This window comes from Serratia sp. CY84636, from assembly GCF_052166245.1.
Taxonomy (GTDB): Bacteria; Pseudomonadota; Gammaproteobacteria; order Enterobacterales; family Enterobacteriaceae; genus Serratia; species Serratia nevei.
Genome location: NZ_JBJNOX010000001.1, coordinates 110,845 through 223,056, shown reverse-complemented (window position 1 = coordinate 223,056; position 112,212 = coordinate 110,845). Strand labels below are relative to the sequence as shown.

Sequence of the window (112,212 nt, the reverse complement as noted above, 5' to 3'; positions counted from 1 at the left end):
TCAAATAGCAAGCCAACCGGGACCAACCGCTGTTTTCTTACCCACCTGCGCTGTGGCACACTCTCCGCCTGGGTTTTGACTCGCGCAGGAACAGCAACATGCAACCAGAAGACGCCTCTTTCAGCCAGCGGGTATTCCACATCGTGGCCGCCATTCCTTACGGCAAAGTCACCACCTACGGCGAAGTTGCCCGGCTGGCCGGTTCACCGCGCGCCGCACGTCAGGTCGGCGGCGTGCTGCGGCGTTTGCCGGAAGGCAGCACGCTGCCCTGGCACCGGGTGATCAACCGCCACGGGCAGATATCGCAGCAGGGGGAGGATTTTCAACGGCAGCGGCAGGCATTGCTGGCGGAGGGGATTATTTTCGGCCCGCACAGCACGGTCGATTTCGATCGCTACGGCTGGCGCTGGTAAAACAAAACAGCCTTTGGCCGAAGCGCAAAGGCTGTTGATTTCATCTTGCTGTACCGCAGTAAGATTACTGCATGGCGGTTGGCGCAGCCTGAATCGGCACACCCTGAACCGGAACCAGCAGCAGATCGGCACGGGTGCCGTTGCGGTTGACCACTTCCTGGATGGTGTCGGTAATAAACATCAGTCGCCCGTTGACCGTCACCGCCGCGCTCAGAATGATACGCGCATTCGGTTGGATGTCGGACGGGTTATACGGCAGCGTAAAGCTGAACGGCGCCTGTTGCCCTTCAGTGCGTACCGCGCGCTGTGCAATCACTTTAGACGGCGCATCCGCCAGCGAGGCGTCAGAGAGGGTGACCGTCAGTACGGCGTCCGGCGGCAGCGCAATGCGCTGACGTATATTAACCGAACCTGTCACCGCCGGGCCCTGAATCTGCGTTTGCGCAGCCGCCGGGTTACCGGCCGCCTGTGTAGGCACATCAGCACTCTTTTGCGCGCATCCTGCCAGCGTGATCGTCAGTGCCGCGGCACCGCCTACGATTTGCCAGAGTTTCATGGATCGGTCTCCTTTTTTATTATCAACATGTTGGTGGCTTTCACCACCGCACCTATTAAACTTAGCACAAAACACTGACAAATCCACTTTGCTCCACCTATTAATCACTTAGCCTGTCCAAAGCGCCCACTATTAAGAGCATTCTCATCGGCTCCATAACGCAAGATGTTGACGCCGCGCCGTGATATTCCGCACACTGCGCAAAATGATTATTAGAAAGGTAACAACTTTATGAGCCAGGCATTGCAAAACCTCCTCGATCTGCTGGATCTGGAGAAAATCGAAGAAGGGCTGTTCCGCGGCCAGAGTGAAGATTTGGGGCTGCGCCAGGTGTTCGGCGGGCAGGTGGTCGGCCAGGCGCTGTACGCCGCCAAGCAGACGGTGCCGGACGAACGCAGCGTGCATTCGTTCCACAGCTACTTCCTGCGCCCGGGCGACAGCAGCAAGCCTATCGTTTACGACGTGGAAACCCTGCGCGACGGCAACAGCTTCAGCGCGCGCCGCGTCAGCGCCATCCAGCACGGTAAACCTATCTTCTATATGACCGCCTCCTTCCAGAGCCCGGAGGCGGGTTTCGAGCACCAGAACCTGATGCCGGACGTGCCGCCGCCGGAAGGGCTTCTGTCCGAATCAGAGATCGCCCAGAAGCTGGCGCATATGCTGCCGGAAAAAGTGCGCGAAAAATTTATCGGCCAAAAGCCGATCGAAATGCGCCCGGTGAAATTCCACAACCCGCTGAAAGGCAGCGTGGAAGAACCGCATCGCTACGTCTGGTTCCGCGCCAACGGCAGCATGCCGGACGATCAACGCATCCACCAATACCTGCTGGGCTACGCGTCGGACTTTAACTTCCTGCCGACCGCGCTGCAGCCGCACGGCGTCGGCTTCCTCGAGCCGGGCATGCAGGTGGCCACCATTGACCACTCCATGTGGTTCCATCGCCCGTTCCGCATGGATGACTGGCTGCTGTACGCGGTGGAGAGCTCCTCCGCCTCCGGCGCACGCGGCTTTGTACGCGGCCAAATCTACACCCGCGACGGCGTACTGGTCGCCACCACCGTGCAGGAAGGGGTGATTCGCCAGCGCGACGCCTGATCTGCAGCATAAAGAAAGGGGCGATGTTTCCATCGCCCCTGTCGGCTTCATCATTATTTTAGTCTTTAGCGCACTGCCCTGCTTCGAGTCTTATTGGTTGTAGGCGCTCTCGCCGTGGCTGTTGACGTCCAGCCCCTCGCGTTCCTGCTCTTCCGGTACTCTCAGGCCCACCATCGCGCCCGCAATCTTGAAAGCGATAAAGGCGACGACGCTCGACCACACCAGCGTGATCAGCACGCTCACCAGCTGGATCCAGGCCTGATGGCCCATCGTCACCCCTTCGGCGTAGCCGGTGCCGCCCAGTGAAGAGGCGGTGAACACGCCGGTCAGCAGGCAGCCGACGATGCCGCACACCCCGTGCACGCCGAACACGTCGCAGGTGTCGTCCACCTTCAGCCATTTCTTCAGCGTCACTACGCCCCACAGGCCGGCGACGCCGCCCACCAGGCCGATGATCAACGCCCCGCCCACGCCCACGGTGCCCGCCGCCGGCGTCACCGCAACCAACCCGGCGATCATGCCGGAGCAGGCGCCCAGCAGCGAAGGCTTGCCGCGCAGCACCCATTCGGCGAAGGTCCAGGAGAGAATGGCGCCCGCGGTGGCGACCACGGTATTGAGGAATGCCAGGGCCGCAATGCCGTTGGCCGCGCTGGCGGAGCCGGCGTTAAAGCCGAACCAGCCGATATACAGGATGGACGCTCCGGTAAACACCATCGGCAGGTTGTGCGGTTTGAAGGCCTCTTTACCGAAGCCGGCGCGCTTGCCGATCAGGTAGGCACCAATCAGCCCGGCGCTGGCGGCGTTGATGTGCACTACGGTACCGCCGGCGAAGTCCAATGCGCCATCGGTGGCCAGGTAGCCGCCGCCCCACACCATGTGCGCGATCGGCAGATAAGACAGCGTGAACCACACAATCGCGAAGATCAGCACCGCCGAGAAGCGAATGCGTTCGGCGAAGCCGCCCACCACCAGCGCGACGGTGATACAGGCGAAGGACGCCTGGAAGGCGACGTGGATCATCTGGCTGATGCTGCCGGTGACGCTGTCGATGCCGATGCCTTTCAGCATCGCCGTTTCGAACCCGCCAAATACCGCATTGCCCTCGCTGAACGCCAGGCTGTAGCCATACAGCACCCACAGCACGCAGACCAGCGCGAAGGTGACGGTGACCTGCGTCAGCATCGACAGCACGTTTTTGCCGCGCAGCAGGCCGCCGTAAAACAGCGCGATGCCCGGCAGCGTCATGAACAGCACCAACGCGGTGCAGATCATCATAAAGGCGTTGTCGGCCTTATCGGCGACCGCCGGGGCGGCCAGGGCCAAAGAAGGAACCAGGGTTACCGAACTCAGGCCCAACATGGATAACAGTCTTTTCATTATCAATCCATCCCCATCACTTAGCTGAGTTCGCGGTTACAGTGCCGATTCGTCGGTTTCGCCGGTGCGAATGCGGATCACGCGTTGCAACTCGGCAACGAAAATTTTGCCGTCGCCGATTTTGCCGGTGTAGGCGGCTTTGCTAATCACATCAACCACCTCATCCAACTGATCGTCAGCGATGGCGATGTCGATTTTGACCTTGGGCAGGAAGTTGACGTTATATTCGGCGCCGCGATACAGCTCGGCGTGCCCCTTCTGGCGGCCAAAGCCCTTCACTTCGGTTACGGTCAACCCCTGAATGCCCACGGAGGACAGAGCCTCGCGCACGTCCTCCAGCTTGAACGGTTTGATTACCACGGTCACCAGCTTCATATTGCCCCTCCACGAATTAAACCCAAACTCACCCCTGGTACGCGTCATATGTAGCAAGGCCTGTGCCAGATTTGATTTTGCATGACGATTCAGCGGATTAGCGGGAACGCGGGCACCATCAGGCCGCGGCGCCATACCGATACCCTGAATTGATTAAATATCGCGCACTGATTTGGTGCACATCGCGTCGAAAAAGTGCAGAAAGGGGGCATGGCGCAGGCGGGTTGCCTGCTTGTGGTGCGTGGGAAAAAAAGAAGGGCCGCGATCGCGGCCCATGCTCAGGCGGGTTGGCTCTCTTCGCGCACCGCTTCCGCCAGCTGCTCGCCCGCCAGCTGCAGCTGATACATCTGGTAGTAGCGCCCCTGCTGCGCCAGCAGCTGCTGATGGTTGCCCTGCTCTACCGCCTGGCCGCGATGCAGCACCAGGATGGAATCGGCATCGACGATGGTCGACAGCCGGTGGGCGATCACCACCAGCGTGGTGTGCTCGCGGATCGCACGCAGCGCGCGCTGGATCGCCTGTTCGGTGCCCGAGTCGATATTGGCGGTCGCCTCGTCGAGGATCAGGATCTGCGGCGCCTGCACCAAGACCCGCGCCATCGCCAGCAGCTGTTTCTGCCCGACGGACAGGTTATTGCCCTGCTCTCCCAGCCGGGTGTGAATACCCTGCGGGAAGCCGCGCACCAGACTCGCCAGCTGCACCGTTTCCAGCGCCTGCCACACGGCGTCTTCCTCGATGTTGCGCCCCAACGTAACGTTGGCCAGCACCGAATCGGCGATCACCACCGGATCCTGCTGCACCATCGCCACGCCCTGGCGCAGCGTGCGGTGCGACAGGCTGGAGATCGGGCGGCCATCGAGACGCACTTCCCCCTCGCTGACCGGGTAATAGCCCATCAGCAGGTTGGCCAAGGTGCTCTTGCCGCTGCCGGTATGCCCGACCAGCGCCACGAAGCCGCGCGAAGGCACCGCCAGCGAAATGTGCTGCAGCACCTTTTTGTCCGCGCGGTAAGCGAAGCTCAGATCGGTGATGTCGATGCGGCCACCGGCCAGCGGACGATCGTCGGCGCCGTAACTCTGCTGGCTGCGATCCATCAGCTCGAAAATGCGTTCACCGGCCACCACCGCCTGCTGCAGGATCGACTGCTGCGACGTGAGCTCGATCAGCGGTTCGTTCAGGCGCCCCAGGTAGTTGATGAAAGCGTAGAGTACGCCGACGCCAATCACGCCTTCACCGCTGAAGCCGAACAACATCAGCAAGCCGCACAGCACCAGCGCCGAAAACAGGCTGAGCAGCGGCCGCAACAGGAAACCGTCGAGCCGCAGGGTCTGCATGCGCGCAAGATAATGCGACTGGCTGGCGGCGCTCATGCGCTCGCCGAAGCGCACCTGCTGGCGGAACTGCTGAATCACGCCCATGCCGTTGATCACTTCGTTGAAACCGTCGTTGATGTCCGCCAGATAACTGCGCACCCGGCGCACAATCGGCGTGCTGTAGTATTGATAGATGCCCATCACCACGAACACCGCCGGGAAGATGCAGACCGCCACCAGCGCCATGCGCCAGTCGAGGCTGAACATCGCCACCAGCATGGCGCCGATCAGCGCGGCGCTTTTCAGCACCGTGGAGACCACCATCACGTACAGATCCTTGATCACCTCGGTGTCGTTGGTGACGCGCGAGATCAATTGCCCGACCGGTTGCGTGTCGAAGGCGCTGAGCGGCTGGCGCAGCGCGGCGTCCATCACGTCGGTGCGCAGCCGCTGGACCACCCCCACCGCCGCCTGGTTGAACAGCAGCGCCTGGAAGTAGTGCAGCGCCGCCGCCAGCAGCTCCAGCAGAATGTAAGCCGCCGCCAGCCCGCCGACGATCGTCAGCGGCAGTTGCCCTTTGGCGACGTAATTATCGATAAAATAGCTCACCAGGATCGGCCCGGCGACTTCCGCCGCCGCCGCTATCCACAGCATCAGCACCGCCAGCCCCAGCGGTTTGCGGTACGGCGAGCCATAGGCCAGCAGCCGCTTCAGCGTCGGCCACAGCTTTTGCACTTTATTCATCGGCCAACGCCTCCTCGCCGTTTTCCGGCGCTTCATCCAGCGCCGCTTCCAGCTGCTGATAACGGTACATATCGCGATACCAGCCCGGCTGCGCCGCCAGCGCCGCCGGATCGCCGCGCTGCGCAACGCCGCCGTGCTGCATCACCAGGATCTCGCTGGCTTCGGTCAAGGCCGACAGCCGGTGCGCGCTGATGATCACCGTGCGATCTTGCCCCCAGCTGCGCAGGTTGTGCAGGATCTGGTGTTCGGTACGGCCGTCCACCGCCGACAGCGCGTCGTCGAGGATCAGGATCTCCGCATCCAGCAGCAGCGCACGCGCAATGGAGATACGCTGTTTCTGCCCGCCCGACAGCATCACGCCGCGTTCGCCCACTTCGGTGTCATAGCCCTGCGGCAGCCGCAGAATGTCCTCATGGACGCTGGCCAACCGCGCCGCCTGTTCGATCTGCGCCTGCGTCGCCCCCGGATGGCCCAGCGCAATGTTGTTCGCCACGGTATCGGAGAACAGGAACGGCGTCTGGCTCACCACCGACAGCCGCGAACGCCAGTCGTCGAGTTTGACCTGCGGCAACGGCAGGCCGTGATAGCGGATCTGCCCTTGGTCGACGTCGAACTGGCGCTGGATCAGCGACAACAGCGTCGACTTGCCGGCACCGGTCGGCCCGCACAGCCCCAGCATCTGCCCCGGCTTCAGCGTCAGCGCCACGTCATGCAGCGCCGGATGCGGGTTTTCCGGGTAGTGGAACGCGCGGATATCCACGTCCAGCACGCCGCGGCCGGCCGGCAACGCCTGCGGGCCGTCCTGCACCGCCGGCGCCTCGTCGAGCAGGCTGCGGATGCGGCTGTAGGCCGCGCTCCCGCGTTCGACGATGTTGAACATCCAGGCCAGCGCCAGCATCGGCCAGATCATCAAGCCGAGATACATCACAAAGCTGGTCAGCTGCCCGAGCGTCAGCGACCCGTTCACCACCATCCAGCTGCCGCCGCCGATGGCCAGCAGGTTAGAGGCGCCGATGGCGATATAAATGGTCGGATCGAAGCGCGCATCCACCCGCGCCACGTGCATGTTCTTGGCGCCGGTCTGCGCCGCCACCTCGGCGAAGCGGTTGGATTGGTGATCTTCCAGCCCAAAGGCCTTGATCATGCGGATGCTGGTCATGCTTTCCTGCGCCTGATCGTTCAGGCTGGAAAACGCCGCCTGCGCCGATTTAAAGCGCTGGTGCAGCTGGTCGCCGTAATATTTGATGGCGATCGCCATCAGCGGCATCGGGATCAACGCCAGCACCGTCAGCTGCCAGCTGATTTGGGTGCTCATCACCACCAGCACCACCAGTCCCATCACCAGCGAGTCCACCAGCGTCAGCACGCCTTCGCCGGCGGCGAACACCACGCGGTCCACGTCGTTGGTAGCGCGCGCCATCAGATCGCCGGTGCGGTGGCGCAGGTAGAACGCCGGGTTTTGCCGGCTGAGTTGGCGGTAAAAGTTTTCGCGCAGCTCAACCGCCAGTTGGTAGGAGGCGCCGAACAACAACACCCGCCACACATAGCGCAGCAGGTAAACGACGATCGCGGTGCCGATCATCAGCCCGAGCCAAGCCATCAGCACGCCGGTAGACATTTGTTTTTCGGTGACGCCGTCCACGATGATGCCGACCAGCTTAGGCGGCAGCAGTTGCAGGATGGCGATGACGATCAGCAGCACCACCGCCCCGAGGTAGCGGCGCCACTCCCGGCGGAAGTACCAGCCGATTTGAGCAAATAATCTCACGCAGTTTGATTCCAGGGTTTTATGGGATTTGTCTCTTTTTCTGCTTCAGCAGAGCAGGATACCACCGTTGAGCCGCCCGTCCGGTGAACTTTTCACTCCGGCACCGGCAGCGCGGTGGTGTATTTGATTTTTTCCATGGCAAAGCTTGAGGTGACATCGATGAGGCCCGGTACGCCGTTCACCAGACGCTTATAAAAGCCGTCATAGCTTTTCATGTCCGCCACTTCGACCTGCATCAGATAGTCGTACTCCCCCGCCATGCGGTAGAACGCCAGCACCTCGGGCATCTGGCTGGTCAGTTGCACAAACGCCTGATACCACTCGCTGCTGTGCTGCTGGGTCTTGATCAGCACGAACGCCGTCAGCCCCAGGCCGAGCTTTTCGTTATCCAGCAGCGCCACCCGGCCGCGGATATAGCCCTCGTCTTCCAGGCGCTTCAGCCGTTTCCAGCACGGCGTCGAGGTCAAATTGACCGCATCGGCCAGCGCCTGCAGCGACTGGGTGCAATCTTGCTGCAGCATGCACAGCAGCTTACGGTCTGTTTTATCTAACATAGCGGCCACCAGGAGAAAAATTTTCTCTCATTAGGCGATTAAACAGGGAAAATGGCAATCCTTTTTTCCTGCCGACAGGCTATGCTACGCCATAAACCAGCCCCCTATTTTGAGGCCAAATCATGACAAACTCTTGGGTAAAATATGCTATCGGTGAAATAGAAGCGGATTTTCAGCGCTCCGCCGATACGCACCTGATTCGCCTGAACCTGCCGGCGTTTCCAGGCATCTGCCTGTATTTGAAGGACGAGAGCACCCACCCGACCGGCAGCCTGAAACACCGCCTGGCGCGCTCGCTGTTCCTTTATGGCCTGTGCAACGGCTGGATCACCGAGAACACCACCATCATCGAGGCCTCTTCCGGCAGCACCGCGGTGTCCGAAGCCTACTTCGCTCGTCTGATCGGCCTGCCGTTCATCGCGGTGATGCCATCCTGCACCGCGCGCCGCAAGGTGGAGCAGATCGCCTTTTACGGCGGCCGCTGTCACTTCGTCGATCACGCCGCCCAGATCTACGCCGCCTCCGAACAGCTGGCGAAAGAGCTGAACGGCCACTATATGGATCAGTTCACCTATGCCGAACGCGCCACCGACTGGCGCGGCAACAACAACATCGCCGACAGCATCTTCCGCCAGATGGCACGCGAACCTTTCCCGGTGCCGAAACACATCGTGATGAGCGCCGGCACCGGCGGCACCTCCGCTACGCTGGGGCGCTACATCCGCTATCAGGGGCACGACACCCAATTGACGGTGGTCGATCCGGAAAATTCGGTGTTCTATGACTGCTTCCACCACGGCGATCGCACCCTGATCGGCAGCTGCGGCAGCCGTATCGAAGGCATCGGCCGCCCGCGCGCCGAGCCGTCGTTCATCCCGTCGGTGGTCGACAACATGCTGCAGGTGCCGGATGCCGCCAGCGTCGCCACCATTCACTGGCTGGAAGGCGTGTTAGGCCGCAAGGTTGGCGCCTCCACCGGCACCAACGTCTGGGGTGCGCTGCAGCTGGCGAAACAGATGCGGGAAAACGGCGAGCAAGGGTCGATCGTCACCCTGCTGTGCGACAGCGGCGAGCGTTATCTGGATACCTATTACAACCCGGAATGGGTCAGCAACAACATCGGCGATCTGCAGCCGTATCTGGCGCAGCTGGCGGATTTGTAACGCCAGGCTCCGGATAAAAAAAAGCCGGGTAGTCATACCCGGCCGGCTGTAAGGAGAACCTCATTCTTCGGGGGAATAGGTGAGGCAAGGTGAACGCAGCCAATGTTGTAAATAGTGGGCCACCGCCTGTTGCTGGCAATGGCCGATAACCGGTAGCTGCGGCAGCAGGGATTTCAGCTGCGGCAGGGCGTTGCCCATCACCACGCCGTGCCCCACCGCCCCCAGCATCTCTTTGTCGTTCATCGCGTCGCCGAACGCCATGCAGTCGGCCATCGTCAGCCCCAGATGGCGGCTCAGCCGGTCCAGCGCCGTGCCTTTGTTGCAACCGAGCGGCAGCACTTCCAGACAGTCGTAAGCGGAAAAGCACAGGTCTGCCTCGTCGCCCAGCTGTGCCCGCAGCTGCACCTGCAACGCCAGCAGCTCCTCGTGCGGCGCGACAAAGCACACCTTGCTGTTGCCGAACGCCGGCAGGCGGCGCACGTCAGCCAGCTGAAAACGAAAGCCGCTCAGGTGGTGCGCCCGCAGCATCTCTTCCGGCACGGGAAACTCGGTCAGCCAACCTTCATCGCGGAACACATGCATGCTGGCGCGGGTGCGCCAATGATGATGCAGCACCTCTTCGGCGACCGCCGCCGGCAAATCGGTGGCGTGCAGCTGTTGGCCGCGGTTGTCATACACTCGCGTGCCGTTGCCGGTGATCAGGTAACCCTGCAGCCCCAGCTGCGCCATGATCGGCTGCGCGTCGAGGTAGTGCCGCCCGGTGGCGAACGTCACCACCATTTCCCGCTCTACCAGCTGGTTCAGCACCGCCAGCGTTTCCGGGCCAACCCGGTGATCCGGCATCAACAGCGTGCCGTCCATATCGAAAGCAGCCAGGCGATACATAAAGACCTCTTGAATGTGAACGCGATTACAATCCGTGCAGTATGGGATGGTATTTGCGGAAGTAATAGTGAACAATTTGAGAAAACTGTTCCGGATTTCTGCCCATGCGCCTGGTTCACCGTCTCAGCCAATATCAACGCCTGTACCAACAGCTCGGCAGCGCGCCGGTCGCCGTGACCATCGGCGAGCTGGCGGCGATGTTCTACTGCAGCGAACGGCACGCCCGCACGCTGGTGCAACAGCTGCAGGATCAGGGCTGGCTGAGCTGGCATTCGCAGCCCGGCCGCGGCAAACGCGCCCGCCTGCATTGCCTGAAAACCCCGGATGAACTGCGCGCGCAGCTGCTGCAACAGCTGCTGCAACAGGGCAACCATCAGGGGGCGCTGGAGATGGCGCAGCTCGATCCGCAGCACCTGCAGGATCTGCTCAGCCCGCACCTCGGCGGGCAATGGCAGGCCGGCAGCCCGACGCTGCGCATTCCCTATTACCGCACGCTGGAAGCGCTCGACCCACTCACGCTGACCGGCCGCGCCGAGCAACATCTGGTATCGACCCTGCACGCCGGGCTGACGCGCCTGATGACCGGTAACCCGGAACCGCAGCCCGATCTGGCGCACCACTGGCAGATTGGCGAGCACGGCCTGCGCTGGCGCTTCTTTCTGCGCAGTCAGCTGCGCTGGCACAACGGTGAACCGCTGACCGGCCAACAGCTGCTGCAAACGCTGGAAAAGCTGCAGCGCCACCCGCGCAGCCAACCCAGCCTGACCAACGTCGCACACATCAGCCTGCCGCATCCGCTGTGCATCCAGTTCGATCTGCACCTGGCGGACTATTGGCTGGCTCACCGGCTGGCGGAGCTGCCTTGCCTGATGACCCACCCGGAACTGCCGACCATCGGCGCCGGCCCGTTCAAGCTGGCGCTGAATGAACCGCAGCTAGTGCGGCTGGAACAGCACGCCGGTTACCATCTGCAGCATCCGTATCTGGACACCATCGAGTACTGGATCACCCCCGACCTGCCCACCGCCGGCGCCGACACCAGTTGCCAGCATCCGGTGCGCATCACCATCGGTCAGCAAGACGATTTGGCGCAGGCCAGGCCGGTGCAGCGCAGCATGAGCCTGGGCTGGTGTTATCTGGCGCTGAACCTGCGCCACGGCGTGCTGAGCGAAGCCCAGGGGCAAAAGCTGCTGATGCTGATCCAGCAGTCCGGCCTGCTGAGCCGTCTACCTATTCCCAACAGCGTGATCACCCCCAGCCATGAAATGCTGCCCGGCTGGCGTATTCCCAGCCAACGGATTGAGGAAGATGTCACCCTGCCCGCCCGGCTGACGCTGCTGTATCGGCCGCCGGTCGAGCTGGAAACGGTGACGGTCGCGCTGCAGCGGCTGCTGGCGCAGCACGGCTGCGAGCTGGAAGTGCGTTACTACGCCGGTAAACGCTGGCAAAGCGAGGCGCAGATCGCCCAGGCCGACCTGCTGCTGGCAGACAACCTGATCGGTGAAGCGCCGGAGGCGACGCTGGAGAGCTGGCTGCGGCAGGATACGCTGTGGCGCGGTATCCTGACGGAAAGCCGCTGGCAGCAGCAGCAGGACACGCTGCGACAGATCCAGCAGCTGCAGGCGCAGCAACCGCGCTTCGCACAGCTGCAGGCTTATTATCAACGGCTGATGGCCGCCGCTATCATCACGCCGCTGTTTCACTACCAGTATCAGATCAGCGCGCCGCCGCGCATGCATGGCGTCACGCTAACCGCCCACGGCTGGTTCGATTTTTGCCAGGCGTGGCTGCCGCCGCCGGTGGACAACGCACCGGCCTGAGCCGAACCGCCCTGCGCCTGGCGGCCCTTTCTGCTACTATTGTCGCCGCAACGCAATTTTATCCTGCCGCCCGAATGTGTATCGGGAGAGGCCAAAGCCCAAAAAGGTGATTTTATGAAGCGCGCGGTTGTCGTTTTCAGCGGTGGACAAGACTCCACGACCTGCTTGATCCAGGCATTGCAACAGTATGATGAAGTTCACTGCGTCACGTTCGATTACGGCCAGCGCCATCGCGCCGAGATTGAAGTGGCTCAAGAGCTGTCGGTAGCCCTCGGCGCCAAGGCACACAAGGTGCTCGACGTAACGCTGCTCAATGAGCTGGCCGTCAGCAGCCTGACGCGCGACAATATTCCGGTTCCCGCCTACGATCCCAATCAGAAAAATGCGCTGCCGAGCACCTTCGTGCCGGGCCGCAACATCCTGTTCCTGACGCTGGCGGCGATCTACGCCTACCAGGTGGAAGCGGAAGCGGTGATCACCGGCGTGTGTGAAACCGATTTCTCCGGCTATCCGGATTGCCGCGACGAGTTTGTTAAAGCGTTGAACAAGGCGGTGACGCTGGGCATCGCCCGCGATATCCGCTTCGAAACGCCGCTGATGTGGCTGAACAAGGCCGAGACCTGGGCGCTGGCGGATTATTACCACCAGCTGGATCGCGTGCGCCAGGATACGCTGACCTGCTACAACGGCATCAAGGGTGACGGCTGCGGCGAATGTGCCGCCTGCAACCTGCGCGCCAATGGCCTGACGCAGTACCGCGCCAACCAGGCGGAAGTGATGGCGGCGTTGAAACAGAAGGCCGCTCTGGCCTGAGGCAGTGACGGCGGCAGCCTCTGCCGCCCGTGAGCTTACTGCAGATTATCCTTCGGCGTGAGCGCCTCCAGGTGCTCGCGCAATTCTCCTTCGATCGGCAGCGCACGCTGCGTTTTCAGATCGACGCACACGAAAGTCAGCAGCGCGTCAGCCACCGGCGTCCCCGCCGGATCCTGCGTCACCTTTTGGCTCAGCACCCCGCTCTTGCCATTGAGCTGCACCATCTGGCTGTCGATACGCAGCTTATCCCCCAATACCGCCGGGCTGCGGTAATTGATATTGATGTTCACCACGATGAAAGCGATGTTGTTTTCCGTCATCCAGCGGAACCCGGCCTCGTTCTCCAGCCATTCCCAGCGCGCCTCTTCCAGAAACTCCAGATAGCGGGCGTTGTTAACGTGCTGGTAAACATCAAGGTGATAACCGCGAACTTTGATAAAGGTTTGCATAGGGAACGATCGCTCCTGCCTGGTGATTACAGAAAGAGGGAGCCGCAGCGGCTCCCTCGCCCGTTTGGTCAACGCGCCAAACTGGTAAGACCTGTAAAATGTAGCAGAGGAGTGACGGCCTCAGCGGCATTTTGCCACGCAGCCGCGACCGGGATCACATTTTCAGCCGGGTGCGGTTCTTCTCAAACAGCGCCGGCCCGATGCCCGGCACCTCCTGCAACTGCTCAACCTGGGTGAACGGCCCGTTCTGCTCGCGGTAGCGCACGATGCCTTCCGCCTTCTTCAAACCGACGCCGCTCAAGGCGGCGGCCAGCTGTTCGGCGGTGGCCTGATTGATGCTGACCGCCGCCTCCTCGGCTGTCTTGGTCATCACCGATTGCCCGCCATTGCTCGCCGGTGCTGAGAGCATGGGTGCCGGCGCCTCGGCTTTATCCACCGCGGCGGCCGGCCCCGCCAGGCACAAAAGCAGCGCGGTGAGCGCAGCTTTGACGTGATGACGGTAACCTGATAACGCTTTTTTCTCTGTATGTTGCATGCTGTATCCTCCTTGTGTGTGACAGCACGGCTACCTTGCCGCGGCGGCGAATATTCAGCAATCGGCGGATATCAGATGTGGAAAAGGCCGCGAAAGCGGCCTTTGTTTGTTGCACTGCGTTGCAGAAAAATGCGGCGATTACTGAGGCTGTTGCTCAGCGGCGCCCATTTTGATCTTGGCTTCTTTACGCAGGCTCGCCAGCAGCGAATCGAAGGAAACGCCGGTCGCGCCCTCTTCCATCTTGCCGACGAAGGTTTTCATTTCGTCTTCCGGCAGCGTGCCTGGCTTCACCGCATCGAGCGCGATCAGCACCACGTTGTCCTGGCGATCCTGCGACATGCCGTACACCGGTTTGCCGTCCTGCGGGTGCGGCAGCGCGAACACGCTCTCCACCAGCTGGCTGTCTTCCGGCGCGCGCGCCATCTTCTGCACGGCGCCAAAGCTCAGGCCGGCGGCTTTCATCGCCTCGTCGCCCTTGCCCTGCTTCAGCTCAACCAGCAGCTTCTCGCCCTGCAGTTTCGCTTCCTGCACCGCTTTGTTGCGCTTCACCAGCTCGGCCACGCGGTCTTTCACCTGGTCGAATGGTTCGATACCTTCCGGCTTATGGCCGCTCACGCGCACCACGAAGGCGCGGTCGCCATCTACGGTGATCACGTCGGAGTTGCTGCCCGGCGCGCCGTTCTCGCCGATCAGCGAGCCGTCGAAGATCGCCTGCACGACCGGCTTGAAGTTCAGCGCGGCAGGAATGTTGTCACGGGTGAACCAGTCGCTTTGCGCCGCTTTCACGCCGGCCGCTTCTTCAGCCGAGGCCAGAGATTCGTTGTCGCTGGTCGCCGCTTCGCTCACCTTCTGCTGCAGCGCGTAATACGCGTCTACCGCTTTCTCCTGCTGCACCTGCTTGGCGATGGCGTCATGCACTTCGCTCAGCGGCTTCACTTTCTCAGGTTCGATATCATTCAAACGCACGATCAGGAAGCCGACGGAAGATTTCACCACGCCGGACAGCTGCCCTTTCTCGGTCAGGTTAGCCTGCTTCAGCTCGTCGGCGGTGGTTTCCGGCTCCAACCAGCCCAGCTCGCCGCCGGTACGGCGTGAGATGATATCGGTGGATTTCTCTTTCGCCAGGGTGGCGAAATCGGCGCCCTTCTTCAGCTCGTCCAGCACGGCGTTGGCTTCCGCCTCGGTTTTCAGCTGGATCACGCTGTAGTTCTTACGCTCCGGCTGGCCGTAGCTGCTCTTGTGCTGGTCGTAGTAAGCGCTGATGTCCTCTTCGCTCACTTTCACCTTGTCCTGCATGGACGCGGCGTCCAGCGGGATATAGCTCACCTTCACCTGCTCTGGTGCGATGAAGCTGTTTTTGTTCTGATCGTAATACGCCTTCAGTTCGTCGTCACCGGCGCTCTGTTTCGCCTGCAGCGCCTTCAGATCGATGGTCGCCAGGCGCACGTCGCGCTCCTGCAGCACCAGCGCCGCCATGGCTTGCGATTCGGACGGCAGCACGAAGCCGGACTCGCCGAAGGCCTGAATCAGCTGCTGATTGACCAGCTGCTGGCGCATCGACTGCGCGAAGTTGTCGGCGGTGTAGCCCATGCGGCCGATCAGGTCGAGATATTTGGCGTTATCGAACTGGCCGTTGGTCTGGAAGTAAGGCGCCTTGCGGATGGCGTCCTTGATCTGATCGTCGCTGACCGCCAGGCCCAGCTTCTTGGCGTACTGGTCGAGCAGCATGTTGTCGATCAACTGGGACAACACCTGACGGCGCATCTGCTGCATGTAGCCTTCGTTGCCGGCCAGCGCGGAGAACTGGTCACCCAGCTGCTGCTGCATGCGGCTACGCTCGCTTTGGAAAGCCTGTTCCAGCTGAGCGCGTTCGATCGTCTGACCATTTACTTTCGCAGCATAATCGCCGGAGCCGCCGATCAGGTAGTTACCCACCCCGGTCAGAACGAATGACAGGATGATCAGGGCCAGGATGATTTTGAGCACGACGTGATTAGCAGCCGCGCGTAAATTGTCCATCATAGTGTGACAACACTCCGCTGTGATGTGGATTAACAACCCTTGTGCAGGCGCGTTCCCTGCGACAAAAATAAAAAAAGCGCATCAGTCCGATGCGCCTTGTATCTTACCTTACCAGCACCGCTGCGTCAGGTGATTGTTTATTACAAAACCCTGTTACGCTAAACGGTTAGACGCTAAATCAGTTTACAGCGTCTTTCAGCGCTTTCCCTGCACGGAAGGCCGGTACTTTGGCTGCCGCGATTTTGATCTCTTTACCGGTCTGCGGGTTGCGGCCGGTACGAGCCGAACGTTCACGCACGGTGAAGGAACCGAAACCTACCAGAGCCACGTCATCCCCTGCTTTCAGAGAGTCGGTAACGGAAGCGATTACTGCGTCTAAAGCACGTCCCGCTGCCGCTTTGGAAATATCAGCACCTGCGGCAATCTTGTCGATCAGTTGTGACTTATTCACTCTATCATCCCCTCTAGAATTCTATCGTCGCACCGAAAAATCCCTACGGTTGCGACAGCGCAGCTGTTATATCAATCCCATCGAACCTTAGCAAGCCACCGACTGGGTGGCAAAACGCGGGCCGACAGAGATCTAACTTAGCGGTACAAAAAAATACTGGCAAGTCCGAAATGGCTTGCCAGTATAAGTTTTATCAATGGTTTTTGCGATTCGTCACTATTTTGCCGCTACCGGCAGTGCGCCGAAGGCCGGGTTTTGCAACGCAATGTTCAAAACTTCATCGATTCGCTGCACCGGATGAATCTCCAGATCGGCGATAACATTGTCCGGGATCTCTTCCAGATCGCGCTTGTTCTCGTAAGGGATCAGCACGGTTTTGATGCCGCCGCGATGCGCCGCCAACAGCTTCTCTTTCAGGCCGCCGATCGGCAATACCTGGCCGCGCAGCGTGATCTCGCCGGTCATCGCCACATCGGCGCGTACCGGGTTGCCGGTCAGACAGGAGACCAGCGCGGTGCACATCGCGATACCGGCGCTCGGGCCGTCTTTCGGCGTCGCCCCTTCCGGCACGTGCACGTGGATGTCGCGTTTCTCGTAGAAATCGGCGTTGATGCCCAATTTCTCCGCGCGCGCGCGCACCACGGTCAGCGCCGCCTGAATCGATTCCTGCATCACTTCACCCAGAGAACCGGTGTAGGTCAGCTTGCCTTTGCCCGGCACGCAGGCGGTTTCGATGGTCAGCAGATCGCCGCCCACTTCCGTCCACGCCAGCCCGGTGACTTCGCCCACGCGGTTTTCGGTATCCGCACGGCCGTAATCGACGCGCTGCACGCCCAGGTAATCCTTCAGGTTGTCGCCGTTGATCTCGATATGCTTGCGCTTCTTGTCCATCAGCAGCGTTTTCACCGCTTTACGGCACAGCTTGGAGATTTCACGCTCCAGGCTACGCACCCCGGCTTCGCGGGTGTAGAAGCGAATGATACCGATGATGGCGCTGTCGTCGACCGTCAGCTCGCCTTTTTTCAGCGCGTTGCGCTCAAGCTGCTTCGGCAGCAGGTGCTGCTTGGCAATGTTGAGCTTCTCGTCCTCGGTGTAACCCGACAGGCGGATCACTTCCATACGGTCCAGCAGCGGCGCAGGAATGTTCATCGAGTTCGAGGTGGCGACGAACATCACGTCGGACAGATCGTAATCCACTTCCAGGTAGTGGTCGTTGAACGCCACGTTCTGTTCCGGATCCAGCACCTCCAGCAGAGCGGAGGCCGGATCGCCACGCATGTCGGAAGACATCTTGTCGATCTCATCCAGCAGGAACAGCGGGTTCTTCACCCCAACCTTGGCCATCTTCTGGATCAGTTTGCCCGGCATCGAACCGATGTAGGTGCGGCGGTGACCGCGGATTTCCGCTTCGTCACGCACGCCGCCCAGCGCCATGCGCACGTACTGGCGGCCGGTCGCTTTGGCGATCGACTGCCCCAGCGAGGTTTTACCCACGCCCGGCGGCCCTACCAGACACAGGATCGGCCCCTTGATTTTGCTGACGCGGCTCTGTACCGCGAGGTACTCGAGGATGCGATCCTTGACGCGCTCCAGGCCGTAGTGATCGGTATCGAGCACTTCCTGCGCCTTGACCAGGTCTTTTTTCACCTTGCTGCGCGCATTCCACGGCACCTGCAGCATCCAGTCGATGTAGCCGCGCACCACGGTCGCTTCCGCTGACATCGGCGACATCATCTTCAGCTTCTGCAGTTCCGCTTCGGTTTTCTCGCGCGCCTCTTTCGGCATCTTCGCCGCATCGATCTTGCGCTTCAGCGCTTCGTGCTCGTCCGGCGCGTCGTCCATCTCGCCCAGCTCTTTCTGAATCGCCTTCATCTGCTCATTCAGATAGTACTCGCGCTGGCTCTTCTCCATCTGCTTCTTGACGCGGTTGCGGATGCGTTTCTCGACCTGCAGCAGGTCGATCTCCGACTCCATCATCGCCATCAGGTATTCCAGACGCTCGGTGATGTCGGACATCTCGAGCACCGACTGCTTGTCGCTGAGTTTCAGCGGCATATGGGCAGCGATGGTGTCCGCCAGGCGCGCGGCGTCGTCGATGCTGTTCAGTGAAGTCAGCACCTCCGGCGGGATTTTTTTGTTCAGCTTGATATAGCCTTCAAACTGATTGATCGCGGTGCGCACCAGCACTTCCTGCTCGCGCTCGTCGATCGCAGGCGACTCAAGGTATTCCGCCTGCGCGGCAAAATGCTCACCGCTGTCGGACAGCGTAGTGATGCGTGCGCGCTGCAGCCCCTCGACCAGCACTTTTACCGTGCCGTCCGGCAGCTTCAACATCTGCAGGATCGACGCTACGGTGCCAACCGAGAACAAGTCGTTAATGCCAGGTTCATCCGTTGAGGCCTCTTTCTGTGCCACCAGCATGATCTTCTTATCGTGATCCATTGCGGCTTCGAGGCACCGAATCGATTTTTCCCGGCCAACAAATAACGGGATCACCATGTGCGGATAAACCACCACGTCGCGCAATGGCAGGACGGGGATTTCAATGCGTTCGGAACGCTCAGGGTTCATAGAGCTCTCTCTTAGTTTAATTTCCGCCAGGTTGAGGGGGAATCTCATGAGACGCAAGCATCTAACGTTTCATAAAATCTGGTTAATGAGTATATGGGGATGAATCTCTTACATTCAACGGCAAGAATGCAGGAAAAAGAAATGGGGGATGAAATCCCCCATTTTGCTGATAACGCTCTGGTTTAACTGGCTAATTATTCGCCAGATGCCTGGGCTTCCGGCTTGCCGTAGATCAACAGCGGCTTGGATTGGCCGGCGATGACCGACTCGTCGATCACCACTTTGTCTACGCTGTCCATCGACGGCAGATCGTACATGGTGTCGAGCAGCGCGCCTTCCACGATGGAACGCAGGCCGCGGGCGCCGGTTTTGCGCGCCATGGCTTTCTTGGCGATGGCGTTCAGCGCTTCGTCGCGGAACTCCAGCTCCACGCCTTCCAGATTGAACAGCGCCTGATACTGCTTGGTCAGGGCGTTCTTCGGCTCTTTCAGGATCTGAATCAGCGCATCTTCGCTCAGCTCGCTCAGGGTCGCCACCACCGGCAGACGGCCGATGAACTCTGGGATCAGACCGAACTTGATCAAATCTTCCGGTTCGGCCTGCAGCAGCAGTTCGCCCTCGGTCGCCTTCTCGGACTCGCCCTTGACGGTCGCGCCGAAGCCGATGCCGGAGCCGGTGTTGACGCGCTGACCGATCACCTTATCCAGGCCGGCGAAAGCGCCGCCGCAGATAAACAGGATCTTGGAGGTATCAACCTGCAGGAACTCCTGTTGCGGATGCTTGCGCCCACCCTGCGGCGGAACCGCGGCGATGGTGCCTTCAATCAGCTTCAGCAGCGCCTGCTGCACGCCTTCACCCGAGACGTCACGCGTGATCGACGGGTTATCGGACTTGCGGGAAATCTTATCGATTTCATCGATATAAACGATGCCGCGCTGCGCTTTCTGCACGTCATAGTCACATTTTTGCAACAGCTTCTGGATAATATTTTCCACGTCCTCGCCCACGTAACCGGCTTCGGTCAGCGTGGTGGCGTCGGCCATGGTGAACGGCACGTCCAGGAAGCGCGCCAGCGTTTCCGCCAGCAGGGTTTTACCGCTGCCGGTCGGGCCAATCAGCAAGATGTTGCTCTTGCCCAACTCGATACCGTTGCTGGTATCGCCGTTGCGCAGGCGTTTGTAGTGGTTGTACACCGCAACCGCCAGCACTTTCTTCGCCTGCTCCTGGCCGATGACGTAGTCATCCAGGTGGTGGCGGATCTCGTGCGGCGTCGGCAGCGCACTGCGCTCACGATGCGGGGCAACTTCTTTAATCTCTTCGCGAATAATGTCGTTACACAGATCGACACATTCATCGCAGATATACACTGACGGCCCGGCAATCAGCTTACGCACTTCATGCTGGCTTTTGCCGCAAAAAGAGCAGTACAGCAGCTTTCCTGAACCGTCTTTGCGCTTATCTGTCATCAGTCAAACCTCTTCTTTAGTCTTGTCCCGCAGGAAAATCACGGCGGCAGTGCGCCCAAACTCATATCGGGAACGCCGAGGGGCCACAACAGAGCGAGCCCCTGCCCACTCTGATTACTATAGTCCATCGGCGCCGCGTGGTTCTAGCTGCGGTGTGTCAGAATGCCGTCAACCAGGCCGTATTCCACGGCTTCTTCCGCGGTCATAAAGCGATCGCGCTCGGTGTCGCGCTCGATCTGCTCCAGCGGCTGGCCGGTATGCTCGGCCATCAGTTCGTTCATGCGCGCTTTCACCTTAAGGATTTCACGCGCATGGATTTCGATGTCCGTCGCCTGGCCCTGGTAGCCGCCCAGCGGCTGGTGAATCATCACGCGCGAGTTAGGCAGGCAGAAACGTTTGCCTTTGGCACCCGCGGTCAGCAGGAAGGAGCCCATCGAGCACGCCTGGCCCATACAGATGGTGCTGACGTCCGGCTTGATGAACTTCATGGTGTCGTAAATCGACATGCCCGCGGTAATTACCCCACCCGGCGAGTTGATGTAGAGGTAAATGTCTTTTTCCGGGCTTTCCGCTTCGAGGAACAGCATTTGCGCCACGATCAGGTTGGCCATGTGATCTTCCACCTGGCCGGTCAGGAAAATGATGCGCTCTTTCAGCAGGCGGGAATAGATGTCGTAAGAACGCTCCCCGCGTGAAGTCTGCTCTACCACCATCGGCACCAGCGCCATGTTCGGTGCAAATTGATCTCGTTCGCCACTGTATGACATTACCGTCTCCTAATAGAAATTGCCTTGGCGGCCAGGGTGTCACCCTAATACGCCGATTCTACTTGAGAACGGCCATGATGACTATGCTCAAGCATTCGACCCGCGCCACACGTACCCGACGGTTATTTCATCCCGCGCACTTTGGCAAACAGCCCCAGAATTATTCTTAACAGATTGGGGGATCCCGGCGCGATTTCAAGCCCAGAGGCCGATTTTCTCCGCGCGCCGAAAACGATGCCGTTATTCTGACCGTTATCATGCCAGCCAGTTCCCCAGGCAACAGGGTAAATATAGTGCATATTGCCCCGCTTAACCTGAGATTAATCAGCAACGTGGCAAAAAGAAAAGCCCGCAACCTGAGGTTGCGGGCTTTTTCATCGTGCGCCGGTTCGCCAGGCGAAACCGGGGGCGCCGTTCATCGCGCCCGGCACGCCGGCATTACGCCTGTTGAGTCTGGTTCATCAGCTCGCTGAAGGTAGTGGCTTTTTCAGTCACTTTCGCTTTTGCCAGCAGGGCTTCAACCGCTTGCTCTTCCAGAGCCACGTTGCGCATGTTGTTCATCAGCTCTTTGTTTTTGCTGTAGAACTCGATGACTTCGCTCGGATCTTCGTAGGCAGAAGCCATTTCTTCGATCAGCGTCTTCACGCGGTCTTCGTCAGCTTTCAGATCGTTGGTGCTGATCACTTCGCCCAGCAGCAGGCCAACCACTACGCGGCGTTTCGCTTGCTCTTCGAACAGCTCGCGTGGCAGTTCCAGCGCTTGCTTCTCGTTGCCGCCGAAACGCTGTGCAGCCTGACGACGCAGTACGTCGATTTCGCCGTCGATCAGGGCAGCAGGCACGTCGATTTCGTTCGCGCTCACCAGACCGTCGATCGCCTGAGACTTGATGCGGTTACGCACGGCGCCTTTCAGCTCGCGCTCCATGTTCTTGCGAACTTCGGTGCGCAGGCCGGCAACGGAACCGTCCGCCACGCCGAAACGCTTGATGAACTCTTCGGTCAGTTCCGGCAGCTCGCGCTCTTCAACTTTCTTCAGCACGATAGCGAATTTGGCCGCTTTGCCCTTCAGGTTTTCCGCGTGGTAATCTTCTGGGAAGTTCACGTCGATGGAGAACTCTTCGCCCGCTTTGTGACCGACCAGGCCTTCTTCGAAGCCTGGGATCATGCGGCCCTGGCCCATTGCCAGTACGAAGTCGGACGCTTTGCCGCCTTCGAACTCTTCACCGTCGATAGAACCGGTGAAGTCAACGGTCACGCGATCTTCAGCTTCCGCTGCGCGATCGGTTTCTTTCCAGGTCGCCTGCTGCTTGCGCAGAGTGTCCAGCATCGCGTCGACGTCTTCGTCGTTCACTTCAACCACTGGTTTTTCAACTTCGATGTTTTCCAGGCCTTTCAGCTCAACTTCTGGATACACTTCGAATTCAACGGCGAAAGTGAAGTCTTCACCTTCTTTGTACTCGCCCGGCACGTAGTTTGGTGCGCCGGCCGGATTAATCTTTTCTTTGATGATCGCGTCAACGAAGCTGCGCTGCATCGCTTCGCCCAGCACGTCCTGACGAACAGAGGCGCCGTAACGCTGTTCCACGATGTTCATCGGCACTTTGCCTTTGCGGAAGCCGTCGATACGCACGCTTTTCGCTGCGTTGATCAGCTCTTTCTTCACCGCCTGCTTGATAGTATCAGCCGGTACAGTAATAGAGAGACGGCGCCCAAGGCCTTGAGTGGTTTCTACTGAAACTTGCATCTTGTTACCTCAAAAAAATCACAGTGCTCGGTCAACTCCGTTCCAAGAACCAGGACGGCTACAAATAAGAACCGAGTTCCCTGATGACAGAAGCGTCCCGAAACCATTCCGGAAAAATAAGACGCGACATTATAGCGGCGCATGCATGGCGAGTCGAGGAAAGCTAGGCGGCGCAGGCGCGCTAAAACTCACACTTTTGCCGATTCAATCGCCAAAAGGCCGCCAAAACAGACCGAACGTTGGCCATATTGCGCGTCGGCCGTGTCGTCGTCAAAAACAGAAACGGCCCGCAGGCCGTTTCAAAATTCGTCAGTAGTAATACCCTAATTCGAGGGCAAAGTTCCACTGATACCTGAAAATTTCCCCCTCAGGCCAGCGTCCCGGCGCCGCGGCACGGCGGCGAGGCCGGCACGGTATCCTGCAATCCTTCCCACTCTTTGAGCGTATAGGTGTGCAGCGCCAGCGCGTGTACGCCATCGGCCAGTTCTTCCGACAGTACGCCGTAGATAGAGCGGTGACGCGTCAAAAACCGTTCGCCGACGAAGCGATCGCTGACCAATACCACTTTGAAATGACTTTCTGAACCCGCCGGAACGTTATGACGATAGCTTTCATCAACGACTTCCAGATACGCGGGCTCAAACGCCGCCCTTAACTTTGCTTCTATTTGCTCGCGAATCATAGGATCTCCTTACAACACCGGCAGAGGACCGTGCCCATCTAGTTCAATATTAGCCGGTTTTCCCCCGTTTAGACCATCACCGGGACAAATTTCTCTTTTCTGCGGTCAGATGATGAGCGTCATCCCCGCCGCTTGGGGGATTATCCGATTGAGCGGGCCAAAAAAGCGTGTTTTTATCAACGGCAGGTAAAAATTTGTCACTCAGGCGCCTTCCGCGCTTCCACCGCACGGCGGCGATGCTATGATGTCGGCAATTTGTTGTCGGCTATCCCGCTCTGATTATTGCTAAATCCATCGAGAATGAGACAGAAAACATGTTAAAGAAACTTTGTCTTCCTTTGCTGGCCGCCCTGCTGCTGGCCGGTTGCGCGACCAGCAGCAACACCCTGAACGTCACGCCGAAAATCGTTCTGCCGCAGCAGGATCCTACCCTGCAGGGCATCACCATCAGCATCAACGGCGCGGATCAGCGCACCGATCAGGCGCTGGCCAAGGTGAATCGCGACGGCCAACTGGTCACGCTGACGCCATCGCGCGATCTGCGTTTCCTGCTGCAGGAAGTGCTGGAGAAACAGATGGGCGCTCGCGGCTACATGATCGGCGCCGACGGCCCGGTGGCGCTGCAGATCGTCGTCAATAACCTGTACGCGGACGTTTCCGAAGGTAACCTGCGCTACAACATCACCACCAAAGCCGACATCTCGATCATCGCCCAGGCGAAGAACGGCAACAAGCAGGTGAAAAATTACCGCTCGACGTATAACGTGCAGGGCGCCTTCACGGCCACCAACGAGAAGATCACCGACGCCGTCAACTCCGTGCTGGGCGACGTGATCGCCGACATGGCGCAGGACACCAGCGTCAACGACTTTATCAAGCAAAACGCGCGCTAATCGACGCGCCTTGCGCCGCCCGGCGGATCGGGCGGCGCAGACAGGGAACTCATGTCGAAACACTATCTGAACATCTTCACCCAGCGTAACTCCGCCATTCTGCTGCTGCTGGGCTTCGCGTCGGGTCTGCCGCTGGCATTGACCTCCGGCACGCTGCAAGCCTGGATGACCGTCGAAAACATCGATCTGAAAACCATCGGCATTTTCTCGCTGGTGGGCCAGGCCTACGTATTCAAATTCCTCTGGTCGCCGTTCATGGACCGCTATACCCCGCCGTTTCTCGGGCGGCGGCGCGGTTGGCTGCTGATCAGCCAGCTGCTGCTGGTGGCGGCGATCGTGGCGATGGGCTTCATGCAGCCCGCGCAGCACCTGTGGTGGCTGGCGGCGTTGGCGGTGCTGGTGGCGTTCTGCTCCGCCTCGCAAGATATCGTGTTCGACGCTTATAAAACCGACCTGCTGAAAGCCGAAGAGCGCGGGGCGGGTGCGGCGATCTCGGTGCTGGGCTACCGGCTGGCAATGCTGGTTTCCGGCGGCCTGGCGCTGTGGCTGGCGGATCGCTATTTCGGCTGGCAGGCCACCTACTGGCTGATGGCCGGATTGATGCTGATCGGCGTGGCCGCCACGCTGATGGCGCCGGAGCCGGATGAAAGCATCCCGGCGCCGCGCACCATGGAACAGGCGGTCGTCGCGCCGCTGCGTGATTTCTTCGGCCGCAACAACGCCTGGCTGATCCTGCTGCTGATCGTGATGTACAAAATGGGCGACGCCTTCGCCGGCAGCCTGAGCACCACGTTCCTGATCCGCGGCGTGGGGTTCGACGCCGGTGAAGTCGGGCTGGTCAACAAAACGCTCGGCCTGTTCGCCACCATCGTCGGCGCCCTGTTCGGCGGCGTGCTGATGCAGCGTCTCACCCTGTTCCGCGCGCTGATGCTGTTCGGCGTCCTGCAGGCGGTCTCCAACCTCGGGTATTGGATCCTGGCGGTGACCGACAAGAGCCTGCTCACCATGGGCAGCGCCATCTTCCTCGAAAACCTGTGCGGCGGCATGGGCACCGCGGCCTTCGTGGCGCTGCTGATGACGCTGTGCAACCGTTCGTTCTCCGCCACCCAGTTCGCGCTGCTGTCGGCGCTGTCCGCCGTGGGGCGCGTCTATGTCGGCCCGATCGCCGGCTGGTTCGTCGAAGCCCACGGCTGGCCGTTGTTCTACCTGTTCTCGATCGCCGCCGCCCTGCCCGGCTTGCTGCTGCTCGGCATCTGCCGCCAGACGCTGGAACACACCCAGCAACATGGCGACTTTATGCCGCGCACCGAGTTTTCCGGATCTTACCGCTGGGCGCTGCGCCTGCTGACGCTGGGCTGTTCGCTGTTGGGCCTGTGGTTGCTGTTGCTGATCGCCAATGCGCTGGACTGGACGCAGGCACCGCTGTTGGCCGATCGGCTGCTGCAGGTCGGCGCCGCACTGAGCCTGCTCGGCGTCGCGATGGGCAGCGCGCTGGATTACCTGGCACTGCGCCGCACCCGTTTGGCATGATCTGACCGGCCGGCGATTTCGCCGGCCGAAAAAAAAGCGATCCGCGGGTATATTTATTTTGGTAAAAAAAGATAATCGACGCGGAAATTATTTTTTTATCCGACTGCCGCACTCGGAAATAAAATTAAATTCACCTTTAAGACACAATTATTTTACATTAAATAAACCTTTTCTGCGTATTTCCCCGCCGCGCATTTCTTCGCCAAATTCATCATACCTTTAGTTTTCCTTAACATACGGGCTGCTCGTCACGATTCAGCGTGCCAACGCGTTGTTGTCATTGGTAAATTGTCACGCAGGGTTACATCTGTGACCCCCTTAACAGAAAGTGTCAACAAGCCGCTGACACTCCCTTAAGCATGTTTACAGTACTGCAACCTTCCCGTAAAATGCCCGCACACATGAAACGACAATTGAGCCTTTGTTATTGAGGTCGTTAGATGAGACTTAAGAAATACAATAAAAGTATTGGGATGCTGTCATTAATCGCAGGCACTGTATTGCTCAGTGGCTGCGATATGGTTTTGATGAATCCCAAAGGAGCAATTGGTGTTGAGCAACGGACACTGATTATCACTGCAATCGCGTTGATGTTGATCGTGGTGGTGCCAGTTATCTTCATGGCGTTCGCCTTTGCCTGGAAGTATCGTTCTTCCAACAAAGACGCCAAGTACAGTCCGAACTGGGCCCACTCCAACAAGATCGAAGCGGTCGTCTGGACCATTCCTATCATTATCATCGCCATCCTTGGCACCATTACTTGGAAGACTACCCACGAACTCGACCCGTTCAAGCCGATTGTCACCGACAAGAAGCCGATGACGATCGAAGTGGTGTCGCTCGACTGGAAATGGCTGTTCATCTACCCGGAACAAGGCATTGCGACCGTTAATGAGCTGGCTTTCCCGAAAGATGTTCCAGTCGAATTCAAGATCACCTCTAACTCGGTAATGAACTCGTTCTTTATCCCGCAGTTGGGTGGACAGATTTATGCGATGGCCGGCATGCAGACCAAACTGCACCTGATCGGCAACGAAGCCGGTGCCTACAAGGGCATCTCCAGCAGCTACAGCGGCGCAGGCTTCTCCGGTATGAAATTCACCGCGATCGTTACCCCGACCGAAGGCGACTTCGATCAGTGGGTGGCCAAGGTGAAGGCATCGTCTAAAAACCTGAACACCACCGACGACTTTAACAAACTGGCAGAGCCGAGTGAAAACAACCCGGTTGAGTACTTTGCCGCTGTCAAACCGAATTTGTTCAAAGAAACAATTGCCAAATTCATGGGCGACATGGATATGCACAAGGGCGCTGGCGCGCACGAAGGCATGGACATGAGCCAAGGTATGGACATGGGTGAACATGCTGCTCACGCCGGAGCCGAGGAATAACTGATGTTGGGAAAATTAACACTTGATGCGGTTCCGTACCACGAACCGATCATCATGGTCACCGTAGCCGCAATTATTGTCGGGGGCCTGGCAGTGCTGGCGCTGCTGACATATTTCGGCAAATGGAAGTGGCTGTGGAGCGAATGGCTGACTTCAGTCGACCATAAAAAAATTGGTATCATGTACATCATCGTGGCGATGGTCATGCTGCTGCGCGGCTTCGCCGACGCCATCATGATGCGTAGCCAGCAGGCGTTGGCGTCCGCCGGCGAAGCCGGGTTCCTGCCGCCGCACCACTACGACCAGATCTTCACCGCGCACGGCGTTATCATGATCTTCTTCATGGCGATGCCTTTCGTAGTCGGCCTGATGAACGTCGTGGTGCCGCTGCAAATCGGTGCGCGCGACGTCGCCTTCCCGTTCCTGAACTCCCTGAGCTTCTGGTTCTTCGTGGTGGGCGTTGTGCTGATCAACATCTCCCTGGGGGTCGGTGAGTTCGCTCAGACCGGTTGGCTGGCGTATCCGCCGCTGTCCGGTAAAGAGTACAGTCCTGGCGTCGGGGTCGATTACTGGATCTGGAGTCTGCAGATTTCCGGTCTGGGTACACTGCTGACCGGCGTGAACTTCTTCGCCACCATTCTGAAGATGCGTGCCCCTGGCATGCCTATGATGAAGATGCCGGTGTTCACCTGGGCGGCCCTGTGTACTAACGTCCTGATCATCGTTTCTTTCCCAATTCTGACCGTCACCATCGCGCTGCTGACCCTGGATCGCTATCTGGGCACCCATTTCTTCACCAATGATATGGGCGGCAACATGATGATGTACATCAACCTGATTTGGGCCTGGGGTCACCCAGAGGTGTATATCCTGGTTCTGCCGGTGTTCGGCGTGTTCTCCGAAGTCACCGCGACCTTCTCCAGAAAACGCCTGTTCGGCTATACCTCACTGGTATGGGCAACCATCGCGATCACCGTTCTGTCGTTCATCGTCTGGCTGCACCACTTCTTCACCATGGGGTCCGGCGCGAACGTTAACGCCTTCTTCGGTATCGCCACCATGATCATTTCCATCCCTACCGGGGTGAAAATCTTCAACTGGCTGTTCACCATGTATCAGGGCCGTATCAAGCTCAACTCCGCGATGCTGTGGACCGTTGGCTTCATCATCACCTTCTCCGTAGGTGGTATGACCGGCGTTCTGCTGGCCGTGCCGGGCGCGAACTTCGTGCTGCACAACAGCCTGTTCCTGATCGCTCACTTCCACAACGTCATCATCGGCGGCGTGGTGTTCGGTTGCTTCGCGGGCCTGACTTACTGGTTCCCGAAATCCTTCGGCTTCACGCTGAACGAAAAATGGGGCATCCGCGCGTTCTGGTTCTGGATCATCGGCTTCTTCACCGCCTTCATGCCGCTGTACGCATTGGGCTTTATGGGCATGACCCGTCGTATCAGCCAGAACATCAACCCTGAGTTCCACCCTCTGCTGCTGGTTGCAGCCGGCGGTGCGGCGCTGATCGCCTGCGGCATTCTGTGCCAGCTGATCCAGATCTTCGTCAGTATCCGTGACCGCGAACAGAACCGCGATCTGACCGGTGACCCATGGGGCGCTCGTACTCTGGAGTGGTCAACCTCGTCTCCACCGCCGTTCTATAACTTTGCCGTAGTGCCGCAGATTCATGACCGTGATGAATTCTGGGACATGAAAGAAAAAGGCGAAGCGTATAAGAAACCGGCTAAATACGAACCGATTCATATGCCTAAGAACACCGGCGCCGGCGTGATCATCGCCTTCTTCAGCCTGGTCTTCGGTTTCGCAATGATTTGGGAAATCTGGTGGATGGCTCTGGCCGGCTTCATCGGTATGATCGTTGTCTGGATCGGCAAGAGCTTCGATCACGATGTTGACTACTATGTGCAGGTTGATGAAATCGAGCGCATTGAGAACCAACACTACGAACAAATCCGTAAAGCAGGCGTGAACCATGTCAACTGAAACTCTGACCAATCATAACGCAGCCCATGCAGAGCATGGGCACCACGACGCGGGTGGAACCAAGGTCTTCGGATTCTGGATCTACCTGATGAGCGACTGTATTTTGTTTGCGAGCTTGTTCGCGACTTATGCAGTCCTGGTGAACGGGACCGCGGGCGGTCCCTCAGGCAAAGACATCTTCGACCTGAAGTTTGTCCTGGTCGAAACTTTCCTGCTGTTGTTCAGCTCCATCACCTACGGCATGGCGATGATCGCCATGAACAAGGGTAAAGTTGGCGGTGTAAACACCTGGCTGTTCCTGACCTTCCTGTTTGGTCTGGGCTTTGTGGCGATGGAAATCTATGAATTCCATCACCTGATCGCCGAAGGCTTCGGTCCGGATCGCAGCGCGTTCCTGTCCAGCTTCTTCGCGCTGGTCGGCACCCACGGTCTGCACGTAACTTCCGGCCTGATTTGGATCATCGTGATGATGATTCAGGTGAGCAAGTTCGGCCTGACCGCGACCAACAAAACCCGCCTGATGTGCCTGAGCCTGTTCTGGCACTTCCTGGACGTGGTCTGGATCTGCGTATTTACCGTTGTCTACCTGCTGGGGGTTATGTAATGAGCCATTCATCCCATGAAACCTCTCACGGCGGCGCAAGCCACGGCAGCGTGAAGTCATACCTGATCGGCTTTATCCTGTCGATCATCCTGACGGTAATTCCATTTGCGATGGTAATGAACGGCACTGCCTCTCATTCCACCATCCTGGCGGTTGTTATCGGTATGGCGGTTATCCAGGTGATTGTTCACCTGGTTTACTTCCTGCACATGAACACCTCATCGGAAGAGCGCTGGAACCTGGTGGCATTGCTGTTCACCGCTATGATCATCGGTATCGTTGTTGTAGGTTCACTCTGGATTATGTACAACCTCAACATCAATATGATGGTCGATTAAGAGCTGAGCTGCACGTGATGATTAAGCAATACCTGCAAGTCACTAAACCAGGAATTATTTTCGGCAATTTAATTTCTGTCGTTGGGGGATTCCTGCTCGCTTCCAAAGGGAGCATCGACTATCCCCTGTTTCTCGCCACCCTGGTGGGTGTCTCGTTGGTGGTCGCGTCGGGCTGTGTGTTTAACAACTACATCGACCGCGACATCGACAAGAAAATGGAGAGAACGAAGAATCGGGTGCTGGTAAAAGGCCTGATCGCGCCGAGTGTCACCCTGGTTTATGCGACCGTGTTGGGTATTGCGGGCTTCGCGTTGCTGTATATCGCGGCCAACCCGCTGGCCATGTGGCTGGCGGTGATGGGCTTCGTGGTTTATGTCGGCGTTTACAGCCTGTACATGAAACGCCACTCGGTCTACGGCACGCTGATCGGCAGCCTGTCGGGCGCCGCGCCGCCGGTTATCGGCTATTGCGCGGTGACCAACGAGTTCGACGCCGGCGCGTTGATCCTGCTGGCTATCTTTAGCCTGTGGCAGATGCCGCATTCTTATGCGATCGCTATCTTCCGCTTTAAAGATTACCAGGCGGCCAACATTCCGGTCCTGCCGGTGGTGAAAGGCATTTCCGTCGCCAAGAACCACATCACGGTCTACATCCTGGCGTTTATGATCGCCACGCTGATGCTGACCTTGGTAGGTTATGCCGGCTACAAGTACCTGATCGTCGCTGCGGCGGTGAGCGTATGGTGGCTCGGCATGGCGCTGCGCGGTTACAAGACCGAAAACGACAGCGTCTGGGCGCGTAAACTGTTCGTGTTCTCCATCGTCGCCATCACCTCGCTGAGCGTGATGATGTCGATCGACTTCAGCGCCACGGCGGCGCCTGAAGCGCTGGTGACCTACGTTTGGTAAGCCAAATCATCTGTGAATGGGCCGCTTTTGCGGCCCATTTTATTTGTCACGCCGAAAAGCGGCCGAACTGTAATATCTGTTAAACAACATTCGATTTACCCCCCCTGCCCTGCACACTAAAATGACGCAGCTTTACAGAAGTCATGCCATCAGGCGCTGTTTCAACGTCTGATGGCATGGTTTTTACCGAGGTTTGATGTGAACGATAATTCAATGACCCCGCAGGAGCGCCGCGCCACCTGGGGATTGGGCACCGTATTCTCCCTGCGCATGCTCGGCATGTTTATGGTACTGCCGGTGCTGACCACCTACGGCATGGCGCTCAACGGCGCCAGCGAAGCGCTGATCGGCATCGCCATCGGCATCTACGGCCTGGCGCAGGCGGTGTTTCAAATCCCGTTCGGCCTGGTGTCCGATCGCATCGGCCGCAAGCCGCTGATCGTCGGCGGCCTGCTGATCTTTGCCCTCGGCAGCGTGATCGCCGCCGCGACCGATTCGATCTGGGGCGTGATCCTCGGCCGCGCGCTGCAAGGCTCCGGCGCGATCGCCGCCGCGGTCATGGCGCTGCTCTCCGATCTGACCCGCGAGCAGAACCGCACCAAGGCGATGGCGTTTATCGGCGTCAGCTTCGGCATCACCTTTGCCATCGCCATGGTATTGGGCCCTATCATCACCCACGCCTTCGGCCTGCATGCGCTGTTCTGGATGATCGCCGTACTGGCGCTGGCCGGCATTGTCATCACCCTGGCGGTAGTGCCTTCCGCCGACACTCACCTGCTGAACCGCGAGTCCAGCATCGTGCGCGGCAGCTTCCGCAAAGTGCTGAGCAACTCGCGCCTGCTGAAGCTCAACTTCGGCATCATGTGCCTGCATATCCTGCTGATGTCGAGCTTCGTGGCGCTGCCGCTGGCGATGGAAAAAGCCGGGCTGGCGGCCAGCGAGCACTGGATCGTCTACCTGGTCACCATGCTGGTATCGTTCGCCGCCGTGGTGCCTTTCATCATCTATGCCGAAAAATATCGCCGCATGAAGCAGGTCTTTATGGGCTGCGTGGCAGTGCTGTTCTGCGCCGAAGTGCTGCTGTGGCTCTCCGGCGCGCACCTGTGGGGCATCATCGCCGGCGTGCAGCTGTTCTTCATGGCCTTCAACATGATGGAAGCCATTCTGCCTTCGCTGATCAGCAAAGAGTCACCGGCCGGCTACAAGGGCACCGCGATGGGGGTCTACTCCACCAGCCAGTTTATCGGCGTGGCGATCGGCGGCAGCCTCGGCGGCTGGCTGTACGGTTTGCAGGGGGCGGGCTTGGTGTTTATCGCCGGCGCCGTGCTGGCCGCTCTCTGGTTCCTGGTCAGCAGCACCATGAAAGAACCGCCGTATGTCAGCAGCCTGCGCATTACGCTGTCGGAACTGGCGGTGAAAGATTCGGCGCTGGAAAGCCGCCTGAAGGCGCAGCCCGGCGTGGCCGAGGCGATCGTAGTGCCGGAAGAGCGCAGCGCCTACGTCAAGGTGGATACCAAGCAGACCAATCGCGGTCAGCTGGAAGCGCTGGTCAATTCGCTGTAAAGAATCAGGGCCGGCAATGCCGGCCCCGTAGAGATTAATCGCGGAAGTTCTTGAACTGGAACGGCTGCCCCAGATCGCCGCCGCGCACCAGCGCCATCACGCTCTGCAAATCGTCGCGTGACTTACCGGTCACCCGCACTTCTTCGCCCTGGATCTGCGCCTGCACCTTCAGCTTGCTGTCTTTGATCAGCTTGACGATTTTCTTCGCCACAGAGGTTTCAATCCCCTGCTTCAGCTTGGCTTCCACGCTGTAGGTTTTACCGCTGTGGGTAAACTCTTCCGGGATCTCCAGCGCGGCGCCGTCGATGCTGCGCTTGCTCAGCTTTTCGCGCAGAATATCGAGCAGCTGCTGCACCTGGAAATCAGACTCGGTGGCAACCTTGATGCTTTGATCTTTCTCGTTTAGCTCAAAGCTGGCCGGCACGTTGCGAAAATCCCAGCGGGTGCCGAGATCGCGGGTGGCGTTCTCAACGGCGTTACGCACTTCCTGCATATCAATTTCGGAAACGATGTCGAAAGATGGCATACTTCTTCCTCCTGAATGAGTGCCTAATAGCTTAGGCGATTTTGATGCCGAGCATGATAACCGCTTTGCCGCCTCAGACAAAATCTGCTGAACGCACGCAGGGATAGCGCTTCGGGCTGCCATAAAGCCTATAGTTAATTCACGGTAATTGAGCGGTATTCCCGTGTTTCCAAGGAGACTGAATGAAAATAACCATTCTTGGTTGCGGCGCGCTCGGACAACTGTGGCTCTCCCGGCTGTATCAGCAGGGCCACGATGTACAGGGATGGCTAAGAGTGCCGCAGCCTTTTTGCGCGGTGAACGTGATAGAGCCGGAAGGCGTCTCGTTTAATCGCAACTTGCCCACTAACGATCCGCAGCACCTTGCGCAAAGCGAGCTGCTGCTGGTGACGCTGAAAGCCTGGCAGGTGTCCAGCGCGGTCAGCGCGCTGCTGCCGAAGCTGAACCCCCAGTGCGCCATTTTGCTGCTGCACAACGGCATGGGCACCCAAGAGGAGCTGCCGCCGAACGGCCAGCCGATCCTGCAGGGCACCACCACCCACGCCGCGCGCCACGAAGGCAGCACCATTATCCACGTCGCCACCGGCATCACCCACATCGGCCCGACCTCGCCGGCCGCCCAGCACCTCAGCCACCTGGCGGAAGTGCTGCATCAGGCGCTGCCCGACGTTGCCTGGCACAACAACATCGCCTCGGCCAACTGGCGCAAGCTGGCGGTCAACTGCGTGATCAACCCGCTGACGGCGCTGTACGGCTGCCGTAACGGCGATCTGCAGCGCTACCCGGAACAGATCGAAACGCTGTGCCGTGAAGTCGCCAGCGTGATGGCGATGGAGGGCTACCACACCTCATGCGAAGGTTTGATGCAATACGTGATGGACGTGATCCACAGCACCGCCGACAACGTTTCGTCGATGCTGCAGGACATCCGCAACCAGCGGCACACCGAGATCGACTACATCACCGGCTATCTGCTGCGCCGCGCGCGCAGCCACGGCCTCGCGCTGCCGGAGAATGCGCGGCTGTTTGAACTGATTAAACGAAAGGAAAATGAATATGAGCGTATCGGCGCTGGTCTGCCTGGCACCTGGTAGCGAAGAAACCGAAGCCGTCACCACCATCGATCTGCTGGTGCGGGCGGGCGTAAAAGTCACTACCGCCAGCGTTGCCGGCGACGGCGAGCTGACTATCGTCTGTTCGCGCGGCGTCAAACTGCTGGCCGACGCGCCGCTGGTGGCGATCGTCGATGAGCCGTTCGACGCTATCGTGCTGCCCGGCGGCCTGAAAGGCGCAGAATGCTTCCGCGACAGCCCGCTGCTGGTGGAAAAGGTGCGGCAGATGCATCTGCAGGGCAACATCGTCGCCGCCATCTGCGCGGCACCGGCGCTGGTGCTGCAGCACCACGATCTGTTCCCGGTCGGCAACATGACCGGCTTCCCTGGCCTGAAAGACCAGATCCCGGCGGATAAATGGATGGAGCGCCGCGTGGTGTACGACGCCCGCGTCAACCTGCTCACCAGCCAGGGGCCGGGCACCGCGATGGAGTTCGCGCTGAAGCTGATAGACCTGCTGCTCGGCAAGGCCAAAGCGGCGGAGATCGCCGCGCAGCTGGTGCTGATCCCGGGGATGTACGATTTTCGCGACTGAGCGGCTTGCCGATAAAAAAAGGGCTGAACACCGGTTCAGCCCTTGTCGTTTATGCCGCTCCGTGCGTTACGGGCGATAAACCTTCACGTTGCTGAAGCCTTGCTCCAGCAGGTACAGCGCCTGCAGGCGGCTCATCACGCCGCGCTCGCAATACAGCAGATAGGTTTTGCTCTGATCCAGATCGCCGAACTGGGTGCTCAGCTTGTAGAACGGCAGCGCTTTCACTTCAACCTGTTCCAGCTGCAGCGGCTTCTCTTCCTGCTCGTCGTTGGAGCGGATATCCAGGATCACCTCGTCGGCGCCGAAGGCCGCGACGGTTTCCACCTCGGTTACCTGCTCCTGCGCCTGCTCGGCGATAGAGCGAATATCGACGTTCTTCGCTTCGCTCACCACCCGGTCGAGAATGCTGAAATCGAAGTGGCTCTCTTCCTCTTCGATCTTGGCCTTGATCGCTTTCACCGTCGGGCTCTTCGAAATCACACCGCAGTATTCCGGCATGGTTTTGGCGAAGTCTTCGGTGCCGATTTCGCGCGCCAGTTTGATGATGTGCTCTTTATCGTGCGAGATCAGCGGACGCAGGATCAGGGTATCGGACGCATTGTCGATCAAACGCAGGTTGGTCAGCGTCTGGCTGGAGACCTGCCCCAGCGCCTCGCCGGTCACCAGCGCCTGCACGCCGTAGCGTTCGGCCACTTGCGAAGCGGCTCGCACCATCATGCGCTTGAGCACCACGCCCATCTGGCCGTCGTCGACCTTCTCCAGGATCTCACCCACCACCGGCTCGAAGTCGATGGCGACGAAGCGCACCTTGTGCGAGCTGGCGAAGCGATTCCACAGGTAGTGCGCCACCTGCTTCACGCCGATCTCGTGCGCGGCGCCACCCAGGTTGAAGAAGCAGAAGTGCACGCGGCAGCCGCGGCGCATCAGCATGTAGCTGGACACCCCCGAGTCAAAACCGCCGGAAATCAGCGACATTACGTCTTCCTGAGTGCCGACCGGGTAACCGCCGATGCCTTCGAGGCGGCGTTTGACCAGCATCAGCTTGTCGTCTTCAATCTCCAGGTTTACCGTGACCTGCGGGCGGGTCAGGTTAACGCGCGCGCTCTCGATATGCTGGTTCAGGCCGCCGCCGACGTAACGCTCCACGTCCTGCGAGTTGAACGCCTGCTTGCCGCGGCGCTTGACGCGCACGCAGAAGGTTTTGCCTTCCAGCTGGGCGCGGTAGGCTTCCAGCGTCTGCTCGAAGATGTGGTGGATATCGGTATAAGCGCGATCTTCCACCTCCAGAATATGGTGAATACCGGGAATGCGCGTCAGGGCGTCGGCAATGATCGGCCGCTGGTTTTCATCTTTGGCGCGAACTTCGATATGATCCCAGTGACGGACGACCGCCAGCGTTTCATCATACTGCTTCAGGACGTTGCGAATATTGGTCGAGAGAATCTTGATAAAGCGCAAGCGCACAGATTGGCTCTTGATGGTGATTTCCGGGAACAATTTAATGATAAACTTCATGGCGGTCTTTGTTGTCAGATAAGAATTACGGCGCGGAGTATATCACCATATCGCCGTGCTCTGCGCACAAAACCACACATGAGCGCCATGATTTGCTAATCAAGATCCGCTAGGATAGGCTCTGGCGCCACGGTTCACATGATGACGTAAAAAGAAAATTATGCCGAAAAAACCAGCACAATCAGCCAGTACAGAGCAAACTGCCAGCTTTGAAAGCGCCCTCGGCGAGCTGGAAAGCATCGTGACGCGTCTGGAGTCGGGCGAACTGCCGCTGGAAGACGCGCTGAACGAGTTCGAACGCGGCGTACAGCTGGCGCGTCAGGGCCAGCAGAAACTGCAACAGGCGGAACAGCGTGTGCAGATACTTCTTAACGACAGCGCTGACGATGCGGCGCTGGCGCCTTTCACACCGGATGCCGAGTAACCGACATGTCTGAGATCGCCCCATCGGCCGCTTTTGCCGATCAACTGCAGATTTTCCGCCAGCGCGCCGATCGCGCGCTGCTGGACTTCATCGCCCCGCTGCCGTTCAACGACGGCAACATGGTGGCGGCGATGCGTCACGGCGCCTTACTGGGCGGCAAGCGCCTGCGCCCGTTCCTGGTGTACACCACCGGCCAGATGTTCGGCGTGTCGCTGGCTAACCTGGACGCGCCGGCGGCGGCGGTGGAATGCATTCACGCCTACTCGCTGATCCACGACGATCTGCCGGCGATGGACGACGACGATCTGCGCCGCGGCCAGCCGACCTGCCACATTAAATTCGGCGAAGCCAACGCGATACTGGCCGGCGATGCGCTGCAAACGCTGGCGTTTTCGATCCTGGCCGATGCCGAAATGCCTGACGTGGCCCTGCGCGATCGGCTGGCGATGGTCTCTGAACTGGCGACCGCCAGCGGCGTAGCCGGCATGTGCGGCGGCCAATCGCTGGATCTGGAAGCCGAAGGCAAGCGCGTTGATCTGAAGGCGCTGGAGCAGATCCACCGCCACAAAACCGGCGCGCTGATCCGTGCTGCGGTGCGCCTGGGCGCGCTGAGCGCCGGCGAAGCCGGACGTGCGGCGCTGCCGCAGCTGGATCGTTATGCCGCCGCGGTTGGCCTGGCGTTCCAGGTACAGGATGACATTTTGGACGTTGTCGGCGAGACTGAAAAAATCGGCAAGCGCCAGGGAGCGGACCAACAACACGGAAAGAGTACCTACCCGGCGTTACTCGGGCTTGACAGCGCGAAAGCAAAAGCGTGGGATCTCTATCAGGAAGCATTAGCTGCATTGGACACTTTGGCAGCGCAATCTTATAACACAGCGCCATTGCGAGCGTTAGCCAGCTTCATTATTGAACGCGACAATTAACGTGTGACGTTAACTCCTCTGATATGAGTATCGAATGAGTCTTGATATAGCCAAATACCCAACCCTGGCGCTAGCGGAAAACCCCGAGGAACTCCGCTCACTGCCCAAAGAGAGCTTACCGAAGCTGTGCGATGAGCTGCGGCAATACCTGCTGAACAGCGTCAGTCGCTCCAGCGGCCACTTTGCCTCCGGGCTGGGTACCGTCGAACTGACGGTGGCGTTGCACTTCGTCTACAACACGCCGTTCGATCACCTGGTGTGGGACGTCGGCCACCAGGCCTACCCGCACAAAATTCTGACCGGCCGCCGCGACCGTATCGCCACCATTCGGCAAAAAAACGGCCTGCATCCGTTCCCGTGGCGCGCCGAAAGCGAATACGACGTGCTGTCGGTCGGCCACTCGTCGACCTCGATCAGCGCCGGCCTCGGCATGGCGGTGGCGGCGGAGCGTGAAGGCAAAGGCCGCCGCACGGTGTGCGTGATCGGCGACGGCGCCATCACCGCCGGCATGGCGTTCGAAGCGATGAACCACGCCGGCGACATCAACCCGGACATGCTGGTGGTGCTGAACGACAATGAGATGTCGATCTCGGAAAACGTCGGCGCGCTGAACAATCACCTGGCGCAGCTGCTGTCCGGCAAGCTTTACTCCACCCTGCGCGAAGGCGGCAAGAAAGTGCTGGCCGGCGTGCCGCCGATCAAGGAGCTGGTGAAACGCACCGAAGAGCACCTGAAAGGTATGGTGGTGCCGGGCACGCTGTTCGAAGAGCTGGGCTTTAACTACATCGGTCCGGTAGACGGGCACGACGTGCAGGGGCTGGTTGCCACGTTGAAAAACATGCGCGATCTGAAAGGCCCGCAGCTGTTGCACATCATGACCAAGAAAGGCCGCGGTTACGCACCGGCGGAGAAAGATCCGATCAGCTTCCACGCCGTACCGAAGTTCGATCCTGCCAGCGGCACGCTGCCGAAAAGCGCCGGCGGTCTGCCGACCTATTCGAAAATCTTCGGCGACTGGCTGTGTGAAACCGCCGCCAAAGACAGCTCGCTGATGGCAATCACGCCGGCCATGCGCGAAGGTTCCGGCATGGTGCAGTTCTCCCGCGACTACCCGCAGCAATATTTCGACGTGGCGATCGCCGAGCAGCACGCGGTCACCTTCGCCGCCGGGCTGGCGATCGGCGGCTACAAGCCGGTGGTGGCGATCTATTCCACCTTCCTGCAGCGCGCCTACGACCAGCTGATCCATGACGTGGCAATCCAGAACCTGCCGGTGATGTTCGCCATCGATCGCGGCGGCATCGTCGGCGCCGACGGCCAGACTCACCAGGGGGCGTTCGATCTGTCGTTCATGCGCTGCATCCCGACCATGGTGATCATGACGCCGAGCGACGAGAACGAATGCCGCCAGATGCTGTATACCGGCTATCACTACAATGCCGGCCCGAGCGCCGTGCGCTATCCGCGTGGCACCGGCACCGGCGCGGCGCTGGAGCCGCTCAACCTGCTGCCGATCGGCAAAGGCGTGGTGCGCCGCCAGGGGGAAAAGATCGCTATTCTCAACTTCGGCACCCTGCTGCCGGAGGCCGCGCAAGCGGCGGAAGCGCTCAACGCCACGCTGGTCGACATGCGCTTCGTCAAACCGCTGGACGAACAGCTGGTGCTCGAACTGGCCGCCAGCCATGAAACGCTGGTCACGCTGGAAGAGAACGCGATCATGGGCGGCGCCGGCAGCGGCGTCAACGAACTGCTGATGGCCAAACGCCGTCCGGTGCCGGTGCTGAACCTCGGCCTGCCGGACAGCTTCGTCTCGCAGGGCACCCAGGAAGAACTGCGCGCCGATCTGGGGTTGGATGCCGCGGGCATTCAGCGCCAAATCGAAACCTGGCTGGCGCAGTAATCGCCACTCGCGCCTGACAAAACGCCTCCGCCTTCGGGGGCGTTTTTGTTTCCGCCCCCTCTCCCCGAGATCCGCGCTACAGTTACTGTCTGAGTTGTGAATGGGAGGCAAGCATGAAGTACCTGAAACTGGGCAACACCGATCTGAACGTCTCGCGCATCTGCCTGGGTTGCATGACCTACGGCGAACCGAACCGCGGCAATCACGCCTGGACGCTGCCGGAAGAGAGCAGCCGTCCGCTGCTGAAACAGGCGCTGGAAGCCGGCATCAACTTTTTCGACACCGCCAACAGCTATTCCGACGGCAGCAGCGAGGAAATCCTCGGCCGGGCGCTGCACGACTATGCGCGCCGCGAAGACGTGGTGGTCGCCACCAAGGTGTATTTCCCGCTGAGTAACCTGAAGCGCGGTTTATCGCGCGCCAACATCATGCAGTCCATCGACGACAGCCTGCGGCGCTTGGGCACCGACTATGTCGATTTGCTGCAGATCCACCGCTGGGATTACGAAACGCCGCTGGAAGAGACGCTGGAAGCGCTGCACGACGTGGTGAAAGCCGGTAAGGCGCGTTACATCGGCGCCTCCTCGATGTACGCCTGGCAGTTCGCCAAGGCGCTGTATACCGCCGATCTGCACGGCTGGACGCGCTTCGTCAGCATGCAGGATCAATACAACCTGATTCAGCGCGAAGAAGAGCGCGAAATGCATCCGCTGTGCGCCGCCGAAGGCATCGCCGTGCTGCCGTGGAGCCCGCTGGCGCGTGGCCGCCTGACCCGCCCCTGGGGCGAAACCACCGCGCGGCTGGTTTCCGACCAGTTCGGCAAGAGCCTGTACGAAGACACTGAAGGCATCGACGCCATTATCGCCGAACGCGTCGCCAGCCTCGCCGAGGAACGCGGCGTTTCACGCGCGCAGATCGCGCTGGCCTGGCTGCTGAACAAGCCGGCGGTCAGCGCGCCGATCGTCGGCGCTTCGCGCAGCGAACAGCTGGACGACGCCATCGCCGCGGTCGATTTGAGTTTGTCGCCGCAAGAAGTCGCGGAGCTGGAGACGGCTTACGTGCCGCATCGGGTGACGGGATTTGAATAAAGAGAAGCGGGCGCGAAACAGCGCGCCCGTCTGTCAGAACAGCCCGATCGGCCAGTGGTGCCCAATCAGGTAGATGATGCCGGCGGACAGCACGCCGGCGATGATATCGTCGACCATGATGCCCATGCCGCCATGCACGTTGCGGTCGAACCAGCGGATCGGCCACGGTTTCCACATATCCAGAATGCGGAAGATGACGAAACCGGCGGCAACCCAGCGCCAGTCGTTGACCGGCAGCGCCATCAGCGTGATCCACATGCCGACGAACTCGTCCCAGACGATGCTGCCGTGATCGTGCACCTTCATGTCTTTTGCCGTGCGGTGGCAAATATAGACGCCGATGCAGATGCTGAACATCACCGCCAGCGAGTAAAGCTGCCACGGTAGCTGGATCAGCAGCAGCCAAAACGGGATCGCCGCCAGCGATCCCATGGTGCCCGGCATCACCGGCGACAAACCGCTGCCAAACCCGGTGGCCAGCAGGTGCCACGGATTGCTCATCCGCAACCGACGCTTGGCTTCATCCATGGGTGCCCGGCTCCGCGTTGAAATGATCGAACCCAATCCAATCCAGCTCTACCGCTTCGTCGTTGCGATAATAGCGGATGCCTTCAGACAGCGGGCCAATTTGGCCGATGCAGGTGTAGTCGGCCCCGAGGTGGCTCAGCGCCACTTCCAGCGCGCCGCGGTTGATCTCCGGCACGGTGAAGCACAGTTCGTAATCTTCACCGCCCGCCAGCGCCCAGCGCAGCGCCTGCTCGGCATCGGCGTGGCTGCTCAGCGCCTGCGACATCGGCAGCTCGTCCAGCACGATGCGCGCGCCACAGTCGCTGGCCTTCAGGATATGCTTCAGATCGGAAATCAGGCCGTCAGAGATGTCGATCGCCGAGCTGGCCAGATCCCGCAGCGCCTGCCCCTGCAGCACCCGCGGCTGCGGCCGCAGATGGCGGGCGACCAGATAATCGCGCGCCGCCGCATCCTTCACCGCCAGGCGATCCTGCAGGATCGCCAGACCGGCGGCGCTGTCGCCCAGCGTGCCGGTCACATAGATCCAGTCGCCGATGCGCGCACCGCTGCGCGTCAGCGCCCGGCCGGCCGGGATCAGCCCCTGAATAGTCAACGTCATGCTCAGCGGGCCACGCGTGGTATCGCCGCCGATCAGCTGCATGCCATAATAGTTGAGCTGATCGAACAGGCTGTCGCTGAAGGCCTTCAGCCAGGGCTCGTCCACCTCCGGCAGGGTCAGCGCCAGCGAAAGCCAGGCCGGATCGGCGCCCATCGCCGCCAGATCGCTCAGATTGACCGCCAGCGCCTTATAGCCGAGATCGGCCGGATCGATGTCCGGCAGGAAGTGAATGCCCGCGACCAACGTATCGGTACTGACGGCCACCAGCTGTTTTTCCGGCACTGCCAGCAGTGCGCAGTCATCTCCAATGCCCAACTGTACATCCCGGCGCACGCGCTTAAACCGGTCAAAATAGCGGGCAATGAGGTCAAATTCGCCGCATGCCATATCGATATTCCACTAGAAGAAATTAAGGCCGGGAATGCCGGCCTTAAAGTTTTACTTTTTCTTGCGAAGGGTTGGCGCCACTTTATCCAGCACCCCGTTCACAAACTTGTGGCTGTCTTCCGCGCCGAAGGTTTTCGCCAGTTCGATCGCTTCGTTGATTGCCACCTTGTAAGGGACATCCTCGCGCATTTTCAGTTCAAACAGCGCGACGCGCAGCACCGCGCGCTCCACCTGGCCCAGCTCTTCGAGCTGACGCGACAGGTAAGGCGCCATCAGTTCGTCCAGCATACCTGCATTCACTGCCGCGCCGGACAGCAACTCGCGAAAATAGGCGACGTCAACATCTTTGACATCCTGCTCCGTCAGGAACTGGTGTTCAACATCGGCAAGGTCGTTTTTAGACAACTGCCAAGAGTAAAGCGCTTGAACAGCGCACTCACGAGCGCGGCGACGAGCAGCAGGTTTCACGGAATTCCCCTTAACTAAATTCAGGCTTTAATAGCTTTGATAACATTAATCATTTCAAGTGCGGTCAGCGCGGCTTCAGCGCCCTTGTTGCCCGCTTTGGTGCCGGCGCGTTCGATCGCCTGCTCGATGCTTTCGGTGGTCAGCACGCCAAAAGCAACCGGGATTTCGGCATTCATCGCAACGTTGCCGATGCCGGAGCTGGCTTCGCCCGCCACATATTCGAAGTGCGCGGTGCCCCCACGGATAACGGTGCCCAGCGCGATAACCGCGTCGTATTTGCCGGTTTTGGCCAATACGCTCGCCGTCAGCGGCAGCTCGTAAGCGCCCGGGACCCAGACAACGGTGATGTTGTCGTCAGCAACCTGACCAATGCGTTTCAGCGCGTCGATGGCGCCTTCCAGCAGGCTGTCGTTGATGAAATTGTTAAAACGTGCAATTGCGATCGCCACACGGGCATTTGGAGTAGCAACAACACCTTCGATAACTTTCATGGGCTTTCCTTAAAAATGGGTTCAATACCCCGCAGGGGGGCGGATTCTATCATATTCTTTCATCGCCTGCGCGGCGCTTTTGTAAAACCGGCGCGCGGGCGCGAGATTCAGTGTTTCGCCCGCAGGCGCAAACGCAGATCGGGGCCGACCTGACGCACGTCGCTAAAGACGAATTCCGGCGCGTCGGCCAATCGCTCCAGGCCCGGCAGGTGGCACAGGCCACGGCCATTATCGCCCAACAGTTTCGGCGCGATGTACAAAATGAGCTCATCCACCAGGCCGGCCTGCAGCAGCGCGCCGGCCAGCGATGCGCCCGCCTCCACCCAGATTGAATTCACCTGGCGCTTGGCCAACAGCATCATCATCACTACCAGATCGACGCCGCCGCCGTGCGCCGGGCAGATAAACTGTTCAACGTCTTGCGGCCAGGTCTGTTCATCCGCCTGCAGGCGCGCCAGCCAGGTGGCGCCGGGCTGCTGCACCACGCGGTGCTGCGGGGTAATGCGGTTTTGGCTGTCGAGCAGGATGCGCAGCGGCTGGCGCAGATTGTCGCGCGGATAGAGGCGCTGCGTCTCGGCGTCCAATTCATCCCAACGCACCGTCAGCGACGGATCGTCCGCCAGCACGGTGGCGCTGGTGCTGAGGATAGCGGCGCTCTGCGCGCGCAGGCGCTGCACGTCCTGACGCGCTTCGGGTGAGGTGATCCACTGGCTCTCGCCGGAGGCCATCGCCGTGCGGCCGTCCAGCGACGCGCCCAGCTTCAGCTGCACGTAAGGGAAGCCGGTGCGCATGCGCTTGAGGAAGCCCAGGTTGACCGCTTCGGCCTCGGCCAGCATCAGGCCGTGCCGCACCTCGAGGCCGGCCTGCTGCAGCTTGTACAGCCCGCGCCCCGCCACCTGCGGGTTAGGATCTTGCATCGCCGCGACCACCCGCGTCACGCCGGCGGCCACCAGCGCATCGGCGCATGGCGGCGTGCGGCCGTGATGGCTGCACGGCTCGAGCGTGACATAGGCGGTAGCGCCGCGCGCCTTGTCGCCCGCCATGCGCAGCGCGTGCACTTCCGCGTGCGGCTCGCCGGCGCGCAGATGATAGCCTTCACCGACAATTTCGCCGTCGCGCACGATAACGCAGCCGACGTTCGGATTGGGCGCGGTGGTAAAACGCCCCAGCCGCGCCAGTTCGAAGGCGCGCGCCATGTAAAATTCGTCGTGATGCATGAAAGATCCTTTAGTCTTGCAGGCGGGCAATCTCTTCGCCAAACTCGCGCACGTCTTCGAAGCTGCGGTACACCGACGCGAAGCGAATATAGGCGACCTTATCCAGCTTTTTCAGCGCGTCCATCACCAGATTGCCCACCAACTTGGTCGGCACTTCGCGTTCGCCGGTGGCGCGCAGTTGGGATTTGATATGGTTAAGGGCGTTTTCCACGTCGTCCGAGCTGACCGGGCGCTTTTCCAGCGCTTTCAGCATGCCGCGGCGCAGTTTGTCTTCGTTGAACGGCTCGCGCACCTCATCGCTTTTAATCACTCGCGGCATCACCAGCTCGGCCACCTCAAAGGTGGTGAAGCGTTCATTGCACACCAGACACTGGCGGCGACGGCGCACTTGCGAACCGTCCCCCACCAGGCGGGAATCAATGACTTTGGTATCAACGGCGGCGCAGAAAGGGCAATGCATAACACGTCCTGATAAACGTTTTTTATAGATAAATGCAGTTTACCCCGAAGTGCAGCCACAACAAAGGGCGGCGGCCATTTGTTGCGACACGCGGCCAGGAAGCGGCGCCGATATGACTTTCCCCTCCGGGCGGACTAAGCTGATAGCAGGAGATTCAGCATAGGAAATCGCCGTCATGACAACCTGTTACCCCAAAATCGCCCTGCTCGCCGCCGCCCTGTTGTTGACGGGCTGCGCGCACAACGCCGCCGTGCCTCAGCTGCGCCATCAGGTCGCCGCACTGAACCAGAAAGTGAGCGTGCTGACCGATCAAACCACCGCGCTGGAGCGACAGAATCTGCTCAATCAGCACTCCGACAACGGCGTCTACCTGCTGCCGGCAGCCCGGAGCGCCGCCCGTTTGCAGAGCAGCCTCGGCGAACTGAGCGTTTCGCTGAGCCACATCAAGAGCGAAGCCAACGGCACGCAGGCGCAGCTGCATGTGCGCATCCTCTCGCAGGCCACGCTGCCGCCGTTCAACGCAGTGGTAGAATGGGGCCCACTGGATGAAGCCACCGGCCGGCCGTTGACCGCCGAGGCGCTGTCGCAACCGATCGCCAGCGCCGATTCGCTGCTGCCGAAGCCCGGCCAGGACTTCGAACTGCGCTTCAGCGGCCTGACGCCGGAACAGCTAGGCTATATCCGCCTGCACAGTCTGGTTTCGACCGCCCAACCGGCGGTGGTGCAGCCGCACTGAAACCCGAAGCAAAAAAAAGGAGCGCCATCGGCGCTCCTTCTCATTTCGCTGAATACTGCGACGGTTAAGGCAGAATCGAAGGCTGATCTGCGCCCTCTTTTTCCACTTTTTGCTGCAGCATGTGTTCGCGTTTCATCCCCAGCTTCAACGCCAGCGCGGACGCGACGTAGATGGAGGAAACGGTACCGATCGACACGCCGATCAGCATCGCCAGCGAGAAGCCTTGCAGCATCGCGCCACCGAAGATGTACAGCATCAGCACCACCATCAGGGTGGTCCCGGAAGTCATCAGCGTACGGCTCAGCGTCTGGGTCAACGACACGTTCATGATCTCGTAAGGCGTACCGCGGCGGATCTTGCGGAAGTTCTCACGAATACGGTCGGAAACCACGATGCTGTCGTTCAGCGAGTAACCGATAACCGACATCAGGGATGCGACGATGGTCAGGTCAATCTCGATGTGGAACAGCGACAGCACGCCCAGCGTGATGATCACGTCGTGCGCCAGCGCGATAACCGCCCCCAGCGCCAGGCGCCATTCGAAGCGGAAACCGACGTAGATCAGAATACAGATCAACGCCACCAGCAGCGCCATGCCGCCGGTTTGCGCCAGCTCGCTGCCCACGCTCGGGCCGACGAACTCAATGCGCTTCACGGTGGCGTTTTTGTCCACCGAGTCGTTGATCACGCCGATCACCTTGTTGCCCAGTTCCTGGCCTGCGGTGCCGGTCGCCGGTGGCATGCGCACCATCACGTCGCGGCTGCTGCCGAAGTTCTGGATGATCGGATCCTGGAACCCGGCCTTCTCCAGCGTATCGCGCATCAGGTCGAGATTGGCCGGCTTCTCCAGGTTGATTTCAATCACCGTACCGCCGGTGAAATCCAGACCCCAGTTAAACCCGCGCACCGACATGGTGACGATCGACGCGACCAACAGCAGCAACGAGATGCCGAAGGCCACGTAGTCCCAGCGCATAAAGTCGTAGACTTTACGGCCGTAGTTGAGTTGCTCAACAGTATAATCCTGTGCCACAACGCACTCCTCAGATAGACAGCTTGTTAATGCGTTTGCCGCCGTAAAGCAGGTTGACGATGGCACGGGTACCGACAATCGCGGTGAACATGGACGTCGCCACACCGATAGCGGTGGTGATCGCAAAGCCTTTGATCGAACCGGTGCCGACTGCGTACAGGATGACCGCGGTGATCAGCGTGGTGATGTTGGCGTCGACGATACTGGAGAACGCGCCTTTATAGCCTTCATGGATCGCCTGCTGAACGGACCTGCCGTTCTTCAGCTCTTCCTTGATACGTTCGTTAATCAGTACGTTGGCGTCAACCGCCACCGCCAGCGTCAACACGATCCCGGCAATGCCTGGCATGGTCAGCGTCGCCCCTGGCAACAGGGACATCACGCCGACGATCAGCACCAGGTTGGCGACCAGCGCCGTGGTGGCGATCACGCCGAACTTACGGTACCAGACCACCATGAAGACGATGGACGCCACCAGGCCCCACAGACAGGCTTCCAGACCTTGGGTGATGTTCTGCTGACCCAGGGTTGGACCGATGGTGCGCTCTTCGACGATCTGAATCGGCGCGATCAGCGCGCCCGCACGCAGCAGCAGCGAAAGCTGACGCGCTTCGTTCGGGTTGCCGATACCGGTGATGCGGAAGCTGTTGCCCAGACGCGACTGAATGTTCGCCACGTTGATCACTTCTTCCTGTTTCACCAGCACCGCACGGCCGTTGGCGTCTTTCTTGCCGCTGTCCTTATACTCCACGAACAGGGTCGCCATCGGCTTGCCGATGTTGTCCTTGGTGAAGTTGGACATGGACGTGCCGCCAGCGCTGTCCAGCGAGATGTTAACCTGCGGCTGGTTGTATTCGTCGGTGCTCGAGGTGGAATCGGTGATGTGATCACCGGTCAGGATCACGCGCTTGTACAGCACGATCGGCTGGCCGTCACGGGTGTATTTCACCTCGGAGTCGCCCGGCACGCGGCCGTTGGCCGCCGCAGTGGCGTCCGCATTGGTGTTCACCAGACGGAATTCCAGGGTCGCGGTGGCGCCCAGAATTTCTTTGGCGCGCGCGGTGTCCTGAATGCCCGGCAGCTCGACCACGATGCGGTCGGCGCCCTGGCGCTGCACCAGCGGTTCGGCGACGCCGAGCTGGTTGACGCGGTTACGCAGGATAGTGATGTTCTGCTGGACGGCGTATTCGCGCGCTTCGCTCAGACGGGCGTCCGTCAGGCTGGCTTTCATGGTGTTGGCGCCGTTGGCGGACAGCACCAGATCGCGCTGACGCGGGCCGATGTAGCTGATGGCCTGATCGCGGGCCGCATCGTCACGGAAGCGAACTTCCACGCCGTTGTTGTCCAGCTTGCGGATAGACGCATAAGGAATGCCCTTCTCGCGCAGCTCGCTGCGCAGGGTATCCATGGTCTGTTCCTGCAGCTTGCTCAGCGCGGTGTCCATGTCCACTTCCATCAGGAAGTGCACGCCGCCGCGCAGGTCCAGGCCGAGTTTCATCGGCTCTGCGCCCAGCATGGCCAGCCAGGTTGGCGTGGCCGGCGCCAGGTTCAGCGCCACGACGAATTTGTCACCCAGCTCGGTCACCAGCGCTTCGCGGGCGCGCAGCTGAACGTCAGGATCTTTAAAGCGAGCCAGGATGGCGCCATTTTCCAGCGCAATCGATTTGCTCGCAATGTTGTCTTTTTCTAATACGGTACGGACCTGGTCCAGCGTAGTTTCACTGGCGGCGACGCCGCGCGCGCCAGTGATTTGTACGGCCGGATCCTCACCGTAGATGTTGGGAAGCGCATAAAGCAGACCGACGAGGATCACGACGATCAACATCAGATACTTCCACAAAGGATAACGGTTTAGCACGGCAATTCCCTTCGGGAAAAAAGATTACAGGGCCTTCATGGTACCTTTCGGCAGAACGGCCGCCACGAAGTCACGCTTGATCATCACTTCCGTGGTGTCGTTCAGCGCGATGGCGATGATGCCAGTGTCGGCCACTTTGGTCACGCGACCGATCAGGCCGCCGGTGGTCAGCACTTCGTCGCCTTTACCGATGGAGTCCATCAGCTTCTTGTGATCTTTAGCGCGCTTCTGCTGTGGGCGCAGGATCATGAAGTAGAAGATCAGGCCGAACACCACCAGCATAATGATCAGAGAGTACGGGCTTCCCTGAGCCGGGGCCCCTGCGGATGCGACGGCGTCAGAAATGAAAAAGCTCATTGAAATTCCCTCATTAAGTTATCAATTATTAGATCAAGCGTTTAAAGGCGGAATCGGCTTGCCGATCCGACCATAGAAATCCGCAACAAACTGCTCTAATTTACCCTCTTCGATAGCCTGGCGTAAACCCGCCATGAGGCGCTGGTAGTGACGCAGGTTATGAATCGTGTTCAGTCGAGCACCCAATATTTCGTTGCAACGGTCGAGATGGTGCAAGTAGGCGCGGCTGTAATGGCGACACGTGTAGCAATCACAGCCCTTATCCAGCGGAGAAGTATCATCCTTGTGCTTGGCATTACGGATTTTTACCACACCGTCAGTCACGAACAGATGGCCGTTGCGGGCGTTGCGGGTCGGCATGACGCAGTCGAACATGTCGATGCCGCGACGCACGCCTTCCACCAAATCTTCCGGCTTGCCGACGCCCATCAAATAGCGTGGCTTATCTTCCGGAATTTGCGGGCAAACGTGTTCAAGAATGCGATGCATATCCTCTTTCGGCTCGCCTACAGCCAAGCCGCCCACAGCGTACCCGTCAAAGCCGATATCCACCAGCCCTTTGACGGAAACATCACGTAAATCTTCGTAAACACCGCCCTGAATGATGCCGAACAGCGCATTTTTATTTTCCAGCTCGTCGAAACGCTTGCGGCTGCGCTCCGCCCAGCGCAGCGACATTTCCATCGAACGCTTGGCGTAGTCCCAGTCGGCCGGATACGGCGTACATTCGTCGAAGATCATCACGATGTCGGAACCCAGGTCATACTGGATTTCCATCGATTTTTCCGGGCTCAGGAACACCTTGTCGCCGTTGATCGGGTTGCGGAAGTACACGCCTTCCTCTTTGATCTTGCGCATCGCCCCCAGGCTGAATACCTGGAAACCGCCGGAGTCGGTGAGGATCGGCCCATGCCACTGCATGAAGTCGTGCAGATCGCCGTGCAGTTTCATGATCTCCTGGCCCGGGCGCAGCCACAGGTGGAAGGTGTTGCCCAGCAGGATCTGTGCGCCGGTCTCTTTCACTTCTTCCGGCGTCATGCCCTTGACCGTGCCGTAGGTACCGACCGGCATAAAGGCCGGGGTTTCCACCACGCCGCGGTCGAAGATCAGGCGGCCGCGACGCGCGCGGCCATCGGTAGTTTGTAGTTCGTACTTCACAAAGCCTCCAGCATCAGAGAAACAGTCTGATGTCGTTGAAACGGGGCCGCGCCGTGGGCGCAGCCCGGGAAATTAACCGCCGACGGACTCGTTTTCCGCCTGCGGGTTACGGCTGATGAACATCGCATCGCCGTAGCTGAAAAAGCGATACTGCTCGGCCACCGCCTGCTGATAGGCGTTCATGGTATTTTTATAGCCGGCGAAGGCCGACACCAGCATGATCAGGGTCGACTCCGGCAGGTGGAAATTGGTCACCAGCGCGTCGATCACCTGATAGTGATAGCCCGGATAGATAAAGATGCTGGTATCGCCGAAGAACGGCGCAATCAGCGCCTCTTTGCTGGCCGCCGCGGCGCTTTCCAGCGAGCGCACCGAGGTGGTGCCCACCGCCACGACGCGTTTGCCGCGCGCCTTGCAGGCCAGCACCGCATCAACCACGTCCTGCGGCACTTCGGCGTATTCGGCGTGCATCACGTGATCTTCGATGGTTTCCACGCGCACCGGCTGGAAGGTGCCGGCGCCGACGTGCAGCGTCACGAACGCCATTTCCACGCCCTTGGCGCGCAGCGCCGCCAGCAGCGGTTCGTCGAAGTGCAGGCCGGCGGTCGGCGCGGCGACCGCGCCGGGTTTCTCGCTGTAGACCGTCTGATACAGCTCGCGGTCCGCGTCTTCATCCGGGCGGGCGATATAAGGCGGCAGCGGCATATGGCCGGCGGCGTTGAGGATAGTGAACACGTCGCGCTCGTCGTTGAAGCGCAGTTCGAACAGCGTCTCGTGGCGCGCTACCATGGTGGCGGCGATGCTCTCGTCATCCCCCAACAGCAGCTCGGCGCCCGGCTTCGGCGCTTTCGACGCACGCACGTGCGCCAGCACGCGATGGTCGTCCAGTACGCGCTCCACCAGCACTTCAATCTTGCCGCCGCTGACCTTGCGGCCGAACATGCGCGCCGGGATCACGCGGGTATTGTTGAACACCAGCAGGTCGCCGGCTTCCAGCTTATCCAGCAGATCGGTGAATACGCCGTGCGTCAGCGCCCCGCTCGGCCCGTCCAGCTGCAGCAGGCGGCATGCGCTGCGTTCGGCCTGGGGATAGTGGGCAATCAGGGATTCGGGAAGTTCAAACGAAAAATCAGCGACGCGCATGGGTATTCACTTCTTCAATTTAGGGCTGGTTGGTAAAAAACAGGCGGCCTAGTCTAAAGCCGGGGGCGGTCAGCGGCAAGAAATAAGGAGGATTTGCCTGACTTCGGGTATAGTTGAGGGATGAATTTTCTCGCTCATCTTCACCTGGCCATGCTGGCGGACAGCTCGCTGCTGGGCAACCTGCTGGCCGATTTCGTGCGCGGCAACCCCGCCGCCGACTACCAGCCCGACGTGGTGGCCGGCATCATGATGCACCGCCGCGTCGACGTGCTGACCGACAGCCTGCCGCAGGTCAAAGCCAGCCGCGACTATTTCAGCGCCCCCTACCGCCGCGTAGCGCCGATCACCCTCGACGTGGTGTGGGACCATTTTCTGGCGCGCCACTGGCAGCAGCTGGAGCCTTCGCGCGACCTGCACCAGTTTACCCAGGAAGCCCGCAGCCAGATCGAACCTTTTCTGCCGCTCACGCCGCCGCGCTTTCAAAACCTGAACGGCTACCTGTGGCCGGAACGCTGGCTGGAGCGCTACGCCGAATTGCCATTCATCGCCCGGGTGCTGCAGGGCATGGCCAGCCGCCGCCCGCGCCTCGATGCGCTGGCCGGCTCGTTCGCCGACGTCGAGCAACATTATCATCAGCTTGAAACACAGTTCTGGCAGTTTTACCCGCAAATGATGCGGCAGGCGAAGGACAAAGCGCTCTGAGGTCAAGCCCAAGCCATTGAAATTGCAACGCCTTGCAAGAATTTACGTTTTGCCGCTTGCCCTTTTGTGGGAAAAGGTTATTTTTAAAGCTCGCTAAATTATATCAACGACTTTGATAGGTGAAAGCTATCTCATCGATTGGTCTTTTACCCTTTATTCACCAAGTCGCGGCCCCTATACTGGCCCTTGTTTTTACATCCACCCTTTAACACCTATTACAGGAGTAATTATGGTCCTGGTAACTCGTCAAGCCCCTGACTTCACTGCAGCTGCCGTACTGGGTAGCGGCGAAATCGTTGAAAACTTCAACCTGAAGAAGCACCTGAACGGCAAACCGGCCGTGCTGTTCTTCTGGCCAATGGACTTCACCTTCGTATGCCCTTCCGAGCTGATCGCTTTCGATCACCGCTATGAAGAGTTCCAGAAGCGTGGCGTTGAAGTGGTTGGCGTTTCCTTCGACTCAGAGTTCGTCCACAACGCATGGCGTAAAACCCCTGTCGACAAAGGCGGCATCGGTGAAGTGAAATACGCAATGGTTGCTGACATCAAGCGTGAAATCCAGAAAGCTTACGGCATCGAACACCCGGAAGCCGGCGTTGCGCTGCGCGGCTCCTTCCTGATCGACAAAGACGGCATCGTGCGTGCTCAGGTTGTTAACGACCTGCCAATCGGCCGTAACATCGACGAAATGATCCGTACCGTTGACGCGCTGCAATTCCACGAAGAGCACGGTGAAGTGTGCCCGGCTCAGTGGGAAAAAGGCAAAGCAGGTATGGGCGCTTCCCCAGACGGCGTTGCAAAATACCTGTCTGAAAACGCTGCCAAGCTGTAATTTCAGCCTGATAGTGAATCAACCGGCCCACGCGGCCGGTTTTTTTATGCCCCTTTATGGGGCAGATCGCCCACCTTCAGTGCTTTATTTCCCTGTTTCCGCTCACATTTCCCACCCTGCTCGCCGCGCGCACGCCCATCTGCGGCTACTATCAATAACGCTGGCTCACGCTTTGCAAGTGAACAGCGGCAAGCAAACACAACACAATAAAAAACTGACAGGGTAGGAATAACTATGTTTTTACAGAAATGGAGCAAACCCCTGACCATGGCGGCGCTGCTGGTCAGCGGCAGCCTGCATGCGGCATCCAACCCGGCGGTGGAAGCCAAAAACGGCATGGTGGTCACCTCGCAACACCTGGCCTCGCAGGTCGGCGTGGATATCCTGAAGATGGGCGGCAACGCCATCGACGCCGCCGTGGCGGTGGGCTATGCGCAGGCGGTGGTTAACCCCTGCTGCGGCAACATCGGCGGCGGCGGCTTTATGACCGTCCACCTGGCGGACGGCACCGACACCTTCATCAACTTCCGTGAAACCGCGCCGGCGGCGGCCAGCGCCAACATGTATCTGGACGCCGACGGCAAGGTAAAGAAAGACGCCAGCCTGTACGGCTATCTGGCGGCGGGCGTGCCGGGCACCGTGCTGGGGATGGAAACCGCGCGTGAGAAGTACGGCAAGCTGAGCCGCGAACAGGTGCTGGCGCCGGCTATCAGGCTGGCGCGCGAAGGCTTTGTGCTGACCCGCGCCGATACCGATATCCTCGACACCACCGTCGCACGCTTCAAACAGGATCCCGAGTCGGCCAAAATCTTCCTGCGCCCGGACGGCAGTCCGCTGCAGCCGGGGGACAAGCTGGTGCAAACCGATCTGGCCAATACGCTGGAAGCCATCGCCAAAGGGGGAACCGACGCCTTCTATAAAGGCAAGATCCCGCAGGCGGTGGAGGCGGCGGCCAAACAGGGCGGCGGCATCTTGACTGCGGCCGACTTCGCCAATTACAAGGTCACCGAAACCCCGCCGATTACCTGCAGCTATCGCGGCTACAAGTTCGTGTCGGCACCGCCTCCCAGCTCCGGCGGCGTGACGCTGTGCGAAATCCTCAACGTGGTGGAAGGCTACGACCTGAAAAGCATGGGCTTCAACTCGGCGGCGGCCATTCACACCATGACCGAAGCGATGCGCCATGCCTATATGGACCGCAACACCTACCTCGGCGACCCGGAATTCATCAAGAACCCGATCGACCGGCTGGTGAGCAAGAGCTACGCCGAGCAGATCCGCAAGAAAATCGTCGCAGACAAGGCCACGCCGTCGGAAAACGTGCAGCCCGGCATGGAACCGCATGAGAAACCGGAAACCACCCACTATTCGATCGTCGATCACGACGGCAACGCGGTCTCCACCACCTATACCGTCAACGGCCGCTTCGGCGCCGTGGTGATCGCACCGGGCACCGGCTTCTTCCTCAACGACGAGATGGACGACTTTACGGTCAAAGTGGGCGAGAAAAACCTGTACGGACTGGTGCAGGGCACCGCCAACAGCATTGCCCCCGGTAAGCGCCCACTATCGTCGATGAGCCCGACGCTGGTGACCAAGGACAACAAGATCTTTATGGTACTGGGCTCGCCGGGCGGTTCGCGCATCATCACCATCACCCTGCAGACCGCGTTGAACGTGATCGACCACGGCATGGCGCCGCAGGAAGCGGTGGACGCACCGCGCATCCATCACCAATGGTTGCCGGATGAGGTGTACTACGAACAGCGCGGCGTTTCCGCCGATACGCTGAAGCTGCTGAGCGGCATGGGCTATAAGATGGTCGAGCAAACGCCGTGGGGCGCCGCCGAACTGATTCTGGTCGGCTTGCCGGGCGCGGCGGGCGTCAGCCCGGCCAACTCCGGCAACGACTCGGCGGTTTCCGGCAAGGTGCGCGAAGGCTATCTGTACGGCGCCAACGACGTGCGTCGCCCGGCAGGTTCTGCGGTCGGTTACTGATGTAAACGCCTACTCACTTTTATCGCGGGGGCCCTTTGGCCCCCGCAGTTGCTTTAGCCTTCGCAGCGCCACACGGTGGCCGACTCTTCCGCCAGCTGCAGGCGCAGCCCGCCTGCCGTTTCGCTCAACTCTCCCTGCCCTTCCACACGCCGCCACGGGCCGCGCGCCAACAGCGGGTTGTGCGGCAGCTGCGCCTGGCCGCTGCCGTCGCGCTGCAGCGCCACCAGCACCTGCTCCTGCTGATACAGGCGCACAAACACCAGCGTTTCTCCGCTGGCATACAGCACCTGACAGCCGCCGCGACGCAATGCCACGCTCTGTTTACGCAGCGCCGCCATGCGCTGGAACAGCGCCAACAGCGGCCGGTCCCAGTCGCCGACGTCCCACGGGAACGGCTTGCGGCAGAACGGATCGTTGCCGCCGTCCAAACCAATCTCATCGCCGTAGTAGAGACAAGGCACGCCAATCCAGCTCAGCAACCACACCGCTGCCATTTGCATGCGCGCCGCGTTCCCCTGCAACAACGTGAGAAAACGCGCGGTATCGTGGCTGTCCAACTGGTTGAACTGGATCAGCTGGCGGCCGTGCGGCAGCCCGGCGCGGTAACCGTCCATCCACTGCGCGCACCCGGCGGCGTCCAGCCGCACCGGGTGATAGGCCACGTCCAGCCCCGCCAAAAATGCCCGCACCGGCAGCGCGAACCCCATGTAGTTCATCGCCGCATCCTCCACGCCGGCGTGCAACCAGCGGCGCGCGTCGCCGAAGTGCTCGCCCAAGACGTAGGCCTGAGGGTTCTCCTGCTTCACCGCCTGATAGATGCCAGCCAGGTGATGCAGGTTGCCGGTGGCGCCGCCGTTCTCCCCCAGCATGTGCACCACGTCCAGCCGCCAACCGTCGATGCTGTACGGCGGGCGCAGCCAGTGGCGCACCACGCTGCCTTCTCCGCGATAGATCGCTTCCACCACTTGCGGCTCGGCGAAGTTGAGCTTCGGCAGGCTGGCGTTGCCCTTCCAGTCGAGCGCACGGCCGTCCGGGTAAAAGTTGAACCAGCCGCGATACGGTGAATCAGGGTGGTGACAGGCGCCGTTTTCGCCCTGGCGATGGCGGTCGAACCACGGATGCGAGTCGCCGGTGTGGTTGAATACCCCGTCCAGCACCAGTTTCATGCCCACCTTGTGAGTGCTCACTCGCAAACGCTGCAGCGCCGCGTTGCCGCCAAAGTGCGGATCGACCTGGTAATAGTCCTCGGTATCGTACTTATGCACGCTCGGCGCGGTAAAAATCGGGTTCAGATACAGCGCCGTCACGCCCAGCTGCTGCAAATACGGCAGTTTGGCGCTGATGCCGTCCAGATCGCCGCCGTAAAAGGTCGAGGCGGCGTGGCGATCCTCCAACGGGTGCTGCCAGTCACGCCGAATCACCTCGGCGCCGGCCGCGTGATGGCGGTAGCTGCCGCTTTGGATGCCGTGCTCGCCGCCGCTGCTGGCGAAGCGATCGGGGAAAATCTGGTAGAACAGCTGATCCGCCACCCACTCGGGGCCATGGTCGGGCTCGTCGACGGCGAACTGCGCCAGCTGGCCCGGCGGCGTTGGCGACCAGCCCTGCGGGCCGAACCACTGCTGGCGATCGGCCCACAGCAGCTTGAAGCAGTAACGCCGCGTCGGCTCGCCCTCATTCAGCGTCAGGCTGGCCTGGTAGCGCCGCATTCCCTCGTGGCGCTGCGCTTTCATCACCAGCAGCCACTCTTCGTTGTCCGGTTCGGCGCGCAAAAACACCCGTTCCGGCAGTTCATCCCCCTGTAACCACAGCGTGATATCCAAACGTTGCCCTTGCTTCACCACAAAAGGCGGGACCGGTTGATGCCAGGCGTTAAGCATACTGTTTCTCCTGCTGTACCAAACGAAATCGACGGCGTTCTTCAAGAAGCGAACAATGCCACGTTAAGTGCAACTCCCCCTCCTCTCTGGCCGCAAAACCCGGGGATGAGCCGGGGGGCGGAGACCGAAAAATAACGCTAACCCGATGTAAAAAAAGGTAAACAGGCACAAATCCTGCACGTTACCCCTTAGGCTAACGCGTTTTAAGTTTACAGGATATTTTTTGCGCATTTTTTAAGGAGCGGTAATGCAACAACAGATAACGCGCTGGCTGGAACAGTTTGGGTTGGAATTCGGCGGAGTGATGTCGCTGTTGATGGTATTGGGGTTGATTGTCCTGATCTCGGTCGCGATCCACCTGGTGCTGCACCGGGTGGTGCTGGCCGCCCTTCAGCGCCGTGGCCAGCAATCGCAGCGCGTCTGGCAACAGGCCATCACCCAATACAAACTGTTCCAGCGCGTGGCGCTGCTGCTGCAAGGGGTGATCATCAGCATCCAGGCGACGCTGTGGCTGCAGAGCGGCAGCCAGACCCAGGCGGTGATCGTCACCGCCGCGCAGGTGTGGATACTCGCCTTCACTCTGCTGTCGCTGTTCTCGCTGCTGGATACGCTGCTGGCGCTGCTGCGCCAAAGCCCGATCTCCAATCAGCTGCCGCTGCGCGGCATTTTCCAGGGCCTGAAACTGGTGGCGGCGATCCTGATCGGCATCATGATCGTCTCGCTGCTGATGGGCAAATCGCCGCTGCTGCTGCTCAGCGGCCTGGGCGCCATGACCGCGGTCTTGATGTTGGTGTTCAAGGATCCGATCCTCGGGCTGGTGGCCGGCATTCAGCTCTCCGCCAACGATATGCTGAAGATCGGCGACTGGCTGGAAATGCCGAAATATGGCGCCGACGGCGCGGTCACCGATATCGGCCTGACCACGGTCAAAGTGCGTAACTGGGACAACACCGTCACCACCATTCCCACCTACGCGCTGATCTCCGACTCGTTCAAAAACTGGCGGTCGATGTCGGAATCCGGCGGGCGGCGCATCAAGCGCAGCCTGAATATCGACACCGGCAGCGTGCACTTCCTGTCGGAAGAGGAACAGCGCCGCCTGCAGCGCAACCCGCTGCTGCACAGCTACCTGAACGTCAAGACCCAGGAGCTGAGCCAGCATAACCAGGAGATCGCCGTCGATCTAGCCTCGCCGCTCAACGGCCGCCGCCTGACCAACCTCGGCACGCTGCGCGCCTATCTGGAAGCCTATCTGCGCGCTCACCCGCGCATTCACCAGAACATGACGCTGATGGTGCGCCAGCTGGCGCCGACGCCGGAAGGCCTGCCGCTGGAAATCTACGCCTTCACCAACACCACGGTCTGGGCGGAGTATGAAAGCATTCAGGCGGATATTTTCGACCATATTCTGGCGGTGATCGACGAGTTCGGCCTGCGCGTGCATCAAACGCCAACCGGCAATGACCTGCGCGGCATGCTGCTACAAAACGCGAACGCTTCCTGACGTCGGCTGACGTAACTGTGTCTGCTGGTAATGATGTTCTTTCAATTGCCAGCAGATATCTCCATCCCCTTCTTTTCCCCGGCGAAAACGGCGTTAATGCGCCATCACCTTCACCACCGAGAGGGAAAGCCCTTGCTGAAACGGTTACGTCATCGGCTGTTTACCCTGATGGCCACCCTGCTGTTTATCGGCTGCCTGCACAGCGCTTCGCTGGACGAAAGCCGCATGCCCCGCAATCTGCAACCTTCGCTGAGCGCCCTCAGCAGCAATATGCAGGACATTCGCGAAGTGCTGGCGCGCTGCGCCGGCGAGGAAGAGGAAGAACGCCTTAACGGCGGCGACATGCGTATCGAAGCGCGCGCCGCCGGGGAGGATGAAGTGGAAGACAAACGCCTGGCATAATAGGTTAAAAAAAGCCCCATTTTGTTGCGCCATACGCAACACCTGGCTATGATGCGTATAGCGCAACACTCATGGAGCCGTCAGGATGATAAGAAGCTTCAAGCATAAGGGACTCAAAAAGTTTTTCGAAACCGGTTCAACGGCGGGTATCGACGCCAAGCAGGCGAAGAAAATCGCGCTGCGGCTGAGCGTGCTGGATCTGGCGAAAGTGATTGATGACGTAGATCTACCCGGCTTCTTCTTGCACCCGCTAACGGGCGCTCGCAGCGGACAATGGTCCGTCACCGTAACCGGCAACTGGCAACTGGCAACTGGCGTATCACGTTTGAACTGGTCGAGGGTGATGTTTATATCGTGAATTATGAGGACTATCACTAATGAACCGCATGCATAACCCCCCTCATCCTGGCGAGTTGATCAAAGAAACCATGGAAACGCTGAATCTCAGCGCGCGCGCGCTGGCTAAAGCGCTGGACGTTGCGCCCTCCACGGTTCAACGCCTGATCAGCGGAAAGTCCGATATCTCGCCGGAAATGGCCATCCGCCTGTCCATCGTGATAGGCAGTTCCGAACAGGTTTGGATGGGCATGCAGGATGCTTACGATCTGTGGCAGGCCAGGCAGTCCATCGACGTTTCGAAACTGCGCAAGCTGGACTTCGCTTGACGCCAGCCCCTAAAAAAACACCGGCCTTAGCCGGTGTTTTTCCATTTAGTCTTGCTGCGTCGCCAGCGGCGCGCGTTTTTTCTGATGGTTGACCTTGAACCAGTATCCCGCCAGCAGCAATACCACCCAGACCAGGCCGGCGTACAGCGAGACGCGCGTGGTCGGGAAGTAGCCGATCAGGCCGATGATGAACACCAGGAACACGATCGCCACCACCGAGGTGAACACCCCACCGCGCAGCGGGAACGCCAGCTGCTTCACCTGCTCTTTGCTCAGGCTGCGGCGGAAGGCGATTTGGGAGAACAGGATCATGATCCACACCCACACGGTGGCGAAGGTCGCCAGGGACGCGATCACCAGGAACACGCTCTCCGGCATGATGTAGTTGAGGTATACCGCCAGCAGCAGCGCCAGCATCATCACCACCACCGTCACCCAAGGAATGCCGCGTTTCGACACCTTGCTGAACATCTTCGGCGCGTGGCCCTGCTCGGCCATGCCGTGCAGCATGCGGCCAACGCCGAACACGTCGCTGTTGATCGCCGACAGCGAAGCGGTGATCACCACGAAGTTGAGAATGCCCGCCGCCACGGTGATACCCATATGCTGGAAGGTCAGCACGAACGGGCTGCCGTTGGTGCCCACCTGGTTCCACGGGTAGATAGACATAATGACGAACAGCGTGCCGACGTAGAACACCAGAATGCGCCACGGCACCGAGTTGATGGCTTTGGGAATCGATTTTTTCGGATCTTTGGCTTCGCCGGCGGTGATGCCGATGATTTCAATGCCGCCGTAAGCGAACATCACCAGCTGCAGCGACAGGATCATGCCGATAAAGCCGTTGCTGAAGAAGCCGCCGTTCGACCACAGGTTATGAATGCCGGTCGGTTGCCCGCCGTTGCCGATGCCCCAGATGATGATGCCGATGCCGGCCGCGATCATGATGATGATGGTGGCGACCTTGAAGAACGAGAACCAGAACTCCAGCTCGCCGAATACCTTGACGCTCATCAGGTTGATGGCGCCAATGATCAGCACCACGCTCAGCACCCAGATCCAGTGCGGCACTTCCGGGAACCAGACCCCCATATAGATGCCGAAGGCGGTCACGTCGGCGATGGCGACGATCAGGATTTCAAAGCAGTAGGTCCAGCCGGTGATGTAACCCGCCATCGGGCCGAGGTAGTCCTGCGCGTAGCGGGAAAACGAGCTGGCCTGCGGGTTGTTGACCGACATCTCCCCCAGTGCGCGCATGATGATAAAGGCCACGATGCCGCCGATCAGGTAAGCCAGCAGCACGCTCGGGCCGGCCATTTTGATGGCGTCCGCCGAGCCGTAGAACAACCCGGTGCCGATGGCCGATCCCAGCGCCATAAAGCGGATATGACGCGTACTGAGGCCGCGTTTCAGCTTATTGTCGGGGGCCGTGGTGGGTGACTGTTGTTGCATGAAGATGACCCATAGTTTTAAACGTAAAAAAGCCACGGACATGTCCGTGGCCCTGGATTAAGCCGGGGAATTATCAGTGCGCGGTCACTTGGGAACGCGTGCACACCCGATCATAAATCGCGACCAGCACCAGCATCAGCAGCGAAGGCGGCAACCATGCCAACCCCTGCTCTGCCAGCGGCAGGTGAGTGGTCCAGGCCGGCAGCAGCTGCTGGAAACTGGAGGCTTTCACCGCGTCAAGGATACCAAACAACAGGCTGACAAGCATCACCGGCGCGATGATGCGTGGCGCGCTGTGCCACCAACGCAGGGTGAAGCTCAGCACCACCAGCACGATGCACGGCGGATAAATCGCGGTCAGCACCGGAATGGAGATCTGGATCAGGTGGCTCAGGCCGAGGTTGGACACCACCATCGAGAACAGGCCCAGGATAAATACCAGCGTCTTGTACGAGAACGGCAGGTATTGCGCGAAGAACTCGGCGCAGGCGCAGGTCAGGCCGACTGCGGTCACCATACAGGCGATGAAGATCAGCGCCGCCAGGAAGAAGCTGCCCAGGCCGCCGAAGGTGTTCTGAACGTAAGCGTGCAGGATCACCGCACCGTTGGTGGCGTCAGGCACCAGCGCGCCGCTGCCGGAGCCCAGCTTGAACAGGCTCAGGTAAACCAGCGTCAGGCCCACGCCGGCGATCAAACCGGCCAGAATGGTGTAACGGGTCAACAGACCGGCGTCTTTCACGCCGCGCGAGCGCGCCGCGTTGACGATAACGATGCCGAATACCAGCGCACCCAGCGTATCCATGGTCAGATAGCCGTTAACGAAGCCGGAGGAGAAAGGCACGCTCTGGTAAGCCGCCGTCGCCGGAATCGGCGCGCCGGCAGGCCACAGCAGCGCGGCGATGCCCAATACGGCCAGCGCCACAATCTTCAGCGGTGCCAGCACGTGGCCGACGGTGTCGAGCAAGCGGCCCGGATACAGGGAGATGCCGATCACCAGCGCGAAGTACACCAGGCTGTAGATGAACAGCGGCATGGCGCCGTCGCCGGTCAGCGGGGCGATACCCACTTCAAAGGACACGGTGGCGGTACGCGGCGTGGCGAACAGCGGGCCGACGGCCAGGTAGCAGACGGTCGCCAGCAGCAGGCCGGCGCCACGGCCGATCGGTGAGCTGAGGGCGTCGATGCCGCCGCCGACGCGCGCCAGCGCGATGACGGTGATGACCGGCAGACCGACGGCGGTGATCAGGAAGCCCAGCGCCGCGGTCCAGACGTGTTCACCGGACTGCAAGCCGACCATCGGCGGGAAGATGATGTTCCCGGCCCCGACGAATAAGGCAAAGGTCATAAAGCCCAGTGCCAGGATATCTTTTGACGTTAAACGATGACTCATACGATGTCGTGTTGCCTGTTCAAATGAAAAATAGTGTCCGATAGCGTGGTGGCGTGACGCCCCACCCGGTTGCCGGCATGCCCGATCGTTGCAGCGCCAAATAAGCACCCTAAACGCAATAGATCCGGCGTTTATGTCCCTATTCGAAAGTGGCCGCTCATGAAGATGGGCAAAATTTTAGGAGTTATAAAAATGGAGGTTTAATCCGACAACGAAGGCTAAGGTAAACGTTTATAGCGCTTCAAGGCAAGGCGCACGGCGAAAAGCAGAGCTATCGACCATATAAACTTTTGCCACCAGTCGATCATATTGGCTATCAATAAATATACACTACATGATTTGTATCATTTTTGAACAACAGATTCACGAAACGTGAAGCATATATCACTTTACCGCGCGAAAACGCCAATAAATGCCCGGTTTTCGCGTGGCATAAGCTCCGTTTGGCCGTAAAAAAAGGCGAAAATTACGCCGCTTTTTGCCGCTTATTGCACCGTAGCCGACGCGAGCGGCTGCAAGCCGAGCGCCTGGCGGGTCTTCTGCAGGGCGGCCGGCGGCAGCGGCAGATAGCCGTCGTGATTGACCAGGCTCTGCCCTGCGGTCGACAGCACGCGGTCGAGGAACGCGGCGGTCAGCGGCTCGAGCGGTTGATTGGGGGCTTTGTTGATGTAGATATAGAGATAGCGCGACAGCGGGTAGCGATCGTTGCGCACGTTGGCGGCGGTAGGTGCGACATAGTCCTCTCCCGACTCCGCCAACGGCAGCAGCCGCACGCCGCTGGCGCGAAAGCCGATGCTGGCATAGCCGATGCCGTTGAGCGAACCGGCCACCGCCTGCACCACCGAGGCCGAGCCGGGCAGCTCATTGACGCGCGGCATAAAATCGCCGCCGCACAGCGCGCGCAGTTTGAAATAGCCGTAGGTGCCCGAAGCCGAGTTGCGGCCGAAGCGCTGCAGCGAGCGCGTCGCCCAATCGCCGCTGAGCCCCAGCTCGCCCCAGCGCGTCAGCGGTTTGCTTTCACCGCAGCGCCGGGTGGCGGAGAAAATGCGATCGAGCTGCTGCAGATTGAGGCCGCGCAGCGGGTTGTCCTGATGCACCAACACCACCAGCGCATCCACCGCCACCGGCACCGCCAGCGGCGCATAGCCGTAACGGTGTTCGAACGCCGAAACCTCAGCCGCCTTCATCGGCCGGCTCATCGGGCCCAGCTGCGCGGCGCCCGCCGCCAACGCGGTCGGCGCGGTCGACGAGCCGGCGGCCTGGATCTGCAGGTTAACGTTGGGGTAATGCCGGCTGAAATCCTGCGCCCATAACGCCATCAGATTCGCCAGGGTGTCGGAGCCGACGCTGGACAGGTTGCCCGCCAACATGCCATCGGGCTGCGCCAGCGCGCCGCGTCCGGCCAGCAGCGCCAGGCAAAGCAACAGCCCTCGGGTTATTCGGGTCATACCGGTGTCTCGCGTTAATTTTTCACCGCATTCTCTGATAAAGCGGCGGGAACAATCAACCGGTTGGGTAAGGTAAAGATAAAGCGCGTGCCGATCCCCGGCTCGCTGAGGATCTCCAGCCGCGCGTCGTGATGGCTGAGCGCGTGTTTGACGATCGCCAGCCCCAGCCCGCTGCCGCCGGTTTGGCGCGAACGGGCCTTGTCGACGCGGTAAAAACGCTCGGTCAGGCGCGGAAGGTGTTCGGCGGCGATGCCCGGCCCGTTGTCGCTGACCTGGAACTGCGCGCCGTGCGCCGTCTGCTGCCAGCTCACTTCGATATGGGTGCCCTTCGGCGTGTGGTTGACCGCGTTGTACACCAGGTTAGACACCGCGCTGCGCAACTGGTCTTCATTACCGAACACGTTGAGCTGTTCGTTCACCCGGAAGGTGATCTCGTGATTGCCGCCACTCAGCGACTGCGCCTCGCGCTGCAACACCCGCAGCATCAGCGGGATATCTACCCGCTCGTTCATGTCGACATTGGGCGCCGCCTCGATGCGCGACAGCGTCAGCAGCTGCTTGACCAGCCCGTCCATCCGGCGAGTCTGCTCTTGCATGGTGCTCAGTGCCTTGCTGCGCAGCGAGCCGTCCTGCTCTTCATCGCCCATCATCTCCAGGTAGCCCTGCAGCACCGTCAGCGGCGTGCGCAGCTCATGGCTGACGTTGGCGAAGAAGTTGCGCCGCGCGCCCTCCAGCTGGCGCATCTGGGTGACGTCGCGCGCCACCATCAGCAGCTGCCCTTCGGAGTAAGGCATTACGCGGAATTCGACGTAGTGTTCGTTGTTCAGCTGCAGCGTCAGCGGGCGCGAGAACTCCTGCTGCTGCAGGTAGTGGCTGAATTCCGGATAGCGCAGCAGGTTGAGGATGTGCTGGCCGTTGTCTTCCGGCCAGCGGAAGCCGAGCAGATGCTGCGCCAGCCCATTACACCAGAAGATATTGCCTTCGACGGTGGTCATCACCACCGCATCAGGCAGCGATTCGGCCCCGCTGCGAAAGCGCTTGATCAGCAGCGCCAGCTCGCGCCGGCGGCGGCGATTGCGCTGCTGCATCTGATACAGGCCATAGAACAGCGGCTCCCAGCTCCAGCGGCCGGGCGGCGGCGTCATGCTGCGGTCGATCCACAGCCAATGGGAGAGTTTGAGCTGGTTGTAGAAATTCCACACCAGCGCAGCCAGCGCGGAGGCCAGCAGGAACCAGGGCAGATAACCGAAAATCAGCCCCAGCAGTAAGGCGGGCAGACAAAAAAGAGCCAGCTCCAGAGCCAGCCTCTTCCACGACAGACGTTCTAACACGGCATATTCTCCAGCGCGGCGCGATCAGTAGCGCGTTGAGAACCGGTAGCCGGTGCCCCGAACGGTTTGAACCATTTTATCATGCCCACTGGTTTCTAACGCCTTGCGGAGCCGACGGATATGCACGTCAACGGTACGGTCTTCCACATAAACGTTAGTGCCCCAGACGTGATTAAGCAACTGCTCACGGCTATAAACCCGCTCTGGGTGGGTCATAAAGAAGTGCAGCAGCTTGAACTCGGTCGGCCCCATGTCCAACGCCTGATCGTTAGCCATCACGCGGTGGGAGGACGGATCCAGGCTCAGCCCTTGCATTTCAATCACTTCTTCCACCGCCATCGGTGAAATGCGGCGCATGACCGCCTTGATGCGCGCCACCAGCTCCTTGGGCGAGAACGGCTTGGTGATATAATCATCCGCCCCCACTTCCAGGCCGCGCACGCGGTCTTCCTCTTCGCCGCGCGCGGTCAGCATCATGACCGGAATATCGCGGGTCAGCGCTTCGCGCTTCATATGTTTGATAAACTGAATGCCGGAACCGCCGGGCAACATCCAGTCGAGCAACACCAAATCAGGGAACGGCTCAGACAGGCGCGTCACGGCGCTGTCATAATCCTCGGCTTCCAACGGTTGGTAACCATTCTGTTCCAACACAAAGCACACCATCTCACGGATCGGCGCTTCGTCTTCCACCACCAGTATGCGTCTTGCCATCGTCAATCCTGCCAATGTGTTAGCGACTTTGCGGGCGCCATTATGCGTCAGTTTTGTGACACTTTTATGAAAAAAAGCGGCTGTTATAGGCAGTAAGCATAGCGATTATTTCCCGGTGCAAAGAAAAATCATTCCGTAGTCGTCGCCATTGCGCCGGGACAGGCGCCGCCGCGGCCTTTATAATCATCGCCATTACCTTTGCATCCGGGAGTGTCATGCGCCTGATCCACACCTCTGACTGGCATCTTGGCCAGTACTTTTTCACCAAAAGCCGCGCCGCCGAGCACCAGGCTTTTCTGAACTGGCTGATCGAACAGATCGAGCAGCAGCAGGTGGATGCGCTGATCGTCGCCGGGGACCTGTTCGATACCGGCTCGCCGCCCAGCTACGCCCGCGAGCTGTACAACCGCTTCGTGGTGGAACTGCAGCGCACCGGCTGCCAACTGGTGGTGTTGGGCGGCAACCACGACTCGGTAGCGACGCTGAACGAATCGCGGGAACTGCTCTCTTGCCTGAACACCACGGTGATCGCGAGTGCGCAGGGCTCCCTTGAGCAGCAGATCGTGGTGCTTAACCGGCGCGACGGCCAGCCGGGCGCCGTGCTGTGCGCCATTCCTTTTCTGCGGCCGCGCGATCTGCTCACCAGCCGCGCCGGCGAATCCGGCGCGCAGAAACAGCAGGCGCTGCAGGAAGCCATTGCCGAACATTACCAAGCGCTGTATCAGGCGGCCTGCGAACGCCGCGAGCAGTTGGGCCTGCCGCTGCCGATCGTCGCCACCGGCCACCTGACCACCGTCGGCGTCACCACCTCCGACTCGGTGCGCGACATCTATATCGGCACCCTGGACGCCTTCCCGGCGCAGGCCTTCCCCCCTGCCGATTACATCGCGCTGGGCCACATTCACCGCGCGCAGAACGTCGCCAAGTCGGAACATATTCGCTATAGCGGCTCACCGATTCCGCTCAGCTTCGATGAACTGGGCAAAGCCAAAAGCGTCTTCCTGGTGGATTTCACCGACGGTGCCCTGCAGCAGGTAGAAGCGTTAACGATCCCGCAGTTCCAGCCCATGCAGCTGATCAAAGGCGATCTGGCCGAGATCGAACGGCAGCTGCAGCAATTTGCCGACTATGCCGGCGAGCTGCCGGTGTGGCTGGATATCGAAGTGGCGACGCAGGACTACCTCAGCGATATCCAGCGCCGTATCCAGCTGATGGCGGATGAGCTGCCGGTGGAAGTGGTGCTGCTGCGGCGCAGCAAAGAGCAACGCCGCCAGGCGATCGCGCAGCAGGACAAGGAAACGCTGAACGAGCTGAGCGTCAACGAGGTGTTCGAACGGCGCCTGGCGCAGGAGGCCGACATGCCCGAAGCGCGCCAACGGCGGATGCATCAACTGTTCCGCCAGGTGGTCGATGCGGTGCAGCACAATCCTGAGGAGACCCACCCATGAAGATCCTCAGCCTGCGGTTAAAAAACCTCAACTCGCTGCAGGGCGAGTGGAAAATTGACTTCACCGCCGAGCCGTTCGCCAGCAACGGCCTGTTCGCCATTACCGGCCCGACCGGCGCGGGCAAAACCACCCTGCTGGACGCCATCTGCCTGGCGCTGTACCACCAGACGCCGCGTCTCAACGTCACGCCGAGCCAGAATGAACTGATGACCCGCCACACCGCCGAATCGCTGGCGGAGGTCGAATTCGAGGTCAAGGGCGTCGGCTATCGCGCCTTCTGGAGCCAGCGCCGCGCCAAAAACGCGCCGGACGGCAATCTGCAGGCGCCGAAGGTCGAACTGGCGCGGCGCGAGGACGGCAAGATCCTGGCAGATAAAGTGCGCGATAAGCTGGAGATCACCGCCGCCATCACCGGGCTGGACTTCGGCCGCTTCACCAAATCGATGATGCTGTCTCAGGGGCAGTTCGCCGCGTTCCTCAACGCCGACGCCAACGATCGCGCCGAGCTGTTGGAAGAGCTGACCGGCACCGAAATCTACGGGCGGCTGTCCGAACAGGTGTTCGAATCCCACAAGCAGGCCAAAACCGACCTGGATGCGTTGCACCAGCGCGCCAGCGGCATCGAGCTGCTGAGCGATGAACAGCGCCACTCCCTGACTGAACGGCTGACGGCGCTGAGCGCGCAGGAAAGCGCTCTCGGCAAGCAAACCCAGCAACAGCAACAGGCGCTGAGCTGGCTGCAGCAATGGCAGCGCCTCCAGCAACAGCAAAATGAGGGGCAACGGCGGCTGGAAACCGCCCAGCGCGAGCAGGCCGAGGCCGCCCCGCAGCTGCAGCGGCTGGCGCTGAGCGAACCGGCCGAGAAATTGCGGCCGCTGCGCGGCGAACGCGATCGCTGCCGCGCCGAGCTGCAGACGATACAACAGCAGGCAGCCCAGCTGACGCAGCAACAGGAGCAACACTCGGCGCAGCTGGCGCCGCTGCAGCAGGCGGTGGAAAAGGCCCGTCTGGCGCAGCAAGCCCATGCCGAGCATATGCGGCAGCAGCAACAGCTGATCGATGACCAGGTCGCCCCGCTCGACCATCAGATCGCCCAACTGCAGTCGACGCAGGCCGAGCGGCGACAGGCCGGCGATGCCGCCGCGCAGCAGTGCGCCCAGCAGCAGACCGCACTGGAGCAGCTCACAGCCCAGCGCAGCCAGCTGACGGCGCAGGCCGCACAGCATCAGCAGCAACTGAACGCGCTGACCGAAGCGCTGGCCGCTCAACGGCAACGGCAGCAGGCGCTGGAGGCGCAAACCCCGCTGGCCCCGCTGCGCCAGCGCCTGAGCGCCCTGGCAGATCTGCGCCCGACGCGCCAGCAGTTATTCTCGCTCGCTTCCCTTTACCGTCAGACCCGCGAGCGTCTGGCCCGGCAACAGGCGGAGCACGCCGAGCGGCAAACGCAGCTCGCCGGGCTGCAACACCAGTTGGAGAACGCGCGTCAGCAATTCAAACAGCACAAGGCGCAGCTGCAGGAAGTGGAGCGGATCCACGAGCTGGAAAAACGTATCGTCAGCCTGGAAGCGGAGCGCGCCCTGTTGCAGAGCGGCGCACCCTGCCCGCTGTGCGGCTCCACCAGCCATCCGGCGGTGGAGCAATATCAGGCGGTGCAGCCTTCGGCGACGGAACAACGCTTGGTTGAGATGCGCACCCTCGCCGAGAAACTGCAAACCCAGGGCACCGAGCTGCGCACCCGCTGTGAAGGCCTGCAAGAGCAGCAGCAACGCCAGCAGCAGGCTATCGCTCAGGATGAGCAGCAGTTGGCTGCCCAACAGCAGCAATGGCAGCAGCTCAGCGCGCCGCTGGCATTCGACTTTACCCTGGCGGAGGGCGAGCAACTCAGCGCCTGGCTGAGCGGCTGCGACGACGAAGAGCGGCGCGGGCAGCACGCGCTGCAGCAGCATGAACAGGCGGCGCAGGCGGTACAACAGGCAAAAGACGCGCTCGCCGCTCTGCAAACGCAGCAGCAGCAGGCGCAGCAACAGCTGGCGCTGCTCGAAGAGCGCTTTACGCTGCTGCAGAAAACCCACGCCGACAGCCTGCAACAGCAGCAAGACCTGCTTCAACGCTGGCAGGAAGGCGAGAAGACCCTCGCCGAGCGGCGCGCGCAGCGGCTGGCGCTGTTCGGCGAACAGCGAGTCGCCGAGGTGCGGGAACAGCTGCGCGCCAAACAAACCGCCTGTGAACAGGCCAGCTCGCAGGCCGCCGAGCAGTGGCAAAAGGCGCAGGAACTGCGCGAGCGCCTGGCCGGCCAGCAGGCCGGGTTGCAACAACAGCACACCCAAATGCAGGAACGGCTGCAGCAGGCGGAGCAGCAATGGCAGCAGGCGCTGGCCGACAGCGAATTCGCCGATGAAACTGCCTTCGCCGCCGCGCTGCTGGACGACGCCCTGCGCCGCGAATTGCAGCAGCGCAAAGAGCAGCTGCAGCAGCGGCAGGTAGAGGCTGCGGCCCTGCTGGCTCAGGCAACGCAAACGCTGGAGCAGCATCGGCAGAACCGCCCGGAAGGGGTGGATGAGGCCAACGCGGATCTCGACGCGCTCACCCAATCGCTGGCCGAGCTGGCACAGCAGTTGAAGGCACTGCAGCTGAGCCAGGGCGAGCTGCGCAACCAGCTGGAAAGCGACGCCGCCCGCCGTCTCAATCAACAGGCGCTGTTCGAGCAAATCGCCCGCAGCCAGCAAGACTACGACGACTGGAGCTACCTCAACCAGCTGATCGGCTCGAAAGAAGGCGACAAGTTCCGCCGCTTCGCGCAGGGGCTGACGCTCGATCATCTGGTTTATCTGGCCAACCTTCAGCTCGGCCGGCTGCACGGGCGCTACCTGCTGCAGCGCAAAACCAGCGACGCGCTGGAGCTGCAGGTGGTGGACACCTGGCAGGCCGACGCGCTGCGCGATACCCGTACCCTGTCCGGCGGCGAGAGCTTCCTGGTCAGCCTGGCGCTGGCGCTGGCGTTGTCCGATCTGGTCAGCCACAAAACCAGCATCGACTCGCTGTTCCTCGACGAAGGCTTCGGCACGCTGGACGCCGAAACCCTCGATACCGCGCTGGATGCGCTGGACAGCCTGAATGCTTCCGGTAAAACCATTGGCGTGATCAGCCACGTCGAGGCGATGAAAGAGCGCATTCCGGTGCAGATCAAAGTGAAAAAGGTCAACGGGCTCGGCGTCAGCCGGCTGGAGGCGCACTTCAGGCTGGAATGATCCCGCCGTGCGCGGCACAGAAGTGTGACCGCGGCGGCACTCCGCGGTGAAAAGCGTTGAGCCGCGGCGAGCACGGGTTATTATGCAGGCATAACAGGATTGTTACTGTATCCCCTCCGCCGCTCAGGCCGCAGGACAGAAACATAAAATACAGGCAAAACCTGACGCCCGGGATCGCTTCCGGGCGTCAGGTTTTTTCGTTTTCAGGATGCTGAAACACCGGGAAAGACCATGAAAATCGCTAAAATACTCAATAATAACGTGGTGATTACGCTGGACGACCGTCAGGAAGAGACGGTGGTAATGGGAAAAGGAATCGGCTTTAAAAAGAAGCCCGGCGACACGCTGGACGAAAGCCTGATCGAAAAGGTGTTCACCCATAACGGCGGCGAAATCGCCGAGCGCTATAAAGAGCTGCTCTCCGAGATCCCGCTGGCCTGCGTCACCACCGCCGACAAGATTATTACCCTCGCCCGCGAACGGCTGCCGGGCAAGTTGCATAACATCGTCTACATCACGCTGACCGACCACATCCATTTCGCTCTGCAGCGCCATGCGGAAGGGTTGGATATCAAAAATGCGTTGCTGTGGGAGATTAAAAAGCTCTATCCGGCCGAGTTCGCCGTCGGCCTGGAGGCGCTGGCCCTGATCGCCCAACGGCTGGATACCGCGTTGCCGGAAGACGAAGCCGGATTTATCGCCCTGCACCTGGTCAACGCCCAGCTTAACGACGAGATGCACAATACGCTGCACATCACCCGCGTGATGCAAGAGATCCTCAACCTGGTCAAATACCACTTCCGCTTTGATTACAACGAGGAAGCCCTGAGCTACCACCGTTTCGTCACCCATTTGAAATTCTTCGCCCAGCGCCTGCTGGGGAAAAACTACGTCGACAGCGACGACGACTCGCTGTATCAGGTGGTGAAAGAGAAATACCGTGAGTCATTCGCCTGCGCCGGCAAGATCAACCGCCACATCGAAAAGCACTATCAGCATCAGCTCACCACGGAAGAGATGATGTTCCTGACCATTCATATCGAACGAGTGCGCAGCGAAAGCGAGGAAAAACCGGCTTAACGGCGGGCGTCCGCCACCCGTACGCCGTACTGCGGAAACACCGCGTCGGCGGAGATCAGCGTCAGCCCTTCGGCCTGCGCCTGTGCGATCAGCATGCGATCGAAAGGATCCTGATGATAGGGCGGCAGTTGCCCGGCCTGTTGGCAGTGAAAGGCGTCCATCGGCAGCGCCAGAAAATCTTCGGCCTCGATGATCGCAAAGATGTCTTCCGGCAGCGCCAGCTTGCCCAGCGCCTGTTTGATCGAGATCTCCCAAATGCTGGCCGCGCTGACGTACACCGCATTGCCCGGATCGGCGATCTGCCTTTTGGCGTTCGCGCCCAGGCAGGCGTCATCAATCAGCCACCACAGCAATGTGTGGGTATCCAGCAGCAGACGCTTCATTCATCGCCCTCAAACAGCGCCGCAATGGCCGCATCCCCCGCGTTGAAATCCGCCGGTACGGTGAACTTGCCCTTGGCGGCACCGGGGCGGCGCGCTTCGCCCTGGATGGCGACCAGCTGTACGTACGGCTTCCCTGCTTTTGCAATAATCACGGTTTCTCCCTCCGCGGCTCTGTCCGCCAGCTGGCTCAGATTGGATTTGGCTTCGTGCATATTGGCCTGAATTGCCATACGCGTCCTCCTTAGCTAAGTTAGCTAAAGCATAAAGCGCCGTCCAGTTTTTGTACAGGGAGTCGTTTAAAGCGCGAGCAGTCTCGCGCTTTGTTGCAACGCTTAGCGCTGCTGTTGCGGCCACAGCCAGGCCGCACCGCGTACGCCGCTGGAGTCGCCGTGCACCGCCTTGCGGATCGGCGTTTCACACTCGCCGCCAAATACCCAACCTTTCACCCTTTCAGGCACCGAGCGGTACAGGCGATCCACGTTGCTCATGCCGCCGCCGAGCACCACCACGTCCGGATCCAGAATGTTGATCACGTGCGCCAACGCTTTCGCCAGCCGCATTTCGTAGCGAACGATCGCCTGCTCCGCCAGCGCATCGCCCCGCTCGCTCAGCGCCATGATCTCGTGCCCTTGCAGCGCGTTGCCGCTCAGGCGCGCATAGTCGGTGGCGAAACCGGTGCCGGAAATAAAGGTTTCGATGCAGCCCGGCTTGCCGCAGTAGCACGGCACTTCGCGGGCGTAACGCAGCTCATCGTCATCCTGCCACGGCAGCGGATTGTGGCCCCATTCGCCGGCGATGCCGTTGCCGCCGGAATGCGCCTGGCCGTTCAGCGCCACGCCGGCGCCGCAGCCGGTGCCGATAATGACCGCAAACACGGTTTGCGCGCCGGCGCCTGCGCCGTCGGTAGCTTCCGACACCGCCAGGCAGTTGGCGTCGTTGGCGATACGCACCTCGCGCGCCAACAGCGCCGACAGATCCTTGTCCAACGGTTGGCCGTTGAGCCATACCGAGTTGGCGTTTTTCACCCGCCCGGTAAACGGCGACAGCGTGCCGGGAATGCCGATCCCGACCGATCCCTGTTCGCCGGTATGATCTTCCGCCAGTTTCACCAGCCCGGCGATCGCCGCCAGGGTTTGCCCGTAGTCATGGCGCGGCGTGGCGATACGATGGCGAAACAACTTCCGCCCGTCGTCCGCCAACACAATCACTTCAATTTTTGTCCCGCCCAAATCGATGCCAATGCGCACGTTTTTTCTCCTCGATGCAGCGCAGCGTTGCCACAGCCTAATGTAAGCGCGCGGATGAATCACCTGTTTCCCTCTCCCCGGCCAGGCCTTTTCCGCTGCGTACGGCGACGCAATTCGGAGAGAATGGGGCGATTTTTCAGCGTCAATTCGTTATCATGCCGCCCTGCTTTTGACGAATCAGCGTGCCGAACGCACGCCCAGCCAGGGATAACATTATGCTGTGGTTTAAGAATTTGATGGTTTACCGTTTGAGCCGCGAAGTGGCGTTAAACGCGGATGAAATGGAAAAACAACTCAGCGCGTTCGCCTTCACGCCGTGCGGCAGCCAGGACATGGCGAAGACCGGCTGGGTCTCCCCGATGGGCTCGCACAGCGATGCGCTGACGCACGCGGTCAACGGCCAGATCGTCATCTGCGCGCGCAAGGAAGAGAAAATCCTGCCGTCGCCGGTCATCAAGCAAGAGCTGCAGGCCAAGATTGAGCGCCTGGAGGCGGAACAACACCGCAAACTGAAGAAAACCGAGAAAGACGCGCTGAAGGACGAAGTGCTGCACAGCCTGCTGCCGCGCGCGTTCAGCCGCTTCAATCAGACCTTCATGTGGATAGACACCGTCAACGATCTGATCATGGTCGATGCCGCCAGCGCCAAACGCGCCGAAGATACGCTGGCGCTGCTGCGCAAGAGCCTCGGCTCGCTGCCGGTGGTGCCGCTGACCATGGAAAGCCCGATCGAACTGACGCTGACCGAATGGGTGCGTTCCGGCGAGATGCCGGCCGGCTTCGCCATTCAGGATGAAGCAGAACTGAAAGCGATTCTGGAAGAAGGCGGCGTGATCCGCTGCAAGAAACAGAATCTGATCAGCGACGAAATCGCGGTGCATATCGAAGCCGGCAAGCTGGTGACCAAACTGGCGGTGGACTGGCAGGAGCGCATTCAGCTGATGCTGTCGGACGACGGCTCGCTCAAGCGCCTGAAGTTCGCCGACACGCTGCGCGAGCAGAACGACGATATCGATCGCGATGACTTCGCTCAGCGCTTTGACGCCGACTTTATCCTGATGACCAGCGAGCTGGCGGCGTTGATCAAAAACACCATCGAAGCGCTCGGCGGCGAAGCCCAGCGTTAATCCCGCCGCAGAAACGACCAGGGCCCAGCATCCGCTGAGCCCTGCGTTCCCCTAACGAACAAAATTTATTTGCTCAGGTAGCGGCACAGATAGGCGGTCGCATCGGCCACCTGCAGGTTGAACTCGCTGTGCCCCGGCACGAAGAACTTCTCGCCCGGCGTAAACACCTGCCAGTCCGGCGCCCCCGGCAGCAGCACTTTCAGCGCCCCGGTGATCACCGTCATTTCTTCCGGTTGCGCGGTGGAGAAGGTGTATTCCCCCTCTTCCATCACGCCCACGCTGGTAAGACCGATGCTGCTACTGTCAAAACCGATAGACTTCACTTTTCCGGCAAAATACTCATTCACTTTCAGCATAGACTGGCACCCGCGTAATCATCTTGATGGAAAATCCATATTGGGGGATTGCGGTTGATCTGTCACTGGTTTTTCGCGCGAAATGCGATCGCGGCGCAGAGGAAAACGCTGCAGGGCCTCTCACCGGCAGCCAGGGCTGCTGAAGCCCTGGGCGATCCCTGGGCGCAAAGCGCCTGAGGCCGCGTCGAGCGGTGACTTATCGCTATTTGAATCAGTCGATTAACTCTGCGGCCAGCTTGGCGACCAGTACGTTCGACAGCAGCACCGGCACCGACAGACGCGCCTGCAAAAAGGCGCGATGGCGCTGGTGATAACCGATGCAATCGAGCACCACCACCTCTGCTCCCTGCCGCAGCAGTGCGCAAGCCGCCTGCTCCAGCGCGGCCTCATCTGCCAGATAGGGGCTGGCGACGGCATAGCTCGGCGGCGTCGCCAGCTGCCGCCATTTACCCGCCTGCTGCCCAACCTGTTCCGCCATCGGCACCACGATGCCGACGCGGTGTGCGCCGACGATCGCGGAGATCAACGGCGGAATAATGCGATCCGGCTCCAGCAACAGCGCCTGTTCCGCCTGCAAGCGGCCGAATTCGCCGGTGCACAGCAACAGGATCACCTGGCACCCCGCCGCCTCCAGCTCGCGGATCTTCTGCTGCAACCCGCTTTCGACGCGAGCGGCACCGAGCGTCACCTGCGTGCCGTCCAACAGGCGCGACACCAGCAGCTTATCGCCCTGTTGCGGCGCATAACGCTCGGCGATCTGCCCGGCATCCAGGCCGTCCAGCAAACCGACGTGCCTCACCCGCTCCGCCGGCAGATAAGCAGACAGCAGCGGCATGATATCGCTGCGCGGCGCCTGACCGAGGGTCAGCGTGGCGAATGAAGCCGTCATGGGTCTATCTCCTTTTTTGCAGGTGGCTCAGGCTGCCGTACAGCGCCAGCAGCTGGCCGTATTCGGCGGCATCGTAAAACCGGCAGGTGCCACGGCCGAATTCTTTGGCGACTTCCACCGCGAATTTGGCCGCCAGCGCGATGTCCGTTTCGTGGCTGGCGCCGGTGCCGCAGCCCGGCACCACCGATTCGCTGCAAATCGCCACGCCGACCACCGGCGCCGCAGTAGCGGTCGAGGGCTGCAGGATGCTGTTGAGGTGATGCACGCCGTTGCCGTAAGGGGTGATGTCCTGCGTGGTGATCGGGAAGGTCACCGCCGGGCGGCCGCTGGTCATCTCCATGATGCGCAGCAGATCTTCCGCCACCCGCAGGATGTAGCCCTCTTTCACCGTCGGCGACAGCGCATAGCCTTTGTGATTGATGATGCGGTTGCCTTTGGTGGTATCGATCGACAAGATGGCGTCCGCCTCCGGCACCACTTCATTATCGTTCATCGTCACGTCATCGATCGGCGAATCCATAAAATCGACCGGATCGTGCGGCCGGGTCGGCGCGTTCGGGCAAATATGGGTGGTGACGATCACATCGCCCGGCAGCGTATCGCCCTTACGCTGCATCTCCGCCAGCTTCAGCGCGGCGGCAATGGCAGCGATCGCGCCGTCGCCGTCGGACACCAGCCCGATACGCGTCGGCCGCGCGCCGATGCCGCCCAGGCGGCCGATAATGCCCAGCGTCGACGCCACACCGCCAGCGAATTTGCCTGCGCTACCGGGGATCTCGATGCGCACGAAATCGGTGCCACCCTTCGGCCCGTCGGCGCGCAAGGTGCTGGCCCGGATCGCCGGGTAAGGCGCAAACAGATCGACGACGTCCTGGCCGCTGACGAATGCGCTATCCATCAATTCAAAAACCTGCAGCGTTTGTTGCAAACTCATGGTCGTTTTACCTCACCAATGTCATCGGCAGGGGCTATTTGCCCTTGCTGGAAAAAATCGAGCTGAAGAAGTTGTAGAGCGCGTCGCCGGCGATAAACCCGGCCGCCATGATCTCCATCGGCGTGCGGCCGCGATCGCCCCAACGGCGCAGGATCGCCACGCGCAGCGCGATGCCCACCAGCACCGCCCACCCGGCCAAGGCGTTGTTGATCAGCAGGCCGGTCGCCAGCAGCACGCCGAGCTGGCGCTTAGGGCCGCCGATCAGCTGTACCACGGCGCCGGGGATCGCCCAGATCAAAAGGCTCCAGGCGATGCCCGGCTGCGCACCGGCTTCGATGGTCTTCGCGTAAACGCGCGCGACCGGCGGGATCAGGTCCTGCAGGAAATAGCTGTGATAAGAGAGGTAAACCACCGGAATGGCGATGAGGAAGGCGATCAGCGCCGCAAACAGCTGAATGCGGCGCCCCAGCAGCTCCTGCCGCAGATCCTCGCCGTAGCCGCGCAGGATGAAGCCGGCTTTCAAATCAAAGCCCATGTCGGCGAAAGCCGGCCCGGTGGCGGCGGTAAAACCGGTCAGGATGCACAGCGCCAGCGGTGGGAAACCGATCAGGATACCGACGATCAGGGTGATCAACGCCACCGCGAACGCCGGAAACCAGCCGGAGTGCATGGCGGCGATACCGACGATCAGCTCATGAACGAAAGCGGCGAACGCCGCGTAAATCACGAACAGCGCCAACATCGGCAGCGACATCTCGCTAAACAGCCCGCCGACCAGAGCCAAAAACGCGGCGATGGCGATGTAGCCGACTGCGCCCAGGCCGAGCGCTTTGCTTACCGCACTGTCCGGCTGGGTATAACCGGCGCTATCGGCGCGGCGGCTACGGATCACCTGCGCAACCTGGATCAGCGCCACCAGGCCGGCGCCGACCATCACGCCGTGCGGAATAAAATGGGCATTGATATCGAAACCGGCCACCGGCTCGGCGTAAGCCCGCAGCAATAGCCCGACGCCGAACATGCTCAGCGCCCAGATATTGCCGATAAAGGCGGTGCCGAAGGCCGCCATGGGGATCTTGAGCATTGATCCGGCGATGCCCACCCCTACGCCCACCACCAAAAGCCAGGCCTGCTTGCCGCCGCGATCGCCGGCTTTAATCGCCTCCGCGGCGGCGACGCCGGGCGGCCAGGCATTGGCGGCGGGAAACACTTTGGTATCGAACAGGCGATAAAGCAGATAGGCGTCGAGCAGCATCGCCGCCGCCACGCCGCAGAACATCGGTAAAATAAGCTGCGGTTGCCCCATCACGTAAGGCACCGCAATCGGCATCAGCAGGCAATTGGCCGCGCCGAAGGTGGCGGAGGAGATCACCGTCTGCGCCAGGTTCTGGGTGTGCACCGAGCGGTAGCGTTGGAACATTTGCAGCGGAATACGTGCCAACAGCATGGCGATCAGCGCACCGATGATCGAGGTGTTGGGCGTCACGCCCAGCGTGGTGATCAGCTGAACGCCGATGATCGCTCCCACCACCGAAAGCAGCGCCATGACCAACAGCGTGCCGGCCTCTTTTAGCGGATTATTTGATTTCATGCTTGGTTTCCCTGAATATTCCCTGCCGCGTGGCGGAAATAACGCCAGGCGATAGCTCGCCGCGGCAGTTCCATTATTTGGAACTGCCGGCGTCATAACGTGATTATTTTCTTATTTACCCTATCTATTTATCACCAATAAAATACGGTGAAATATAATTAATGAGTTCCCTGGTGTCGGCGCTCGTTAATTATGATGCAACACGATAGCTCAGGCGCGTTATTTGATCTGCTGCCAATAATCATCGCCATATTTTTCCGCCAGTTGGCGGCTGACTGCGATTAATTCAGCCAGGACTTCCGGTACAAACGGCTGCTCCTCGCCCTGCGAGGGAAAGGACAGGCACAGCCCCACCGTCTCGCTGCCGTGCTTGTTCACCAGCGCGGTCGCCAGCGAACTGATGCTGTTCAGGGTTTCATTGCGCGCCAGCGACCATCCCTCACGCCTCACCTGCTGCAACTTCTGCAACAGCGCATCCAACGTTTGCGGCGCATTGGGCGAAGTCGCCCGGTAACCGCCGGCGTAACGCGCCCGAACCTGCTCGTCGCTTTCACGCGCCAATATCGCCCGGCCGACCGAGGTTTCCGCCGCCGGTGAACGGTAACCCGCCGGAGTCACCACCTGCAAAAAGTGGCGGCCGGGGAACATGCGCATCACCATGATTTCCTGCCCTTCCAATATCGAAAGGTAGCCGGTACAGGCCGTCTGGCGGCACAGCTGCGCCATACTGGCCGCCAGGCTGTCCACCAGCGGCATCGACAGGTAGTGGCTGGATGCCGCCAGCAACAGCGCGCCGATGCGGTAACGCCGGCTATCAGGATCGCGCTCCAGCATGCCCTGATTTTCCATGGTCTGCAGCAGGCGCGATACCGTGCTTTTCGGCAACGCCAGTTGGCCCACCACGTCGCTGAATGCAATGCCCGGCTGGCCATGCATCACGCGTTGTTGAGAAAAGAGTTTTAATACCGCAGCGGCATTTTCCAGCGTTGTCATGCTCCGCCTTGTTCCATTATATGGAACTCAGTTCCTGTTTTATAATTAAAAACTAGAACCCGAACTCCTCAGCGTCAAGCTGTTTATTTTTTGTCAGCCGCGAAATAAAAGGCATTCGTGCTTTTTAAATGAAAATATCGCGCAGAACGCCAACTTATCCGCGCCAAATAAAATAACGATACGCTTAGAAAATAATGAATGGCAGGACAAGCTGCTGAAAAATGAGTTTATCAGGAGGAGATATTGTCGCGGCTCAAAAACCCGCGCCGCGCAAACTGAAATCGATCGGCAACGTCAATTCCACCGTGCCGTTGACGTAAGCATCCGCCGGCGGCGTAGGCAACGGCGAAGCGCGCTTGACCAGCGCCTGGATTTCGCGATCCAGCGACGGCAGCCCGGCGCTGCTGACCAGCGTCACCGCCAGCACATGGCCCTGCCTGTCCAACGTGAAACGCACCTGCCCAACGCCCTGGCGCTTCAGCCGCAATGCGTCTTTGGGGTAACGCTTAAAGCGATTAAGGCGGCTGTTGATGCGGCTGCGCCAGCTATCCTCCCCCGCCTGCGCATAGGGCATCAGGCGGGTTTGCGGCGCGGCCGTTTTATCTGCCCGGCCCGGCGGCGGCGCGCCGACGCTTTGCTCCTGAACCTTCGGCGGCGCGATCGTTTTCTCCTGCGGCGGCGTGCGCGGCGGGAGGGTTTTCTTCACCGGCTTGGGCGGTTTTTTCTGCTTCGGCGCTACGGCGATGTTCGGCCGTACGGCTTCAGGCACCTTCACCGTCGGCAAGGGTTCCGGCGGCGCCGGCGGCTCAACCTGAGGCGGGGGCGTCCTTTCTCCCGGCGGTTGTTTTACCTCGGCCGGGGCCTGCGGTGCGGCGGCCATCACCACCATGACCGCCGGCGGCGGCACCCACGGCGGCGCGGCCTTGTCTCGCCAGGGCCAGAGCAGCGCCGCGGCCAGCAGGTGCAGCGCCAGCACCAGCACCAGGCAACGGCGCCAGGGCATAGCGGCGCCGGGCGCGGCGAAAGGCAGTGGAGAAACCGACATGCTCACTCTTCCGTCAGCGCCAGATGAAGGCGATCGGTCAGCGGTTTGAACAGGTAGTTCATCATCGAACGCTCGCCGGTGCGGATGAAGCCTTCGACCGGCATCCCCGGGCGGATCTCCAACCCGTTCAAGCGCTGCAGGCCCGCTTCGCTGACCTTGGCGCGCACGCTGTAATAGGGCGCACCGCTTTTCTCGTCGGTCAGGCGATCGGCCCCGACCAGCGTCACTTCGCCCTCAACGCGCGGCGTGGTGCTTTGGTTAAACGCCGAGAACAACAGCTCGACCGGCAAGCCCACCTGCACCTTGTCGATCAGCTCGACCGGGATACGCGCCTCCACCTGCAGCCCCCGATCGCTGGGCACGATCTCCATCAGCTGCTGACCGGCGCCGATCACGCCGCCTTCGGTGAACACGCTCAGCCCCACCACGGTGCCTGCCACCGGCGCTTTCACCTGCGTATGGCCCAGATCGGCCTCCGCCTTGGCCAGGCGGTTATCCAGTTCGTCCAGCTTCATCCGTACCTCGGCCAGCTGGCTGCTGACCTCTTTCTGATACTCTTCCCGCCGCTGGATCGCCCGCAGCTTTAGCTCCAGGATCTGGCGCCCCAGGCGGCCGATATTGCCCGTGTCCTCGGACGCCTGGCCGTCGATCTGCGCATACTGCCCTTCCAGATCCAGCAGCCGGTTGCGCGCCACATACCCCTGTGCCGCCAGCTTGCGCATGCCGCCCAGCTGCTCCTGCAACATGGCCTTTTGCCGCTGTTTGCTGGCGTAAGACTGCCGGATCCCCTCCAGCATCGCCTGCGATCCGGCGATGCTCTCCGCGATCGCCGCCAGCTCGCTCTGCAACGCCGCACGGCGGCTGGTGAACAGCTGCTGTTGCAACAGCATCAACGACATCACCTCCGGCTCCTCCCGCCGCGCTTGCAACAACGCGGGGAACACGATCGCCTGCAGGCCGTCGCGCTCGGCCTGCAGCCGCGCCCGCTGCGCGGCGTTGCTCAACTGCTGGCTGCGCAGCGCATCGCGCTGGGTGCGGCTGTCGACGGTATCCATCAGCAACAGCACCTGCCCGGCGCGGACCCGATCCCCCTCATGCACCTGAATTTGCGACACCACGCCGCCGCTCGGGTGCTGTACCGCCTTGCGGTTACCGGCCACCACCACGCTGCCGGAAACCGGCACGCCCTTATCCAACGGTGCCAACAGCCCCCACAGCAGGAAGCCGCCAAATCCCAGCAGCACCAGCCAGCCGCCGAGCCGCAGATGACGCCCTTCGTCGAACTGTCGGGAAAGGGCGTCGATATCGCCGGGGATCACACTCTGATTGCTCATACTTTTCGTTCACCGCTGGCCGTTTTGGCAAAGTTGGCGTAGTTGACGTTGAAACCGCCGCTGCTGCGGCCGGCATTGGCCGGTACGGCAGCGGGCGCAAAACCAGGCAGTTTCTTCAGGATGGCGTCGCTGGGGCCGAAGTGCTGCACCTGGCCGGCGGCCAGCACCAGCAGTTTGTCGGTCGTCGCCAGGATCGCCGGTTTGTGGGTCACCAACACGATGGTGGTGCCGCGCGCCTTCAGCGCTTCGATCGCCCGTTGCAGCGCCTCTTCCCCTTCACGATCGAGGTTGGCATTCGGTTCATCCAGCACCACCAACGCCGGAGAGCCATACAGCGCGCGCGCCAGCGCCACCCGCTGACGCTGGCCGCCGGACAGGCCGCTGCCGCCCTCGCCCAGCTCGGTTTCATACCCTTTGGGCAAATGCAGGATCAATTGGTGCACGCCGGCCAGCGCGGCGGCGGCCACCACCTTCTCGGCGTCAACCTGGCCAAAGCGGGCGATGTTTTCCGTCAGCGTACCGGCGAACAGCTGGATATCCTGCGGCAGATAGCCGATATGCGGCCCCAGCTGCTGTTTGTCCCACTGCCGGAGATCCGCGCCGTCCAGCCGCACGTCGCCGCTGAGCGGCGTCAGCGCGCCGACCAGTTGGCGCATCAGCAGCGTTTTGCCGGAGCCGGATGCGCCAATGACGCCCAGCACCTCGCCGGCCTCCAGACGAAAACTGACGCCGTGCAACACCGGTACGCTCCCCCCGGGCGCAGCGGCGGTCAGCTGATTCACGGCCAATGCGCCGCTGGGCGCCGGCAGCGGCAGGCTCGCCGCCTGCGGCGGGTTGGCGGCCAGCATCACCTCCAGCCGCTGCAGGGACTGGCGCGCCGACGACCACTGCTTCCAGGCGCCGATCAGCTGATCGATCGGCCCCAGCACCCTACCAATCAGGATCGATCCGGCGATCATCATGCCCGGCGTAATGTCGCCGTTGACCGCCAGCAGCGCGCCGCAGCCCAACATCAGCGACTGCAGCGCCAGCCGCACGGTTTTCGACCAGGCGGTGACGGCGGCGATTTTCTCGCTGGCGCGGTTCTGCAACAGCAGGAACTGCTGATGCTGCCGCAGCCAGCGCAGGCGCAAGTCGGTCAGCATCCCCATGGCGGCGATGGCCTCCGCATTGCGCAGGTTACCGTTGGCCTGCTGCGTGGCGCTCAGCGCGACCCGGCCGGCCTCCGCGAGCGGCACCTGCGACACCCGCTGGTTGAGCCAGGCCAGCAGCACCAGCACGATCACTCCGGCGCTGGCCAACGCGCCAAGCCAGGGGTGGAGCAGAAAAACCACCAGCAGATAAACCGGGAACCAGGGGGCATCGAAAAAGGCGAACAGCGCATTGCCGGTGGCGAACTGGCGCAGGTTGGTCAGATCGTTCAGCGCCTGCCCCGCCAGCGGGTTGCCGGTTTTCAGGTTGGTTTCGAAGGCGGCGTCGTAGACCCGCTGATTCAGGCGCATATCCATCTGGGCGCCGAGGCGGATCACCACCTGGCTGCGCACCCACTCCAGCAGCCCCATAAACAGGTAAAGGCCGACCACCATCAGGGTCAGCATCGCCAGCGTCATGCGGTTGCCCGACGGCAACACGCGATCGTAGACCTGCAGCATGTACAGCGCCGGGGCCAGCATCAGCAGGTTGATCACCGCGGTAAACAGCGCGATGCCCCAAAATCCGCGCCGGTATGCGGCCAGCACGCTCATCACTTCTCCGCGCCTGACGGCGTTTTTCATGGCGTTTTCCATCGGCTAAAAACGAGAAAATGCCCGCCGGGGCGCGCGGCGCCGGCGGGCAAACGGCCGCGATCAGGCCGCCAGCAGTTCCGGGCTGTCGGCATGCTGCACGCCCACCGCCGTCGCCGCCGCCACCTGATCGAAGGTGGAATTGACGCTCAGGCCGTAGTCGTCGAGGATGCCGTTCAGCGCGGTTTCCAGCGCGCCGGTATCGCCGGACATCAGGCCGTACACCACCTGGTGCACCACGCCATCGTGGCCCTGCGCCTGCAGGCTGCTGAGGTTCAGGCCGCCGAAGCTGACGTCAGGCACCTGGATGTTGTACGGCGTGGAGCCGCCGCCGTTCAGGCCGTCGCCGAACGACAGCGAATCCAGCTGGCCGTACAGGGTGTGCGCCGGGGCATTGAACAAGGTGTAGGTCAGGTTGCCGCCCGCCACGAACGAGGTAACGTTGTTGGCGGTGCTGGTCACGGCGTATTGGCTGCCGGACAGGCTGCCGCCATAGAAGCCGCCGCTGTTGGAGTCGGTGACGTTACCGTTGGTGTGGTTGATATCGCCAAATGACGACGCCCACTCGTTCAGATAGTTATGGATGCTGTAGCTGCCGAAGCTGCTGTCATAGTTGACTGAAAATGCCATTTCTCTATCTCCATTGATGAATGGCGCCCCTTGCGAGGCCGCCCTTGTGCTCAAGAATGAGCAACGCCCTTTTACTGCTTAAAAACGGTATTCCACCCCGCCCTGCACGGTGCGGCCACGCCCCAGCGTGTTGGCCAGCGTCTCGCCGTAGCTGACGACGTAGGCGCGGTTGGTCAGGTTCTCCACCGAGCCGCGCAGCGTCAGGCTGTCGGTCAGCTTGTAGCTGGCGTACAGATCGAACAGGGTATACTTCGGCCAGTCGGCCAGGTACGGGTAGTTGGACGGCACCGAGCTGTCCTGATAGCCCGGCGCGAAGCGCACGATCACCCCGGCGTCCAGCTTGCGATCGAAAGCGCGGCCGCCCAGCGTGACCGAGCCGCGATCGCCCGGCAGATAGGCTGCAGTGCCGAACTGCGAGCCGCCGTCGCACGTGACGGCATCATTGGACGCGGCATCCGGTTCAACATAGAAGTTGCCGCGGCGCGAACCGTCGCCGTAGCGCAGACGCCCTCCCAGCCAGGCTTTGTTCGAGCAGAACTCGTTTTTGCCGATCATGTGGGTGTAGGTCAGGTCGGCGTAGAACACCCCGGCGTCATAGTTGAGCTGGTACTCCAGCCCGCGGAAGCGGGTTTTCGACAGGTTGTTGACGTAAGCGGCATTGCCGATGCTCGGCTGCACCAGCCCCGGTTTATTGCGGTCTATCGCCAGGTTGATGTAGTTATCCACTTTGGTGTCGAAGTAGGCCACCTTGGCCACCAGCCGATCGCCCTCAAACCACAGATCCGGCTGCTGCACGTTGAACCCGACTTCCCAGGCGCGCGAGCGCTCGGGCTGCAGGAACGGGTTAGGGTATTGCGTGGAAGAACTGTGCGCGCTGCCGTTGGTCAGCGTTTCGGTGATCGCCGGCGGCCGCCAGGATTTGCCGTAGGTGGAATACAGCTCCAGCCACTCCACGCCGGGGCGCACCGCCACCGCCAGCGTCGGCGACAGTTTGCCCTGATCGCGGTCAACCGCCCAATCCTCGCGGGTGGTGGTTGAACAACCGGTCAGACGCAGCGCTTTGCAAGGATTGTCAATCGTGTAGCGTTGCCCATCCTTAGCCAAATCCGGATAGCTCAGGCCGGTCTGGCCGCGCAGGCGATAGCGGTCGTAACGCAGCCCGCCCTCCAGCGTCAGCCAGCCGTCGTAGTCGTAGGTCAGGTTGGCGAACAGGCTGGCTACCGAACGGTTGCCGGCCGGCGTCACCCCTTCCATGCCCTGACGGGAAGAGTCGCTGGTCGCTTTGTCGTAATAGAACTCCAGCCCGTAGTTGGCGCGGAAGTCATGCCCCGGCGCCAGGCTGAAGCGCGAGGTGTTTTGCGCCTGCGCGCCATAGGTACGCAGACGAGTGCGCGTCGCGTAGCCGTTGTCCAGCAGCGAGCTGGTGCTGTAGGTGTCGCTGTCGTCCTGAGTATCGACGTAATACAGCTTGGCCTGAAAATCGAGCCAGTCGACGCCTTCCGGCGCCAGGCTGTAGTCAAACGCCGCGTTGCGCGCCATCACGTCGCTGTAACCGGTGCGCTTCCAGCCCAGTTCATAGGGCGGCCGGCTGCCCAGGTTGGTCAAGGTGCCGGCGATCGGCGACGCGGTCTGGGTCTGCAGATAGCTCAGCTGCAGGCGCTGGTTGGCGGGCAGATTCCAGCCCACCTTGGCCAGCCGCGAGTGCATGCGGTAGTTTGTGTCGGGGATTTTGTTGTTCTTGATGCTCTCGGCGTAGCGATCGTAATTGCCGGTGTCGTTATTGATGCGAATGTTGCCGATGTCGCCCTTGTTGCCGGGCCAATAGTCGCCGAGGTGGCGTTCGCTGGCGGCCAGCAGGATATCGCCGGTTTCGTTGCCCAATGCCAGTATGCCGCTGCCGATGAAGTGGGTGCCGTTATCGCCGGTGCTGGCGTGCAGCTTGCCGCCCAGCTCTTTGCCCGGCGCCAGGAAATCGCTCGCGCTGACGGTATTGAAGGTGGCTATGCCGCCGAGCGTGCCGGCGCTGCCCATGCCGCCGGAGGTGCCCTTGTCGATGGTCACGCCGGACAGCAGCTCGGAATCGATGTACATGGTGCCGTTACGCTGGCCGTGGCCGCTCTTTTGAAAATTCTGCCGCATGCCGTCGATGTTCATGTTCACCCGGCCATAGTCTTGTATGCCGCGGATGTTGACCGACAGCGCCGGATCTTGCTGGCTGACGCTGGAATAAGCCCCCGTCGTCTGCTCCAGAATATCGGCCGCGTGCCGCGCCGGGCGGTTATCCATCTGTTCGCGGCTGATGACGCTGACCGAGCGCGGTTCGTCGTAAACCCAATCGTTGGCGTTGATGCCGCCGGCGCCCAGCACCGTCAGGCTGTCCAGCGCCAGCGCGCCGCCGTCGCCGTTTGCCGCTGGCAACCGGCTCAATACGATCTGCCCCTGCGGCTGCAGGCGGAAAGCCACCGGATTGTCGCCAATCAAGCGCCGCAGGCCCTGTTCAACGCTCATGCTGCCGTTCAGCGCCGCCGCCTGCATGCCGTCGAGCTTCACCTCGTCGAAAAATACCTGCATATCGGCCTGCTCGGCGAAGCGCAACATGGCGCTCTGCAGCGGCTGCGCCGCAATGTTGAAATGCTTTTGCTGTGCGGCCTGCGCGCTGCTCGCGTCAGCCTGGGCGGCGAGCGCCACCGCCGGCTGAGTCAGCATCATCGCCGCCAGCGCGGCGCGTACCGCCGTGGCCAATCGGCCGGCCGGCGTGGTTCCCTTGTGAATAAACATGCGTGTGTGTTCCACCCGAAAGAATGCCAAACCAAGTGATAATGGAAATCAATCTCGTTTAAACATAAGGACGTTCCGGGAGGCAAAAACCCGTAAAGATTTTTTACAGAAAGTGAAAATAGCGGCGAAACGGGCATCCTGGCCCGCCTTTGCCGCTCAGTACAGCAGCGTGATGCCGGGGAGATTCAGTTGGCGGGCGGAGAGTTCCTGACGAATGGCGCCGACGCCGTCGTCGAGTTTATTGAGCGCAAACACGCCGCTCACCGTGCGCGCTCTTAGCGCGGGGTTGACCGCCACGATGCGGGTTTCGCGATAGCGATTGAGCTGCGCGAGCGCCTGCGCCAGCGGTTGGCGGTCGATCACTAGCCAGCCGCGCCGCCAGGCGTCATCACCAGCCGCTTGCCGCGTCAGCCACAGCAGGCCGCTGCGGTAATGCGCCGCCTGACGTTGCGCGACCACCAGCGAGCGCTCGCCGCGCTCGAGCGTCACCCGCACGCTGTGCTGATGCACGCTGACGTCCACGCCCTGCTCGGTGCGCGCTACGCTGAATTCGGTGCCCAGCGCCTGCGTGACGCCGTTTTCCGCCTCCACCCTGAACGGGCGACGTTCCGCCCCGCCCAGCGGCGCGACGATAAAATAGGCGGTGCCGCGCAGCAATCGCACCTTGCGCTCGTCTGCAGAATACGCCAGCGCGATCGCGCTGCCGCTGTCCAGCGCCACCCGGCTGCCGTCCGGCAACGCAACTTCGCGCACCTCGCCGCGAACGGTTTGATAATCCGCCTGCATGCCGATCCACAGATCCGGCCCGCGATAAACGCCGAAGGAAACGGCGATCGCCACCGCCGCCGCCACCGCCCAGCGGGGCCATCGATGGTGAGAGGGCGTTTTCAGCGCCGCCACCTGCGGCTGTAACGCCTGCCGCTGCTCTGGCGGCAGCTGCCCCAGCGTCGTCCAAAGCTGGCGAGCCTGACGCAGCGCCGCCGGATGCTGCGGATCATCGGCCAGCCAGGCGTCCAGCGCTTGCCGCCGTTCGGCGGGCAGCGCCCCTTCGGCCAGGCGTACGGCCCAGGCGGCCGCCTGCTGTCGCGCCTGCGCGGTTAGCGGTTTCATGATGACGTAGACCCCTGTTTTTTCTGGTTATAGGTTAAGACGTCTGAGGGCGGATAAACCCGTAAAAAAATTGCCATTATTGTTCTTCCATACGCGCCATCAGCCGCTCGAGCGCGCTGGCCAGGTGTTTTTCTACCGTGCTGAGCGACACGCCCAGCTGCGCCGCCACCTGCGCCTGGGTCAGGCCATCGAGCCGGTTAAGGCGGAAAATCTGCTGCGTGCGCGACGGCATGCCCGCCAACGCCTGTTGCAACAGCTGCAGCAGTTGGCTATCGATCGCCAGTTGTTCAAGCGCCGGTTCGCCGGAGGGATACTGCGCCAGAATGTCGTCTTCTACCGCTTCGGTCTGCCGCCGCTGCTGCTGGCGCAGATGGTCGAGCATCAGGTTTTTGGCGGTTTTATACAGGTAGGCCTCAATATCGAGAATGTTACCCTGCGGGTATTGCTCGGTAAGGCGGGTAAAACTTTCCTGCGCCAAATCCGCGGCCAGCTGAGGGTCGCGCAGTTTGGCGTTCAAATAAGTCTGCAGCGGCCGCATGTGGCGCAGAAACAGCGCCTGCAACTCGGAATTGGACATCTCTTTTCCCAGAAGTGAAATACCCAATAGGGGCGATAAAAATCACATAAATGATTATCATTATCAATATTGTTCTGGGAAATATGTGCTAAGGCGGGGATAAACAGGAAACCGGCCTGACGCCGGTTTCCGCTGGGCTGCAGGTCAGAGCTCTAACGCCTCGTCCTCATAGCGATGCTTGGCGTCGAGCGCTTCCTGCTCGGTTTCATGTTCACTGAGCAGCGTATTCGGCTCAATGTCGTCGGTGCGCACTTCAAAACGGCGCAGATGCAGGCTCGGGTCGCCCCGAAACACCTCTACGACGCGGGCGCTCCGTGGATAAGCAGGTTGATCATTTTCGCGCATGCCGTTCTCCCGTGTGTTTCACACAGTAGCAAGTATAGCAGCCGCCCTCATTCCGACACGCGCGAGCCAAGATCGCGATCGCCGGGGGAGCCCGCCAACAGCTCGGTCAGTTCGTCACAGGCGCAAATGCGGCCCTCACGCACGGTGAAGTGCGCCAGCACCCGCACGCGGCTGCAGGAACCATCGCACTTTTCCAGCTCGACCAGATGGTGGGTCAGCACCGCCTCGCCCTGCTCCGCCGCCGCGATCACGCTCAGCGTCATGCGGCGGGTTTGCCGCTTCAGCAGCGCCATGTGTTGCTCAAACTGCTCGAAGTTCAGCACCTTGCCATCCACCTGCTGGCGGTAGTCTGCGCTGAAACGGGCGGCGAGCTGCGTCGGCCGGTGCTCCGGGCTGGCGACGACCTGCTGCAGCGTATCGAGTACCAGATCCAGTGGGGTAAGTTGAGTCATCACGTTTCTCCGAAATAGGGTGAACGACGATCCTATCCCGCTCAAGCGATGGCATAATAACCACATCAAGACTTTTAATAACGTTAAACGGCCAACATGACGCAGATCCGCAGCCAACGCCTTCAGCATGAAAAAAAACACCTGACGCCCTGGCACCGGCACGAAGGCGGCCAGATCTATCTCTTGACGCGCGGCATGCTGGCCATGGAACTCCCGGGCCGGCAATGGGCGATCGCCGGCGGTACGCTGGGCTGGCTGCCGCCGGGATGCGCCCATCAGGCGCTGGCCTGCGGCGACGTGGCGGGCTGGAGTCTGTATCTGCCGGTGGAAAGCGTGCCGAAGATGCCGCCGCTGCCGCAGCTGTTCACGGCCTCTGCGCTGTTGCAGGCCCTGGTAGAGCGCATCGCGCAGTTCCCCGCCGGCCCGCTGAGTGCGCCGCAACGGCGGCTGCTGCAGGTGCTGCTGGACGAAATGCACGCGGCAAGCCGCGCCCCTTTGCAATTGCCGCTGCCGCAGGACGCCCGGTTGCTGAACATCGCCCGGGCGCTGCTGAACGATCCCGCCAGCCTGCGCAGCCAGTGCGACTGGGCCACCTGGGCCGGGCTCAGCCCGCGCACCCTGAGCCGCCGTTTTCTGCAGGAAACCGGCATCAGCTTCGCGCTGTGGCGCCAGCAGGCGCGGGTATTGCGTTCACTGGAGGGATTATCACGCGGCGAAGCGGTCAGCGAGGTGGCCGACGCCTGTGGCTATGACAACGTCAGCGCCTATATCGCCGCCTTTCGCCGCCGCTTCGGCGTCACGCCCGGGGCGTACTTTGCGCCGGCTCGGCAAACGGAATAAGAAAACGGGCGCCCAGCGCCCGAAGAGAAGAAAGGGTTACTTCACCGTCTCACGCGGCAGCACCGCGAGGATTTGTTCCACCACCCGCTGCGGATCGGCGGCGCCGTCTATCACGTAATGCGCGGCGTCCTGATACAGCGCTTCGCGCGCCGCCAGCACCTCGAGCATCTCTTCGGCGATCGGCCTGCCGGTGAGCGTCGGGCGCTGCGCATCTTCCGGGTACTCTTCCAACCGCTGCGCCAACACGCTGGCCGGCGCGCGCAGGTAGATAACGGTGCCATGCTGACGCATAAACTGACGGTTCTCCTCCGCCAGGATCGCCCCGCCGCCGGTGGCAACTATAGTTGACGGCTTGGTCACGGTTTGCAACGCGATGGTCTCGCGGCGGCGGAACCCCAGCCAGCCCTCGCGCTCGACCATTTCCGCCACGCTCATCTGCGCCGCCTGCTGCATAAACAGATCGGTATCGACGAACTGATAGCCCAACGCCAGCGCCAATGCGCTGCCTACCGTCGTCTTGCCGGCTCCGCGAGCGCCTATCATGAACAGGGTTTGTGTCATTACGGGTTGTCCCTTATGCGGTGACTTGAGTGCATTGCATACCAAAATACCGAGCGGGTGCGATGGCGTGGTGGCAGCATCATACCCTGCCCGCTCTGTATTTCAATATTTACGATAGTGTAAATTCCATGGCACAGCGACTGCCTGCGGCAAAGCCGTGCGCCAGATCCTCATCCAGATGCCGCCGCAGGGCAGCCGTGAGCCGCGCGTCGTCGAGCGGCCGGAATCCCAGCCGCCGGTAGTAAGGCGCATTCCACGGCACCTCGATGAAGGTGGTGAGCGTCAGGCGGGCGGCCCCCTGCCGTTTGGCCTCTTCCGCCACCGCGCCGATCAGGCGACGGCCGACGCCCTGCCGCTGCCAGGTGCCGGCGACCGACAATTCGGCGATGTGCCAATCGCCCCCCTGAACCTGCACGGCGATAAAACCGGCGCACTCGCCGTTGTCGCTTTCCGCCAGCCATTCACGGCGTTCGGCAATAAACGCGGCATGCTGCTGCGGGGCCATCACCTCGCCTTCGGCGATAAAGCGCCATTCCGGCTGCTGGCGAAACAGCTGCGCCGCCGAACGTTCAACCGCCATCAGATGCACGATATCCCGCTGCTGCGCCAAACGAATCTGCAGGCTCATGGGTTCTCCTTAACGTTGGGGCGGTTATTTAAGCAAATTTCACCGCCCGTAGCTTAGAAATCGATACTGCCGCGCAGCACCACCTCACGCGGTTCCCCCACCGCCACGCGCAAATTACCGCCGCTGGACGGGTAGTAAGTTTTATCGAACAGGTTCTTCACGTTCAGCTGCCATTTCACCCGATAGCCGTTGATCGGCATGGTGTAAGCGGCGAACGCATCGGCAACGGTGTAATTATCCAGGGAGAAGCTGTTGGCAGCGTCACCCGGGCGGCGTCCTACGTAGCGCGCACCGGCGCCAATGCGCACCTCATCGCCGCTGTAGAAGCCCGGGCTGCCCAGGTTCTGGGTCAGGAACAGCGAGGCGGTGTGGCGCGCCACGTTGGTCATCTCTTTCCCCTTGTTGTCCGGATCGTCCACCACCCGCGCGTCGGTATACGCATAGGAGCCGATCAGGCTCAGCGAATCGGTGAGGTTACCGGCTACGTCCAGCTCCACGCCCTGCGAACGCACGCGCCCGGCGGTGCGCGTCACGGTTTCGCCCTCCACCAGCTCATTGACCATCACGTTGCGCTTGGTGATGTCGAACAGCGCCAGCGTGCCGGTGACGCCGTTCGGCAACGCCAGCTTGCCGCCGACTTCCCACGACTTGCCCTGCTCCGGCGGCAGCGAACCAATTTGGGTGGCGATGGAAGAGTTCGGCTTGAACGACTCGGTATAGCTGCTGTACAGCGACACATAAGGCGTCAGCTTGTACACCACCCCGGCGCGCGGCACCAGCTTGCTGTCCGAGCTGTCGGTATTGGCCTGGAACGGCCGCCCCTTGCCGGCATAGACGTCGAAAGCGTCGTAACGCAGGCCGCCCATCACCAGCCATTTATCGGTTAGCTGGATGGAATCCTGCATAAACCAACCGTAGCTGGTGAGGTTTTCCCGCTGGTCGCTGTCTTTGGCGCTGACCGCCGTCGACGGCGGCATCAGGCCGTATACCGGATGATAGATATTGAAATCGCTGTTCTTTTTGCCGCGGATCATGTCGCCGCGGAAGGTGCGGTTATCTTCAAAATCGAAGCCGAACAGCATCTGATGGTTGATGCTGCCCCAGTCCACGTCGCCATTGAGCGTCAGCTGCACCGCGTTGGCGTGGCTGACGGCGTTGGCGGTCGAGTCGGCCTGGCGGCTCAACACGCCGGTCACCGGGTTCAACGCCGTGGCGCGCGCCTGGTTGTCGCTGTAGCTGTTGCGGCTGTAGGCGTAGGTCAGCGAGCTTTTCCAGCGCTCGTTGAGCGTCTGATCGATCTGCAGGGTAATGCTGTCCTGATCGCCGCGGGTGGCATTATAGGCCTCGTCAAAACGGCGATCGCGCGGCGTATTCACCGGTTTGCCGGTGCGCGAATCGATAATGGTGCCGCGATCGAACGGCACCAGATATTCCATATGTTCATAGGCCAAGCGCACGGTGGTGTTCTCGCCGTACCACATCAACGACGGCGCGATCACCGTCTGGCGATTGCGGCCAAAGTTGCGCCAGTAATCGGTTTCATCGTGATCGACGATCATGCGATAGGCAAACCCCGACGTGCCGAGCGGCCCGGTAACGTCGAGCTGGCCGCCGCCGCCGTTGAAGCTGCTGCCCCAGCCTTCCACGTGGGTATGCTGCTGCAGCTGGGGCTTTTTGGTGATCATGTTGATCATCCCGCCCGGCTCGCCCATGCCGTACAGCATCGAGGCCGGCCCCTTGAGCACCTCCACCCGCTCGGTGGTCGGCGTAAAGTTGCGCGCCTGCACCGAGCGCACGCCGTCGCGCAGAATGGAGCCGTCGCGGTTGTCGCCGAAGCCGCGTTTCATGACCGCGTCCTGGGTGCCGCCCAGCGTGTTGGCCTGGGTAATGCCGCTGACGTTGTACAGCGCTTCGTCGAGGCTGCTGACCGCCTGATCGGTAATCACCTGCTGCGGCACCACGTCGATCGCCTGCGGCACGTTCAGCAGGTTGGTTTCGCTGCGGGTGCCGGTGACGCTGGTCAACGGCTGATAGCTCTGCACGCCGTCGGCATCTTTGCGGCCGACCACGACCAGGCTCTCTTCCTGCGGCGCGGCTTTCTCCGCCGCCCACGTCGGCGATGTCGCGCAGGCCGCCAAAGGCAATGCGCACCACCAGCCGCGCTTGTTGTTATTCATTATCTAACTGACTCCAATAGGTCCCTGAAAAAGGTAACGGCAAAAACTGCTGATACAGCTGTTGGAAGGTCTGTTGCGGGTTAATGTCGGCGAACAGATCCGGGTAAAACGCTTTGGCGAACATCTCGACCAGCACCACGTGGTACGGGCTGAGGTAAAAATTGTGCCAGACGCTCCAGGCGCGGTGGTTTTTCACCGCCTGCAGGCTGGCCAGCATCGGCTGTTTGGCGATCAACTGGTGGAAGCTGGCGGCAGCCTCCTGTGGGCTGACCTGCGGCCCGAGGCGCAAGTCGGACAGCCGTTTGCCCTGCGGCCCAGCCATGCCGGTGGCGAGGTAAACGTCGGGATTGGCGCTCAGAATGGTTTCCGGGTTCAGTTCGCCATACACGCCTTTGACGCTGGCGTTGGCGATGTTGTCACCGCCGGCGAAGGTCAGCAGATCGCCGAGATTACCGTGCGCGGCGGTGGTGCAGCAGGTGTCGCGTCGCCCCAGATGCAGGTGCAGCATCACTTTGGGTTTCGCCCCCTGATAGCCCGCCAGCCGTTGCTGAATCACCGCCATATGCTGCTGATAAAATTCGATGAACTGCTCGGCGCGCTGCTGGCGATTGAGCACGTCGCCCAGCAGCCGCACGCTCGGCACGGTGTTGTTCAGCAGATCGATGCGCAGATCGACATAGATCACCGCCACGCCGGCCTTGTTCAACGCGGAAACCAGCAGATCGTTGTCGCCGTCTTCACGCGCGTAGCGCGCCAGGATCACCAGATCCGGCTTCAGCTGCAGCAGGCTTTCGATATTGACCTGGCGAAAATTGTTGCCGCTGATAACGGGGATCGCGGCGATCTGCGGAAACTTCTGCGTATAAAGCTGCCAGCTTTGCGCATCGAAGCGCGCCAGATCCGCCGGCCAGCCGACGATGCGCTGCGCCGGGTTGCCCGGCTCCAGCAGCGCCAGCGTATACAGCATGCGGCTCTCTCCCAGCACGATACGCTGCGGGTTATCCGGCACCACGACCTGACGGCCGGTGATGTCGGTGACCGTTTTCGCCTGGGCGGGGAACAGGCCGAACCACAGGGAAAGCAGCAGTAAAATGAGGGAATTGCGCATGATTGAGCCGACACGGGGAAATAGTGTGCGCATGATAATCACTCTCATTAGCACTTGCAATCCCGCACCGTGATTGCCAAAAGAAATCCGGGAAACGGCGCCGGGCGCGGGGCGAAACACCGCGAAACCGCTAAAAGAACGGCTTTAAAAAGTTAAAAAAATGGCCGAAAAATGGGTTAAATGGGGTGGGAACCCAGAAAAGAATCGGGAGACATCCATGACTCAACGCATCATTCCGCTGTCGGATTGCCCGCAGTTTGCCGATGTGTGCGCCGCCTGGGCCTTCGGCCAGTGGGGCTCACAGCGCGGCGGCTCGCTGGAGCGCACCCAGCTGCGCTTCGCCCAATGCAGCCGGCCGAGCGACGATCACCTGACGCTGATGATGATCGACGGCGATCGCCCGGTGGGCATGGCCAGCCTGTGGCCGAGCGACGATCATCAGCGCCAGGATCTCACCCCGTGGCTGGCCGGCGTCTTCGTGCATCCCGATCACCGCCGCAAGGGCATTGCCCACCGCCTGGAGATGGCGATCGTCGAAGCGGCGCGGCAGCGCCATCATTCGATTTTGCATCTCATCACCGACAAATCGGAAGCGCTGTACGCCGGCTGGGGTTGGCAACCTCTGGAGCGCCGGCGGCAGTATGACGAAGACGTGGTGGTGATGGTGAAAACGCTGTAGTTAACGCGGCGTACAGACATACACCAGCGCCGGCGGGAAATTGCGCACCACCCGCAGGCGCTTCCAGTGAAAATAGCGGGACAGCAATTTTTCCGACAGGTGGCTGTATTGGAACAGCACCAGCGTGCCGTTGCGCGCCAGCAGCCGCTGCCGGGCCTGCTGAAGGATGCGCACGCTGATCCTGACCGGGATCGACAGCAGCGGTAGGCAGGAAAACACCACGTCATAATCCGTGGCCATTTGGGTCGCCGAATGGGCCATCACCTGCAACCGCCGATCGTCTATCCCCCGCAGCCGATGCACGAAATGCGGTTGGATCTCGAAAGCCTCCAGCGCCGCATCGGCGCGCATCCGCCCCAGAATGCGTTTGGTCAATACGCCGTCCGCCGCCCCCAGCTCCGCGATCGACAGCGCCCGGGTCCATTCAACCTGGTTCAGCATCGCCTGGCACAGCCACGGGGAAGAAGGCGCCAGCGTACCGACGGTGCGCGGTGAAGCCATAAATTGCTGCAGGTAAGCGAAGTGATTCATCAGTTGCAGCCGGGTCGCATTTAACATTGAGGCCTCCTTGGGTTAAGCCCTCAATGTGAGCCGAATTTCTTAAGTATTCATTAACATGATTCCGAAAGCAGCGGACACAGTTGTAATAAAATGCAACCTCAGCCGCAGCGGAAAAATGAAAAACGGTCGTAATAATGACCTGAAAATAAGCCGCCCACGCGCGCCCTATCAGATAATTATTACGACCGTTTATTTTATTGGCCACGTTGCCGTGGCCAGAGGGTAAAAAACCAACGCTTAGCGATAAATTTCCGCATTGCCGCGCCAGTTGCTGGAATCCCCGGGGGTGTCCAGGCCGATAATGCGGTAATGGCTGGCGCCGTCCGCCGCGGCTTTTTCTTTCAGGGCGTGAATGGCGTCATGCGGTGAGCCGCTAATGCCGGAAACCGACACCACGCCGAGGCTTTGCAGATTGGCGGCCTGTTCGCTGTTGACCTGTTTCACCGACGACAGCGGCGCGGCGAAAGTGGAGAAGGAAGCGGCGGCGATCAATACTGCTGCGATGCTTGGGATAAGTTTCATGATTGACTCCAGGTGTTCTTGTTTATTAGCTCGTTGTCAGTGATGTTAATTATCCGCTAGCCAATGAAAACGGACGTCATGCAACGTAAAGAACATCAATCATTGTGAGGAGAATAAGGAGGAAGTGAGAGCGAGTGTGTATTTTAAGGCGGAAATGACTTTATAGAGTTCACCTTACCCCTATTTGATGAACAATTAAAGACGGGGCGAAAGAAAGAACGCGCGCCGCCGCTATTTAAGATTTTTTACCCGCCGGAGCGCGCTGAGCTACGCTGATTTTGTGGCTTACCCTTTTAAGGAAGAACGCTTATGTCGCAAAACCTGCTGCGCGTGCGTGACGGTCATGGCGCTTCGGTCTCATTCTCCGAGCTGCTGTTCGATCTGATCTACGTTTTCGCCGTGACCCAACTTTCCCACTATCTGCTGCATCACCTGACGCTGACCGGGGCGCTGGAAACCCTGCTGCTGTGGTTCGCCGTCTGGTTGGCCTGGCAATACACCGCCTGGGTCACCAACTGGTTTAACCCGGATACCCGTCAGATCCGCCTGCTGCTGTTCGCTATCATGCTGCTGGGGCTGTTCGCCGCCGCCGCGTTGCCGCAGGCGTTTGGCGAACGCGGCCTGATCTTCGCCCTGTTCTACGTCGCCATCCAGGTCGGGCGTTCCATTACCGTGCTGCGCCTGCTGGCGCCCGGTCATCCGTTAAAGCAAAACTTTCGCCGCATCCTCGGCTGGCTGTGCATCTCCGCCGTCTTCTGGATCGCCGGCGGGCTGGCGGATGGCAGCGCGCGCCCGGCGCTGTGGGCGATCGCCGTACTGTGCGAATACGTCTCGCCGATGTTCGGTTTCCGTCTGCCGGTGCTGGGGCGCTCGGACAGCAGCAGCGAATGGACCATCGAAGGCCACCATCTGGCGGAGCGCTGCCAGCTATTCGTGATCGTGGCGCTGGGGGAGACCATTCTGATCACCGGCGCCACCCTGAGCGAGATGGAAAGCTGGAGCCTGCCGGTGCTTATCGCCTCGCTGGTGGCCTTTCTCGGCAGCCTGGCTATGTGGTGGGTCTACTTCGACACCAGCAGCAAAGCCGGCAGCCACGCCATCAGCCAGGCGGAAAACCCCGGCCAGCTGGGCGCTTACTTCCATTACGTGCACGTCGCGCTGGTGGGGGCGATCATCGTCTGCGCCGTGGCCAACGAGCTGGTGATCGCCCATCCCGACGGCCACATCCAAAACGCCACGGCGGCGGTGTTGCTGCTCGGTCCGGCACTCTATCTGTTCGCCAACGCGCTGTATAAACGGCTGGTGTATCATCGCTTCCCGCTGTCGCACCTGGTGGGGCTGCTGGCGCTGGCGGTATTGGCCCCCGTCGCCTATTTCACGGATCTGCTGATGGTCAATGGCCTGACGACGCTGATCATGGTGGTGGTGGCGGTGTGGGAGAGCATCTCGCGCGGCAGAGCGCCGCAGCGGCACGCGGAAGCCTGAAGCAAACGGGGGCGTCACCGCCCCCGCTGTGAGATTGATGACAAACCTCATGCCATTGCCGGGTTTGCAGAGAGCAGCGGATAAAAAAACAAGGAAAATCAATTTATTGATTTTCGGCTGATGGCCACAAAGGAGGAAAAACCACGTTTTTTCCTCCTTTGTCAACGGTCTGACGGGGGCGCTATCGCCCCGCTGTCTCACTTCAAGGGATGCGGCAAGGTGAGCACCCAGAGCTCGCTCAGCGACTCCGGCTGCTCCAGCGGGCGCAATTCGATACGGGCGTCGGTCTTGTCGCCGTCGAGGCTCAGCCGCCCTTCTTTCTCCAGCTGATAATCGCCGATTTTCTTGCTCTTTGGCGATGCGTCCACCAGCTTGGCCTGCAGGCCGAAATCGTTGTCATTAATCACCGCCAGCGTGCGATCGTCGATCAGCGCCAACCCTTCCGCTTTCTCCTGGCGCCAGCCCAACTGGCGCAGGTCCGCCACTTCCTGTTTCTGCGCCAGCTTCACGCCGCGTTTGGCGAGATCTTTCGCATCGTCGAACTCCAGCGCTTTCCCCTGGCCGTCAAACGCGCTCAGATCGCTGGCCTGCGCGAGATCCACCAGATAGATCTTGTTGATCATCGTCTTATCTTTACCGGTTCCTTGTTCAATCAACAGGATGCGCTGGTTGTCCAACGCCACCACATCGCCAATCTTGGCGTCTTTGGCTTTTTTATAGCTGTCGATATCGATGGGATAGCCGTACATGGCGGTTTTGCCACTGCGCGGATCGAAGCTCACCAGCCGGGTAAACTGCGCCTTGTTCTTGCTTTTGCCATCGACATCCAGCGTGCTCTGCACCGCCGCCAGAATGCGCCCATCCGGCATCCGGGTCAGCCCCTCAAAACCGCGGTTGGGCTGGCGCCACTTCAGGATGTTCGGCAAACCACTCGCCACCGCCTGCTCGCCGGCCTGCGGCGTTGGGCCGTATTTGGCGAGAATTTTACCGTTGCCGTCGATATGGATCAGAAACGGACCGTACTCATCGCACAGCCAATAGCCGCCGTTGCCGTCACCGATGATGCCTTCGGTATCCAACCCGCGGCGATCGCCGGGCAGCGGCTGCAACGCGTCGTTCAACGCCACTTCGTTCGTGGAACCAATCAGCTCGCTCGGCAGCGGCAGCCCGCTAATCGGCCCTTTTTCGTCATGCAAGGGCCGTGCATTCTCGGCCACGGCCTTGCCGCCACCGATACGAATGTCCATCAACAGAGGCACGAATTGCGGGTTGGCGAAAATTTTGGCTTCTTGCTTGCCCACCGCCGGGGCATCGGCATTCGGGCCGCGATCGGTCAGCGTCGTCAGCACCAGATCGTCGCCCTGCTTGCGATTGAACGTCAGCCCGGAGCCGATCCCCACCGGCAGCCCCTGCGGGAAATTCTTGGCGAACGCCCCCTGATAGGCGACGCGTTCCCCGCCGGGGAAGCCGACCACATAACGCGCTACCTCAATATCTGCAGCGTAGGTGAATACAGGAAACAGTGAAGCCAACAGCAGGGAGAGCGATTTTATTTTCATGGTTTTTACCCGAGGTTGAACGAAGCGTTATCAGGCAGAAGAAGATATTAATTTAGCATGACACTGAGATGACAACAGGCGTTTCGTCAAATGTGCAATAGGCAACAAGGTTGACTGGCAAATAGAAATTAGCAATTAACCTGGGGATATTGAATGGAGAAAACCGCTGGAAAAAAGCGCCTGAAAATAACCCGTCATTTCGCTTAGGGTAAATTCTTATATCAAAGATAAAAAAATCGGCAAACGCGCGCCGGCACGGCGAAAAACGGCGTTTTTCTCATAGACAAAATAAAATACCGGGGATTTAATACCGCCGTTATTCAAGGTGCATTAAGAAAATTCTATAGAATATCTGCATGAACTGAAAAAGCTGTTCTATAGTTTTTAGTGCTAACACCCGTTAGTCTATTCCGCAGGATGGAATCTATGTCAAAGCGACTTTTTGCCGAATTTTTTGGCACATTTTGGTTGGTGTTTGGTGGTTGTGGTAGCGCAGTATTAGCCGCGGCATTCCCACAGCTGGGTATTGGTTTCCTCGGCGTCGCGCTCGCTTTCGGCCTGACCGTGGTGACGATGGCCTATGCCGTCGGCCATATTTCCGGCGGGCACTTTAACCCGGCAATCACCGTTGGCTTATTCGCCGGCGGCCGTTTCGCGGCGAAAGACGTGATTCCTTACGTTATCGCACAGGTGATCGGCGGTATCGCCGCAGCGGCGGTGCTGTATTTGATCGCCAGCGGCAAAGCCGGTTTCGACGCCACCGCAGGCGGTTTCGCCTCCAACGGTTACGGCGAACACTCTCCGGGCGGTTATTCTCTGCAATCAGCCATCGTGATTGAACTGGTGCTGACGGCCTTCTTCCTGATCGTTATTCATGGCGTGACCGACAAACGCGCGCCGGCAGGCTTTGCCCCGCTGGCGATCGGCCTGACGCTGACCCTGATCCACCTGATCAGCATCCCGGTGACCAACACCTCCGTCAACCCGGCGCGCAGCACCGGCGTAGCGATCTTCCAGGGCACCTGGGCGCTGCAGCAGCTGTGGGTCTTCTGGCTGGTGCCGCTGGTCGGCGGCATTATCGGCGGCCTGATCTACCGCTGCCTGCTGGAAGACAAAAAATAAGCGCATCGCAGCCGATAGCGTTTCACGGGGCAGCCTTCATCGGCTGCCCCGTTGCTTTCAGCCCTTCGTCACGTCAAACATCATGATATCGCTGGTAAAGGAGCCGTCCGGCTGAATGGCGAAGTGCGTCGCCACCTCCTGCGACACACTTTGCTGCAGCGCGCGGATCGCGGTAACGAAATGCGCCGGCGTGCGCATGCGCGCCACCCAGCTGCCGAACTCCAGCATCAACCGATCCGACGTTACCTCGCGCATCACCAACCCAGCCTCGGTCAATAACGCCAGCCACTCACCCGGCGCATAGTTGCGCACGTGTGAGGTGTCGCGCAGCACTTCCACGGTTTGCAGGTAGGTATCCAGCAGCGGATGCCCCGGCGAGACCACGTCCATGAAGATCGCCCTGCCGCCCGGCTTGAGTACCCGCTTGACCTCACGCAGCGCCTGGCCGACGTCGTGCCAGTGGTGCGCCGAATAGCGGCTGATGACCAGATCGAAGCTGGCGTCCTCAAACGGTAAAGACTCCGCCACGCCCTGCTGCAGCTGAATGTTACTCAAGCCTTTTTCCGCCGCCGCCTGCTCCACCACCGCCAGCATTTGCGCCGACAGATCGTAGGCCACCACCTGCGCCACCCTGGCCGCCGCCGTGAAGCTGGCGTGCCCAGCGCCGCAGCCCAGATCGAGCAGGCGCGCGCCGGCGTGCGGTTCCAGTAACTGTGCAAGGCGTTGCAAATCCTTGCCCTGCGCGTGCACCGCGCTGGTTAAGTAGGCGTTGGCCTGCTCGCCGAACTGCCGGTCTACCGCGTTTTTATGGCTGTTGCTGATGCTCATGTTTGCTCCCGTTATTATCCGGCTTGCGCCTGTGCCTGAAGGCTTTCGGCTACTATAATCAGGCTACTATACGGGTACAATATGAGCAGTTATCCTGGTATAAATAGGTACCACGCTATGTCATCAGAAGCCTTATCCGGGCCAAAGGCCCTCGGCGCATTCCTGCGCGCGCACCGCGAGCGCATCACGCCGGAAATGCTCGGCCTGCCCAGCTCCTCGCGCCGCCGCACCAGCGGCCTACGGCGCGAAGAGCTGGCGCAAATCAGCGGCATCAGCGCCACCTGGTATACCTGGATCGAACAGGGGCGCGAGGTGTCCATTTCCCCCTATACGCTGGCACGCATCGCCAAGGCGCTGCGGCTGGGCCCCGCCGAACGCCACTACCTGTTTACCCTGGCGCGCGTCGCCGATCCCGAGCAGGAAACGCACCGCGAAACCGCCAACGACGCGGTGCTGCAAAGCGTGCACCAGATGACGGTGCCCTGCTACCTGCTGGACGTGACCTGGAACGTCGTCGCCTGGAACCCGCAGGCGGCGGCGCTGTTCAGCGGCTGGCTGGATGTGGCCAACAGCCCCAACCTGCTGCACTTCATGTTCTTCCACCCATTGGCGAAAACGCTGGTCAGCGATTGGGAAGAACGTGCCCGCCGCGTGGTGGCCGAGTTTCGCGCCGAGACCAGCCATCACCAAAACACCGAAGAGATGCGCGCCTTCGTGCGCAACATGACGCACAACAGCGCGGACTTTAATCACTGGTGGAAACAGCATGACGTGATGGCGCGCGAAGGCGGCGAGCGCGCGTTCGAGCACCCTCAGCAAGGTGCGCTGCGCTATCGCCAGCTCACCTTCCATCCGGCGGAGCACGGCGGTCTGAAGCTGGTAATGCTGATCCCGCTGCCGTAATTGGTAACAAATTCATAGACAGGTTTACCCGCCATTTATTTATTGGTTCATGCAAACGCGCTAGGGTGATTGTTACCGATGACAACGATCATCCAGCACCGTTATTTATCTCCCGAGGTACGCCTATGCAATCCGAAGAACAACGCCTTATCGATGGTCTGTTTGGCCGCCTGAAAGAAGCCGAGACCAAGACGGGCCCACGGGATATCCAGGCAGAGCAGCAAATCAATCAGCATATTCGTGAACAGCCTTCCGCCCCTTATTACATGGCGCAGGCGATGATCATTCAAGAAGCGGCGCTCAAGCAGATGGACCAGCGGGTCAAAGAGTTGGAAGCCCAAGTGGCGCAGCTGCAACAAACCGCCAACGGACAACAGAGCAGCGGCGGCTTCCTGGCCGGCCTGTTCGGCGGCGGCAGCCGCAGTACGCCAAGCCCGCGTGAACAGTATCAGGCGCAGCAGCAAAATACGGCGGCCTGGAACAACGCGCAGCAAGGGGGCTACTCACAGCCGCAGCAGCCAGCCTATGCCCAACCGCAGCAGGCAGCGTCTTCGCGCGCCGGCGGCTTCCTGGGTGGGGCTTTGCAAACCGCGGCGGGCGTCGCCGGCGGCGTGGTATTGGCCGACATGCTGACCGGCATGTTCCGCCATTCGCAGCCGCAGGAAATCGTGAATATTATCGAAGAAAACCCGGCGCCGCTGGACGACAGCGCGATGCGCAATTTCGACGCCTCCAACAACCTTGATACCTTCAACAACGGCGACGGCGGCAGCTTCCTGAATCAGGACAACGGCTTCCAGAACGCCAACTATCAGGATGACACGGACTACGCCGACGACGATTACAACGACGACGACGATTCCTTCCTGTAATACTCCTCTCCCCCTCTCACCCGCAGAGGGGGATTTCCCGTTTCGCCGATCTGGACTACAGTGAACGCTGTTCATTGATCCGGCCGGGAGAAACGATGCCGAGCTTTAATCCTTCAGCCCCGTACTTCAGCGAGCGCCTGCAGATGCGGCCGCCGGTGATGGCGGACCTCGAACGTTTCTACGCCATCTTTGGCGATCCGCAAACCCAACGCTTCAACCCCGCCGGCCCGCTCACCAGCGAAGCGCAGGCCGCTTTGGCGCTGCAGGAGCGGCTCGCCGTCTGGCGGCAACACGGTTACGGCTCCTGGGCGCTCGCCCTGCGCGAACGGCCGGATTGGGTTATCGGTTTTGGCGGCTTGTCCTGGAAACCGCTCGGCGCGCAGCGCACCGTTAACCTCGGCTATCGCTTCGACACCCGGGTGTGGGGCATGGGGCTGGCCACCGAGATGGCGCGGGCTTCACTGCAATACGGGTTTGTCGGCCTGGAGGTGGGTGAGATTTCTGCCATTGTGCGCGCGGAGAATCAGGCTTCGTGGCGGGTGCTGGAAAAGATTGGCATGCAGCGGGTGGATACGCTGGATGACGTGCCCGGCGCAGCGCCGAGCCTGGTGTATACGCTAAAGCGCGGCGACTATCAGGGCTGATCGTCGCTGATTTTGGCCAACGCCATGCGGTAAGATTTGACCTTCTGACGCTTTTTCAGCCAGGTGGCGGTAGAAACGATGAACACCGCGCCCGACATCGCCAATACGCCGGTCGGGTGGCCGTAAAACATCATCAAGGCAAAGTACACGGCGGAAACGATCGCCACCCATTTCGCCGTATTGCCCATGTCGTTCTTCTCCTGGGTCAAACGGCGGATGTGCTCTTCTTCACTGATTCCCATACGCGCTCCTTGTTGGCTGAACGTTCCATTATATGGAGCTGGAGTGCTGATATTTCAAGCGGTTGGATGGTAAAGAAGCGTAAAGCTCAGGCCGGCGGTTCCCGCCGCCGGGGCAGATAGCGCCCGGGCTGGTCGGCGCCCGGCAAACCGGTGCCGTCGTTGCGGCCAAACAGCCGGTAGCGATTGCCAGCAACCGCATCGTAGACCTTGTCCGCCAGCCGCGGCGGCAGGTAACGCGCCAGCGCCAGCGCGCGATACGGCCATCCCAATTGGCGCAGCGCCTGAAACAACGCCGCCGAACGCAGCCAATAACGCCCCTGCTCAACATAGACCACGGAATCGAAACAATCGGTCGGCAATCCCAGCGCCTGCAGGATCGCCTGCCCTTCGACGGATTGCACCGTCGCCAACAGAATGCGCCGCTGCCGATCGGCGCGAATAAGATACCTCACCAGCCCGTGACACAGATTGCATTCGCCGTCGAACAACAGCGCGCACTCGCCGGGCTGGAGACAGGGCAGTTGTGCTAAAAGGGTCATCCCGCCTCCCGATAAACGCTCGCCTTAGCCTAACGCGCCTTGAGCGTGCGAACCAGAGCGGGATGACAGAGCCCGTTAAGGCGCAGGCGGGGCGTCAGGCACGGCCACCACCGCGACGCGCACCTCGTAATGCTTGGCGCTGCCCGCCGGGATCACCGCCGTCAGTTTGTTGATGGTTTCCACCGGATTGTCGCTGGCCGAGGTGGCGCAGAACAGTTCGCCGCCGTGGCAGAACCCCGGCTTGGGCGGGTGCCCGCCCGGGAAAGGCGGCATGCGCATCGCTTCATCCACCACAGGCGGCAACGCTTTGGCCGCAGGCGCCTCGGGGGCCGACATCGCGCTCGCGCTGAACAACAGCGCCATGCCCATGCAGGGCAGCGCCAGGATCTTGATTGCTTGTTTCATTGAATTAGCCTCATTTGCCGGGTTCGGGATTACGCTACCCCGCCCCCGGCCCATGAGAAAGCCGCTTTTCGCTACCTTTTCGCCCCGCTACGTTTTGCTTACATCCCGCATCTAACGTGATGAAAGGCGAAAGGTGGGGTAAAGGGCCGTCGCATTACTTACCGTTCGTCAGCGTGTTATAGCTGGTCATCAAATTGCGGTAGTCCGGGATATGGTTGGAGAACAGCGTGCCCAGGCCTTCGATGTCGTTGCGCCAGTCGCGGTGCAGCTCGCAGGCGACGCCGAACCAGGTCATCAGCTGCGCGCCGGCGGCTTCCATGCGGCTCCAGGCCGACTGACGCGTCAGCTCATTGAAGGTGCCGGAGGCGTCGGTCACCACAAAGACCTCAAAGCCTTCATTGAGCGCCGACAGCGCCGGGAATGCCACGCACACTTCGGTCACTACACCGGCGATGATCAGCTGTTTACGGCCGGTGGCTTTTACCGCCTTGACGAAGTCGTCGTTGTCCCAGGCGTTGATTTGGCCGGGGCGAGGAATAAAAGGGGCATCGGGGAATTGGGCCTTCAGCTCCGGCACCAGCGGGCCGTTGGGGCCGTTTTCGAAACTGGTGGTCAGAATGGTCGGCAGATTGAAGTACTTCGCTAAATCACCCAGCGCCAGCACGTTGTTTTTAAACCGATCGGGATCGATATCGCGCACCAGCGAAAGCAGCCCTGCCTGATGATCCACCAGCAATACGGCGGCCTGGTCCTTGTCGAGGCGTTTGTAATTTGCAGTCATGGTTTTACTCCTGTGGGGGTTGATGTTGCGGATGAAACGCCCCGCCGCTGGGACGGGGCGTTGAGGTTTAAGTGTAGCGCCTGGGCCGGGGAACACGTCCCGCCCCAGGCACCAAGGTCAGCCGGCGCTCGCTTCGGCGTTCATGCTACCGAACTTGCCGCTGTTGAAGTCGCGGAACGCCTGCTGGATTTCCGCGTCGCTGTTCATGACGAACGGGCCGTAGCCGACGATAGGCTCATCGATCGGTTCGCCGCTCAGCACCAGCAGCGCGACGTCGTTGTTGGCTTCAATCGTGATCGAATCCCCCGCCCGGTCGAAACGCACCATTTGGGTTTCGCGCACCACCTCTTCGCCGTTGACCAGGATCGCGCCATGCAGCATCACCAGCGCAAGCGTATGGCCTTCTTTCACCGTCAGCGTGGTGGTGTGGCCGGCATTCAGCTTCATATCCCACACGTTGAGCGGGCTGAAAGTGCGTGCCGGGCCGGCGTGGCCGCCAAAGTCACCGGCGATCACCCGCACCTGCCCTGCGCCGTCCGCCAGCGGAACCACCGGAATATCGGCGTTCAGCAGCGTCTGGTAACCGGGCTCGGCCATTTTGTCCTTGGCCGGCAGGTTGACCCACAGCTGCACCATTTCCATGGTGCCGCCCTTGCGCGAGAAGTCCCGCGAATGGAACTCTTCGTGCAGAATGCCGGAGGCGGCGGTCATCCACTGGACGTCGCCGGGGCCAATCACCCCGCCGCTGCCGGTCGAGTCGCGGTGTTCCACTTCGCCCTGATAGACGATGGTCACCGTTTCAAACCCGCGATGCGGATGCTGACCCACGCCGCGGGTGCCGGAGGCAGAGCGGAATTTGGTGGGCGCCGCGTGATCCAGCAACAGGAACGGGCTCATTTCCGCCCCCAAATCGTTATAAGAGAACAGCGAATTCACCAGGAAACCGTTACCGACCCAGTGCGCTTCCGGGCTGTTGTGAATACCGAGGATTTTTTTCATCTTGAACTCCCGTTTCAGACCTCACGGCCTTAAGTTGATGCCAGAAGTTTAATCTGCCGGGGTTTGCTGCAGTAGTAGGCAAGATGTACACTCAGCGTTCTACTGGTGGAACGATAAGGGCTATGATGCAGACCGATCTGAACGACCTGTTTTTCTTCGCCAGCGTGGTCGATCACCAGGGATTCGCCCCCGCCGGCCGGGCGTTGGGCATTCCCAAATCCAAACTCAGCCGCCGCGTGGCGCTGCTGGAAGAGCGACTGGGCGTGCGCCTGATCCAGCGCTCGACGCGGCGTTTCTCGGTGACCGAGATCGGCCAAACCTATTATGCGCACTGCAAGGCGATGCTGGTGGAAGCGGAAGCGGCACAGCAGGCGATCGAACAGACGCGCGCCGAACCCTGCGGCACGGTGCGCATGTCGTGCCCGGTGGCGATCCTGCACACCCGCGTCGGCAGCATGGTGGCGGCCTTTATGGCCGATTACCCTAAGGTGACGGTACATCTGGAGGCCACTAACCGCCGGGTGGACGTGGTAGGTGAAGGGCTCGATCTGGCGATCCGCGTGCGGCCGCCACCGCTGGAGGACAGCGATCTGGTGCTGAAGATCCTGGCGCAACGCACCTGGTGCGTCGCCGCCAGCCCGGCGCTGGTGCGCACTCTCGGGCCGGCGCAAACGCCGGAAGACCTGCGTAAATACCCGACGCTCGATCTCGGCCCGGCGCGCGCTCAGCACCAATGGCGGCTGACCGGCCCGCAGGGTGAACGGGTCGAGTGGGAACACACGCCGCGGCTGGTCACCGACGACATGCTGATGCTGCGCACCGCCGCCATCGCCGGCGCCGGCATCGTTCAGCTGCCGGCGATGATGATGCGTGACGACATGCTGCGCGGCGAACTGGTCCAGCTGCTGCCCGGCTGGCAGCCGCAGGGCGGCGTGGTGCATGCGGTCTACCCGTCGCGCCGCGGTTTATTGCCGGCGGTGCGGCTGCTGCTCGATTATCTGGGCGAGCAGTTCGCCAGCATCGAAGAGGAGTGATTAGGCGGTAATTTCGATCGCGTTGCCGTCCGGATCGCGGATGACGGCTTCATAGAAGCCGTCGCCGGTCCAGCGCGGCGCGGACAGCAAAATGCCCTCCTGCTGCGCGCGCTGCGCCAATCGATCGACCTGCCGTTCATCCCCCAGCGACAGCGCGATGTGCGCCCAGCCCACCCGTTCTTCCAGGGCCTGCGCCGGCAACAGCGTCGGCACGCGCATGATCTCCAGCGTCGGCCCGGCCGCCAGGCTGACGAAACGGGAAACAAACCCCGGCCGGTTGCGGCTGACGTACTCCTCACCCGCCTCACCGTTGAAATACCGCTGCCAAAACGCCAGCTGCGCGTCGATATCACGGGTCCACAGGGCAACATGGGCTATTTTCATCATCATTCTCCGGTCGGTAAATCGCTGTGCCAAACCTGGCCGCCGCCCTGCGCCACCTGCAGCTCGAGCTGCGGGTGCGCGCCGCGCGCCGTCACCAGATGATCCACCCGCCCGGCGGGCAGGAAGGGGTAAGGGGCGTAGGTATTGAGCTTGTCACGGGTACACAGCACCGCCACGCTGCCGGCGCGCGTCAGCAGCCGCTTTTTGAAGGTGGCGTCCTGGTAGCTCAGCGCGGAGAAGCCGCCGTCCGGGTCGTAGGCGCAGATGCCGGTGAACACCAGATCGAAATGGAAACCGTCTATCTCTTCCGCCGCCTTGGCGTCCACGCAGCCGCCAACCTGCGCATCCAGCTCACCGCCGATCAGGATGGTGCGGATCCCCGGCCGTTCCAGCATTTTGCCGGCGATGCTCAATGCATTGGTCACCACCGTCAAACGCCGATCGCGCGGCAACAGATCCGCCAGATACAGGTGGGTGCTGCCGGCATCGAGGAAGATCAGCTGCTCTTCACCGATCAACCCCAGCGCGGTCTGCGCCAGCGTCAGCTTCTCATCGCCGCTGAGCGCCATGCGCGCCGCAACGGGGCCTTCGGCCGGCGTCGGCGCCAGCGCGCCGCCATAGATACGTTTACACAGGTTCTGCGCCGCCAGCTGGCGCAGATCGCGGCGGATGGTGGCTTCGGTGGTATTCAACCGCTGCGCCATCTCCAGGGCCAGCACCCGCCCCTGTTGGCGAAGCGCGTCGAGAATGGCCTGGTGGCGTTCATTCGGTAACAGTTTGGACATCGCGTAAATCCGGTGACGCTAAAGTGATCATAAATGTACATAAACGTACACAACCGAACAATCATTTTTTTCGCCACGCTGAAGCGGCTGCGCTCGTCTAGACTGAGAGTGACATCACCGATAAGGGATTATGACGCGATGACCTCCGCCGTGCTTTATACGCTGTTTCCCGCCGCAGCCACCGTCATCGGCGCTGCGGTGGCACTCTATCGCCGCCCCGGTGCCGCCACGATGCGCGTCATCCATCACTTTACCGCCGGCATCGTTTTTGCCGCCGCCGCCACCGAAATCCTGCCCGATCTCAAGCAGCAGTCGCCTTTGGCCGTGTTGCTGGGCGGCGCTGCGGGGGTGCTGTTAATGCTGCTGGTTAGGCAACTGGGTGAAAAAGCGCAGGGGCCGGTCGGTTTTATCGCCGCGGTCGGCGTCGATATCTTTATCGATGGGCTGGTGCTGGGTATTGCCTTCGCGGCCGGTGCCAAGGCCGGTCTGCTGTTGACGCTGGCGTTGACGCTGGAAGTGCTGTTCCTGGGGTTGTCGATCGTCGGCGATTTGAAAGACTTTCTCGGCAGGCGGCTGCGGGCCATGGCGGCGATAGTCGGCCTGGCGCTGCTGCTGCCCATCGGTGGCCTGCTGGGGGCGCCGGTGGCCATGCTGGGCGCATTTTGGCTGACCGCCTTTTTGGCCTTTGGCCTGATCGCCCTGCTCTACCTGGTCACCGAGGAGCTGCTGGTCGAAGCGCATGAAGGCGGAAAAGAGACACCGTTCGCCACCGCGATGTTCTTTGCCGGCTTCCTGCTGCTGTTGCTGTTAGAGGAAGGTTTGGGGTAAAAAAACAGGAATTTCATGGCGCATGCCGCCCGGAGGCAACGCTTTGGCTATACTGAGGCAGGCGAAGTTACCGTAGACGTAACGGCTTGGGCGTAAAGGGAAAACGATGTTATTGACGATCGCAAGGTGGCTGTTTCAACTCCCCGGGAAGCTGTTCGGGCTGATTTTTAAAAATCGCCTGAGGATATTTTTGTTCTTTATGCTGGTCGCCATCGCGGTGCTCGGCGCCAAGCGCTATCTGCGCGCTCATCAATATGACGACGAGTTCAGCCTCGCCGCCCCCACCGATTACAACCGCGCGATAAAGCGCGAAATGCCGCTGCGCGAGGCGCGTGAACAGTGCGGCGGGCCGCTGCACGACAATGCCGGGCAGCCGTGGCCCGCCTCAGCCGGTTATCTGCACCAGCCGACGCGGCTGCCCGCGACCGGTCTGCATCGGCTGACGCTGGATAATCAGGGCAACGATTTCGCGGTGCTGGTCAAGCTGGAAACGCCGACGGCACCGCAGCAGCTGGCGGAAGTCTTTATTCCGCCCGCCGGCAGCTTCGAGGTGAAAATCAATGCGGACGCGGAACACGTCATGAAAATCAAGAACATCAAGACCGGCTGCATGTTCCGCTCCCGGCCGTTCAACCTGGATAAACAGAGCGATTGGCGCATGCCGCTGACGCTACAAAAAGACGGCAGCCTGCAGCTGCAGTCGATAGGGGATCGCCAATTCTGATCGGGCGCCGGGCGGAAGCGCCGGCGCCGCGAGGGTTACTTTTTCACCGGGTGATCGCGGCGGAACAGTTCCCAGCTTTCAATTTCCTGCCCACTCGGCAAGGTGCAGGTGGAATACTGGCCTGCCGCGTTCTCTTTGGCATTCAGCTTGCCGCCGATTTGGGTGCAATACACGTCGGCCGGGTTCGCCATGCCGATCGGTTTCACCTGCTGCGGCGGTGGCGGCGCATCGTTGGATTTCACGGAACACCCCTGCAACATCGTCATCCCCGCCAACAGGGAAAGCATCAACGTTTTTTTCATTTTTCCAGCTTATGCAAAAAAGAACGGCGGAGCGCTCCGCCGTTCGTTCATCATGAAATAAAGGATTTGCCCTGTTTCAGCACCAGATCGCAGGCTTTTTGCTTCACCTTCTCGGTGATCTGCGAGGTGCCCAGGCTGTTCAGATCCAGGCTCTTGCCTTCGCCGGTCTGCAGCAAGCCGCCCAGGCCCTGCTGATAATCCTGGCTCTTGGCGTTTTCGGTGCTGGTGATGCCCAGCTTGCTGAGCAGCTGATCTTTCACCCCTTCGGCACCGTTAGCCGACAGCACGTTGTTTTTCACACAGTACTGCAGGATACCGGCGGCATTGGTCATGCTGCTGGAGCTCAACGCCTTGTCGCCACCGTTCAACAGGCCGGTCAGCGAGGAGAGCGACATGCCGCCGCTGCTGTCGCCGCCCGACTTGCTCAGTTCGCCCGCCGCGCTGCTGAGGGAATCCATCAGCCCGGCAGCCTGAGTGGCGCCGCTAGCCAGGGTAGCGGACAGCGCCAAGGCCAGCAGTAAACGATGTTTGGTGATCATAGTGGTAAAACTCCTGTAATAACGGCATGCGATCGGCGCAGCGCGCCGGGATACCCTTCCGACGCCGCCGGCGGCGACAAGTTCCTTTTATCTCGCCGCCGCGCCGTTTTTCGGAATTCAGGAAATTTAGAACTGCCAGCGCAGCCAGGCGAAGAACACGTTGCCGTTGTTATAGGTGCCGGGAATGTAGGTCGCCTGGAACGTCAGCCGCTGATAGCCGATAGAGGCCAGCGGCAGCGGTGCCGGGATAGGAATGTATTTCCAGTTGTCACGCGCGGTGACGCTGGCGGTGAAGCCCAGCCCCAGGCGGAAATCCTTGTCATCCAGCGGGCGCCAGATCTTCTCGTAGGCGTAGCCGCCGATCGGCTCCCACTTGTTGAAGGAATCCTTGAACGCCATGATGTAGATGCCGTGCCAGTCACCGTCGCTGTCGTAGCGGGAGATACCGTAACCGGCCCCCCACGGGCGCTCGTTGTACTTATCGATATGTTCATCATCGTAAGTCCAACGGTTGTGCCAGGTGATGGCCGGAATATAGAGATCGTGGTTAGGCGAGTTGTTCCAGGTCTCCGCCACGTTATCGGTAAAACGCTGCCATAGACCCGGTTTTTCAGCCTGCGCGGTATTGCCACTTTCTGTACCAACCTCAGCGTAAGAAGGCAGTGCAGGAAATATCAACGCCAGAGAACATGCCAAAAGAGTCCGTTTGAGAAACATCGTAAAGCTCCTGTAAAAATACGGCCGAAGATTCTTACCGATAGCCCAGGCAAGATCAAGCTGTATCTAATTTATCCAACGCCCGTTGTGCTTTGGTTAAGTTTAGCACCGGAAAATTCCCGATAACTTTTAACAGGTTGTGCCGGCCTGCGTATGCTATCGCCTTTCGGGCGGCAAAGCCGTGGGAAAAGTCCGCTTTGTCGCACACGACTCGCGGGCAAGGTGCTTGACCAACACATCGACATCGAGACGGTTCACAAACTCCAGGGAATAAGAAGAATAGAGACCGAACAGGCGATTCTGGTGCCCGACCACCACCAGATCGATACCGGCCTGATGAATGAAATCGTTGACGTCCTTAAAGCGCCGGATAGTGACGATTTCCTTGACCGCAACCGGCGCCTCGACGGCGCTCACCAGCCGGCTCAGCATCGCCTTGGCGGCGATCACCTCCTGCGCCTGGCGATCTTTGACCAGCGCATCGCTGCCGTACTCCAGCTCCGCATAGTCGGCGTTGAGGTGGCCGACGGTGAT

Annotated in this window: 111 protein-coding genes and 1 pseudogene (1 of these 112 only partly in view); 41 read left to right on the top strand and 71 right to left on the bottom strand. The window is 60.7% G+C overall.

What is annotated here, in order from left to right:
* Positions 1-98: 98 nt before the first annotated feature.
* Positions 99-413 (top strand): MGMT family protein, encoded by a 315-nt coding sequence (locus tag ACJ8QI_RS01130; protein ID WP_033642088.1) that lies wholly within the window; start codon positions 99-101, stop codon positions 411-413.
* Between the two features lie 64 nt (positions 414-477).
* Here the strand turns inward: ACJ8QI_RS01130 and ACJ8QI_RS01125 are convergent, their stop codons facing one another.
* A complete protein-coding gene (locus tag ACJ8QI_RS01125; protein ID WP_016928846.1) occupies positions 478-969 on the bottom strand; it encodes a YbaY family lipoprotein in 492 nt (163 codons plus the stop codon).
* 231 nt (positions 970-1,200) lie between these two features.
* Here ACJ8QI_RS01125 and tesB point away from each other — a divergent pair, with 231 nt between their 5' ends.
* Positions 1,201-2,064: an acyl-CoA thioesterase II gene (tesB, locus tag ACJ8QI_RS01120; protein WP_004940320.1), complete on the top strand. Its 864-nt coding sequence runs from the start codon at positions 1,201-1,203 to the stop codon at positions 2,062-2,064.
* Positions 2,065-2,154: 90 nt separating this feature from the next.
* Here tesB and amtB read toward each other — a convergent pair whose 3' ends face one another.
* From amtB to ACJ8QI_RS01095, 5 genes are all read right to left on the bottom strand, one after another.
* Positions 2,155-3,441, bottom strand: coding sequence for an ammonium transporter AmtB (gene amtB / locus ACJ8QI_RS01115; RefSeq protein WP_442531967.1), 1,287 nt, complete (start codon positions 3,439-3,441; stop codon positions 2,155-2,157).
* 36 nt (positions 3,442-3,477) lie between these two features.
* Positions 3,478-3,816 carry a P-II family nitrogen regulator gene (gene glnK, locus ACJ8QI_RS01110; protein WP_004940327.1) on the bottom strand — a complete coding sequence of 113 codons (339 nt, stop codon included), beginning with the start codon at positions 3,814-3,816 and terminating at the stop codon, positions 3,478-3,480.
* Between the two features lie 278 nt (positions 3,817-4,094).
* Entirely contained in the window at positions 4,095-5,873 is a 1,779-nt protein-coding gene (gene smdB / locus ACJ8QI_RS01105; RefSeq protein ID WP_055312256.1) for a multidrug efflux ABC transporter permease/ATP-binding subunit SmdB, read from the bottom strand.
* Positions 5,866-7,641, bottom strand: coding sequence for a multidrug efflux ABC transporter permease/ATP-binding subunit SmdA (gene smdA / locus ACJ8QI_RS01100; RefSeq protein ID WP_038876191.1), 1,776 nt, complete (start codon positions 7,639-7,641; stop codon positions 5,866-5,868). The genes smdB and smdA overlap by 8 nt, the downstream gene beginning before the upstream one ends.
* A gap of 92 nt (positions 7,642-7,733) precedes the next feature.
* Positions 7,734-8,195: an Lrp/AsnC family transcriptional regulator gene (locus ACJ8QI_RS01095; protein WP_004940330.1), complete on the bottom strand. Its 462-nt coding sequence runs from the start codon at positions 8,193-8,195 to the stop codon at positions 7,734-7,736.
* 122 nt (positions 8,196-8,317) lie between these two features.
* On the opposite strand from ACJ8QI_RS01095, the gene ACJ8QI_RS01090 reads away from it, so the two are divergent.
* Positions 8,318-9,358 (top strand): PLP-dependent cysteine synthase family protein, encoded by a 1,041-nt coding sequence (locus ACJ8QI_RS01090; RefSeq protein ID WP_442531966.1) that lies wholly within the window; start codon positions 8,318-8,320, stop codon positions 9,356-9,358.
* Positions 9,359-9,418: 60 nt separating this feature from the next.
* On the opposite strand, the gene cof is transcribed toward ACJ8QI_RS01090, so the two are convergent.
* The gene (gene cof, locus ACJ8QI_RS01085; RefSeq protein WP_033647299.1) at positions 9,419-10,243 is read right to left on the bottom strand and encodes an HMP-PP phosphatase; all 825 of its coding nucleotides are present in this window, start codon (positions 10,241-10,243) and stop codon (positions 9,419-9,421) included.
* A gap of 104 nt (positions 10,244-10,347) precedes the next feature.
* Here cof and ACJ8QI_RS01080 point away from each other — a divergent pair, with 104 nt between their 5' ends.
* Entirely contained in the window at positions 10,348-12,063 is a 1,716-nt protein-coding gene (locus ACJ8QI_RS01080; protein WP_442531965.1) for an SgrR family transcriptional regulator, read from the top strand.
* A 114-nt stretch (positions 12,064-12,177) separates the two neighbouring features.
* The gene (queC, locus tag ACJ8QI_RS01075; RefSeq protein ID WP_100396219.1) at positions 12,178-12,876 is read left to right on the top strand and encodes a 7-cyano-7-deazaguanine synthase QueC; all 699 of its coding nucleotides are present in this window, start codon (positions 12,178-12,180) and stop codon (positions 12,874-12,876) included.
* 35 nt (positions 12,877-12,911) lie between these two features.
* Here the strand turns inward: queC and ACJ8QI_RS01070 are convergent, their stop codons facing one another.
* The 9 genes from ACJ8QI_RS01070 to bolA form a co-directional block, all read right to left on the bottom strand.
* Entirely contained in the window at positions 12,912-13,325 is a 414-nt protein-coding gene (locus tag ACJ8QI_RS01070) for an acyl-CoA thioesterase (RefSeq protein ID WP_038876185.1), read from the bottom strand.
* Positions 13,326-13,479: 154 nt separating this feature from the next.
* Positions 13,480-13,860: a ComEA family DNA-binding protein gene (locus ACJ8QI_RS01065; RefSeq protein ID WP_049199890.1), complete on the bottom strand. Its 381-nt coding sequence runs from the start codon at positions 13,858-13,860 to the stop codon at positions 13,480-13,482.
* A 138-nt stretch (positions 13,861-13,998) separates the two neighbouring features.
* Positions 13,999-15,882, bottom strand: coding sequence for a peptidylprolyl isomerase (gene ppiD, locus ACJ8QI_RS01060; protein ID WP_049199887.1), 1,884 nt, complete (start codon positions 15,880-15,882; stop codon positions 13,999-14,001).
* 178 nt (positions 15,883-16,060) lie between these two features.
* Positions 16,061-16,333, bottom strand: a complete 273-nt coding sequence (gene hupB / locus ACJ8QI_RS01055) for a nucleoid-associated protein HU-beta (RefSeq protein WP_004940351.1) — start codon at positions 16,331-16,333, stop codon at positions 16,061-16,063.
* A gap of 216 nt (positions 16,334-16,549) precedes the next feature.
* Positions 16,550-18,904 carry an endopeptidase La gene (gene lon, locus ACJ8QI_RS01050; protein WP_019454189.1) on the bottom strand — a complete coding sequence of 785 codons (2,355 nt, stop codon included), beginning with the start codon at positions 18,902-18,904 and terminating at the stop codon, positions 16,550-16,552.
* Positions 18,905-19,098: 194 nt separating this feature from the next.
* A complete protein-coding gene (clpX, locus tag ACJ8QI_RS01045) occupies positions 19,099-20,370 on the bottom strand; it encodes an ATP-dependent protease ATP-binding subunit ClpX (RefSeq protein WP_004940354.1) in 1,272 nt (423 codons plus the stop codon).
* Between the two features lie 143 nt (positions 20,371-20,513).
* On the bottom strand, positions 20,514-21,137 hold the full coding sequence (clpP, locus tag ACJ8QI_RS01040; RefSeq protein WP_004940356.1) for an ATP-dependent Clp endopeptidase proteolytic subunit ClpP: 624 nt from the start codon (positions 21,135-21,137) through the stop codon (positions 20,514-20,516).
* 438 nt (positions 21,138-21,575) lie between these two features.
* Positions 21,576-22,880 carry a trigger factor gene (tig, locus tag ACJ8QI_RS01035; protein WP_004940358.1) on the bottom strand — a complete coding sequence of 435 codons (1,305 nt, stop codon included), beginning with the start codon at positions 22,878-22,880 and terminating at the stop codon, positions 21,576-21,578.
* A 367-nt stretch (positions 22,881-23,247) separates the two neighbouring features.
* Positions 23,248-23,562: a transcriptional regulator BolA gene (gene bolA / locus ACJ8QI_RS01030; protein ID WP_004940361.1), complete on the bottom strand. Its 315-nt coding sequence runs from the start codon at positions 23,560-23,562 to the stop codon at positions 23,248-23,250.
* A gap of 314 nt (positions 23,563-23,876) precedes the next feature.
* Here bolA and ACJ8QI_RS01025 point away from each other — a divergent pair, with 314 nt between their 5' ends.
* The 8 genes from ACJ8QI_RS01025 to ACJ8QI_RS00990 all read left to right on the top strand — a co-directional run bounded on the left by ACJ8QI_RS01025 (position 23,877) and on the right by ACJ8QI_RS00990 (position 32,784).
* Positions 23,877-24,455, top strand: a complete 579-nt coding sequence (locus ACJ8QI_RS01025; protein ID WP_025160064.1) for a lipoprotein — start codon at positions 23,877-23,879, stop codon at positions 24,453-24,455.
* A 51-nt stretch (positions 24,456-24,506) separates the two neighbouring features.
* Positions 24,507-25,985: a muropeptide MFS transporter AmpG gene (gene ampG, locus ACJ8QI_RS01020; protein WP_060423369.1), complete on the top strand. Its 1,479-nt coding sequence runs from the start codon at positions 24,507-24,509 to the stop codon at positions 25,983-25,985.
* Between the two features lie 440 nt (positions 25,986-26,425).
* Complete coding sequence (gene cyoA / locus ACJ8QI_RS01015; RefSeq protein WP_060423364.1) at positions 26,426-27,376, top strand: cytochrome o ubiquinol oxidase subunit II; 951 nt, start codon at positions 26,426-26,428, stop codon at positions 27,374-27,376.
* Positions 27,377-27,379: 3 nt separating this feature from the next.
* Positions 27,380-29,371 carry a cytochrome o ubiquinol oxidase subunit I gene (gene cyoB / locus ACJ8QI_RS01010; RefSeq protein ID WP_033637313.1) on the top strand — a complete coding sequence of 664 codons (1,992 nt, stop codon included), beginning with the start codon at positions 27,380-27,382 and terminating at the stop codon, positions 29,369-29,371.
* Entirely contained in the window at positions 29,361-29,975 is a 615-nt protein-coding gene (locus ACJ8QI_RS01005; protein WP_100396221.1) for a cytochrome o ubiquinol oxidase subunit III, read from the top strand. Before cyoB ends, ACJ8QI_RS01005 begins: the two co-directional genes overlap by 11 nt.
* A complete protein-coding gene (locus ACJ8QI_RS01000) occupies positions 29,975-30,313 on the top strand; it encodes a cytochrome o ubiquinol oxidase subunit IV (protein WP_442531964.1) in 339 nt (112 codons plus the stop codon). The genes ACJ8QI_RS01005 and ACJ8QI_RS01000 overlap by 1 nt, the downstream gene beginning before the upstream one ends.
* 17 nt (positions 30,314-30,330) lie before the next feature.
* On the top strand, positions 30,331-31,221 hold the full coding sequence (gene cyoE, locus ACJ8QI_RS00995) for a heme o synthase (protein ID WP_015376842.1): 891 nt from the start codon (positions 30,331-30,333) through the stop codon (positions 31,219-31,221).
* A gap of 198 nt (positions 31,222-31,419) precedes the next feature.
* Positions 31,420-32,784: an MFS transporter gene (locus ACJ8QI_RS00990; RefSeq protein ID WP_442531963.1), complete on the top strand. Its 1,365-nt coding sequence runs from the start codon at positions 31,420-31,422 to the stop codon at positions 32,782-32,784.
* A 34-nt stretch (positions 32,785-32,818) separates the two neighbouring features.
* Here ACJ8QI_RS00990 and ACJ8QI_RS00985 read toward each other — a convergent pair whose 3' ends face one another.
* A complete protein-coding gene (locus tag ACJ8QI_RS00985) occupies positions 32,819-33,310 on the bottom strand; it encodes a YajQ family cyclic di-GMP-binding protein (protein ID WP_025301759.1) in 492 nt (163 codons plus the stop codon).
* Between the two features lie 182 nt (positions 33,311-33,492).
* Here ACJ8QI_RS00985 and panE point away from each other — a divergent pair, with 182 nt between their 5' ends.
* Positions 33,493-34,404, top strand: a complete 912-nt coding sequence (gene panE, locus ACJ8QI_RS00980; RefSeq protein ID WP_439069944.1) for a 2-dehydropantoate 2-reductase — start codon at positions 33,493-33,495, stop codon at positions 34,402-34,404.
* The gene (gene yajL, locus ACJ8QI_RS00975; RefSeq protein ID WP_019454200.1) at positions 34,367-34,957 is read left to right on the top strand and encodes a protein deglycase YajL; all 591 of its coding nucleotides are present in this window, start codon (positions 34,367-34,369) and stop codon (positions 34,955-34,957) included. Before panE ends, yajL begins: the two co-directional genes overlap by 38 nt.
* A gap of 66 nt (positions 34,958-35,023) precedes the next feature.
* On the opposite strand, the gene thiI is transcribed toward yajL, so the two are convergent.
* Positions 35,024-36,472, bottom strand: coding sequence for a tRNA uracil 4-sulfurtransferase ThiI (gene thiI / locus ACJ8QI_RS00970; protein ID WP_047728729.1), 1,449 nt, complete (start codon positions 36,470-36,472; stop codon positions 35,024-35,026).
* Positions 36,473-36,632: 160 nt separating this feature from the next.
* Between thiI and xseB the strand changes: the two genes are divergently transcribed.
* From xseB to ACJ8QI_RS00950, 4 genes are all read left to right on the top strand, one after another.
* Positions 36,633-36,896 carry an exodeoxyribonuclease VII small subunit gene (xseB, locus tag ACJ8QI_RS00965; protein ID WP_015376838.1) on the top strand — a complete coding sequence of 88 codons (264 nt, stop codon included), beginning with the start codon at positions 36,633-36,635 and terminating at the stop codon, positions 36,894-36,896.
* A 5-nt stretch (positions 36,897-36,901) separates the two neighbouring features.
* The gene (gene ispA / locus ACJ8QI_RS00960) at positions 36,902-37,822 is read left to right on the top strand and encodes a (2E,6E)-farnesyl diphosphate synthase (RefSeq protein WP_060445701.1); all 921 of its coding nucleotides are present in this window, start codon (positions 36,902-36,904) and stop codon (positions 37,820-37,822) included.
* Between the two features lie 34 nt (positions 37,823-37,856).
* The gene (dxs, locus tag ACJ8QI_RS00955; RefSeq protein WP_084826751.1) at positions 37,857-39,722 is read left to right on the top strand and encodes a 1-deoxy-D-xylulose-5-phosphate synthase; all 1,866 of its coding nucleotides are present in this window, start codon (positions 37,857-37,859) and stop codon (positions 39,720-39,722) included.
* A 113-nt stretch (positions 39,723-39,835) separates the two neighbouring features.
* Positions 39,836-40,810, top strand: coding sequence for an aldo/keto reductase (locus ACJ8QI_RS00950; RefSeq protein ID WP_197802488.1), 975 nt, complete (start codon positions 39,836-39,838; stop codon positions 40,808-40,810).
* Positions 40,811-40,843: 33 nt separating this feature from the next.
* Here ACJ8QI_RS00950 and pgpA read toward each other — a convergent pair whose 3' ends face one another.
* The 6 genes from pgpA to nrdR all read right to left on the bottom strand — a co-directional run bounded on the left by pgpA (position 40,844) and on the right by nrdR (position 44,959).
* Positions 40,844-41,338, bottom strand: a complete 495-nt coding sequence (gene pgpA, locus ACJ8QI_RS00945) for a phosphatidylglycerophosphatase A (protein WP_004940382.1) — start codon at positions 41,336-41,338, stop codon at positions 40,844-40,846.
* Entirely contained in the window at positions 41,331-42,323 is a 993-nt protein-coding gene (gene thiL / locus ACJ8QI_RS00940) for a thiamine-phosphate kinase (RefSeq protein WP_070915536.1), read from the bottom strand. The genes pgpA and thiL overlap by 8 nt, the downstream gene beginning before the upstream one ends.
* Before the next feature lie 51 nt (positions 42,324-42,374).
* The gene (nusB, locus tag ACJ8QI_RS00935; RefSeq protein ID WP_004940384.1) at positions 42,375-42,791 is read right to left on the bottom strand and encodes a transcription antitermination factor NusB; all 417 of its coding nucleotides are present in this window, start codon (positions 42,789-42,791) and stop codon (positions 42,375-42,377) included.
* 20 nt (positions 42,792-42,811) lie between these two features.
* Positions 42,812-43,282, bottom strand: a complete 471-nt coding sequence (ribH, locus tag ACJ8QI_RS00930; RefSeq protein ID WP_004940385.1) for a 6,7-dimethyl-8-ribityllumazine synthase — start codon at positions 43,280-43,282, stop codon at positions 42,812-42,814.
* 107 nt (positions 43,283-43,389) lie between these two features.
* Complete coding sequence (ribD, locus tag ACJ8QI_RS00925) at positions 43,390-44,499, bottom strand: bifunctional diaminohydroxyphosphoribosylaminopyrimidine deaminase/5-amino-6-(5-phosphoribosylamino)uracil reductase RibD (protein WP_070915534.1); 1,110 nt, start codon at positions 44,497-44,499, stop codon at positions 43,390-43,392.
* 10 nt (positions 44,500-44,509) lie between these two features.
* The gene (nrdR, locus tag ACJ8QI_RS00920; protein WP_004940387.1) at positions 44,510-44,959 is read right to left on the bottom strand and encodes a transcriptional regulator NrdR; all 450 of its coding nucleotides are present in this window, start codon (positions 44,957-44,959) and stop codon (positions 44,510-44,512) included.
* A 175-nt stretch (positions 44,960-45,134) separates the two neighbouring features.
* Between nrdR and ACJ8QI_RS00915 the strand changes: the two genes are divergently transcribed.
* Complete coding sequence (locus tag ACJ8QI_RS00915; RefSeq protein ID WP_442531962.1) at positions 45,135-45,695, top strand: DUF3251 domain-containing protein; 561 nt, start codon at positions 45,135-45,137, stop codon at positions 45,693-45,695.
* A 64-nt stretch (positions 45,696-45,759) separates the two neighbouring features.
* Here ACJ8QI_RS00915 and secF read toward each other — a convergent pair whose 3' ends face one another.
* The 5 genes from secF to queA form a co-directional block, all read right to left on the bottom strand.
* A complete protein-coding gene (gene secF, locus ACJ8QI_RS00910; protein WP_060423338.1) occupies positions 45,760-46,728 on the bottom strand; it encodes a protein translocase subunit SecF in 969 nt (322 codons plus the stop codon).
* Between the two features lie 10 nt (positions 46,729-46,738).
* Positions 46,739-48,586, bottom strand: a complete 1,848-nt coding sequence (gene secD / locus ACJ8QI_RS00905; protein ID WP_071845295.1) for a protein translocase subunit SecD — start codon at positions 48,584-48,586, stop codon at positions 46,739-46,741.
* A 24-nt stretch (positions 48,587-48,610) separates the two neighbouring features.
* A complete protein-coding gene (yajC, locus tag ACJ8QI_RS00900; protein ID WP_004940391.1) occupies positions 48,611-48,943 on the bottom strand; it encodes a preprotein translocase subunit YajC in 333 nt (110 codons plus the stop codon).
* Between the two features lie 33 nt (positions 48,944-48,976).
* Positions 48,977-50,101, bottom strand: coding sequence for a tRNA guanosine(34) transglycosylase Tgt (tgt, locus tag ACJ8QI_RS00895; protein ID WP_442531961.1), 1,125 nt, complete (start codon positions 50,099-50,101; stop codon positions 48,977-48,979).
* 72 nt (positions 50,102-50,173) lie between these two features.
* Positions 50,174-51,244 (bottom strand): tRNA preQ1(34) S-adenosylmethionine ribosyltransferase-isomerase QueA, encoded by a 1,071-nt coding sequence (gene queA / locus ACJ8QI_RS00890; protein ID WP_016928878.1) that lies wholly within the window; start codon positions 51,242-51,244, stop codon positions 50,174-50,176.
* Between the two features lie 120 nt (positions 51,245-51,364).
* Between queA and ACJ8QI_RS00885 the strand changes: the two genes are divergently transcribed.
* From ACJ8QI_RS00885 to ggt, 3 genes are all read left to right on the top strand, one after another.
* Positions 51,365-51,946: an ACP phosphodiesterase gene (locus ACJ8QI_RS00885; RefSeq protein ID WP_046688353.1), complete on the top strand. Its 582-nt coding sequence runs from the start codon at positions 51,365-51,367 to the stop codon at positions 51,944-51,946.
* Positions 51,947-52,175: 229 nt separating this feature from the next.
* Positions 52,176-52,778, top strand: a complete 603-nt coding sequence (locus ACJ8QI_RS00880) for a peroxiredoxin C (RefSeq protein ID WP_019454212.1) — start codon at positions 52,176-52,178, stop codon at positions 52,776-52,778.
* 234 nt (positions 52,779-53,012) lie between these two features.
* Positions 53,013-54,776, top strand: coding sequence for a gamma-glutamyltransferase (gene ggt, locus ACJ8QI_RS00875; RefSeq protein WP_147880932.1), 1,764 nt, complete (start codon positions 53,013-53,015; stop codon positions 54,774-54,776).
* 53 nt (positions 54,777-54,829) lie between these two features.
* Here the strand turns inward: ggt and malZ are convergent, their stop codons facing one another.
* The gene (malZ, locus tag ACJ8QI_RS00870; RefSeq protein ID WP_442531960.1) at positions 54,830-56,653 is read right to left on the bottom strand and encodes a maltodextrin glucosidase; all 1,824 of its coding nucleotides are present in this window, start codon (positions 56,651-56,653) and stop codon (positions 54,830-54,832) included.
* 247 nt (positions 56,654-56,900) lie between these two features.
* On the opposite strand from malZ, the gene ACJ8QI_RS00865 reads away from it, so the two are divergent.
* The 4 genes and pseudogenes from ACJ8QI_RS00865 (at position 56,901) to ACJ8QI_RS00850 (ending at position 59,224) form a co-directional block, all read left to right on the top strand.
* Positions 56,901-58,157, top strand: a complete 1,257-nt coding sequence (locus ACJ8QI_RS00865) for a mechanosensitive ion channel family protein (RefSeq protein ID WP_049270771.1) — start codon at positions 56,901-56,903, stop codon at positions 58,155-58,157.
* Positions 58,158-58,289: 132 nt separating this feature from the next.
* Entirely contained in the window at positions 58,290-58,559 is a 270-nt protein-coding gene (locus ACJ8QI_RS00860) for a hypothetical protein (protein ID WP_049199847.1), read from the top strand.
* 85 nt (positions 58,560-58,644) lie between these two features.
* Positions 58,645-58,937: pseudogene (locus ACJ8QI_RS00855) on the top strand (type II toxin-antitoxin system RelE/ParE family toxin).
* Positions 58,937-59,224 (top strand): HigA family addiction module antitoxin, encoded by a 288-nt coding sequence (locus tag ACJ8QI_RS00850; protein WP_025160069.1) that lies wholly within the window; start codon positions 58,937-58,939, stop codon positions 59,222-59,224. Before ACJ8QI_RS00855 ends, ACJ8QI_RS00850 begins: the two are co-directional and overlap by 1 nt.
* Positions 59,225-59,269: 45 nt before the next feature.
* On the opposite strand, the gene proY is transcribed toward ACJ8QI_RS00850, so the two are convergent.
* The 5 genes from proY to phoB all read right to left on the bottom strand — a co-directional run bounded on the left by proY (position 59,270) and on the right by phoB (position 65,559).
* A complete protein-coding gene (gene proY, locus ACJ8QI_RS00845) occupies positions 59,270-60,676 on the bottom strand; it encodes a proline-specific permease ProY (protein ID WP_019454218.1) in 1,407 nt (468 codons plus the stop codon).
* Between the two features lie 73 nt (positions 60,677-60,749).
* Positions 60,750-62,066 carry a branched-chain amino acid transport system II carrier protein gene (brnQ, locus tag ACJ8QI_RS00840; RefSeq protein WP_038873241.1) on the bottom strand — a complete coding sequence of 439 codons (1,317 nt, stop codon included), beginning with the start codon at positions 62,064-62,066 and terminating at the stop codon, positions 60,750-60,752.
* A gap of 485 nt (positions 62,067-62,551) precedes the next feature.
* Complete coding sequence (locus tag ACJ8QI_RS00835; protein WP_049199839.1) at positions 62,552-63,514, bottom strand: PstS family phosphate ABC transporter substrate-binding protein; 963 nt, start codon at positions 63,512-63,514, stop codon at positions 62,552-62,554.
* Positions 63,515-63,528: 14 nt separating this feature from the next.
* Positions 63,529-64,845, bottom strand: coding sequence for a phosphate regulon sensor histidine kinase PhoR (gene phoR / locus ACJ8QI_RS00830; protein WP_004940434.1), 1,317 nt, complete (start codon positions 64,843-64,845; stop codon positions 63,529-63,531).
* Positions 64,846-64,869: 24 nt separating this feature from the next.
* Complete coding sequence (gene phoB, locus ACJ8QI_RS00825; RefSeq protein WP_004940438.1) at positions 64,870-65,559, bottom strand: phosphate response regulator transcription factor PhoB; 690 nt, start codon at positions 65,557-65,559, stop codon at positions 64,870-64,872.
* 215 nt (positions 65,560-65,774) lie between these two features.
* On the opposite strand from phoB, the gene sbcD reads away from it, so the two are divergent.
* From sbcD to licT, 3 genes are all read left to right on the top strand, one after another.
* Entirely contained in the window at positions 65,775-67,007 is a 1,233-nt protein-coding gene (gene sbcD / locus ACJ8QI_RS00820) for an exonuclease subunit SbcD (RefSeq protein WP_060440586.1), read from the top strand.
* The gene (sbcC, locus tag ACJ8QI_RS00815) at positions 67,004-70,255 is read left to right on the top strand and encodes an exonuclease subunit SbcC (RefSeq protein ID WP_442531959.1); all 3,252 of its coding nucleotides are present in this window, start codon (positions 67,004-67,006) and stop codon (positions 70,253-70,255) included. Before sbcD ends, sbcC begins: the two co-directional genes overlap by 4 nt.
* A 231-nt stretch (positions 70,256-70,486) precedes the next feature.
* Positions 70,487-71,335, top strand: coding sequence for a BglG family transcription antiterminator LicT (licT, locus tag ACJ8QI_RS00810; protein WP_100396230.1), 849 nt, complete (start codon positions 70,487-70,489; stop codon positions 71,333-71,335).
* Here licT and ACJ8QI_RS00805 read toward each other — a convergent pair.
* The 3 genes from ACJ8QI_RS00805 to mak form a co-directional block, all read right to left on the bottom strand.
* Positions 71,332-71,718 (bottom strand): type II toxin-antitoxin system VapC family toxin, encoded by a 387-nt coding sequence (locus tag ACJ8QI_RS00805; protein WP_038873221.1) that lies wholly within the window; start codon positions 71,716-71,718, stop codon positions 71,332-71,334. The two genes, licT and ACJ8QI_RS00805, sit on opposite strands and share 4 nt — an antisense overlap.
* Positions 71,715-71,948, bottom strand: a complete 234-nt coding sequence (locus ACJ8QI_RS00800) for a type II toxin-antitoxin system Phd/YefM family antitoxin (protein WP_049199831.1) — start codon at positions 71,946-71,948, stop codon at positions 71,715-71,717. The genes ACJ8QI_RS00805 and ACJ8QI_RS00800 overlap by 4 nt, the downstream gene beginning before the upstream one ends.
* 102 nt (positions 71,949-72,050) lie before the next feature.
* Positions 72,051-72,965: a fructokinase gene (gene mak, locus ACJ8QI_RS00795; RefSeq protein WP_442531958.1), complete on the bottom strand. Its 915-nt coding sequence runs from the start codon at positions 72,963-72,965 to the stop codon at positions 72,051-72,053.
* A 215-nt stretch (positions 72,966-73,180) separates the two neighbouring features.
* Here mak and rdgC point away from each other — a divergent pair, with 215 nt between their 5' ends.
* On the top strand, positions 73,181-74,092 hold the full coding sequence (gene rdgC, locus ACJ8QI_RS00790) for a recombination-associated protein RdgC (RefSeq protein WP_004940461.1): 912 nt from the start codon (positions 73,181-73,183) through the stop codon (positions 74,090-74,092).
* A 65-nt stretch (positions 74,093-74,157) separates the two neighbouring features.
* On the opposite strand, the gene ppnP is transcribed toward rdgC, so the two are convergent.
* The 14 genes from ppnP to ACJ8QI_RS00720 all read right to left on the bottom strand — a co-directional run bounded on the left by ppnP (position 74,158) and on the right by ACJ8QI_RS00720 (position 88,910).
* Positions 74,158-74,448, bottom strand: a complete 291-nt coding sequence (ppnP, locus tag ACJ8QI_RS00785; RefSeq protein ID WP_004940463.1) for a pyrimidine/purine nucleoside phosphorylase — start codon at positions 74,446-74,448, stop codon at positions 74,158-74,160.
* Between the two features lie 211 nt (positions 74,449-74,659).
* The gene (locus ACJ8QI_RS00780; RefSeq protein ID WP_060423313.1) at positions 74,660-75,337 is read right to left on the bottom strand and encodes an AroM family protein; all 678 of its coding nucleotides are present in this window, start codon (positions 75,335-75,337) and stop codon (positions 74,660-74,662) included.
* Positions 75,338-75,341: 4 nt separating this feature from the next.
* Positions 75,342-76,271 (bottom strand): DUF1177 domain-containing protein, encoded by a 930-nt coding sequence (locus tag ACJ8QI_RS00775; protein ID WP_060423310.1) that lies wholly within the window; start codon positions 76,269-76,271, stop codon positions 75,342-75,344.
* Positions 76,272-76,305: 34 nt separating this feature from the next.
* On the bottom strand, positions 76,306-77,862 hold the full coding sequence (locus ACJ8QI_RS00770) for an OPT/YSL family transporter (RefSeq protein WP_060420419.1): 1,557 nt from the start codon (positions 77,860-77,862) through the stop codon (positions 76,306-76,308).
* Between the two features lie 219 nt (positions 77,863-78,081).
* Positions 78,082-78,855 carry an IclR family transcriptional regulator gene (locus ACJ8QI_RS00765; RefSeq protein WP_060423304.1) on the bottom strand — a complete coding sequence of 258 codons (774 nt, stop codon included), beginning with the start codon at positions 78,853-78,855 and terminating at the stop codon, positions 78,082-78,084.
* A gap of 253 nt (positions 78,856-79,108) precedes the next feature.
* Positions 79,109-79,900: an energy transducer TonB gene (locus ACJ8QI_RS00760; RefSeq protein ID WP_060423301.1), complete on the bottom strand. Its 792-nt coding sequence runs from the start codon at positions 79,898-79,900 to the stop codon at positions 79,109-79,111.
* Between the two features lie 2 nt (positions 79,901-79,902).
* A complete protein-coding gene (locus ACJ8QI_RS00755; protein WP_064290409.1) occupies positions 79,903-81,234 on the bottom strand; it encodes an HlyD family type I secretion periplasmic adaptor subunit in 1,332 nt (443 codons plus the stop codon).
* The gene (locus ACJ8QI_RS00750; protein ID WP_337046379.1) at positions 81,231-83,009 is read right to left on the bottom strand and encodes a type I secretion system permease/ATPase; all 1,779 of its coding nucleotides are present in this window, start codon (positions 83,007-83,009) and stop codon (positions 81,231-81,233) included. The genes ACJ8QI_RS00755 and ACJ8QI_RS00750 overlap by 4 nt, the downstream gene beginning before the upstream one ends.
* Positions 83,010-83,081: 72 nt before the next feature.
* On the bottom strand, positions 83,082-83,648 hold the full coding sequence (locus tag ACJ8QI_RS00745) for a heme acquisition protein HasA (protein WP_033642038.1): 567 nt from the start codon (positions 83,646-83,648) through the stop codon (positions 83,082-83,084).
* Between the two features lie 78 nt (positions 83,649-83,726).
* A complete protein-coding gene (locus ACJ8QI_RS00740) occupies positions 83,727-86,426 on the bottom strand; it encodes a TonB-dependent hemoglobin/transferrin/lactoferrin family receptor (protein ID WP_442531957.1) in 2,700 nt (899 codons plus the stop codon).
* A gap of 156 nt (positions 86,427-86,582) precedes the next feature.
* Positions 86,583-87,536 (bottom strand): FecR family protein, encoded by a 954-nt coding sequence (locus ACJ8QI_RS00735; RefSeq protein ID WP_442531956.1) that lies wholly within the window; start codon positions 87,534-87,536, stop codon positions 86,583-86,585.
* Positions 87,537-87,612: 76 nt separating this feature from the next.
* Positions 87,613-88,113, bottom strand: a complete 501-nt coding sequence (locus ACJ8QI_RS00730) for an RNA polymerase sigma factor (RefSeq protein WP_060423284.1) — start codon at positions 88,111-88,113, stop codon at positions 87,613-87,615.
* Positions 88,114-88,257: 144 nt separating this feature from the next.
* Positions 88,258-88,458, bottom strand: coding sequence for a YaiA family protein (locus ACJ8QI_RS00725; RefSeq protein ID WP_046688340.1), 201 nt, complete (start codon positions 88,456-88,458; stop codon positions 88,258-88,260).
* 47 nt (positions 88,459-88,505) lie between these two features.
* Positions 88,506-88,910, bottom strand: a complete 405-nt coding sequence (locus ACJ8QI_RS00720; RefSeq protein WP_070915516.1) for a nuclear transport factor 2 family protein — start codon at positions 88,908-88,910, stop codon at positions 88,506-88,508.
* A gap of 96 nt (positions 88,911-89,006) precedes the next feature.
* Here ACJ8QI_RS00720 and ACJ8QI_RS00715 point away from each other — a divergent pair, with 96 nt between their 5' ends.
* Positions 89,007-89,750, top strand: coding sequence for a helix-turn-helix domain-containing protein (locus tag ACJ8QI_RS00715; RefSeq protein WP_149571594.1), 744 nt, complete (start codon positions 89,007-89,009; stop codon positions 89,748-89,750).
* Positions 89,751-89,786: 36 nt separating this feature from the next.
* Here the strand turns inward: ACJ8QI_RS00715 and aroL are convergent, their stop codons facing one another.
* From aroL to ACJ8QI_RS00695, 4 genes are all read right to left on the bottom strand, one after another.
* A complete protein-coding gene (gene aroL, locus ACJ8QI_RS00710) occupies positions 89,787-90,311 on the bottom strand; it encodes a shikimate kinase AroL (protein WP_033637260.1) in 525 nt (174 codons plus the stop codon).
* 109 nt (positions 90,312-90,420) lie between these two features.
* Positions 90,421-90,939 (bottom strand): GNAT family N-acetyltransferase, encoded by a 519-nt coding sequence (locus tag ACJ8QI_RS00705; RefSeq protein ID WP_102984186.1) that lies wholly within the window; start codon positions 90,937-90,939, stop codon positions 90,421-90,423.
* Between the two features lie 53 nt (positions 90,940-90,992).
* The gene (locus ACJ8QI_RS00700) at positions 90,993-93,116 is read right to left on the bottom strand and encodes a TonB-dependent siderophore receptor (RefSeq protein ID WP_084826761.1); all 2,124 of its coding nucleotides are present in this window, start codon (positions 93,114-93,116) and stop codon (positions 90,993-90,995) included.
* Positions 93,109-94,224 (bottom strand): ABC transporter substrate-binding protein, encoded by a 1,116-nt coding sequence (locus ACJ8QI_RS00695; RefSeq protein ID WP_442531955.1) that lies wholly within the window; start codon positions 94,222-94,224, stop codon positions 93,109-93,111. The genes ACJ8QI_RS00700 and ACJ8QI_RS00695 overlap by 8 nt, the downstream gene beginning before the upstream one ends.
* A gap of 217 nt (positions 94,225-94,441) precedes the next feature.
* Between ACJ8QI_RS00695 and ACJ8QI_RS00690 the strand changes: the two genes are divergently transcribed.
* The gene (locus tag ACJ8QI_RS00690; protein WP_442531954.1) at positions 94,442-94,903 is read left to right on the top strand and encodes a GNAT family N-acetyltransferase; all 462 of its coding nucleotides are present in this window, start codon (positions 94,442-94,444) and stop codon (positions 94,901-94,903) included.
* On the opposite strand, the gene ACJ8QI_RS00685 is transcribed toward ACJ8QI_RS00690, so the two are convergent.
* A complete protein-coding gene (locus ACJ8QI_RS00685) occupies positions 94,904-95,461 on the bottom strand; it encodes a class I SAM-dependent methyltransferase (protein WP_060423257.1) in 558 nt (185 codons plus the stop codon). It abuts the gene before it with no gap.
* Between the two features lie 240 nt (positions 95,462-95,701).
* Positions 95,702-95,986 carry a YdgH/BhsA/McbA-like domain containing protein gene (locus ACJ8QI_RS00680; protein ID WP_019454243.1) on the bottom strand — a complete coding sequence of 95 codons (285 nt, stop codon included), beginning with the start codon at positions 95,984-95,986 and terminating at the stop codon, positions 95,702-95,704.
* A gap of 309 nt (positions 95,987-96,295) precedes the next feature.
* Between ACJ8QI_RS00680 and ACJ8QI_RS00675 the strand changes: the two genes are divergently transcribed.
* The gene (locus tag ACJ8QI_RS00675; protein WP_442531953.1) at positions 96,296-97,471 is read left to right on the top strand and encodes a low temperature requirement protein A; all 1,176 of its coding nucleotides are present in this window, start codon (positions 96,296-96,298) and stop codon (positions 97,469-97,471) included.
* A 197-nt stretch (positions 97,472-97,668) separates the two neighbouring features.
* On the opposite strand, the gene ACJ8QI_RS00670 is transcribed toward ACJ8QI_RS00675, so the two are convergent.
* Positions 97,669-99,030 (bottom strand): esterase-like activity of phytase family protein, encoded by a 1,362-nt coding sequence (locus tag ACJ8QI_RS00670; protein ID WP_442531952.1) that lies wholly within the window; start codon positions 99,028-99,030, stop codon positions 97,669-97,671.
* Between the two features lie 426 nt (positions 99,031-99,456).
* Between ACJ8QI_RS00670 and aqpZ the strand changes: the two genes are divergently transcribed.
* Positions 99,457-100,152, top strand: coding sequence for an aquaporin Z (gene aqpZ / locus ACJ8QI_RS00665; RefSeq protein ID WP_025301712.1), 696 nt, complete (start codon positions 99,457-99,459; stop codon positions 100,150-100,152).
* A gap of 57 nt (positions 100,153-100,209) precedes the next feature.
* On the opposite strand, the gene ACJ8QI_RS00660 is transcribed toward aqpZ, so the two are convergent.
* Entirely contained in the window at positions 100,210-100,980 is a 771-nt protein-coding gene (locus tag ACJ8QI_RS00660) for a class I SAM-dependent methyltransferase (protein WP_164268437.1), read from the bottom strand.
* A gap of 117 nt (positions 100,981-101,097) precedes the next feature.
* Here ACJ8QI_RS00660 and ACJ8QI_RS00655 point away from each other — a divergent pair, with 117 nt between their 5' ends.
* The 3 genes from ACJ8QI_RS00655 (at position 101,098) to ACJ8QI_RS00645 (ending at position 103,399) form a co-directional block, all read left to right on the top strand.
* The gene (locus tag ACJ8QI_RS00655; RefSeq protein ID WP_038873182.1) at positions 101,098-101,883 is read left to right on the top strand and encodes a helix-turn-helix transcriptional regulator; all 786 of its coding nucleotides are present in this window, start codon (positions 101,098-101,100) and stop codon (positions 101,881-101,883) included.
* Positions 101,884-102,008: 125 nt separating this feature from the next.
* Complete coding sequence (locus ACJ8QI_RS00650; RefSeq protein ID WP_442531951.1) at positions 102,009-102,755, top strand: DUF2076 domain-containing protein; 747 nt, start codon at positions 102,009-102,011, stop codon at positions 102,753-102,755.
* Between the two features lie 95 nt (positions 102,756-102,850).
* The gene (locus ACJ8QI_RS00645; protein WP_149571585.1) at positions 102,851-103,399 is read left to right on the top strand and encodes a GNAT family N-acetyltransferase; all 549 of its coding nucleotides are present in this window, start codon (positions 102,851-102,853) and stop codon (positions 103,397-103,399) included.
* On the opposite strand, the gene ACJ8QI_RS00640 is transcribed toward ACJ8QI_RS00645, so the two are convergent.
* The 5 genes from ACJ8QI_RS00640 to ACJ8QI_RS00620 all read right to left on the bottom strand — a co-directional run bounded on the left by ACJ8QI_RS00640 (position 103,390) and on the right by ACJ8QI_RS00620 (position 106,365).
* Positions 103,390-103,641: an ABC transporter ATP-binding protein gene (locus ACJ8QI_RS00640; protein ID WP_442531950.1), complete on the bottom strand. Its 252-nt coding sequence runs from the start codon at positions 103,639-103,641 to the stop codon at positions 103,390-103,392. The two genes, ACJ8QI_RS00645 and ACJ8QI_RS00640, sit on opposite strands and share 10 nt — an antisense overlap.
* An 86-nt stretch (positions 103,642-103,727) precedes the next feature.
* Entirely contained in the window at positions 103,728-104,180 is a 453-nt protein-coding gene (locus ACJ8QI_RS00635) for a thiol-disulfide oxidoreductase DCC family protein (RefSeq protein WP_100396242.1), read from the bottom strand.
* A 75-nt stretch (positions 104,181-104,255) separates the two neighbouring features.
* A complete protein-coding gene (locus ACJ8QI_RS00630; RefSeq protein WP_442531949.1) occupies positions 104,256-104,585 on the bottom strand; it encodes a hypothetical protein in 330 nt (109 codons plus the stop codon).
* A 154-nt stretch (positions 104,586-104,739) separates the two neighbouring features.
* On the bottom strand, positions 104,740-105,366 hold the full coding sequence (ycaC, locus tag ACJ8QI_RS00625; protein ID WP_004928476.1) for an isochorismate family cysteine hydrolase YcaC: 627 nt from the start codon (positions 105,364-105,366) through the stop codon (positions 104,740-104,742).
* Positions 105,367-105,483: 117 nt separating this feature from the next.
* On the bottom strand, positions 105,484-106,365 hold the full coding sequence (locus tag ACJ8QI_RS00620) for a pirin family protein (RefSeq protein ID WP_038873171.1): 882 nt from the start codon (positions 106,363-106,365) through the stop codon (positions 105,484-105,486).
* Positions 106,366-106,490: 125 nt separating this feature from the next.
* Between ACJ8QI_RS00620 and ACJ8QI_RS00615 the strand changes: the two genes are divergently transcribed.
* Entirely contained in the window at positions 106,491-107,399 is a 909-nt protein-coding gene (locus ACJ8QI_RS00615; RefSeq protein ID WP_442532125.1) for a LysR family transcriptional regulator, read from the top strand.
* Here the strand turns inward: ACJ8QI_RS00615 and ACJ8QI_RS00610 are convergent, their stop codons facing one another.
* On the bottom strand, positions 107,400-107,783 hold the full coding sequence (locus tag ACJ8QI_RS00610; RefSeq protein WP_084826769.1) for a VOC family protein: 384 nt from the start codon (positions 107,781-107,783) through the stop codon (positions 107,400-107,402).
* Between the two features lie 2 nt (positions 107,784-107,785).
* A complete protein-coding gene (locus ACJ8QI_RS00605; protein ID WP_070915501.1) occupies positions 107,786-108,568 on the bottom strand; it encodes a DeoR/GlpR family DNA-binding transcription regulator in 783 nt (260 codons plus the stop codon).
* 138 nt (positions 108,569-108,706) lie between these two features.
* On the opposite strand from ACJ8QI_RS00605, the gene ACJ8QI_RS00600 reads away from it, so the two are divergent.
* Positions 108,707-109,396, top strand: coding sequence for a ZIP family metal transporter (locus tag ACJ8QI_RS00600; RefSeq protein ID WP_060440611.1), 690 nt, complete (start codon positions 108,707-108,709; stop codon positions 109,394-109,396).
* A gap of 106 nt (positions 109,397-109,502) precedes the next feature.
* On the top strand, positions 109,503-110,120 hold the full coding sequence (locus ACJ8QI_RS00595) for a hypothetical protein (RefSeq protein ID WP_047728779.1): 618 nt from the start codon (positions 109,503-109,505) through the stop codon (positions 110,118-110,120).
* Between the two features lie 35 nt (positions 110,121-110,155).
* On the opposite strand, the gene ACJ8QI_RS00590 is transcribed toward ACJ8QI_RS00595, so the two are convergent.
* The 4 genes from ACJ8QI_RS00590 to ACJ8QI_RS00575 form a co-directional block, all read right to left on the bottom strand.
* Positions 110,156-110,422 (bottom strand): putative hemolysin, encoded by a 267-nt coding sequence (locus ACJ8QI_RS00590; RefSeq protein WP_442531948.1) that lies wholly within the window; start codon positions 110,420-110,422, stop codon positions 110,156-110,158.
* A gap of 50 nt (positions 110,423-110,472) precedes the next feature.
* Positions 110,473-110,961: a DUF2501 domain-containing protein gene (locus ACJ8QI_RS00585; RefSeq protein ID WP_015376789.1), complete on the bottom strand. Its 489-nt coding sequence runs from the start codon at positions 110,959-110,961 to the stop codon at positions 110,473-110,475.
* Positions 110,962-111,087: 126 nt separating this feature from the next.
* On the bottom strand, positions 111,088-111,678 hold the full coding sequence (gene pagP, locus ACJ8QI_RS00580) for a lipid IV(A) palmitoyltransferase PagP (protein WP_025301698.1): 591 nt from the start codon (positions 111,676-111,678) through the stop codon (positions 111,088-111,090).
* A gap of 156 nt (positions 111,679-111,834) precedes the next feature.
* A protein-coding gene (locus ACJ8QI_RS00575) for a universal stress protein (protein ID WP_060423210.1) crosses the window boundary here: on the bottom strand, positions 111,835-112,212 show its 3' portion. Its footprint extends 102 nt past the window's final position; 378 of the gene's 480 nt are visible here — the last part of the coding sequence; its start codon lies beyond the right edge, outside the window — the gene reads right to left on this strand; it ends in the stop codon at positions 111,835-111,837.

Bases quoted from the DNA above. Each gene is read 5' to 3' on its own strand.
- ACJ8QI_RS01130 (WP_033642088.1), top strand. From the start codon at position 99: ATGCAACCAGAAGACGCCTCTTTCAGCCAGCGGGTATTCCACATCGTG.
- ACJ8QI_RS01125 (WP_016928846.1), bottom strand. From the start codon at position 969: ATGAAACTCTGGCAAATCGTAGGCGGTGCCGCGGCACTGACGATCACG.
- tesB (WP_004940320.1), top strand. From the start codon at position 1,201: ATGAGCCAGGCATTGCAAAACCTCCTCGATCTGCTGGATCTGGAGAAA.
- amtB (WP_442531967.1), bottom strand. From the start codon at position 3,441: ATGAAAAGACTGTTATCCATGTTGGGCCTGAGTTCGGTAACCCTGGTT.
- glnK (WP_004940327.1), bottom strand. From the start codon at position 3,816: ATGAAGCTGGTGACCGTGGTAATCAAACCGTTCAAGCTGGAGGACGTG.
- smdB (WP_055312256.1), bottom strand. From the start codon at position 5,873: ATGAATAAAGTGCAAAAGCTGTGGCCGACGCTGAAGCGGCTGCTGGCC.
- ACJ8QI_RS01095 (WP_004940330.1), bottom strand. From the start codon at position 8,195: ATGTTAGATAAAACAGACCGTAAGCTGCTGTGCATGCTGCAGCAAGAT.
- ACJ8QI_RS01090 (WP_442531966.1), top strand. From the start codon at position 8,318: ATGACAAACTCTTGGGTAAAATATGCTATCGGTGAAATAGAAGCGGAT.
- cof (WP_033647299.1), bottom strand. From the start codon at position 10,243: ATGTATCGCCTGGCTGCTTTCGATATGGACGGCACGCTGTTGATGCCG.
- ACJ8QI_RS01080 (WP_442531965.1), top strand. From the start codon at position 10,348: ATGCGCCTGGTTCACCGTCTCAGCCAATATCAACGCCTGTACCAACAG.
- queC (WP_100396219.1), top strand. From the start codon at position 12,178: ATGAAGCGCGCGGTTGTCGTTTTCAGCGGTGGACAAGACTCCACGACC.
- ACJ8QI_RS01070 (WP_038876185.1), bottom strand. From the start codon at position 13,325: ATGCAAACCTTTATCAAAGTTCGCGGTTATCACCTTGATGTTTACCAG.
- ACJ8QI_RS01065 (WP_049199890.1), bottom strand. From the start codon at position 13,860: ATGCAACATACAGAGAAAAAAGCGTTATCAGGTTACCGTCATCACGTC.
- ppiD (WP_049199887.1), bottom strand. From the start codon at position 15,882: ATGATGGACAATTTACGCGCGGCTGCTAATCACGTCGTGCTCAAAATC.
- lon (WP_019454189.1), bottom strand. From the start codon at position 18,904: ATGAACCCTGAGCGTTCCGAACGCATTGAAATCCCCGTCCTGCCATTG.
- clpX (WP_004940354.1), bottom strand. From the start codon at position 20,370: ATGACAGATAAGCGCAAAGACGGTTCAGGAAAGCTGCTGTACTGCTCT.
- clpP (WP_004940356.1), bottom strand. From the start codon at position 21,137: ATGTCATACAGTGGCGAACGAGATCAATTTGCACCGAACATGGCGCTG.
- tig (WP_004940358.1), bottom strand. From the start codon at position 22,880: ATGCAAGTTTCAGTAGAAACCACTCAAGGCCTTGGGCGCCGTCTCTCT.
- bolA (WP_004940361.1), bottom strand. From the start codon at position 23,562: ATGATTCGCGAGCAAATAGAAGCAAAGTTAAGGGCGGCGTTTGAGCCC.
- ACJ8QI_RS01025 (WP_025160064.1), top strand. From the start codon at position 23,877: ATGTTAAAGAAACTTTGTCTTCCTTTGCTGGCCGCCCTGCTGCTGGCC.
- ampG (WP_060423369.1), top strand. From the start codon at position 24,507: ATGTCGAAACACTATCTGAACATCTTCACCCAGCGTAACTCCGCCATT.
- cyoA (WP_060423364.1), top strand. From the start codon at position 26,426: ATGAGACTTAAGAAATACAATAAAAGTATTGGGATGCTGTCATTAATC.
- cyoB (WP_033637313.1), top strand. From the start codon at position 27,380: ATGTTGGGAAAATTAACACTTGATGCGGTTCCGTACCACGAACCGATC.
- ACJ8QI_RS01005 (WP_100396221.1), top strand. From the start codon at position 29,361: ATGTCAACTGAAACTCTGACCAATCATAACGCAGCCCATGCAGAGCAT.
- ACJ8QI_RS01000 (WP_442531964.1), top strand. From the start codon at position 29,975: ATGAGCCATTCATCCCATGAAACCTCTCACGGCGGCGCAAGCCACGGC.
- cyoE (WP_015376842.1), top strand. From the start codon at position 30,331: ATGATTAAGCAATACCTGCAAGTCACTAAACCAGGAATTATTTTCGGC.
- ACJ8QI_RS00985 (WP_025301759.1), bottom strand. From the start codon at position 33,310: ATGCCATCTTTCGACATCGTTTCCGAAATTGATATGCAGGAAGTGCGT.
- panE (WP_439069944.1), top strand. From the start codon at position 33,493: ATGAAAATAACCATTCTTGGTTGCGGCGCGCTCGGACAACTGTGGCTC.
- yajL (WP_019454200.1), top strand. From the start codon at position 34,367: ATGAGCGTATCGGCGCTGGTCTGCCTGGCACCTGGTAGCGAAGAAACC.
- thiI (WP_047728729.1), bottom strand. From the start codon at position 36,472: ATGAAGTTTATCATTAAATTGTTCCCGGAAATCACCATCAAGAGCCAA.
- xseB (WP_015376838.1), top strand. From the start codon at position 36,633: ATGCCGAAAAAACCAGCACAATCAGCCAGTACAGAGCAAACTGCCAGC.
- ispA (WP_060445701.1), top strand. From the start codon at position 36,902: ATGTCTGAGATCGCCCCATCGGCCGCTTTTGCCGATCAACTGCAGATT.
- dxs (WP_084826751.1), top strand. From the start codon at position 37,857: ATGAGTCTTGATATAGCCAAATACCCAACCCTGGCGCTAGCGGAAAAC.
- ACJ8QI_RS00950 (WP_197802488.1), top strand. From the start codon at position 39,836: ATGAAGTACCTGAAACTGGGCAACACCGATCTGAACGTCTCGCGCATC.
- pgpA (WP_004940382.1), bottom strand. From the start codon at position 41,338: ATGGATGAAGCCAAGCGTCGGTTGCGGATGAGCAATCCGTGGCACCTG.
- thiL (WP_070915536.1), bottom strand. From the start codon at position 42,323: ATGGCATGCGGCGAATTTGACCTCATTGCCCGCTATTTTGACCGGTTT.
- ribH (WP_004940385.1), bottom strand. From the start codon at position 43,282: ATGAAAGTTATCGAAGGTGTTGTTGCTACTCCAAATGCCCGTGTGGCG.
- ribD (WP_070915534.1), bottom strand. From the start codon at position 44,499: ATGCATCACGACGAATTTTACATGGCGCGCGCCTTCGAACTGGCGCGG.
- nrdR (WP_004940387.1), bottom strand. From the start codon at position 44,959: ATGCATTGCCCTTTCTGCGCCGCCGTTGATACCAAAGTCATTGATTCC.
- ACJ8QI_RS00915 (WP_442531962.1), top strand. From the start codon at position 45,135: ATGACAACCTGTTACCCCAAAATCGCCCTGCTCGCCGCCGCCCTGTTG.
- yajC (WP_004940391.1), bottom strand. From the start codon at position 48,943: ATGAGCTTTTTCATTTCTGACGCCGTCGCATCCGCAGGGGCCCCGGCT.
- queA (WP_016928878.1), bottom strand. From the start codon at position 51,244: ATGCGCGTCGCTGATTTTTCGTTTGAACTTCCCGAATCCCTGATTGCC.
- ACJ8QI_RS00885 (WP_046688353.1), top strand. From the start codon at position 51,365: ATGAATTTTCTCGCTCATCTTCACCTGGCCATGCTGGCGGACAGCTCG.
- ACJ8QI_RS00880 (WP_019454212.1), top strand. From the start codon at position 52,176: ATGGTCCTGGTAACTCGTCAAGCCCCTGACTTCACTGCAGCTGCCGTA.
- ggt (WP_147880932.1), top strand. From the start codon at position 53,013: ATGTTTTTACAGAAATGGAGCAAACCCCTGACCATGGCGGCGCTGCTG.
- malZ (WP_442531960.1), bottom strand. From the start codon at position 56,653: ATGCTTAACGCCTGGCATCAACCGGTCCCGCCTTTTGTGGTGAAGCAA.
- ACJ8QI_RS00865 (WP_049270771.1), top strand. From the start codon at position 56,901: ATGCAACAACAGATAACGCGCTGGCTGGAACAGTTTGGGTTGGAATTC.
- ACJ8QI_RS00850 (WP_025160069.1), top strand. From the start codon at position 58,937: ATGAACCGCATGCATAACCCCCCTCATCCTGGCGAGTTGATCAAAGAA.
- proY (WP_019454218.1), bottom strand. From the start codon at position 60,676: ATGCAACAACAGTCACCCACCACGGCCCCCGACAATAAGCTGAAACGC.
- brnQ (WP_038873241.1), bottom strand. From the start codon at position 62,066: ATGAGTCATCGTTTAACGTCAAAAGATATCCTGGCACTGGGCTTTATG.
- ACJ8QI_RS00835 (WP_049199839.1), bottom strand. From the start codon at position 63,514: ATGACCCGAATAACCCGAGGGCTGTTGCTTTGCCTGGCGCTGCTGGCC.
- phoB (WP_004940438.1), bottom strand. From the start codon at position 65,559: ATGGCAAGACGCATACTGGTGGTGGAAGACGAAGCGCCGATCCGTGAG.
- sbcD (WP_060440586.1), top strand. From the start codon at position 65,775: ATGCGCCTGATCCACACCTCTGACTGGCATCTTGGCCAGTACTTTTTC.
- sbcC (WP_442531959.1), top strand. From the start codon at position 67,004: ATGAAGATCCTCAGCCTGCGGTTAAAAAACCTCAACTCGCTGCAGGGC.
- licT (WP_100396230.1), top strand. From the start codon at position 70,487: ATGAAAATCGCTAAAATACTCAATAATAACGTGGTGATTACGCTGGAC.
- ACJ8QI_RS00805 (WP_038873221.1), bottom strand. From the start codon at position 71,718: ATGAAGCGTCTGCTGCTGGATACCCACACATTGCTGTGGTGGCTGATT.
- ACJ8QI_RS00800 (WP_049199831.1), bottom strand. From the start codon at position 71,948: ATGGCAATTCAGGCCAATATGCACGAAGCCAAATCCAATCTGAGCCAG.
- rdgC (WP_004940461.1), top strand. From the start codon at position 73,181: ATGCTGTGGTTTAAGAATTTGATGGTTTACCGTTTGAGCCGCGAAGTG.
- ppnP (WP_004940463.1), bottom strand. From the start codon at position 74,448: ATGCTGAAAGTGAATGAGTATTTTGCCGGAAAAGTGAAGTCTATCGGT.
- ACJ8QI_RS00780 (WP_060423313.1), bottom strand. From the start codon at position 75,337: ATGACGGCTTCATTCGCCACGCTGACCCTCGGTCAGGCGCCGCGCAGC.
- ACJ8QI_RS00775 (WP_060423310.1), bottom strand. From the start codon at position 76,271: ATGAGTTTGCAACAAACGCTGCAGGTTTTTGAATTGATGGATAGCGCA.
- ACJ8QI_RS00770 (WP_060420419.1), bottom strand. From the start codon at position 77,862: ATGAAATCAAATAATCCGCTAAAAGAGGCCGGCACGCTGTTGGTCATG.
- ACJ8QI_RS00765 (WP_060423304.1), bottom strand. From the start codon at position 78,855: ATGACAACGCTGGAAAATGCCGCTGCGGTATTAAAACTCTTTTCTCAA.
- ACJ8QI_RS00760 (WP_060423301.1), bottom strand. From the start codon at position 79,900: ATGTCGGTTTCTCCACTGCCTTTCGCCGCGCCCGGCGCCGCTATGCCC.
- ACJ8QI_RS00755 (WP_064290409.1), bottom strand. From the start codon at position 81,234: ATGAGCAATCAGAGTGTGATCCCCGGCGATATCGACGCCCTTTCCCGA.
- ACJ8QI_RS00750 (WP_337046379.1), bottom strand. From the start codon at position 83,009: ATGAAAAACGCCGTCAGGCGCGGAGAAGTGATGAGCGTGCTGGCCGCA.
- ACJ8QI_RS00745 (WP_033642038.1), bottom strand. From the start codon at position 83,648: ATGGCATTTTCAGTCAACTATGACAGCAGCTTCGGCAGCTACAGCATC.
- ACJ8QI_RS00740 (WP_442531957.1), bottom strand. From the start codon at position 86,426: ATGTTTATTCACAAGGGAACCACGCCGGCCGGCCGATTGGCCACGGCG.
- ACJ8QI_RS00735 (WP_442531956.1), bottom strand. From the start codon at position 87,536: ATGAAACCGCTAACCGCGCAGGCGCGACAGCAGGCGGCCGCCTGGGCC.
- ACJ8QI_RS00730 (WP_060423284.1), bottom strand. From the start codon at position 88,113: ATGTCCAATTCCGAGTTGCAGGCGCTGTTTCTGCGCCACATGCGGCCG.
- ACJ8QI_RS00725 (WP_046688340.1), bottom strand. From the start codon at position 88,458: ATGCGCGAAAATGATCAACCTGCTTATCCACGGAGCGCCCGCGTCGTA.
- ACJ8QI_RS00720 (WP_070915516.1), bottom strand. From the start codon at position 88,910: ATGACTCAACTTACCCCACTGGATCTGGTACTCGATACGCTGCAGCAG.
- ACJ8QI_RS00715 (WP_149571594.1), top strand. From the start codon at position 89,007: ATGACGCAGATCCGCAGCCAACGCCTTCAGCATGAAAAAAAACACCTG.
- aroL (WP_033637260.1), bottom strand. From the start codon at position 90,311: ATGACACAAACCCTGTTCATGATAGGCGCTCGCGGAGCCGGCAAGACG.
- ACJ8QI_RS00705 (WP_102984186.1), bottom strand. From the start codon at position 90,939: ATGAGCCTGCAGATTCGTTTGGCGCAGCAGCGGGATATCGTGCATCTG.
- ACJ8QI_RS00700 (WP_084826761.1), bottom strand. From the start codon at position 93,116: ATGAATAACAACAAGCGCGGCTGGTGGTGCGCATTGCCTTTGGCGGCC.
- ACJ8QI_RS00695 (WP_442531955.1), bottom strand. From the start codon at position 94,224: ATGCGCAATTCCCTCATTTTACTGCTGCTTTCCCTGTGGTTCGGCCTG.
- ACJ8QI_RS00690 (WP_442531954.1), top strand. From the start codon at position 94,442: ATGACTCAACGCATCATTCCGCTGTCGGATTGCCCGCAGTTTGCCGAT.
- ACJ8QI_RS00685 (WP_060423257.1), bottom strand. From the start codon at position 95,461: ATGTTAAATGCGACCCGGCTGCAACTGATGAATCACTTCGCTTACCTG.
- ACJ8QI_RS00680 (WP_019454243.1), bottom strand. From the start codon at position 95,986: ATGAAACTTATCCCAAGCATCGCAGCAGTATTGATCGCCGCCGCTTCC.
- ACJ8QI_RS00675 (WP_442531953.1), top strand. From the start codon at position 96,296: ATGTCGCAAAACCTGCTGCGCGTGCGTGACGGTCATGGCGCTTCGGTC.
- ACJ8QI_RS00670 (WP_442531952.1), bottom strand. From the start codon at position 99,030: ATGAAAATAAAATCGCTCTCCCTGCTGTTGGCTTCACTGTTTCCTGTA.
- aqpZ (WP_025301712.1), top strand. From the start codon at position 99,457: ATGTCAAAGCGACTTTTTGCCGAATTTTTTGGCACATTTTGGTTGGTG.
- ACJ8QI_RS00660 (WP_164268437.1), bottom strand. From the start codon at position 100,980: ATGAGCATCAGCAACAGCCATAAAAACGCGGTAGACCGGCAGTTCGGC.
- ACJ8QI_RS00655 (WP_038873182.1), top strand. From the start codon at position 101,098: ATGTCATCAGAAGCCTTATCCGGGCCAAAGGCCCTCGGCGCATTCCTG.
- ACJ8QI_RS00650 (WP_442531951.1), top strand. From the start codon at position 102,009: ATGCAATCCGAAGAACAACGCCTTATCGATGGTCTGTTTGGCCGCCTG.
- ACJ8QI_RS00645 (WP_149571585.1), top strand. From the start codon at position 102,851: ATGCCGAGCTTTAATCCTTCAGCCCCGTACTTCAGCGAGCGCCTGCAG.
- ACJ8QI_RS00640 (WP_442531950.1), bottom strand. From the start codon at position 103,641: ATGGGAATCAGTGAAGAAGAGCACATCCGCCGTTTGACCCAGGAGAAG.
- ACJ8QI_RS00635 (WP_100396242.1), bottom strand. From the start codon at position 104,180: ATGACCCTTTTAGCACAACTGCCCTGTCTCCAGCCCGGCGAGTGCGCG.
- ACJ8QI_RS00630 (WP_442531949.1), bottom strand. From the start codon at position 104,585: ATGAAACAAGCAATCAAGATCCTGGCGCTGCCCTGCATGGGCATGGCG.
- ycaC (WP_004928476.1), bottom strand. From the start codon at position 105,366: ATGACTGCAAATTACAAACGCCTCGACAAGGACCAGGCCGCCGTATTG.
- ACJ8QI_RS00620 (WP_038873171.1), bottom strand. From the start codon at position 106,365: ATGAAAAAAATCCTCGGTATTCACAACAGCCCGGAAGCGCACTGGGTC.
- ACJ8QI_RS00615 (WP_442532125.1), top strand. From the start codon at position 106,491: ATGCAGACCGATCTGAACGACCTGTTTTTCTTCGCCAGCGTGGTCGAT.
- ACJ8QI_RS00610 (WP_084826769.1), bottom strand. From the start codon at position 107,783: ATGAAAATAGCCCATGTTGCCCTGTGGACCCGTGATATCGACGCGCAG.
- ACJ8QI_RS00605 (WP_070915501.1), bottom strand. From the start codon at position 108,568: ATGTCCAAACTGTTACCGAATGAACGCCACCAGGCCATTCTCGACGCG.
- ACJ8QI_RS00600 (WP_060440611.1), top strand. From the start codon at position 108,707: ATGACCTCCGCCGTGCTTTATACGCTGTTTCCCGCCGCAGCCACCGTC.
- ACJ8QI_RS00595 (WP_047728779.1), top strand. From the start codon at position 109,503: ATGTTATTGACGATCGCAAGGTGGCTGTTTCAACTCCCCGGGAAGCTG.
- ACJ8QI_RS00590 (WP_442531948.1), bottom strand. From the start codon at position 110,422: ATGAAAAAAACGTTGATGCTTTCCCTGTTGGCGGGGATGACGATGTTG.
- ACJ8QI_RS00585 (WP_015376789.1), bottom strand. From the start codon at position 110,961: ATGATCACCAAACATCGTTTACTGCTGGCCTTGGCGCTGTCCGCTACC.
- pagP (WP_025301698.1), bottom strand. From the start codon at position 111,678: ATGTTTCTCAAACGGACTCTTTTGGCATGTTCTCTGGCGTTGATATTT.